Source organism: Dankookia sp. GCM10030260, from assembly GCF_042666655.1.
Taxonomy (GTDB): Bacteria; Pseudomonadota; Alphaproteobacteria; order Acetobacterales; family Acetobacteraceae; genus Paracraurococcus.
Genome location: NZ_JBHTDE010000003.1, coordinates 114,714 through 228,188 on the forward strand (window position 1 = coordinate 114,714; position 113,475 = coordinate 228,188).

95 protein-coding genes (2 of these 95 running past the window's edge) are annotated in these 113,475 nt (G+C 72.6%); 41 read left to right on the forward strand and 54 right to left on the reverse strand.

Annotation, left to right across the window (positions count from 1 at the left end):
- A protein-coding gene (locus tag ACFQS7_RS12155; RefSeq protein WP_380067337.1) for an SMP-30/gluconolactonase/LRE family protein crosses the window boundary here: on the reverse strand, nt 1-48 show its 5' end (the start). It extends 867 nt beyond the left edge of the window; the window shows 48 of its 915 coding nt (coding positions 1-48); its start codon is at nt 46-48; the stop codon falls past the left edge of the window.
- A gap of 139 nt (nt 49-187) precedes the next feature.
- Here ACFQS7_RS12155 and ACFQS7_RS12160 point away from each other — a divergent pair, with 139 nt between their 5' ends.
- The 3 genes from ACFQS7_RS12160 (at nt 188) to ACFQS7_RS12170 (ending at nt 7,008) form a co-directional block, all read left to right on the forward strand.
- Nucleotides 188-1,372 carry an efflux RND transporter periplasmic adaptor subunit gene (locus ACFQS7_RS12160; RefSeq protein ID WP_380067338.1) on the forward strand — a complete coding sequence of 395 codons (1,185 nt, stop codon included), beginning with the start codon at nt 188-190 and terminating at the stop codon, nt 1,370-1,372.
- Between the two features lie 6 nt (nt 1,373-1,378).
- Complete coding sequence (locus ACFQS7_RS12165; RefSeq protein WP_380067339.1) at nt 1,379-4,576, forward strand: efflux RND transporter permease subunit; 3,198 nt, start codon at nt 1,379-1,381, stop codon at nt 4,574-4,576.
- Between the two features lie 77 nt (nt 4,577-4,653).
- A complete protein-coding gene (locus ACFQS7_RS12170) occupies nt 4,654-7,008 on the forward strand; it encodes a xanthine dehydrogenase family protein molybdopterin-binding subunit (RefSeq protein WP_380067340.1) in 2,355 nt (784 codons plus the stop codon).
- Between the two features lie 54 nt (nt 7,009-7,062).
- On the opposite strand, the gene ACFQS7_RS12175 is transcribed toward ACFQS7_RS12170, so the two are convergent.
- The 12 genes from ACFQS7_RS12175 to ACFQS7_RS12230 form a co-directional block, all read right to left on the reverse strand.
- The gene (locus tag ACFQS7_RS12175; RefSeq protein ID WP_380067341.1) at nt 7,063-10,656 is read right to left on the reverse strand and encodes an FG-GAP-like repeat-containing protein; all 3,594 of its coding nucleotides are present in this window, start codon (nt 10,654-10,656) and stop codon (nt 7,063-7,065) included.
- A gap of 124 nt (nt 10,657-10,780) precedes the next feature.
- Entirely contained in the window at nt 10,781-11,614 is an 834-nt protein-coding gene (gene rsmA, locus ACFQS7_RS12180) for a 16S rRNA (adenine(1518)-N(6)/adenine(1519)-N(6))-dimethyltransferase RsmA (RefSeq protein WP_380068013.1), read from the reverse strand.
- Nucleotides 11,611-12,903 carry a peptidylprolyl isomerase gene (locus ACFQS7_RS12185; RefSeq protein WP_380067342.1) on the reverse strand — a complete coding sequence of 431 codons (1,293 nt, stop codon included), beginning with the start codon at nt 12,901-12,903 and terminating at the stop codon, nt 11,611-11,613. Before ACFQS7_RS12185 ends, rsmA begins: the two co-directional genes overlap by 4 nt.
- 50 nt (nt 12,904-12,953) lie before the next feature.
- Nucleotides 12,954-13,586: a biliverdin-producing heme oxygenase gene (locus ACFQS7_RS12190; RefSeq protein WP_380067343.1), complete on the reverse strand. Its 633-nt coding sequence runs from the start codon at nt 13,584-13,586 to the stop codon at nt 12,954-12,956.
- Nucleotides 13,583-15,757 (reverse strand): GAF domain-containing protein, encoded by a 2,175-nt coding sequence (locus tag ACFQS7_RS12195; protein ID WP_380067344.1) that lies wholly within the window; start codon nt 15,755-15,757, stop codon nt 13,583-13,585. Before ACFQS7_RS12195 ends, ACFQS7_RS12190 begins: the two co-directional genes overlap by 4 nt.
- Nucleotides 15,757-17,097 (reverse strand): transcriptional regulator PpsR, encoded by a 1,341-nt coding sequence (gene ppsR, locus ACFQS7_RS12200; RefSeq protein ID WP_380067345.1) that lies wholly within the window; start codon nt 17,095-17,097, stop codon nt 15,757-15,759. The genes ACFQS7_RS12195 and ppsR overlap by 1 nt, the downstream gene beginning before the upstream one ends.
- Nucleotides 17,098-17,324: 227 nt before the next feature.
- Nucleotides 17,325-18,839 (reverse strand): ABC transporter ATP-binding protein, encoded by a 1,515-nt coding sequence (locus tag ACFQS7_RS12205; protein ID WP_380067346.1) that lies wholly within the window; start codon nt 18,837-18,839, stop codon nt 17,325-17,327.
- On the reverse strand, nt 18,836-19,507 hold the full coding sequence (locus tag ACFQS7_RS12210; protein WP_380067347.1) for a cysteine hydrolase family protein: 672 nt from the start codon (nt 19,505-19,507) through the stop codon (nt 18,836-18,838). The genes ACFQS7_RS12205 and ACFQS7_RS12210 overlap by 4 nt, the downstream gene beginning before the upstream one ends.
- A gap of 174 nt (nt 19,508-19,681) precedes the next feature.
- Nucleotides 19,682-20,698, reverse strand: a complete 1,017-nt coding sequence (locus tag ACFQS7_RS12215; protein ID WP_380067348.1) for a formamidase — start codon at nt 20,696-20,698, stop codon at nt 19,682-19,684.
- Nucleotides 20,699-20,710: 12 nt separating this feature from the next.
- Complete coding sequence (locus ACFQS7_RS12220) at nt 20,711-21,625, reverse strand: ABC transporter permease (protein ID WP_380067349.1); 915 nt, start codon at nt 21,623-21,625, stop codon at nt 20,711-20,713.
- Nucleotides 21,625-22,797 carry an ABC transporter permease gene (locus ACFQS7_RS12225; RefSeq protein ID WP_380067350.1) on the reverse strand — a complete coding sequence of 391 codons (1,173 nt, stop codon included), beginning with the start codon at nt 22,795-22,797 and terminating at the stop codon, nt 21,625-21,627. The genes ACFQS7_RS12220 and ACFQS7_RS12225 overlap by 1 nt, the downstream gene beginning before the upstream one ends.
- Entirely contained in the window at nt 22,794-23,897 is a 1,104-nt protein-coding gene (locus tag ACFQS7_RS12230; RefSeq protein ID WP_380067351.1) for a BMP family ABC transporter substrate-binding protein, read from the reverse strand. Before ACFQS7_RS12230 ends, ACFQS7_RS12225 begins: the two co-directional genes overlap by 4 nt.
- Nucleotides 23,898-24,155: 258 nt before the next feature.
- Here ACFQS7_RS12230 and ACFQS7_RS12235 point away from each other — a divergent pair, with 258 nt between their 5' ends.
- Nucleotides 24,156-24,755: a hypothetical protein gene (locus ACFQS7_RS12235; RefSeq protein ID WP_380067352.1), complete on the forward strand. Its 600-nt coding sequence runs from the start codon at nt 24,156-24,158 to the stop codon at nt 24,753-24,755.
- Nucleotides 24,756-25,496: 741 nt separating this feature from the next.
- On the opposite strand, the gene mutL is transcribed toward ACFQS7_RS12235, so the two are convergent.
- A complete protein-coding gene (mutL, locus tag ACFQS7_RS12240; protein ID WP_380067353.1) occupies nt 25,497-27,293 on the reverse strand; it encodes a DNA mismatch repair endonuclease MutL in 1,797 nt (598 codons plus the stop codon).
- Between the two features lie 4 nt (nt 27,294-27,297).
- Nucleotides 27,298-28,959 carry a glucose-6-phosphate isomerase gene (gene pgi / locus ACFQS7_RS12245; protein WP_380067354.1) on the reverse strand — a complete coding sequence of 554 codons (1,662 nt, stop codon included), beginning with the start codon at nt 28,957-28,959 and terminating at the stop codon, nt 27,298-27,300.
- A gap of 389 nt (nt 28,960-29,348) precedes the next feature.
- On the opposite strand from pgi, the gene ACFQS7_RS12250 reads away from it, so the two are divergent.
- Nucleotides 29,349-30,080: a hypothetical protein gene (locus ACFQS7_RS12250; RefSeq protein WP_380067355.1), complete on the forward strand. Its 732-nt coding sequence runs from the start codon at nt 29,349-29,351 to the stop codon at nt 30,078-30,080.
- Nucleotides 30,081-30,368: 288 nt separating this feature from the next.
- Here the strand turns inward: ACFQS7_RS12250 and ACFQS7_RS12255 are convergent, their stop codons facing one another.
- The 4 genes from ACFQS7_RS12255 to ACFQS7_RS12270 all read right to left on the reverse strand — a co-directional run bounded on the left by ACFQS7_RS12255 (nt 30,369) and on the right by ACFQS7_RS12270 (nt 34,604).
- On the reverse strand, nt 30,369-31,652 hold the full coding sequence (locus ACFQS7_RS12255) for a M16 family metallopeptidase (protein WP_380067356.1): 1,284 nt from the start codon (nt 31,650-31,652) through the stop codon (nt 30,369-30,371).
- Nucleotides 31,649-33,076 (reverse strand): M16 family metallopeptidase, encoded by a 1,428-nt coding sequence (locus ACFQS7_RS12260; protein WP_380067357.1) that lies wholly within the window; start codon nt 33,074-33,076, stop codon nt 31,649-31,651. Before ACFQS7_RS12260 ends, ACFQS7_RS12255 begins: the two co-directional genes overlap by 4 nt.
- A gap of 79 nt (nt 33,077-33,155) precedes the next feature.
- Nucleotides 33,156-33,737 (reverse strand): DUF3035 domain-containing protein, encoded by a 582-nt coding sequence (locus tag ACFQS7_RS12265; protein ID WP_380067358.1) that lies wholly within the window; start codon nt 33,735-33,737, stop codon nt 33,156-33,158.
- Nucleotides 33,738-33,842: 105 nt separating this feature from the next.
- The gene (locus ACFQS7_RS12270; RefSeq protein WP_380067359.1) at nt 33,843-34,604 is read right to left on the reverse strand and encodes an HpcH/HpaI aldolase/citrate lyase family protein; all 762 of its coding nucleotides are present in this window, start codon (nt 34,602-34,604) and stop codon (nt 33,843-33,845) included.
- A gap of 193 nt (nt 34,605-34,797) precedes the next feature.
- Here ACFQS7_RS12270 and ACFQS7_RS12275 point away from each other — a divergent pair, with 193 nt between their 5' ends.
- From ACFQS7_RS12275 to ACFQS7_RS12305, 7 genes are all read left to right on the forward strand, one after another.
- On the forward strand, nt 34,798-35,052 hold the full coding sequence (locus ACFQS7_RS12275; protein WP_380067360.1) for a hypothetical protein: 255 nt from the start codon (nt 34,798-34,800) through the stop codon (nt 35,050-35,052).
- Nucleotides 35,053-35,151: 99 nt separating this feature from the next.
- Nucleotides 35,152-36,774: a flavin-containing monooxygenase gene (locus ACFQS7_RS12280; RefSeq protein WP_380067361.1), complete on the forward strand. Its 1,623-nt coding sequence runs from the start codon at nt 35,152-35,154 to the stop codon at nt 36,772-36,774.
- A 5-nt stretch (nt 36,775-36,779) separates the two neighbouring features.
- Nucleotides 36,780-37,631 carry an alpha/beta fold hydrolase gene (locus ACFQS7_RS12285; RefSeq protein WP_380067362.1) on the forward strand — a complete coding sequence of 284 codons (852 nt, stop codon included), beginning with the start codon at nt 36,780-36,782 and terminating at the stop codon, nt 37,629-37,631.
- A gap of 40 nt (nt 37,632-37,671) precedes the next feature.
- Nucleotides 37,672-38,529, forward strand: a complete 858-nt coding sequence (locus ACFQS7_RS12290) for a dimethylarginine dimethylaminohydrolase family protein (RefSeq protein WP_380067363.1) — start codon at nt 37,672-37,674, stop codon at nt 38,527-38,529.
- A gap of 69 nt (nt 38,530-38,598) precedes the next feature.
- Complete coding sequence (locus ACFQS7_RS12295; RefSeq protein WP_380067364.1) at nt 38,599-39,993, forward strand: FAD-binding oxidoreductase; 1,395 nt, start codon at nt 38,599-38,601, stop codon at nt 39,991-39,993.
- 25 nt (nt 39,994-40,018) lie between these two features.
- Nucleotides 40,019-41,257: a nitrate/nitrite transporter gene (locus tag ACFQS7_RS12300; RefSeq protein WP_380067365.1), complete on the forward strand. Its 1,239-nt coding sequence runs from the start codon at nt 40,019-40,021 to the stop codon at nt 41,255-41,257.
- 28 nt (nt 41,258-41,285) lie between these two features.
- The gene (locus ACFQS7_RS12305) at nt 41,286-42,692 is read left to right on the forward strand and encodes a phospholipase D-like domain-containing protein (protein ID WP_380067366.1); all 1,407 of its coding nucleotides are present in this window, start codon (nt 41,286-41,288) and stop codon (nt 42,690-42,692) included.
- Between the two features lie 142 nt (nt 42,693-42,834).
- On the opposite strand, the gene ACFQS7_RS12310 is transcribed toward ACFQS7_RS12305, so the two are convergent.
- From ACFQS7_RS12310 to ACFQS7_RS12330, 5 genes are all read right to left on the reverse strand, one after another.
- Nucleotides 42,835-44,115 (reverse strand): TRAP transporter large permease, encoded by a 1,281-nt coding sequence (locus tag ACFQS7_RS12310; RefSeq protein WP_380067367.1) that lies wholly within the window; start codon nt 44,113-44,115, stop codon nt 42,835-42,837.
- Between the two features lie 13 nt (nt 44,116-44,128).
- Nucleotides 44,129-44,659, reverse strand: coding sequence for a TRAP transporter small permease (locus ACFQS7_RS12315; protein ID WP_380067368.1), 531 nt, complete (start codon nt 44,657-44,659; stop codon nt 44,129-44,131).
- A gap of 4 nt (nt 44,660-44,663) precedes the next feature.
- On the reverse strand, nt 44,664-45,650 hold the full coding sequence (locus ACFQS7_RS12320; protein WP_380067369.1) for a TRAP transporter substrate-binding protein: 987 nt from the start codon (nt 45,648-45,650) through the stop codon (nt 44,664-44,666).
- 95 nt (nt 45,651-45,745) lie between these two features.
- Complete coding sequence (locus ACFQS7_RS12325; RefSeq protein ID WP_380067370.1) at nt 45,746-46,669, reverse strand: dihydrodipicolinate synthase family protein; 924 nt, start codon at nt 46,667-46,669, stop codon at nt 45,746-45,748.
- Complete coding sequence (locus tag ACFQS7_RS12330) at nt 46,666-47,367, reverse strand: GntR family transcriptional regulator (protein ID WP_380067371.1); 702 nt, start codon at nt 47,365-47,367, stop codon at nt 46,666-46,668. The genes ACFQS7_RS12325 and ACFQS7_RS12330 overlap by 4 nt, the downstream gene beginning before the upstream one ends.
- A gap of 104 nt (nt 47,368-47,471) precedes the next feature.
- Between ACFQS7_RS12330 and ACFQS7_RS12335 the strand changes: the two genes are divergently transcribed.
- Nucleotides 47,472-47,621: a hypothetical protein gene (locus ACFQS7_RS12335; RefSeq protein ID WP_380067372.1), complete on the forward strand. Its 150-nt coding sequence runs from the start codon at nt 47,472-47,474 to the stop codon at nt 47,619-47,621.
- Between the two features lie 45 nt (nt 47,622-47,666).
- Nucleotides 47,667-49,016, forward strand: coding sequence for an amidase (locus tag ACFQS7_RS12340; RefSeq protein WP_380067373.1), 1,350 nt, complete (start codon nt 47,667-47,669; stop codon nt 49,014-49,016).
- Between the two features lie 3 nt (nt 49,017-49,019).
- Here the strand turns inward: ACFQS7_RS12340 and ACFQS7_RS12345 are convergent, their stop codons facing one another.
- The 7 genes from ACFQS7_RS12345 to ACFQS7_RS12375 all read right to left on the reverse strand — a co-directional run bounded on the left by ACFQS7_RS12345 (nt 49,020) and on the right by ACFQS7_RS12375 (nt 57,453).
- A complete protein-coding gene (locus tag ACFQS7_RS12345; protein ID WP_380067374.1) occupies nt 49,020-49,868 on the reverse strand; it encodes a TauD/TfdA dioxygenase family protein in 849 nt (282 codons plus the stop codon).
- A gap of 275 nt (nt 49,869-50,143) precedes the next feature.
- Nucleotides 50,144-50,689 (reverse strand): NADH-quinone oxidoreductase subunit B family protein, encoded by a 546-nt coding sequence (locus tag ACFQS7_RS12350; protein WP_380067375.1) that lies wholly within the window; start codon nt 50,687-50,689, stop codon nt 50,144-50,146.
- On the reverse strand, nt 50,689-52,191 hold the full coding sequence (locus ACFQS7_RS12355; RefSeq protein WP_380067376.1) for a hydrogenase expression protein HypE: 1,503 nt from the start codon (nt 52,189-52,191) through the stop codon (nt 50,689-50,691). Before ACFQS7_RS12355 ends, ACFQS7_RS12350 begins: the two co-directional genes overlap by 1 nt.
- A complete protein-coding gene (locus ACFQS7_RS12360; protein ID WP_380067377.1) occupies nt 52,188-53,639 on the reverse strand; it encodes a hydrogenase 4 subunit F in 1,452 nt (483 codons plus the stop codon). The genes ACFQS7_RS12355 and ACFQS7_RS12360 overlap by 4 nt, the downstream gene beginning before the upstream one ends.
- Complete coding sequence (locus ACFQS7_RS12365) at nt 53,639-54,307, reverse strand: hydrogenase-4 component E (protein WP_380067378.1); 669 nt, start codon at nt 54,305-54,307, stop codon at nt 53,639-53,641. The genes ACFQS7_RS12360 and ACFQS7_RS12365 overlap by 1 nt, the downstream gene beginning before the upstream one ends.
- A gap of 166 nt (nt 54,308-54,473) precedes the next feature.
- Nucleotides 54,474-55,433 carry a respiratory chain complex I subunit 1 family protein gene (locus ACFQS7_RS12370; RefSeq protein WP_380067379.1) on the reverse strand — a complete coding sequence of 320 codons (960 nt, stop codon included), beginning with the start codon at nt 55,431-55,433 and terminating at the stop codon, nt 54,474-54,476.
- 1 nt (nt 55,434) lies between these two features.
- Nucleotides 55,435-57,453, reverse strand: a complete 2,019-nt coding sequence (locus ACFQS7_RS12375) for a proton-conducting transporter membrane subunit (protein ID WP_380067380.1) — start codon at nt 57,451-57,453, stop codon at nt 55,435-55,437.
- 171 nt (nt 57,454-57,624) lie between these two features.
- Between ACFQS7_RS12375 and ACFQS7_RS12380 the strand changes: the two genes are divergently transcribed.
- The 3 genes from ACFQS7_RS12380 (at nt 57,625) to ACFQS7_RS12390 (ending at nt 60,881) form a co-directional block, all read left to right on the forward strand.
- The gene (locus ACFQS7_RS12380) at nt 57,625-58,728 is read left to right on the forward strand and encodes a TRAP transporter substrate-binding protein (protein ID WP_380067381.1); all 1,104 of its coding nucleotides are present in this window, start codon (nt 57,625-57,627) and stop codon (nt 58,726-58,728) included.
- A 64-nt stretch (nt 58,729-58,792) separates the two neighbouring features.
- The gene (locus tag ACFQS7_RS12385) at nt 58,793-59,341 is read left to right on the forward strand and encodes a TRAP transporter small permease subunit (protein ID WP_380067382.1); all 549 of its coding nucleotides are present in this window, start codon (nt 58,793-58,795) and stop codon (nt 59,339-59,341) included.
- A gap of 124 nt (nt 59,342-59,465) precedes the next feature.
- Complete coding sequence (locus tag ACFQS7_RS12390; RefSeq protein WP_380067383.1) at nt 59,466-60,881, forward strand: TRAP transporter large permease subunit; 1,416 nt, start codon at nt 59,466-59,468, stop codon at nt 60,879-60,881.
- 40 nt (nt 60,882-60,921) lie between these two features.
- On the opposite strand, the gene ACFQS7_RS12395 is transcribed toward ACFQS7_RS12390, so the two are convergent.
- From ACFQS7_RS12395 to ACFQS7_RS12435, 9 genes are all read right to left on the reverse strand, one after another.
- Entirely contained in the window at nt 60,922-61,842 is a 921-nt protein-coding gene (locus tag ACFQS7_RS12395) for a substrate-binding periplasmic protein (protein WP_380067384.1), read from the reverse strand.
- A gap of 20 nt (nt 61,843-61,862) precedes the next feature.
- Nucleotides 61,863-62,276 carry a c-type cytochrome gene (locus ACFQS7_RS12400; protein ID WP_380067385.1) on the reverse strand — a complete coding sequence of 138 codons (414 nt, stop codon included), beginning with the start codon at nt 62,274-62,276 and terminating at the stop codon, nt 61,863-61,865.
- A gap of 53 nt (nt 62,277-62,329) precedes the next feature.
- Nucleotides 62,330-63,997, reverse strand: a complete 1,668-nt coding sequence (locus ACFQS7_RS12405; RefSeq protein ID WP_380067386.1) for a PQQ-dependent dehydrogenase, methanol/ethanol family — start codon at nt 63,995-63,997, stop codon at nt 62,330-62,332.
- A 294-nt stretch (nt 63,998-64,291) separates the two neighbouring features.
- On the reverse strand, nt 64,292-65,695 hold the full coding sequence (locus ACFQS7_RS12410) for an amidase (protein WP_380067387.1): 1,404 nt from the start codon (nt 65,693-65,695) through the stop codon (nt 64,292-64,294).
- Between the two features lie 120 nt (nt 65,696-65,815).
- Nucleotides 65,816-66,838, reverse strand: a complete 1,023-nt coding sequence (locus ACFQS7_RS12415) for a hypothetical protein (protein ID WP_380067388.1) — start codon at nt 66,836-66,838, stop codon at nt 65,816-65,818.
- Between the two features lie 116 nt (nt 66,839-66,954).
- Entirely contained in the window at nt 66,955-67,692 is a 738-nt protein-coding gene (locus ACFQS7_RS12420; RefSeq protein WP_380067389.1) for a 2OG-Fe dioxygenase family protein, read from the reverse strand.
- Nucleotides 67,689-68,456, reverse strand: coding sequence for a (Fe-S)-binding protein (locus ACFQS7_RS12425; protein WP_380067390.1), 768 nt, complete (start codon nt 68,454-68,456; stop codon nt 67,689-67,691). The genes ACFQS7_RS12420 and ACFQS7_RS12425 overlap by 4 nt, the downstream gene beginning before the upstream one ends.
- Before the next feature lie 101 nt (nt 68,457-68,557).
- Nucleotides 68,558-69,604: an MltA domain-containing protein gene (locus tag ACFQS7_RS12430; RefSeq protein WP_380067391.1), complete on the reverse strand. Its 1,047-nt coding sequence runs from the start codon at nt 69,602-69,604 to the stop codon at nt 68,558-68,560.
- 14 nt (nt 69,605-69,618) lie between these two features.
- A complete protein-coding gene (locus ACFQS7_RS12435) occupies nt 69,619-70,302 on the reverse strand; it encodes a Tim44/TimA family putative adaptor protein (protein WP_380067392.1) in 684 nt (227 codons plus the stop codon).
- Nucleotides 70,303-70,435: 133 nt separating this feature from the next.
- On the opposite strand from ACFQS7_RS12435, the gene ACFQS7_RS12440 reads away from it, so the two are divergent.
- From ACFQS7_RS12440 to ACFQS7_RS12495, 12 genes are all read left to right on the forward strand, one after another.
- Nucleotides 70,436-71,017 carry a histidine phosphatase family protein gene (locus ACFQS7_RS12440; protein WP_380067393.1) on the forward strand — a complete coding sequence of 194 codons (582 nt, stop codon included), beginning with the start codon at nt 70,436-70,438 and terminating at the stop codon, nt 71,015-71,017.
- Between the two features lie 69 nt (nt 71,018-71,086).
- The gene (gene secB / locus ACFQS7_RS12445; protein WP_380067394.1) at nt 71,087-71,554 is read left to right on the forward strand and encodes a protein-export chaperone SecB; all 468 of its coding nucleotides are present in this window, start codon (nt 71,087-71,089) and stop codon (nt 71,552-71,554) included.
- 354 nt (nt 71,555-71,908) lie between these two features.
- Complete coding sequence (locus ACFQS7_RS12450) at nt 71,909-73,120, forward strand: DegT/DnrJ/EryC1/StrS family aminotransferase (RefSeq protein WP_380067395.1); 1,212 nt, start codon at nt 71,909-71,911, stop codon at nt 73,118-73,120.
- Nucleotides 73,120-74,364 (forward strand): glycosyltransferase family 4 protein, encoded by a 1,245-nt coding sequence (locus ACFQS7_RS12455; RefSeq protein ID WP_380067396.1) that lies wholly within the window; start codon nt 73,120-73,122, stop codon nt 74,362-74,364. The genes ACFQS7_RS12450 and ACFQS7_RS12455 overlap by 1 nt, the downstream gene beginning before the upstream one ends.
- On the forward strand, nt 74,361-75,446 hold the full coding sequence (gene wecB / locus ACFQS7_RS12460) for a non-hydrolyzing UDP-N-acetylglucosamine 2-epimerase (protein WP_380067397.1): 1,086 nt from the start codon (nt 74,361-74,363) through the stop codon (nt 75,444-75,446). The genes ACFQS7_RS12455 and wecB overlap by 4 nt, the downstream gene beginning before the upstream one ends.
- Nucleotides 75,443-76,618, forward strand: coding sequence for a glycosyltransferase (locus tag ACFQS7_RS12465; RefSeq protein ID WP_380067398.1), 1,176 nt, complete (start codon nt 75,443-75,445; stop codon nt 76,616-76,618). Before wecB ends, ACFQS7_RS12465 begins: the two co-directional genes overlap by 4 nt.
- A gap of 48 nt (nt 76,619-76,666) precedes the next feature.
- The gene (locus ACFQS7_RS12470) at nt 76,667-78,613 is read left to right on the forward strand and encodes a polysaccharide biosynthesis protein (protein ID WP_380067399.1); all 1,947 of its coding nucleotides are present in this window, start codon (nt 76,667-76,669) and stop codon (nt 78,611-78,613) included.
- A 99-nt stretch (nt 78,614-78,712) separates the two neighbouring features.
- Nucleotides 78,713-79,213, forward strand: a complete 501-nt coding sequence (locus ACFQS7_RS12475) for a DUF892 family protein (RefSeq protein WP_380067400.1) — start codon at nt 78,713-78,715, stop codon at nt 79,211-79,213.
- Nucleotides 79,214-79,648: 435 nt separating this feature from the next.
- Nucleotides 79,649-80,626, forward strand: a complete 978-nt coding sequence (argC, locus tag ACFQS7_RS12480) for an N-acetyl-gamma-glutamyl-phosphate reductase (protein WP_380067401.1) — start codon at nt 79,649-79,651, stop codon at nt 80,624-80,626.
- Nucleotides 80,627-80,821: 195 nt separating this feature from the next.
- The gene (locus tag ACFQS7_RS12485) at nt 80,822-81,433 is read left to right on the forward strand and encodes a transposase (protein ID WP_380067402.1); all 612 of its coding nucleotides are present in this window, start codon (nt 80,822-80,824) and stop codon (nt 81,431-81,433) included.
- Between the two features lie 204 nt (nt 81,434-81,637).
- Entirely contained in the window at nt 81,638-82,795 is a 1,158-nt protein-coding gene (locus ACFQS7_RS12490; protein ID WP_380067403.1) for a DegT/DnrJ/EryC1/StrS family aminotransferase, read from the forward strand.
- Between the two features lie 97 nt (nt 82,796-82,892).
- Nucleotides 82,893-83,612, forward strand: a complete 720-nt coding sequence (locus ACFQS7_RS12495) for a DUF1194 domain-containing protein (protein ID WP_380067404.1) — start codon at nt 82,893-82,895, stop codon at nt 83,610-83,612.
- Nucleotides 83,613-83,631: 19 nt separating this feature from the next.
- Here ACFQS7_RS12495 and ACFQS7_RS12500 read toward each other — a convergent pair whose 3' ends face one another.
- The 6 genes from ACFQS7_RS12500 to ACFQS7_RS12525 all read right to left on the reverse strand — a co-directional run bounded on the left by ACFQS7_RS12500 (nt 83,632) and on the right by ACFQS7_RS12525 (nt 90,331).
- A complete protein-coding gene (locus ACFQS7_RS12500; protein ID WP_380067405.1) occupies nt 83,632-84,516 on the reverse strand; it encodes a VOC family protein in 885 nt (294 codons plus the stop codon).
- Between the two features lie 129 nt (nt 84,517-84,645).
- On the reverse strand, nt 84,646-85,626 hold the full coding sequence (locus ACFQS7_RS12505) for a tripartite tricarboxylate transporter substrate-binding protein (RefSeq protein WP_380067406.1): 981 nt from the start codon (nt 85,624-85,626) through the stop codon (nt 84,646-84,648).
- Nucleotides 85,627-85,836: 210 nt separating this feature from the next.
- A complete protein-coding gene (locus ACFQS7_RS12510) occupies nt 85,837-87,012 on the reverse strand; it encodes an ATP-binding protein (protein WP_380067407.1) in 1,176 nt (391 codons plus the stop codon).
- Between the two features lie 195 nt (nt 87,013-87,207).
- Nucleotides 87,208-89,013 carry a translation elongation factor 4 gene (gene lepA, locus ACFQS7_RS12515; RefSeq protein WP_380067408.1) on the reverse strand — a complete coding sequence of 602 codons (1,806 nt, stop codon included), beginning with the start codon at nt 89,011-89,013 and terminating at the stop codon, nt 87,208-87,210.
- A 142-nt stretch (nt 89,014-89,155) separates the two neighbouring features.
- Nucleotides 89,156-89,773, reverse strand: a complete 618-nt coding sequence (locus ACFQS7_RS12520; RefSeq protein ID WP_380067409.1) for a hypothetical protein — start codon at nt 89,771-89,773, stop codon at nt 89,156-89,158.
- Between the two features lie 66 nt (nt 89,774-89,839).
- Complete coding sequence (locus tag ACFQS7_RS12525; protein WP_380067410.1) at nt 89,840-90,331, reverse strand: MarR family winged helix-turn-helix transcriptional regulator; 492 nt, start codon at nt 90,329-90,331, stop codon at nt 89,840-89,842.
- Between the two features lie 118 nt (nt 90,332-90,449).
- Between ACFQS7_RS12525 and ACFQS7_RS12530 the strand changes: the two genes are divergently transcribed.
- From ACFQS7_RS12530 to ACFQS7_RS12540, 3 genes are all read left to right on the forward strand, one after another.
- Nucleotides 90,450-92,072 carry an FAD-dependent oxidoreductase gene (locus ACFQS7_RS12530; RefSeq protein WP_380067411.1) on the forward strand — a complete coding sequence of 541 codons (1,623 nt, stop codon included), beginning with the start codon at nt 90,450-90,452 and terminating at the stop codon, nt 92,070-92,072.
- A complete protein-coding gene (locus ACFQS7_RS12535) occupies nt 92,069-92,272 on the forward strand; it encodes a DUF2783 domain-containing protein (RefSeq protein WP_380067412.1) in 204 nt (67 codons plus the stop codon). The genes ACFQS7_RS12530 and ACFQS7_RS12535 overlap by 4 nt, the downstream gene beginning before the upstream one ends.
- A gap of 89 nt (nt 92,273-92,361) precedes the next feature.
- Nucleotides 92,362-94,899, forward strand: coding sequence for an ATP-binding protein (locus ACFQS7_RS12540; protein WP_380067413.1), 2,538 nt, complete (start codon nt 92,362-92,364; stop codon nt 94,897-94,899).
- Between the two features lie 163 nt (nt 94,900-95,062).
- Here ACFQS7_RS12540 and ACFQS7_RS12545 read toward each other — a convergent pair whose 3' ends face one another.
- Nucleotides 95,063-95,992 (reverse strand): class I SAM-dependent methyltransferase, encoded by a 930-nt coding sequence (locus ACFQS7_RS12545; RefSeq protein WP_380067414.1) that lies wholly within the window; start codon nt 95,990-95,992, stop codon nt 95,063-95,065.
- Between the two features lie 208 nt (nt 95,993-96,200).
- Between ACFQS7_RS12545 and ACFQS7_RS12550 the strand changes: the two genes are divergently transcribed.
- The 3 genes from ACFQS7_RS12550 to ACFQS7_RS12560 all read left to right on the forward strand — a co-directional run bounded on the left by ACFQS7_RS12550 (nt 96,201) and on the right by ACFQS7_RS12560 (nt 100,932).
- Nucleotides 96,201-97,373, forward strand: a complete 1,173-nt coding sequence (locus ACFQS7_RS12550) for a M20 aminoacylase family protein (RefSeq protein WP_380067415.1) — start codon at nt 96,201-96,203, stop codon at nt 97,371-97,373.
- A 106-nt stretch (nt 97,374-97,479) separates the two neighbouring features.
- The gene (locus ACFQS7_RS12555) at nt 97,480-98,838 is read left to right on the forward strand and encodes an ABC transporter substrate-binding protein (RefSeq protein WP_380067416.1); all 1,359 of its coding nucleotides are present in this window, start codon (nt 97,480-97,482) and stop codon (nt 98,836-98,838) included.
- Nucleotides 98,839-99,024: 186 nt separating this feature from the next.
- Entirely contained in the window at nt 99,025-100,932 is a 1,908-nt protein-coding gene (locus ACFQS7_RS12560; protein ID WP_380067417.1) for an alpha-amylase family glycosyl hydrolase, read from the forward strand.
- Nucleotides 100,933-101,016: 84 nt separating this feature from the next.
- Here the strand turns inward: ACFQS7_RS12560 and ACFQS7_RS12565 are convergent, their stop codons facing one another.
- The 3 genes from ACFQS7_RS12565 to ACFQS7_RS12575 all read right to left on the reverse strand — a co-directional run bounded on the left by ACFQS7_RS12565 (nt 101,017) and on the right by ACFQS7_RS12575 (nt 104,419).
- Nucleotides 101,017-102,618 (reverse strand): hypothetical protein, encoded by a 1,602-nt coding sequence (locus ACFQS7_RS12565; protein WP_380067418.1) that lies wholly within the window; start codon nt 102,616-102,618, stop codon nt 101,017-101,019.
- Nucleotides 102,619-102,703: 85 nt separating this feature from the next.
- On the reverse strand, nt 102,704-103,921 hold the full coding sequence (locus ACFQS7_RS12570) for an ABC transporter substrate-binding protein (RefSeq protein WP_380067419.1): 1,218 nt from the start codon (nt 103,919-103,921) through the stop codon (nt 102,704-102,706).
- A 75-nt stretch (nt 103,922-103,996) separates the two neighbouring features.
- Nucleotides 103,997-104,419, reverse strand: coding sequence for a cupin domain-containing protein (locus ACFQS7_RS12575; protein ID WP_380067420.1), 423 nt, complete (start codon nt 104,417-104,419; stop codon nt 103,997-103,999).
- 149 nt (nt 104,420-104,568) lie between these two features.
- On the opposite strand from ACFQS7_RS12575, the gene ACFQS7_RS12580 reads away from it, so the two are divergent.
- From ACFQS7_RS12580 to ACFQS7_RS12595, 4 genes are all read left to right on the forward strand, one after another.
- A complete protein-coding gene (locus ACFQS7_RS12580; protein WP_380067421.1) occupies nt 104,569-104,997 on the forward strand; it encodes a DUF2141 domain-containing protein in 429 nt (142 codons plus the stop codon).
- Nucleotides 104,998-105,071: 74 nt separating this feature from the next.
- Nucleotides 105,072-105,899, forward strand: a complete 828-nt coding sequence (locus ACFQS7_RS12585) for a hypothetical protein (protein WP_380067422.1) — start codon at nt 105,072-105,074, stop codon at nt 105,897-105,899.
- 178 nt (nt 105,900-106,077) lie between these two features.
- Complete coding sequence (locus ACFQS7_RS12590) at nt 106,078-106,788, forward strand: hypothetical protein (RefSeq protein ID WP_380067423.1); 711 nt, start codon at nt 106,078-106,080, stop codon at nt 106,786-106,788.
- A 132-nt stretch (nt 106,789-106,920) separates the two neighbouring features.
- Entirely contained in the window at nt 106,921-108,816 is a 1,896-nt protein-coding gene (locus ACFQS7_RS12595; RefSeq protein ID WP_380067424.1) for an AI-2E family transporter, read from the forward strand.
- Between the two features lie 145 nt (nt 108,817-108,961).
- On the opposite strand, the gene ACFQS7_RS12600 is transcribed toward ACFQS7_RS12595, so the two are convergent.
- The gene (locus ACFQS7_RS12600) at nt 108,962-110,461 is read right to left on the reverse strand and encodes an MFS transporter (protein WP_380067425.1); all 1,500 of its coding nucleotides are present in this window, start codon (nt 110,459-110,461) and stop codon (nt 108,962-108,964) included.
- A gap of 203 nt (nt 110,462-110,664) precedes the next feature.
- Complete coding sequence (locus ACFQS7_RS12605; protein ID WP_380067426.1) at nt 110,665-111,621, reverse strand: acetyl-CoA carboxylase carboxyltransferase subunit alpha; 957 nt, start codon at nt 111,619-111,621, stop codon at nt 110,665-110,667.
- Between the two features lie 113 nt (nt 111,622-111,734).
- Here ACFQS7_RS12605 and ACFQS7_RS12610 point away from each other — a divergent pair, with 113 nt between their 5' ends.
- Nucleotides 111,735-112,172 (forward strand): hypothetical protein, encoded by a 438-nt coding sequence (locus ACFQS7_RS12610; RefSeq protein WP_380067427.1) that lies wholly within the window; start codon nt 111,735-111,737, stop codon nt 112,170-112,172.
- On the opposite strand, the gene ACFQS7_RS12615 is transcribed toward ACFQS7_RS12610, so the two are convergent.
- Both ACFQS7_RS12615 and ACFQS7_RS12620 read right to left on the reverse strand, forming a co-directional pair.
- Nucleotides 112,142-113,065, reverse strand: coding sequence for a tyrosine recombinase (locus tag ACFQS7_RS12615; protein ID WP_380067428.1), 924 nt, complete (start codon nt 113,063-113,065; stop codon nt 112,142-112,144). The genes ACFQS7_RS12610 and ACFQS7_RS12615 overlap by 31 nt on opposite strands.
- A 65-nt stretch (nt 113,066-113,130) precedes the next feature.
- Entirely contained in the window at nt 113,131-113,277 is a 147-nt protein-coding gene (locus tag ACFQS7_RS12620) for a hypothetical protein (protein ID WP_380067429.1), read from the reverse strand.
- Between the two features lie 50 nt (nt 113,278-113,327).
- Here ACFQS7_RS12620 and aroB point away from each other — a divergent pair, with 50 nt between their 5' ends.
- On the forward strand, nt 113,328-113,475 hold the start of the coding sequence (gene aroB, locus ACFQS7_RS12625; RefSeq protein WP_380067430.1) for a 3-dehydroquinate synthase. It continues 1,628 nt past the right edge of the window; only the first 148 of its 1,776 coding nucleotides appear in the window; its start codon is at nt 113,328-113,330; its stop codon lies off the right edge, out of view.

Below are 113,475 nucleotides of genomic sequence, written 5' to 3' on the forward strand. Positions count from 1 at the left end.
TTCTCGGGGCGGGGCGAACCACATCGTCCCAGCCTGCCCGTCGGGCACGGCGCGGACAAGCCGCTACATTATTTGACAGAATGTCATCGGCGCGAGGCCCGCTTGCGGTAGCCCCCCGATCGGCCAGATGCCAAACCTCTCTTCGCTGGTGCAATATGCGCCGTACCTCCGACTGGATCCCCGACGCATGCGCCGTATACCGCTTGCCCTGCTGCTGCTGCTTCTCGCCCAGGCGCCGGCATTCGCGCAGTTCGGGCCGCAGGGCCCGCCCGCCGTCGGCACCGTCACCGCCGACCGCAAGCCGGTCACCGAGAGCTCCGAGTTCACCGGCCGGATCGAGGCGGTGAACCGGGTCGAGATCCGCGCCCGCGTCACCGGCTTCCTGCAGGAACGCCTGTTCCAGGAGGGCCAGGAGGTGAAGGCCGGCGACGTGCTGTTCCGGCTGGAGAAACCCCCCTTCGAGGCATCGCTGGAACAGGCGCGCGCCAATGTCGCCTCGGCCCAGGCGACGCAGGAGAATGCCCGCGTCTCCCTGTCCCGCGCGCGGGAGTTGCAGCAGACCGGGGCCGGCACGCGTGTGGCGCTCGACAACGCGCAGGCGCAGGAACGCACCGCGAATGCCGGCGTGCTCGGCGCCCAGGCCGCGGTGCGCACCGCCGAGATCAACCTCGGCTATACCGACATCATCGCCCCGATCGACGGCAAGATCGGCCGGGCGACCTACACGCCGGGCAACGTGGTGACGCCGACCCTGACCGAACCATTGGCGACCATCGTCAGCCAGGACCCGATGCGCGTGGTCTTCACCGTCAGCGCCCGCGCCGCGGTCGAGCTGCGCAACCGGTACGAGCCGCGCGGCGGCGTCAACGCCGTGGTGATCCGCATCCGCACCACCGATGGCCGCACCTATCCGCATCCCGGCCGCATCCAGTTCGTCGACACCCAGATCGACCGCAATACCGACAGCCTGCTGATCCGCGCGCTGATCCCGAACCCGCGCCGCACCGAGGTGCAGGCGGGCGGCGCCGGCGACCGGGAGCTGATCGACGGCCAGTTCGTCACCGTCTCGGTCGAGGGCGCCGAGCCGGTGGCGGCCATCGTGCTGCCCCGCGCCGCGGTGCTGCAGGACCAGGGCGGCAACTACGTGATGGTGGTGGACGCGGAGAAGAAGGCGCAGCGCCGCGCGGTGACGCTCGGCCAGACTCTGCGCGACCAGGTGGTGATCGAGGCCGGGCTGCAGGGCGGCGAGACGGTGATCGCCGAGGGGCTGCAGCGGGTCCGCCCGGGGCAGGAGGTGAATGCCGCGCCGGTGGGCGCGCCGCCGCCCGGGAGCCGACCCGGCGGCCCGCCAGCGCCCGGCCGGCCGGGCTGACCCGGCATGTTCTCCGCCATCTTCGTCGATCGCCCCCGGCTCGCCATCGTCATCGCCATTGTCACCACCCTGGCAGGTGCGCTGGCGCTGCTGCGGATCCCGGTGGCGCAGTTCCCCGACATCGTGCCGCCGCAGGTCTCGGTCAACGCCACCTACCCCGGCGCCTCGGCCGCGGTGGTGGAGGCGACCGTCGCGCAGATCATCGAAAGCGCCGTCAACGGCGTCGAGAACATGATCTACATGCGCTCGAACAGCGCCAATGACGGCACCTATTCGCTCAGCGTCAGCTTCCTGCTCGGCTCCAACCCCGACATCAACACCGTCAACGTCAACAACCGCATCCAGGCCAACATCGCCCGCCTGCCGCAGGAGGTGCAGCGGTCCGGGCTGATCGTCCGCAAGCAGTCCTCCTCGGTGCTGCAGTTCATCGCGCTGACCTCCAGCAATCCCGACCACAACCCGCTGTTCCTGTCGAACTACGCGACGATCAATATGATCGACCGCATGGCCCGCGTCCCCGGCGTCGGCCAGGTCAACCCCTTCGGCGCGCAGAACTACTCCATGCGCGTCTGGTTCGAGATCGACCGGCTGACCAGCCTGAACCTGACGCCGCAGGACCTGGTCGCGGCGATCCAGAGCCAGAACCTGCAGGCCGCGGTCGGCCGCATCGGCGCCCAGCCGATCCCCGACACCCAGCAGTTCCAGATGAACATCCAGACGCTGGGCCGGCTGGTCACGCCCGAGCAATTCGCCAACATCATCATCCGCGCCAACCCGGACGGCTCGGTGCTGCGCATCCGCGACGTGGCGCGGGTCGAGCTCGGCGCGCAGAGCCAGGACACCACCAGCCGGCTGAACGGCACGCCGGCGATCACAATGGGCGTCTACCTCGCGCCCGGCGCCAATGCCGTTTCCGTCTCCAGGGCCATGCAGCGGACGCTCGACGAGCTCGCCACCCGCTTCCCCGAGGGGATGCGGGCGCAGGTGCTGTACGACAGCTCGACCTTCGTGGTCGACACGATCCAGGAAGTGATCAAGACCCTGATCGAGGCCTTCATCCTCGTCATCGTCGTGGTCTACCTGTTCCTGGGCTCGTTTCGCGCGACCATCATCCCGACCGTCGCGGTCCCGGTCAGCCTGATCGGCGCCTTCGCCATCCTGCTGGCCATCGGCTACAGCGCCAACACCGTCTCCCTGCTGGCCATGGTGCTGGCGATCGGCATCGTCGTCGACGACGCCATCGTGGTGGTCGAGAACGTCGAGCGCGTGATGGAGGAGCACCCCGAGCTGACCCCCAACCAGGCGGTCAAGCAGGCGATGAGCGAGATCACCGCGCCGATCATCGCCATCACCCTGGTGCTGCTGTCGGTCTTCGTCCCCATCGCCTTCATCCCCGGCCTGTCCGGCGTGCTGTTCCGCCAGTTCGCGGTGACCATCTCGGCCGCCATGGTGATCTCGGCGATCAACGCGCTGACGCTGTCGCCGGCGCTGTGTGTCCTGTTCCTGCGGCATACCGGGCCGAAGCGCGGGCCGATCAGGTATGTTCTCCGCGGCATCGACAAGGTGCGGGACGGCTATGCCGGCATCGTCCGGCGGATCGTCCGCGTCTCGATCCTCTCGCTCGCGATCACTGCGGGGCTGGCCTTCGCGATCTGGACCATCGGCTCGAAGACCCCGCAGGGCTTCCTGCCGCAGGAGGACCAGGGCACCTTCTTCGTCCAGGTGCAGCTGCCGCAGGCGGCCTCCCTGTCCCGCACCAAGGCGGCGGTCGAGCAGGTGGAAGGCATCCTGAAGAGCATCCCGGCGGTCGAGAACGTGCTGTCCATCGTCGGCTTCAGCCTGATCGACCAGGGGGCGCAGTCGAACACCGCCTTCATGGTCGCGCGGCTGAAGGCCTTCGACCAGCGGACCGATCCGAAGGACAGCGTCTTCGCCTCGATCGGGCGGGTCTTCGGCGCCGGCGCCGCGGTGCGCACCGCCAACGTCGTCGCCTTCAACCTGCCGCCGATCATCGGCCTCGGCACCGGCGGCGGCTTCGAGTACCAGCTGCAGGACCTGTCCGGGCGCGACCCGGCGGAGCTCGGCAGCGCCATGCTCGGCCTGGTCGTCGCCGCCAACCAGGACCCCCGCCTGCAGCAGGTCTTCTCCACCTTCTCGGCGGCGACGCCCTCGATCTTCCTCGACGTGGACCGCGACAAGGCGCAGGCGCTGGGCGTGCCGATCAGCGCGATCTTCTCGGCGCTGCAGGCCTCGCTCGGCGGCTTCTACGTCAACGACCTGAACCTGTTCGGCCGCACCTGGCAGGTCAACATCCAGGCCGAGGCGCAGGACCGAGACGACATCTCCGACATCTGGCGCATCCGCGTCCGCAACAACCGCGGCGACATGGTGCCGCTGCGGGCGCTGGCGGATATCCGCACCGTGGTCGGGCCGCAGACCATCAGCCGCTACAACAACTACCGCGCGGTGCTGGTGAACGGCTCGCCCAAGCCGGGCGTCTCCTCGGGCGATGCCCTGGCGGCGATGGAGGAGCTGTCCCGCCGGGTGCTGCCGGCCGGCTACAGCTTCGAATGGACCGGCACGGCCTACCAGGAAAAGCTGGCGGCGGGGCAGACCATCTATGTCGTCGCCCTGGCCGTGCTGTTCGCCTACCTGTTCCTGGTGGCGCTGTACGAAAGCTGGACCATCCCGGTGCCGGTGCTGCTGTCGGTGGTGGTGGGCGGCCTGGGGTCGTTCCTCGCCATCAAGGTCGCCGGGCTCAGCCTCGACGTCTATGCGCAGATCGGGCTGGTGGTGCTGATCGCGCTGGCCGCCAAGAACGGCATCCTGATCATCGAATTCGCCAAGGAGGCGCGCGAGCGCGGCATGCCGATCCGCGACGCCGCGATCGAAGGCTCGCGGCTGCGGTTCCGCGCGGTGATGATGACCTCCATCGCCTTCTGCCTGGGGCTGGTGCCGCTGGTCACCGCCACGGGCGCGGCCATGCTGTCGCGCCGCGCGGTCGGCACCCCGGTCTTCGGCGGCATGCTCGCGGCCTCGCTGATCGGCATCTTCCTGATCCCGATGCTCTATGTCGTCTTCCAGTCGCTGCGGGAGAAGGTGAAATCCTGGTTCGGCGTGAACCCGGTGGAACCGCCCGGCGATGGCCCGGGCGAGGGCCCGAAGCCGGCCCCGGACCAGCGGGTCCCGGCCATGGTGAAGTAGCGGGAGGGGAAGCCCCCTTCCCCTCGGGGCCTTCCGCATCAGATGATGGGGCGGATACCGCAAACGGGAGAGACCCCATGGCCAAATTCGGGCTGAGCCAGCCGCTGCGCCGGATCGAGGATCCCCGCCTGCTGAAGGGCGGCGGGCGCTACACGGACGATATCGCGGTCAAGTCGGGTGCCGCGCATGGCGTGGTGCTGCGCAGCCCGCATGCCGCGGCCAGGATCCTGTCGATCGACACGGCCGCGGCGCTGGAAGTCCCCGGCGTGCTGGCGGTGATCACCGCCAGGGAATGGGCGGAGGAAGGGCTGGGCGAGATTCCCTGCGTCATCCCGCTGAAGAATTCCGACGGCACCGACCGCGCCCAGACCCCGCGCGGCGCTTTGGCCGAGGACCGCGTCCGCTTCGTCGGCGACCCGGTCGCCTTCATCGTCGCCGAGACGCCGCAGGCCGCCCGTGACGGCGCCGAGGCGGTGATGGTGGACTACGACGTGCTGCCCTCCGCCACCGACCTGGCCACGGCGCATGAGCCGGGCGCTTCGCTGGTCTGGGACGAGGTCGGCAGCAACGTCGCCTTCGATTGGGAGACCGGCGACAAGGAAAAGGCCGAGGCGCTGGTGCAGCAGGCGGCGCATGTGACGCGGCTGACCGTGGTGAACAACCGGGTCATCGTCGCGTCCATGGAAGGCCGCGCGGCGATCGCCGAATACGATGCGGCGGCAGAGAAATTCACCCTGACCTGCGGCACCCAGGGGTCGTGGCTGGTGAAGAACCTGCTTGCCGGCAACGTCTTCAAGGTGGCGCCGGAGAAGATCCGGGTCATCACCCCCGATGTCGGCGGCGGCTTCGGCATGAAGCTGTATCTCTACGCCGAATACGCCCTGGTCTGCATGGCGGCGCGCCGGCTGGGCCGGCCGGTGAAGTGGACCAGCGAGCGGACCGAGGCCTTCCAGTCCGACACCCATGGCCGCGACAACATCACGCTCGGCGAGCTGGCGGTGGACAAGGACGGCAGGTTCCTCGCGCTGCGGACCCGCAACTATGCCAACATGGGCGCCTATCTCAGCACCTTCGCGCCGATGATCCCGACCATGGCGGGCACCAAGGTGCTGGCCAGCGTCTATAATTTCCAGGTCATCCATGCCCGCGTCATCGGCGTGCTGACCAACACCGTGCCGGTGGACGCCTACCGCGGCGCCGGCCGGCCCGAGAGCAACTACGTGGTCGAGCGCCTGATCGACGCCGCGGCGCGGGAAGTGGGCATCGACCGGGTCGAGATCCGCCGGCGCAACATGGTGGCGTCCTCCGCCATGCCCTACGTCTCGGCCATGGGCCAGCGCTACGACAGCGGCGAGTTCGCCCGCGTGCTGGACGCGGCGCTGGCCAAGGCCGACTGGGCCGGCTTCCCGGCACGGCGCGCGGCCTCCGAGGCGCGCGGCCTGAAGCGCGGCATCGGCCTGGCCTACTACCTGGAGGCCACCGGCGGCGGCCCGACGGAACGCGCCGAGGTGCGCTTCGCCGCCGACGGCTTCGCCGAGGTGCTGGTCGGCACGCAGTCCACCGGGCAGGGGCACGAGACGGCCTATGCCATGCTGACCTCGAACGAGCTCGGCATCCCGATGGACCGGATCCGCATCATCCAGGGCGACTCGGACGAGATCCCGACCGGCGGGGGAACGGGGGGCGCTCGGTCGCTCTACTCCGAGGGCCAGGCGATCCTGCTGACCACGGCCACGGTGATCGAGAAGGGCAAGCAGGCGGCGTCCGAGCACCTCGAAGCCGCGGTCTCCGACATCGAATTCACCCCGGGCGGCTTCGGCGAGGGCAAGGGCGGCAAGTTCGCCGTGGTCGGCACCGACCGCGGCGTCGGCATCCTGGAACTTGCCGCCATCCAGAAGGCGCGCGCGGCGAAGGGCGAGCCGGCGACGCTGCTGGATGCCGCCGAGGTGGCCGAGATCAAGTCGCACACCTTCCCCAATGGCTGCCACGTCGCCGAGGTCGAGATCGAGCCCGACACCGGCCTGATCACCGTGCCGCGCTACATCGTGGTGGACGACGTCGGCCATGCGGTGAACCCGATGATCGTGCGCGGCCAGGTGCATGGCGGCGTCGCCCAGGGCATCGGCCAGGCGGTGCACGAGCGCACCGCCTACGACAAGGAAAGCGGCCAGTTGCTGTCCGCGTCCTTCATGGACTACGCCCTGCCGCGCGCCGAGGACCTGCCGGACATCGAGGTCGACCTGATCGAGGTGCCCTGCGAGACCAACCCGCTCGGCGTCAAGGGCGCCGGCGAGGCGGGGGCGGTCGGCTCGCCGCCGGCGATGATGAACGCGCTGGTCGATGCGCTGTCGACGGTCGGGGTGAACCATATCGACATGCCGGCGACGCCGGAGACGGTGTGGAAGGCGATCGCCGAGGCCCAGGCGGCGTAGCCAGGGCCGGCATGACCTGCAGGGGGCGGCCGGTGCGTCCGGCCGCCCTCCCGGCTACACGATCATCCAGCTCCCGGCATTGCCGAGCGAGCCGGTGGCAATGGCGCTGAACCCGTTCATCAGCCACAGCGCCACCGATCCATCCGCATTGTGCCAGAGGATGTCGGCACGGCCGTCGCCGTCGTAGTCGGCGACCTTCGCCACGTCCCAGGCCATGCCCGGGTTGCCGAGCGCGCCGGTGGTGACCACCAGGTTGCCGTTCATGGTCCAGGCGGCGACCGAACCATCGTCGTTGCGCCAGAGCAGGTCCGCCTTGCCGTCGCCGTCGAAGTCGCCCATGCCGGCGACTTTCCAGGCCGCGCCCGGGTTGTAGACCGTGCCGCCGCCGATGAAGCTGGTGCCGTCCATCTGCCAGACCGCCACGGTGCCGTCGCTGTTCCGCCAGGCGATGTCGGCGCGGTTGTCGCCGTTGAAATCGGCCAGGCCGACGATGCTCCAACTGGTGTCCACGGTGCCGAGGCTGCCGCCGCCGGTCACCGCGGTGCCGTCCATCTCCCAGAGCGCGACGCCGCCATCGGCGTGGCGCCAGAGGATGTCGGCGAGGCCGTCGCGGTTCATGTCGCCGATCGCCGCGACCTGCCAGGCGGGATCGACATCGGCGATGCCGCCACCGCCGCCGGCGAAGCCGGTGCTGCCGGAATACCAAGTGGACAGCGCGCCGCCGTCCTGGCGCCAGAGCAGGTCGGCCCAGCCGTCGCCGTTGAAGTCGCCGGTGCCGAGCAGCGTCCAGTCGGCCGGCACGTCCGGCAGCGTGGTCCCTTCGCCGGTCAGGCCCTTCATCGCCCAGACCGCGAGGCCGCCGTCGCCGTTGCGCCAGATGATGTCCGAGGTGCCGTTGCCGGTCACGTCGTCCGGGATCGCCTTGGCGAAGTCGACGCGGCGGTCGCTGAAGCTCAGCGCCTCGATGTTCGTCAGGGTATCCGTGCCGTCGGCGCTGGTGACGGTCCAGGCACCGGTCGCCGGATCCCGCGTCCAACTGGCGGCGGTCGAGACGACGGTGTTGTAGGCCGCGACATCCCAGCCGGCGCCACCATCGATGATGTCGTTGGCGTCGCCGCCCTTCAGCGAATCGTCGCCGGCGCCGCCCAGCAGCGTGTCGGCATTGCCGCCCGCGCTGATGGTGTCGTCGCCGCCGTTGCCGGTGAAATGGTCGGCGGAGTTGGTGCCGATCAGCGTGTCGGCGAAACCGGTGCCGATGGCGCCTTCGAGGTTGCTGCTGCCCGGCAGGGACTCATTGCCGAAGCTGTCGGTGAAGCCCCAGGAGTCACGCGCCGTGCCCGCGGCGAGGGTCACCGTCGTGAGTGCGCCGCCGGCGCCCGGAAACACCGTGCTGGTCTGGCTGCTGAGCGACAGGTTGACGAAGACGCCGGCCGCGATGGGGGTCGTGCTGAAGGCGGAGTAGTCGACCACGTCGCTGCCGCCGCGGCCATCGATGCGATCAGCGCCGTAATCGCCGCCGAGCGTGTCGCTGCCGTTGGTGCCGCGGATCGTGTCGGCGCCCTGGCCGCCATAGCCCCGGCTGAAGCCGCTGAGCGTGTCCGTCGCCCCGCCATGGAAGACGTTGCCGATATAGGCACCGCTGCTGTTGTTGGTGCCGAGGTCGATCCAGACCCCGGAATTGCCCTGGTAGCGGTAGGTGTCGTTGCCGCCGCCGCCGGTGATGGTCTTGCTGCCGAGACCGGAGACGATGAAGGTGTCGTCGCCACCGCTGCCGATCAACGTGTCGTTGCCGCCGAAGGTGGCGAGGATGGCATGTACGCCCGAAAGCGAATCGATGCCGCCCTGTCCATCGTTCACCACGCCGGTGGCAAGATTGGCGCTGATGGCGAGGATCGAGCTGCCGTTCACGGTGTCGTTGTAGTCGGCGACGACGCCTTCGCCGCCGTTGCCGATGATCGTGTCGTTGCCGGCACCGCCGCGCACGACGAAGGCCAGCGGCGCGGTCGCGCTGGCCTTGCTCAGGTCGAACCGGTCGGCGTTGCCGGTGCCGTAGATCTGGTTGACGTCGACCAGCGTGTCGAGGTTGGGGCTGGATGACGTGCCGAGGTCGGCCGCCTTGCTGACCGTCGCGGTGGTCGCGTCGGCGAAGACCAGGGTCAGCGCGCCGCCGGAAAACTGCGTCTGGGCGATGCCGGGAATCATGAAGCGGTAGTCGACCACATTGCGTTCGGCCAGGCTGCCGCCATCGATCGTGTCGCTGCCGAGGCCGGCGATGATGACGTCGTTGCCGTCCCCGCCATCGATGCTGTCGTTGCCGTCGCCGCCGCGCAGCGAATCGTTGCCGCTGCCGCCCAGCAGGGTGTCGCCGCCGCCGCTGCCGTTCAGCGTGTCGTTGCCCTCGCCGCCGGTCAGGCGGTTGTCCAGGTTGGAGCCGACCAGCGTGTCGGCGAAGCCGGTGCCGATCACGCCATGGATGTTCGCAAGGATGTCGGTGGCACCCCAGGGGTCGAGCGCCTGGCCGCCAAGCACGGTGGTGCTGCCGATGGTCTGGTTGAAAGCGGAAAGGTTGACGAAGGCCCCCGCGGCGATGGTGCCGACATGGGCGGTGCCGTAGTCGACCGTGTTGAAGCCGGCCCGGCCGTCGATGTTGTCGGCCCCCGCGCCGCCGCCCAGCGTGTCGTCGCCGTTGGTGCCCTTCATGCTGTCGGCGCCGGTGCCGCCATAGGCACGCTCGAAGCCGAGGACGTCGGTCAGCACGCTGAAGTCGGAGATGAAGCCGTCATAGCCGTCCGGCCCGGAGCCGTTCTGGCCAAGATCGATCACCAGGGCATGCGCGCCGCGATAGACCAGCGTGTCGATGCCGGCGCCGCCCAGCAGGGTTTCGGTGTAGCCGGTGAAGGCGATGGTATCGTCGCCGAGGCCGCCTTCGATCCTGTTGGCGCCGCCGGAGCCGGTCAGGCTGTCGTCGCCGGCGCCGCCGTAGAGGCGGCTGTTGGCGTCGGTCCGGCCGATCAGGGTGTCGGCGAAGGCGGTGCCGATCGCCCCTTCGAGGACGACGCCGTCGGCGCCCTTCAGCGTGTCCCGGCCGCCCCAGCCGTCCCGCGCGGTGCCGGCCGCATAGGCGGTGCCGCCGATGGTGACGCTGGTGGAGGAGAGGTTGACGATCGCCGCCATGCTCGGCGCGCCGCCGAAGGACGCGCCGTAGTCGGCGATGTCGAACCCGGCGCGCCCCTCGATGATGTCGTTGCCCTGGCCGCCGCCCAGCGTGTTGTCGGCGTCGCCGCCTTTCAGGGTGTCGTTGCCGCTGCCGGCATAGGCCTGCTCGAAGCCCCCGAGCGAGTCGGACACGCCGCCCTTGGTGGCGAAATTGAGGCCGATATCGATGACCGACCACTCGGCGCCGGCGTGGATATAGGTGTCGGTGCCATCGCCGCCGTCCAGCGATTCGCCGAGGCCGCTGGCGAAGATCGTATCGTTGCCGGTGCCGCCGAGGATGGTGTTTCCGCCGCCGCCGCCGTCGAGGACGTCGTTGCCCTCGAAACCGAGGATGGAATCCGGCCCGCTGCCCGGCAGCGTGCCGATGACCGCGGCGGAATTGCCGGAGGGTGAAATGGTGTCGGCCGTGCCGCTGCCGTAGATCGATGCCATAACCCGACCCTTCCTGCGCGCCGCGGCGCTGCCGTTCTGCGGGGGCCTATGTCATAGCGAACCTGTGATGGCTACTATACTGGTATATTGCGCCGCTGAAATTCCCGGATTGCGTGCTTTTCGGTCAGCCCTGGCGCGCCAACAGCGCCCGGGCCATGCGGTCGAACTCGGCGACCGTCAGCGTCTCCGCCCGCCGCTGGCCCTCGATCCCGGCCGCCGCCAGCAGCGCCTCGGCATCGCCGAGCGACTTCAGCGCGCCGCGCAGCATCTTGCGGCGCTGGCCGAAGGCGGCCGCGGTCAGCCGTTCCATGGCGCGGAACAGCGCCTCCCCGGGGTCCTCCGGGTGCGGCACGAAGCCGACCACGGCGGACCAGACCTTGGGCGGGGGGGAGAAGGCGCCGGGCGGCAGCCGCAGCAGCAGGGTGCAGCGGCAGCGCCACTGCGCCAGCACCGCCAGCCGGCCATAGGCATCGGTGTCCGGGGCGGCGCAGATCCGCTCCGCCACCTCCTGCTGGAACATCAGCGCCATGCCTTCCAGCAGGGCGGCGTCGCGCAGCCAGCCGACCAGCAGCGGCGTCGCCACGTTGTAGGGCAGGTTGGCGATGATCTTCCGGGGTGCCGGCAGCAGCCGTGCCACGTCGATGCCCAGTGCGTCGGCCTCGACCACCCGGAGCCGCCCCGGATAGGCCGCCTCCAGCTCGGCCAGCGCCGCTACGGCACGGCGGTCCAGTTCCACCGCGGTGACGTTGGCGGCGGGGGAGGCGAGCAAGGCGCGGGTCAGCCCGCCCGGGCCGGGGCCGACCTCCAGCACCTGCCGCCCGTCGAGATCCCCGGCCAGCCCGGCGATGCGGCCGCAGAGGCCTTCGTCCAGCAGGAAATGCTGGCCGAGCGACTTGCGCGCATCCAGCCCGTGCCGGGCGATGGTGTCCCGGAGCGACGGAAGCCCGGCGGCGGTCAGCTCCGCATCTCGATCTGCGCCTTGCGGCGGAGGTCGCGCTGCACCTGGCGGGACAGGTTCTCGATCCGGTCGCGCAGGATCTGCTGCTTGGCGTCCTCGGGGGTGAATTCCGCCAGGTTCCGCTGCTCGCGCGAGCAGACCATCATCACCAGCACGCCGTCCGGCGTCAGGATGGGCTGCGAGGCCTTGCCGGGCGACAGGCCGGCCAGCAGGCTGCGCAGCTGCGGCGGGTTCACCGTTTCCAGCCGGATGACGCCGGGGTCGACCGGGCGGTCGCTGCCGCCGCCCCGCGCGGCCTGTTCCACCGCGTCGCAGCTGCGCGCCCCGGTGGCGAGCTTCTGCGCCCGCTCCACCTGGTCACGCTGCTGCTGGGTCGGGTTGTTCGGGTCGAGCGTGCCGGCGAAGGTGAAGAAGGCCTGCCGCATGGTGATCATGGTCGCCATGTCGCGGCCGGTTTCCCGGCGCTGCCGCAAGGCCACGATCTGGAAGCCGCCGGGCACCTTGATGGCGTTGCTGACGGCGCCGGGCGGCATGCGCTCCAGCACCGCGGCGACCTCGGTATCCACCTCCTCCTTGCGCACCCAGCCCAGGTCGCCGCCCTGCAACGCGGTCTGCGCCTGGCTGAACTGGGTGGCGGCGATGGCGAAGGGGGTGCCGCGCCGGAGCTGGCCGACCACGTCCTCGACGAAGCGGCGCACCTCGGCCTCGGCCGAAGGGTCGTCGAGCGGGATGAAGATCTCGGAGACCAGGAATTCCGGCTGGCCGGCGCGCGCCTTGGAATTGCGCACGGCATCCTCGATCTCGGCCGGGCTGGGATCGGCATTCGGGCCGAGCTGCTGGCGGACCAGCCGGGCCCAGCCGATCTGGGTGCGGATCTGGTCGTACAGCACCCGCGGCGCCACGCCGATCTGCGCCAGCTGTCCCTTCAGCGAGCCGGGGGGCAGGTTGTTGCGCTTTTCCAGTTCGGCCACCGCATCGGCCACGTCGGCATCGGTCACCGGCAGGCGGCGGCGCTGGACCTCCTGCAGCCGCAGGCGTTCGTCGATCAGCAGCCGGGTGACCTGGGGCCCCAGGCGCTCCAGCGCCTCCGGCGCCACCGCGATCCCGGCATTGAGGGCGAAGAGCCGGGAACGGCCGATGACATCGGCGCGGCTCACCACCTCCTGGTTGACCACCGCGACGATGCGGTTGGCGTCCCTCGCCACGGGGTTCGGGGCTTGTGGCGGCCGCTGTGCCGCGGCGGGCGCGCCGGCCAGCAATGCGGCCAGGCCGGCCGAAGCCAGGGTCACCGAAGCCAAGCTTCGGGCGCGGAGGAGGTAGGGCTGCATGGCCTCGCTCTCTACTCGGCGGCGGGCGGAAGGGCCACCCCTCCGTTGAACGGGGCCAGGGCGGGGGCCGGGTCGAACCAGGCCTCGAAGGCGGCGAAGGTCGCCGCCGCCGCGTCCAGCATCGCCGCCCGCCGGGCCGGCTCGGCGCCGCAGCGTTCCAGCGCCTCGCAGCAGGCCCGCCACATCGTCCCGTGCGCGGCGCCATGCCCGAGCAGGAAGCGCCGTCCGGCCGGGCCGGGCGGCAGCAGCCCGTCCAGCGCCCGGGCGAGCTGCTGGCCGCCCAGCGTCGAGCCCTCGGTCACGTAGAGGCAGCCGAGCGCCCGCGCGGCACAGCCGAGCGGCGGCAGCGGCGCCATCGGCACCGGACCGGGCGCGGCGTCCAGTGCGGCCAGATCGGCCTCGATCAGCCCGGCCCGCCGGCGTCCGGCGGGGTCGATCCCCCATTCCGCCAGGCTGGGGGCGGCGGCCAGCGCCGCCTCGACCGCGGCATGGAAGCCGAGCATGCGGCGCAGCAGCGCGGCATAGCCGGCCCGGTCGATCCGGCCCTCGGCCAGCGCCCGCAGCGCCGGCAGCCCATGCAGCCGGGTATGGATGGGGTCGGTCGCCGCGCGCAGCGCCGCCCGGGTCGAGCCGGCGGCGCTCACCCCGGGTCGCGCTCCCGGCTTTCCTGGGCGGCGTGGCGGATCAGGCCCTCCAGCACCTCGGCGGCGCGGGCGGCGGAGACGCGGACCTGGTCCAGCATCTCCGGGATGCGCGACAGCTCGACGCCCTCGGTGATCTCGAGCGCGGCGAGCTGGGCGTTCTCGACCACCGCCTGCAGCAGGGTGCGGAAGACCAGGTCGGATTTCGATTCCAGCGGCCCGGCGCGCAGCCGCTGGCCTTCCAGCAGGCCCTCCTGGAAGCGCCGCCGGGCGGTCTCCACCGCCTTGCGGTCGGCCAGGTCGGTGAACAGGAAGACGAAGCCCAGCACCCGTTCGGGCGAGGAGAAGACCGGGTCGGCGCGCAGCAGCAGCGGCCGTTCGCCGTCCGGCGTGCGCAGCGTCACCTCGCCGCGCCAGCTGCGGCCGTTCTGCAGCAGGTCGCGCAGCCGCATCCCGACATCGGCACGGTCGGCGAAATGCGGCAGCAGGTCGGCCAGGCGCTGGGGTGGTGCCCCGGCCGGCAGCAGCAGGCCGAAGGCGGCATTGGCCAGCAGCACCCGCCCCTCGGCATCGGCGACCACCGCGGCCTGCTCGGCGGCACCGACCTGGCGGCGCACCTGCTCCAGCTGATCGAGCGCGATCAGCATCCGCACCGCGCGGAATTGCAGCACCACGTCGGTGACGGTGTCGCCGATCAGCCGCGCGGTGGCGAGGTCGGTGGGCGTCCAGCGCTCCGCCGTGCCTTCCACCACCTGGTGCCATTTGGCGAAGGACCGGCGGGGCGACAGCTGGGTCGGGTCGTTGCCGACGATCACCGGCTTGAACGGGTCGCCGCCCCAGATCACCGTCTGCACCTGTTCCGGGCGGAACCAGACCAGCCATTCACCGGGTTCCTCGGACACCGGGGTGGCCAGCAGCCCGGCGGCGCCGGGGGCCAGGGCGGCGAAGCGGGGTTCCTCGGTCCCCAGCGCGGTGCGGGCGATCACGCCCCGCGGCTGGCGGTCCAGCCAGGCGCCGAGGTCGCGGAGCTCCGCGGTGCCCGGCACCTCGCCGGCGCTCAGCACCTGGCCCTCGAACAGCAGCACCGCGCCGTTGGCGTTCAGCGGCTGCAGCAGGGTCTGCGGCTGGTCGAACAGCGCGCCGCGCCAGTCGCCCTCGCGGCCGATCGCCTCGATCATCCGCTGCTCCAGCCGACGGACGGCGAGCTCGGCCTGGGCCTGGACGAAGCTTTCCAGCGCGGCGATGCGGGTGCCGATCGCCTCGGCCAGCAGCTCGCAGGCGGCGCGGATCGGGAAGGGGACGGTCTTCGGCGCGTAATGGTGGCAGGAAACCAGGCCCCAGAGCCGGCCGCCGACCATCAGCGAGGCGACCAGCGTCGCGCCGACGCCCATGTTCTGCAGGTACTGCACATGCATCGGCGAGATGCTGCGCAGCGAACACAGCGACATGTCGAGGTCGCTGCCGGTGAGCGGCGAGAGCCGGGGCTCCAGCGGCACCGGCACGTAGCCGATATCGGCCAGCACCCGCACCCGGTTCCGCACATAGAGCCGGCGGGCGATCTGCGGGATGTCGGAGGCCGGGTAGCGGTTGCCGAGATAGGGTTCGAGGTCGTCCCGCCGCTGCTCCGACACCACCTCGCCATGGCCTTCGTCGTCGAAGCGGTAGACCATGACGCGGTCGTAGCCGGCGATGTCGCGGAAGATGCGCGCCGCCTCCTCGCACAGCATGCGCGGCGAGTAGGTCGACAGGATCGCCTGCAGCGCGCGTTCCACCCGGCGCGACAGGTCGGACGCGGCGCCGGGCGGTTCGAGTTCCACGATCACGCCGCCGCCGGCGGGGCGGTGCAGCAGGGCATCGAAGGCGGCGCCGCCGGCGCCCGCGGTGCAGCGCATCGCCGCCGGGATGGCATCCAGCCGCTGCGCCAGCAGCGGCTGGAGCCGTGCCGCGACGTCGCCGCCGAGCGCCACCAGCGGCCGGCCCAGCACCGGGGTGCCCAGCACCGCCGCGGCATTGGCGCTGGCCTGCACCACCACCAGGTCCGCCTCCCGCAGCAGCAGCAGGATGCCGTGCGGCTGGATCGAGGCGGCGAGGTGGATCTGCTCCCGCTCGCAATTCGAGAGGTCGGCCTGGCCGAAGGCGGGCGGCGCCGAGGCGGCGGTTGGCGCCTGCCGCATCATCCGCTCTCACCCGGGCTGGCGTCGATCTCCCCGTCCATGCCGTAGCGGGACAGCTTCATGTAGAGGCTCTGGCGGCTGAGCCCGAGCAGCTCGGCGGCGGCGGTGCGGCGGCCATTGGCCAGCTGCAGCGCGGTCTCGATGCAGTGCCGCTCGATGATCGCCGAGGTGTCGCGCACCAGGGTCGGCAGCGGGGTGCGGCCGACCTGGGCGGCGACGTCGGACAGCGCCAGCTGCAGCGGGTCGTTCTCCACCCGCGGGGCCAGCCGGCGGCTGACGTCGCGGACGACCACGGCGATGCTCTCCGTCGCGGCGCCGGCGCCGAGCACGGCGGAGATCTCGATCTCGGCCTCGGCCCCCATCTCCCCGGTCAGGGCGGTGCCGAAGAGCCGGACGCTGCCATGCTGCTGCAACTGGCTCAGCAGCACCGGGAGGGTGGCGCCGGGGCGGGACAGCCAACGGTCCAGCTTCTCGCCGATGACGCGGGAGGGGGCGCCGGCCTGGGTCAGGTCGAGGAAGGCGCGGTTGGCGCGGCGGATCACGCCGTCGCGGTCCATGACCACGAAGGCGTCGGGAAGCTGTTCGATCAGCTCCTCCAGCTGCATCGTATCGGCCGGCGGCGGGTTGGCCGACAGGCCGGCAAGGGCGAATTGCAGCAGGAAGACGGGCGCGGGGTCGGAGGCCATGAGGGTGGCCTTGACCGTCCATTGCGCCTGGTCGGCGCCCATCCGCAGCAGGATGCCGGGGACCCGGCCCAGCTTGCGGACCCGCAGCAGCATGGCCTGCAGGGCGTCCTGGTCGCGCGGCGCGACCTCCTTCATCACCTCCCAGCCCGGGGCGATGCCCAGGGCACGGATGGCGGCCGGATTGGCTTCCATGACCCGCAGCGTATCGGCGCGGACCATCAGCACCGCCTCGGAGGAGGCATCGAACAGCAGGCGGGACCGGGTCTCGATCTCCCGCAGCTTCCAGTAGTCCTGCTCCCGCGCATGCTGCGCGGCCAGCAGGCGGGACTGCAATTCGGCAACGGCCTGGAGGTTCTTGCCGACCGCGATCAGCCCGGCCTGCCCGCCGAGCCGGACGGTGGTGAATTCCATCGGCAGCTCGAGGCCGCTCGGGAAGCGCTGGGTGAGCTGGTGGAAGGCGGAGACGCCGGCGCTGCGGGCGTCCTTGACCATGCTGCGGACGCGGTCGACGCCGACGCTGCCCACGGTTTCCGCCCAGGGGCGGCCGAGCCAAGCCTGGACCTGCTCGCCGGGGATGGCGTCGGACAGGGTGGCGCCGCGGATGACGCCGTCCAGGTCGAGCGTCAGGGTGATGTCGGGTTGAGCGATGTTCACGCGGGTCATGCTGTCACCGCAAGGGCCGGCATGGGGGTGGCTCCGGTGATCAGGCGGAAGGCAACCGGGGCCTCAGCCATGGAATCCGTCGTCCTTTGCTGGGTGGCTCGCCGGGAGGGCAGGGCCTGAAGCAACGATCCAGCGTATAAGCTGTGCGACCAAGCAAGTCCCGTGTCAATCTATCCTGACAGTTGCGAGACAATATGTAACCGAGGATCAATGACGTATTAGTGGGAGCCGAGCATATGGGCGCCAATGGATCGGGCATCCGCCCCGGGCCCCGGCGTTTCGTGCACCACCTTGCCGCCATGCATCACCACGATGCGATCGGCCAATTCGAGTATTTCATCAAGGTCCTCCGACACCAGCAGCACCGCGGCGCCGGCGTTGCGGGCGGCCATGATCCTGGCCCTGACCTCGGCCACCGCCTTCACGTCGAGCCCGAAGCAGGGGTTGGCGACGATCAGCAGGCGGACCTCCCCGTCGAGCTCGCGTGCCAGGACGCAGCGCTGGACATTGCCGCCGGACAGGACGCCGATCGGCGCCTCCGACGAGGGGGCGCGGACCCGGTAGCTGGTCATCAGCCGCTTCGCCCGCGCCACCATGCCGCGGCGGTCCAGCCAGCCGCGCTTCGCCCCGGCCGGGTCGCGGTCGAAGCCGCGCAGGTTCAGGTTCTCCGCGACGCTCATCCGCGGGACGCAGCCGTTGCGCAGGGGTTCTTCCGGCAGGACGCGGACGGCGCGGGCCTGGGCCAGGTCGCGGCTGCCGTCATAGGGGGCACCGTCCACCAGCACCTGGCCGCCGGAGGGGGCGCGCTGGCCGCCCAGCACCTCGACCAAAGTCGCCTGACCGTTGCCGGAGACGCCGGCGATGCCGACGATCTCGCGCGGGCGGACCGCCAGCGCCTCGATCGCCAGGCCGGCGCGGCCCTGGTCGCCGGCGGTGGTCACGCCGCGCAGCTCCAGCCGCGGCGCCGGGTCGGGCGCGCCGATGCGCTCGGGCTCGGAAGGCGCCTGCGGCTCGCCGATCATCATCGCGGTCATGTCGGCCGGGGTCAGGCCAGGGGCGGGCCCGCCGCCGGTGCGGCGGCCGCGGCGCAGCACGGTGACCTCGTCGGCGAACTTCGCCACCTCCTTCAGCTTGTGGGAGATGACGATGGCGGTGATCGCCCCCGAATGCGCCAGGCCGCGCACCAGGCCGAGCATCTCGTCGGCCTCCTGCGGGGTCAGCACCGACGTGGGTTCGTCCAGCACCAGCAGCCGGCGTTCGAGGTAGAGCTGCTTGAGGATTTCCGTCTTCTGCCGCTCGCCCGCCGCCAGGCTGCCGACCTCGGCATCCAGCGGCACCTGGAAGGGCATCCGCCGGATGAAGGCGTCGAGCGCCACCCGTTCCTGCGCCCAGTTGATCACGGCGGGGACCTTGGCGCGCGACATCACCAGGTTCTCGGCCACCGTCATCGCCGGGACCAGGGTGAAATGCTGGTAGACCATGCCGAGGCCGAGCGCGTCGGCATCCGCGGGGCGGGCAATCTCGACCTCCCGCCCGTTGACCAGGAAGCTGCCTTCGTCCGGCCGGTAATAGCCGAGCAGGCACTTCACCAGGGTGGACTTGCCGGCGCCGTTCTCGCCGAGCAGGAAATGCATGGACCCCGCGGCGACCTTCAAGGAGACCTTGTCGAGGGCGGTGAAGCTGCCGAAGCGCTTGTCGATGCCGATCGCCTCGATGCTGATGGCCGTCGTCATGGCAGTCCCCCGAGGAAGGCATCGCTGCCGGCCACGGCGCCGAAGACGCCGCCCTGCATGGTCACCATCCTGATCGCCGCCGCGTGGTTGCCCGGGTCGGTCGCGCCGCAGCAATCCTCCAGCAGCAGGCACTCGAAGCCGCGGTCGTTGGCTTCCCGCATGGTGGTGTGGACGCAGACATCGGTGGTGATGCCGGTGAGCACGAGGTTGGCGATGCCGCGGGTGCGCAGGATCAGTTCCAGGTCGGTGGCGCAGAAGCTGCCCTTGCCGGGCTTGTCGATGACGACCTCGCCGGGCAGGGGCGCGAGTTCGGGGATGATCTCCCAGCCCGGCTCGCCGCGCACCAGGATGCGGCCGCAGGGGCCGGCGTCGCCGATGCCGGCGCCGATCCGCCGGGAGCGCCAGCGCTTGTTGGCGGGCAGGTCGGACAGGTCGGGGCGGTGGCCTTCGCGGGTGTGGATGACAGCGTAGCCCCTGGCCCGCATCGCCGCCATGACGCGGCGGATCGGCTCGATCGGCGCGCGGGTCAGCGAGAGGTCGTAGCCCATGACATCGACATAGCCGCCGACGCCGCAGAAATCGGTCTGCATGTCGATGACGACGAGGGCGGTGTTGGCGGGGCGGAGGTCGCCGTCCCAGGGCCAGGGGTAGGGGTTGGCGTCGATCATGGGCGGGACCTTCCGGAAAGGTCAGGGAGGGGAGGTATCCCCTCCCCGAACCCCTCCCTTCTATTTTTCTGAGTCGGTTGTTGCCGCGCGGCCAGCGCCGACTCAGAGGAAACGGTGGTTTGTCGCATGCGACAAACGGGTGTCAGGAGAGAGAGGTGTTCTCTCTCCCCCTGTTCACTCCGCCGCATCCTTCATGACCTCGCCGAACTTCCGCGCCGGCTTCGGAAAGCCGCAGGAGGTGCCATCGGTAACGCGCACGCTCTCCTCCCAGGGCAGCTTGTACCGCCCCGCCATCAGGTCCTGCATGTAGGTATAAGGGCAGTCCTGCGCCCCGCCCGCCACGGCGGTGAAGCCGCGGTGGCCGAACTGGTAGATGTTGTTCTCGACCGACCAATGCGCCCGCGCTTCCCGCACCAGGTCGGGGCGCACCTCGGCGGTGACGATCTCGTCCGGCCGGCCGGTCTTGCCGTCGGCGATGATGCTGCCGTCGAAATTGCAGACCATCGCCTCCCCCATGGAATCGAAGCTGCCGTCGCTGCCGCACATGCAGACATTGGCGGTGACCATCAGGTTCTGGAAGGCATTGGCCTGGTTGGTGAAGCGCCAGGCGTCGCGGATCGGCGCGGTGTAGCCGGCGGTGCGCAGCATGATCTCGGCGCCCTTGTAGGCGGCCTCGCGCGCCATCTCGGGGAACATGCCGTCATGGCAGATGATGAGGCCGATCCTCGCCCCCTTCGGCCCCTCGATCACCGGGATGCCGCGGTCGCCCGGCTCCCAGGGCTCGACCGGCACCCAGGGGTGCATCTTGCGGTAATAGAGCTTCAGGTCGCCCCGGTCGTCGATGATGATGCCGCTGTTGTAGGGGTAGCCGCCGGAGTTGCGCTCCATGATGGAGAAGCAGCCCCAGATCGCGTGCTCCTTGCAGGCCGCGGCCCACAACGCGACCTCCGGCCCGTCCAGCGTGCAGGTCACCTCGTCCCGCACGTCCATGGACAACCCGTGCAACGCATATTCCGGGAAGACCACGAGATCCATGGTCGCCATGTTGCGCCGCGCCTTGCCGACCATGGCGGCGATCTTCCGCGCCTGCGCGTCGATGTCGGCGCGCGTCCCGATCACCGGCAGCTGCAGCTGCACCAGGCCGAGCACGACGCCGTTCGGCGACTTGTTCAGTCCACCCAGTCCGTTCATCGCGGTTGCTCCCTATCGCCCGATCGACAATTCCCCGGGCATCCCCTTCAAGGTCCGGCCGGGCTGCACGGTTGCGATCAGGATCGCCAAGGTCACCGCATAGGGCGCCGCATAGAACAGGTAGTACCCCCAGGTGATCCCGATGGTCTGGAGGCTCGGCCCGAGCGCCCCGGCCGCGCCGAAGAGCAGCGCCGCGGTGATGCAATGCACCGGGTTCCAGCGGGCGAAGACCACCAGCGCCACCGCCATCAGCCCCTGGCCGGAGGACAGGCCCTCGTTCCAGGATGCCGGGTAGCACAGCGACAGGAAGGCGCCGCCGATGCCGGCCAGGCCGCTGCCCGCCGCGGTCGCCAGGAAGCGCATGCGCTCGACCGGCAGGCCGAGCGCGCGGGCCGCATCCTCGCTCTCGCCGACGATCCGCACCCGCAGCCCCACCCGCGTCGCGCGGAACATCCAGGCCATGGCGAAGGCGACCGCGATGCCGAGGAAGAACAGCGGGCTCACCGCCAGCGCGTTCTGCAGCTGCGGGCTGTCCGCCCAGGCGCCGAGCGGGATGTTCGGCAGCAGCGGCGCCGAGGGCTGCACGTAGGGCTTGCCGAAGAAGAAGGCGAGCCCGGTGCCCGCCAGCATGATGGCGATGCCCATGGCGACGTCGTTGACGCCCTTGAGGCCGCAGACCAGCCCATGCACGCCGCCGATCAGCATCCCGCTCAGCGCCGCGACCAGCACGCCGAGCCAGGGGCTGCCGGTCTCGACGCTGACGGCGTAGGCGATCATGGCGCCGAAGACCATGACGCCCTCGTTGCCCAGGTTGATGCGCCCGGCGCGCTCGGTCAGGCATTCGCCGAGCGAGACGAACAGGAAGGGCGTGCTGACGCGCAGCGCGCCGCCCAGCATGGCGACGAGGACCGTGGCGATGGCGTCCATCAGCTGTCCGTCCTGCGCGGCTGGAACCAAGGGTAGCGGCCGAGCAGCGTGTCACTGGCCAGGATCGCCACGAAGATGAAGCCCTGCAGCACCACCACCGTCGCGTCCGGCATGTCCATCCGCCGCTGCAGCAGCCCGCCCGCGGCGCCGAGCCCGCCGAGCAGCACCGCCATCGGGACGATGGCCAGCGGATTGTGCCGCGCCAGGAAGGCGATGAGGATGCCGGACCAGCCATAGCCTGCGATCAGCGAGGCATTGGCCCGGCCATGCACCGCGGCGACCTCGATCATCCCGGCCAGCCCGGCGAAGCCGCCGCCCAGCAGGCAAGCGCCGATCATCAGCTTCCGCACCGGCAGGCCCTGCAGCTGCGCCGCGCGCAGGTTGCCGCCCGTCACCCGCCCGGCGAAGCCGATCGCGGTGCGCGAGATCAGCACCCAGGCGAAGCCGCAGGCGAGCAGCCCGATGACCAGGCCCGGATGCACGTCGGTGCCCGGCAGGGCCGGCAGCATCAGCGCGTCGCCGATGCCCCAGGTGGAGGGCTTGTTGAGGCTGGCCGGGTCGCGCAGCAGCCCCTCGACCAGGTGGTTGAACAAGGCGAGGCCGATATAGGCGAGCACGAGGGAGGCGATGGTCTCGTTCACCCCGCGCTCCGCCCGCAGCCAGCCCGAGAGGCCGATCCAGAAGGCCCCCGCCGCGGCGCCGGCCAGGCCCATGACCAGCCAGACGAGGATCGCCGGGGCGCCAAGGATGGGCAGCCCGGCCGCCACCGCCGCCAGGCCGCCGAGCGCCACGGCCGCCTCGCCGCCGATGATGACCAAGCCGAGCCGGGCCGGGATGGCGACGCAGAGCGCCGTCAGCAGCAGCGGCGCCGCCCGTTGCAGGGTGTTCTGCAGCGAGAACCACGACCCGAAGGCGCCGCGCCAGACGAGGTCGAGGAATTCGACCGGCGACTTGTCCAGCAGCAGCAGGAAGAGCGCGAAGGCAGCGAAGGCGCCGAGCAGGGCGAGCAGCGGCGCCATCCCTGCCTCCGCCGCCCGCCGCCAGGGATACCAGCGGTCCGCCGGCGCCGCCGCGGCGGCGGGGAGGATGCCGACGCCCGCGGCGGCCGCGGCGGGGAGAGAGCCGCCCGGCCCCTCGCGCGCCGCGGCATCCGGGGCGTCGGCGGTGCTCACGCGATGGCGCCGATCACGCCCTCGACCAGCCAATTGGTCGATTCCAGCTCGACCGCGCTCTCGGGGAGCGCGTTGCCGGCGGCGACGACGGTGTTGCCCTTGTTGTCCTTCAACGGGCCGCGGAAGGCGGCGAAGCCGCCCTGCATGATCTCGGCCTTCACCGCCTCGGCCCGGGCCCTGGCCGCGGCCGAGACGCTCGGCCCATAGGCGGACATCTTGACGAAGCCGTCGGACAGGCCGCCGCGGACGAAATTGCCCGGCGCCTTGCCGGCCTTCATGCCCTCGGCGAAGTCGGAATAGACCTTGCTCCAGTTCCACTCGGCGCCGGTCAGGTAGCCCTTGGGCGCCAGCTTCGACTGGTCGGCATGGTAGCCGCAGGTGAACATGCCGCGGCGCTCGGCGGTCTCGATCACCACCTTCGGCCCGTCCACGTGGCAGGTGACGACGTCGACGCCCTGGCCGGCGAGGGAATTGGTCGCCTCGGCCTCCTTGACCGGCATCGACCATTCGCCGGTGAAGATGACCTGCACGGTGATCGAGGGATCGACCGAGCGGGCGCCCATGCAGAAGCTGTTGACGTTGACCAGCACCTGCGGGATCGGCTTGGCGGCGATGAAGCCCAGCTTCTTCGTCTTGGTCGCATGCGCCGCGACCACGCCGTTCAGGTACTGGCCCATGCCGATATAGCCGAAATAGCTGCCCGTGTTCATCGGGTGGCGGGCCTTGTCCCACAGCCCGCCGCAATGGCGGAACTGCACCTTGGGATACTTGGCGGCCATGCGCAGCATGTAGGGGTCGAAGTAGCCGAAGCTGGTCGGGAAGATCAGCGAGGCGCCGTCGAGCCTGATCATGCTCTCCATGGTGCGCTCGACATCGGCGGTCTCGGCGACCTTCTCCTCCTCGACGACCTTGATGTCCTTCATCTTCTTGAGGACGGCGGCGGCCTCGGCATGGGCCTGGTTGTAGCCGTAGTCGTCCTTCGGGCCGACATAGATGAAGCCGATCGTGGTTGTCGCCGCGGCGGCGGGGACGATGCCGCCGAGGGCCAGGGCGGCGCCCTGCAGCAGGCTGCGGCGGGTCAGGTCGTGGCGGCTCGTCATGGGCATCGCTCTCCCGGGCGCGGTCCGGACGCCGGCCCCCGGTGGTCGACTTCAGCAATGGCCATGCCAGCCCGGGCCGGCGCGGATCCGGCCGGGCGGCGGGCACACTTTCGTCCGTTTTGATCCTGGAGCATTCAAGGGTTGACCTCCCGAATCACGATTTTTTGTGGCACGAATATTGCGGGACTTTCCCACGGGGCAGCGCCTGCGTCCCGGGTCCTTGGGGCCGAAGGTCATGCCCCCGGGGGAGGACGGATCATGAGGATCATTCGTTGCGTGCCCCTCGCCGCGCTTGGCCTCGCGGCCGGCTCGAGCTTCGCGCAGGGGTTCAGCGATGCCCCGGCGGAATACGGGCACGGCCCGGATCGCCGCGAACCCGGCAGCCGCGGCTGCGTGCCGGAGCGCATCCTGGCGCCGGCCCATCTCGGCGGCGGGTCGCTCTGGTCCGACGCCGTCAGCCAGGACCTGCAGGTCCAGGCCGACAACGCCCCGGCCAAGGGTACCAGAACGGACGGCGAGCCGGCGGTCGGGCTCTACGGCCTCTCCCGCGGCGGTCGCAGCCTGAACGGCGCCTTCGCCCTGAACCCGGTCCGGCGCGACGTCTCGAGGCGGATCGCCTTCGATGCCGATACCAGGAGCACCGGCTTCGCCCCGGCCAGGACGCTGCTGACCTCCGGCCCCGATCGCCGCCCCAACGGGCCGGGTTGCCTCACCATCGCCCCGCCTCTCGCGTGGGAAGGGATCCACGACGGCATCGTCATCATTTCGGTCGGATTCGACACGACCCTCGGGGCCGGGATGGTCCGGTCGACCCCGCTGGCCGCCACCGGCGTGCCGCCAAGTTCCAGGGCTTCATGACCGTGGTCTCGCCGAAGGGCCGCGACGGCGTCGGTGCCGAACCAGCACCGGGTTGCCGGCCGGGCCGCGCCTTACCCTCGGCGCCCCTGCCTTCGACCGGCCCGACGCGTGCGAGATGTCGCCGGGCCCTCAGTGCCGGCCGGACGGGTTCGGCGACAGCCGCGGGACCGTGCCCGGCTCGCTCGCCAGCCCTGGCTTCGTGGCCGCGCGCTGCCATTTCTGATCGTCGCGCCCCCTTTGCGGGGCGCGCCAGCCATCGGCCGCAGCAATCCCCGGGGAACCAACAGCCCAGGCTGCACCCGGCCGGTGCGGCCGGACCCTCGCCGGTCCGGCCGCTTCTACCTTGGGCCCGCTCCCGCCAGGCACACGCCAGGGCAGGCCCAACCTCGACCCTTCTCGCCGCGTCGCAACGGCATCGAGGGGCGCGTTTTGAAGCCCGCCTCCGGCTGGGGCGGACAGGCCAGGGTGGCTGACGCGAAGGCGGGCGGCTTGCTACCCGGCTGACCCATCGGCACGCACCTGCTATGGAAACGGGCAGCGTGGTGCATGGATACCGTCGACTGCACAAAAAAAGCAGTCAGTGAGCCCGGCTTCCCGGATTGGAGCCTTGTCTCGGGCCTTCAGCCGCGACGGGCCGCCGATCCGGGTCGCGGGCAGGCGGCCGCGGCCGCCCCGGCATCGCGACCTTTGCGCGGCTCCAGGCGGGGTGCGCATGCCGGGCCGCGCCGGCCCCGCCGCCGCTCAGCGCCGGCCGAACAGCTTCTCCAGCTCCGCCGGGCCGAGCCGCAGGAAGGTCGGCCTGCCATGGCTGCAGGTGGCGGCCCGCGGGGTCGCCTCCATCTGCCGCAGCAGCGCCGCCATCTCCGCGCCGTTCAGCCGCCGACCCGCGCGGACCGAGCCGTGGCAGGCCAGCCGCGCCACCGCCGCATCGAGCCGCCGCTCCAGCGCCAGGGCCTCGTCGCTCTCGGCCAGCTCCTCGGCCAGGTCGCGCAGCAGCGGCGCCGGGTCGGCCGGCCCGAGCAGCGCCGGCAGGGCGCGCACCAGCAGGGCGCCGGGGCCGAACCCCTCGAGCTCCAGGCCGAGCCGGGCGAGCGGCGCGGCGAAGCCGAGCAGCCGGGCGCAATCCGCCGCCGGCAGGTCGACCACCGCCGGCAGCAGCAAGGGCTGGGCGCGCACCCCGCCCTCGACCAGCTGGGCCCGCAGCGCCTCATGCGTCAGGCGTTCATGCGCCGCATGCTGGTCGACCAGGATCAGTGCCCCGTCCGGCGCCTCGGCGAGGATATAGGTGTCGAGCAGCTGGGCCAGCGGCCGGCCGAGCGGGTAGTCAGCCGCCTCGGCCACGGGCTCGGCGGCCGGCGCCCGCGGCGGCGCGAAGCCGAGCCCGAGCGTGCCGGTGACGGCAGCCGGTGCCGGTCCCGCCGCCAGGGCGAGCTGCGCCTCGGCCAGGCCGAGCGCCGCGGCCGCGGCCGGCAGCGGCGCGGGCGGCCGCGGCCGCCAGCCGGACCAGCCCGGGCTCGGCCGGTACTGGGTCAGGGCCGGCGTCGCCACCGCCCCGCCGGCCCCGCCCGAGAGCGCCCGGCGCAGCGCCGCGATCAGCATCCCGCGCACCGCGGCCTCGTCGCGGAAGCGCAGTTCGGTCTTCATCGGATGGACGTTGACGTCGACCGCCTCGGGCGGGATCTCGAGGAACAGCGCGGCGACCGGGTGGCGCCCGACCGTCATCAGGTCGCGATAGGCCACCCGCAGCGCGGTACGCAGCAGCGGGTCGCGGACGGGCCGGCGGTTGACCACCAGATGCTGCTCGGTCCCCGTCGCCCGCGTATGGGCCGGCTGGGCGGCGAGGCCCGAGAGCAGCAGCCCGCCGCCGTCGGCCTGCACGGGCAGGGCGGCGGCGGCGAACTCGGCGCCGAGCAGCGCATGGATCCGCGCGTCGCGGTCCTGCGGCGGCAGGGACAGCACCTCGCGCCCCTCGGTCTGCACGCGGAAGCCGCAGCCGGGCCAGGCCAGCGCCAGGCGGCGCACCGCCTCGACCGCCGCCTCGGCCTCCCAGCGCGGGGTCCTGAGGAATTTCCGCCGCGCCGGCACCGCGTAGAACAGGTCGCGGACCTCGATCCGGGTGCCCGGCGCGCCGGCGGCCGGCACCACCGGCCCCTTGCGGCCGCCCTCGACGGTCAGCGCATGCGCGTCGCCGCCCAGCGGACGGGAGGTGATGGTCAGCCGCGCCACCGCGCCGATCGAGGGCAGCGCCTCGCCGCGGAAGCCGAGCGTGGCGATGCGGAACAGCATCGCCTCCTCGGGCAGCTTCGAGGTCGCGTGGCGCTCGACCGCCAAGTCGAGGTCGGCCGGGCCCATGCCGCTGCCGTCGTCCTCGACGACGATCCGCTCGATCCCGCCGCCTTCCAGGGTCACCGCGATGCGGCTGGCACCGGCATCGAGCGCGTTCTCCACCAGCTCCTTCACCACCGCCGCCGGCCGCTCCACCACCTCGCCGGCGGCGATGCGGTTGGCGGTGGTCTCGGGCAGGAGGCGGATGGCCATCGGGTCAGCCAGGGGCGGGCCAGAGCGCGGCGATGGCGTCGAGCAGCCCCACCGTCGAACCGTCCTGCGCCCCCGGCCGACCGCTCTCCAGCGCCGCCAGGATCGGCCCGGTGAGCTGCTTGCCCAGCTCCACCCCCCACTGGTCGAAGGCGTTGATGCCCCAGAGCGCGCCGAGGCAGAACACCTTGTGTTCGTAGAGGGCCACCACCTGGCCCAGGGTGAAGGCATCGAGCCGCGGCAGCAGCAGGGTGGTGCTCGGCCGGTCGCCGGGGAAGACGCGGTGCGGGGTGAGCCGGGCGATCTCGGCCGGATCGGCGCCGGCCGCCGCCATCTCGGCCTCGACCTGCGCCGCGGTCTTGCCGCGCATCAGCGCCTTCGATTGCGCCAGGCCGTTGGCCAGCAGCTTGCGGTGGCTGTCGGCATGGGCGTGGTCGGGCCGGGCCACCAGGATGATGTCGCAGGGCACCGGGGTGGTGCCCTGGTGGATCAGCTGCAGGAAGCTGTGCTGCGCATTGGTCCCCGGCTCGCCGAACACCACCGGCCCGGTGGCCCGCGTCACCGGGCTGCCGTCGAGCATGACCCGCTTGCCGAGGCTCTCCATCTCGACCTGCTGCAGATGCGCCGGCAGCCGGGCGAGCCGTTCGTCGTAGGGCAGCACCGCGCGGGTCGGGTAGCCGAGGCCGTTGACATGCCAGACCTCCGCCAGCGCCAGCAGCACCGGCAGGTTCTCCGCCAGCGGGGCGCCGAGGAAATGCCGGTCCATCGCGCGGGCGCCGTCCAGCAGCCGGGCGAAGGCGTCCCAGCCGAGGGCGAGCGCGATGGACAGCCCGATCGCCGACCAGAGCGAGAATCGCCCGCCCACCCAGTCGCGGAAGGGGAAGACCCGGTCGGGCGCGATGCCGAAGGCGGCGGTGTCGCCCAGGTTGGTCGAGAGCGCGGCGAAGTGCCGGCCCGCCCCGGCCTCGCCGACGGCGGCCACCAGCCAGCCGCGCACCAGCGCGGCATTGGTCATGGTCTCCTGCGTGGTGAAGGTCTTGGACGCCACCAGCACCAGGGTCCGCGCCGGGTCGAGCTTCGGCTTCAAGGCCTCCCAGGCATGCGCGTCGACATTGGCGAGGTAGTGGGCGCGCAGCGGCGCGGCCGGGGTCCAGAGCGCCCGGCTGACCATGGCCGGGCCGAGGTCGGAGCCGCCGATGCCGATATTGACCACGTCGGTGAAGCGCTGGCCGGTCGCACCCAGCGCCGTACCGCCATGCACCGCGGCGCAGAATTCGCGCATCCGCTGCAGCACGGCCGCCACCTCGGCCGAGGCATCCTCGGCGCCGGTCCGGAACCCCGCATCGCGCGGCGCCCGCAGCGCCATGTGCAGCACCGCGCGCCGCTCGGTCAGGTTCACCGCCTCGCCGCGCCGCATGGCGTCGCGCTGCGGCTCCAGCCCGGCGGCGCGCGCCAGGCCGAGCAGCGCGGCAAGGACCTCCGCGCTCAGCGAGGTCTTGGAGAGGTCGAGCAGCAGCCCGTCGGCCGGCCAGGAGAAGCGCCCGAAGCGCTCCGGATCGGCGGCGAAGAGCGGCCGGATGCTGGAGGGCGCACTGCCATCCGCGCGCGCCGCCCGCGCGAGCCGCCCGATCGCCTCCCAGGCTTCCGCCGATCCCGTAGGCCCTGTCATGTCAGCCTCTCTCCATGCTCCGCAGGAATAGCCCGCGCCTTGCCTCGGGAACAGCCGCCCGCCGGCCGGCCCGACGCCGCCAAGCCGTGCCCTTGGTATGGCCGGGGCGTGACGCCGATCCGGCACCGGCAAGGGCGACGCGCAGACGGCGCCGGCCTTGGCCCATGCACGCCCCGCGGCGCTGCCCATGACCGCAGGCCAAGCGGCAGCCAGGGGCCATCGACCGCGCGCCCGCCTGGCAGCCGTGCGCGCAGCCAGTGGAAAGATGACAAGGGCCCCATCCGGCGAACGCTGCGCATCCGTGCCGTCGGCAAGGCCAGTAGCGCCTTCGCGGAACAGCAAGTTCCGTCGGAGAAAGCGCCATGGAACCGGAAAATGTTATGAACGGCATGAACGACTACACGCGTGACGGCTTCCAATTCTATACGACCGACCTGATCGCCCTGAACAACTCGGGCGTCGCCGGCAAGGTCACCATCCTGTTCGATGCCGCGCACGGGTCGGTGGCGGTCGGCATCGAGGCGACTGGCCTCGAACCCGACCAGATGCACGTCCAGCACATCCACGGCTTCGACGACGACAGCCAGGCGATGAGCCCCACGATCGCGCGCGATGCCGACCAGGATGGCTTCGTGGAGCTCGGCGAGGGACTGGCCAGCTACGGCCCGATCCAGCTGAACCTGACGCTGGATCCGGCGAAGGCGGCGCATGACCACGGCACGGCCGGGCATGACCATACCGCGGACGCCGTCTTCCCGACCGCGGGTCCGGACCGGACGCTGCACTATCGCGAAACCTTCCATTTCGATCCTGCGGACCCCAACGCGCAGGCGATCCTCGCCGGCATCACACCGCTCATGGCGAAGGAGATCGTGCTGCACGGCGAAAGCGTCGCCGCGGGCAGCGGCGCAGGCACCACCGGCGAGGTGGACGGCACCGCCGGCTACAAGGTCGTGCTGCCGGTCGCCTCGGGCGAACTCCACGCGGTCACCGACCCGCTCGGCGTGCTGCAGGCCGCCGCGTCGCTGCAGGAGGCTGCCTACAACACGGTCGATTGGGGGGCATTGGCGCACCTGTACGAGACCCATCCAGGCAGCCTGCCGGACTGGGCCTTCAGCTGACCTGACATCCCGGGCGGTGGACGCCGCCCGGGACACCCCACCGCGGATGGCCGCCCGCTGCGCCGCGCCGGCTCAGCAGCCGACCGCGCCGCACGCCGCGGCGGCATGGACTGGCGCGCCAACATCACCCTGTGGCCGGGGAGTGACGCTGCGGCGTGCGCATGCTCCAGAGGGCGGTCGTGCCGAATTCGATCCGATCCCGGCCGCCGATCCTGGTCAGCCCCGGGCTCCGGCGCCGTCCATGCGTCCGCAAGGGACGCGCCCGGCCGCCGCAAGACGCCCGGCGCCCTACAGCCCGACCGGCTGCCCCGCCACCACCACCGCCAGGGTTTCCGGCTGCAGCAGCCGCGCCGCCACCGCGCCCAGCCGCTCGGTCGTCAGCGCCTGCAGCCGCGCCGCCCGCCCGGCCAGCCAGTCCGCCGGCCGGCCGTTCTGCCGCAGCGACAGCAGCGAATCCGCCACCCGACGGCTGTCGGTGAATTGCAGCGGCAGCGACCCGGTCATGTAGGCGACCGCGTCGGCCCGCTCGGCCTCGCTCGGGCCGTCCTTGGCCATGCGGGCCCATTCCTCCCGCGTCACCGCCAGCGTCTCGGCAACCCGGGCATTCTCGGTGGCGACCGAGCCGACCACGACCCCGCGGCGGAACAGCACGTCCAGCCCGCCGCCGATGCCATAGGCGAGGCCGCGCTGCTCCCGCACCGAATGCATGAGCCGGGAGGCGAAGCCGCCGCCGGCCAGGATGCGCAGCACCACCTGCGCCGCCTCCCAGTCGGGATCCTCGGCGCCCATGCCCTCCTGGCCGAAGACCACGGCGGATTGCGGCGAGGCGAAGTCCACCACCGCCTGGCCGAAGGCGCGGAAGGCGGGCAGCGGCGGGACGGCGGGCGGCGTGCCGGCCGGCAGCCCGGCGAAGAGCTGGGCGAGGACCGCGCGCAGCCCGTCCGGGTTGATCGCGCCGGCGGCGCAGACCAGCAGCCCGCCCTGCCGCATCTGCCGGTCGAGCGCGGCGCGCAGCGCCTCGGGCGGCACGGCGGCGATGCTCTCGGCGGTGCCGGCGGAGGGCCGCCCGGCCGGGTGTTCCGGGAAGGCGCGGGCCCAGAAGCCGCGGCCGGCCTGGCCGCGCGGCGTCTCCAGCGCGCGGCGGGCGGCGGCGGCGGCGCGGGCACGGACCCGCTCGACCGCATCCGCATCCAGCCGCGGCTCGGCCATGGCGAGGCGGGCCAGCCGCACGGCCTCGGGCAGCGCATCGGCCAGCGCCCGGAAGCCGCCCTCGAAATGGTCGCGGTCGGCGCCGAAATTCAGGCTGATCGCGGCATCGCGCAGCAGGTCGCCGAAGTCGGTGGCGCGCAGCGGCCCGGCGCCCTCGGTCAGCAGCGACGCGGCCATCGCCGCCGTCCCCTCCTGCCCTGCGGGGTCGAGCGCGGCGCCGCCGTTCCAGGACCAGGACAGCGAGACGACCGGGACCGCATGGTCCTCGACCAGCCAGGCGGTCACGCCCGCAGCCTCGACGACCTGGATCGGCAGGCTGAAGCCCGAGGTGCCGCCCGGGACGGGCGCCTGCGCGGGGGTCACAGCTTGCGCTCCGGCACGGCGGCGCCTTCCGGCAGCAGCCAGCCGGTGGTGGCGGGGGCGTGGCCGAGCACGGCGCGGGCCGCCTCGGTCACCTGCGGCAGGGTCACCGCGCGCAGGTGCCGCGGCCAGAATTCCACCAGCTCCAGCGGCAGGCCGGAGGCCAGCGCCGAGCCCAGCATGCGCGGCGCGGCGCCGATGCCGTCCAGCGCCAGCAAGGCGCCGGCGGTGATCTGCCGCTGGGCGCGGGCCAGCTCGGCCTCGGCCGGGCCGTCCTGCAGCAGCCTGGCCACGAGCTCGTCGATCGCCGCCTCGACCGTCTCCGGCGCCACGCCGGGGCGCGGCAGGGCCGAGAGCACGAAGGAGGTCGGCCCGACCGCCTCGCCGTCATAGGAGGCATTGGCCGAGACGCAGAGGCCGGTCTCGACCAGCGCCCTGTGCATCCGGCTGCCCTGGCCGCCGCCCAGCAGATGCCCCAGCGCTTCCAGCGCCCAGGCCTGCTGGCGGTCGCCGTGGGTGAGGGACGGCGCCATGGCGGCGCGGAGGAAGCTCGCCTCCCGCACGCCGGCATCGTGGCGGATGAGCCGGGCCGCGGCCGGCTGCGCCGCCGCCGGGGCACGGCCGCGCGGGTCGACGCGGCGGGCCGGCACGCCGGCGTAGAATTCGTCCACCAGGGCGCGGACGGTGGCCTCCCGCGCATCGCCGGTGACCACCAGCACGGCATTCGCCGGGGCATAGCGGTGGGCGTAGAATTCCATCAGGTCGTCGCGGGTGATGGCGCGGATCTCGTCGGCGTAGCCGATGATCGGCCGGCCGCGCCAATGCTGCGCGCCCCAGAGCGATGCCTCGAATTCCTCCCAGAAGCGGGCGCGCGGATTGCTGTCGGTGCGCTGGCGGCGCTCCTCCAGGATCACGGCGCGCTCGGATTCGACCGTGTCGGGCGGCACCAGCGGGCCGGCGAAGCGGTCGGCCTCCATCCGCATGACCAAGGGGAGGCGGGAGGCCTCGACCGTCTGGTGGTAGGCGGTGACGTCGCGCGAGGTGAAGGCGTTGTCCTGCCCGCCCTCCCGCGCCACGGCCAGCGACAGGGCGCCGGGGGCCACGTTGGCGCTGCCCTTGAACATCATGTGCTCGAGGAAATGCGCGGTGCCGCCGCGGCCGGCCGGGTCCTCCCCGGCGCCGGCGGCATAGAACAGGTAGTGGCCGACGACCGGGACGCGGCGGCTCTCGGCCAGCACCACCCGCAGGCCGTTCGGCAGGGTCCAGGTCGTCGCGCCGAACAGCGGCCGGTCACCGGCCAGCTTGGCTTGGTCCTCAGGCGCCGGCAGCACCGGCGGCGCGGCCAATGCCGGTTCGGTGGGGAGGGACAGGGCGACCGGTAGGGCGGCGGCCGAGGCGATGGCGGTACGACGGGTCACGCTGGGCATGCCCCCGCATGTGGGAGGCGGGAGCCGGAACGCCAACCCGCCCCGCGACGCCCCGCCACCGGGCGCGTGGTGGCGCGGGTCAGAAGATGCTCTCGAACAGCCGGGTGACCGGGTTGCTGCTCTGGCTGCGCTGGATGATCGGGGTCTCGCCTTCGGTCGGGTCGCGGCCGAGCGCGGCATTCTCCCGCAGCCGCTGGGATTCCCGGCGGGTGTCGAGCGCGATGCCGGGCTTCTCCGGCTCCTTCCAGAAGATCAGCCGGTCGACCAGGCTGCGATCGGGGCTGTCGAGCTTCAGGCTCTCCTCGTCCACCCGGCGGCGGATATCGGGGCTGGCCGGGCGGCCGGCCTGGGTCAGCAGCACCGCCTCGGCCGTGCTCGGCCGGGCCGGGTTGCTGGTCCCCAGCGCGGCACTGGGCGACAGCGTCGATTCGGCGGCGGCGCGGGCCGAGAGTTCCTGCGGCCGCACCGCGCCGGGACGGGGGACCGGCAACTCGCCGAGCGCGGGCGGCAGGGAGAGCGGCGCCCGGGTCGTCACCTGGAACTCGTCCGGGGCGTCGCGGGTGAAGCCGAACGTGCGCGCGGTATCGCCGCCGCAGCCCTGGAGCAGGCCGAGGGCGAGGGTGACGAGGGCGAAAGGCAGGATGCGGGGACGCAGGCTCATGATGGCTGATTAGACCAGATCGAGGGCGACCGAAACGGGCCTTCGCATAACGCCCGTTCCAAGGGCGGCCGCCGCGCCCCGCCCGGGGCGCGGCGGCCGGAAGGCCTAGGCCCCCCGGGCTTCCTTCACCGCCGACTTGGCGGCGTTGACCATCAGGCCGACCTCGTTGCTGATCGTCACCAGCTTGAAGCCCATCTTGATCATGCGGTTGGCATAGGCCGGGCTGCCGTTGTGCAGGCCGGCGGCGATGCCGCGCTTGGAGGTCTCGGTCAGCAGCTTCTCGTAGATCTTCAGGATGAAGGGATCCTCGACGTCCAGCTTGGGCTCGAGGCCATAGGAGAAGGACAGGTCGGAGGGGCCGACATAGATGCCGTCGATGCCGGGGACGTCGAGGATCGCCTCGATGTTCTCGATCGCGGTCTTGGTCTCGATCATCGGGATGACGAGGATGTTCTCGTTCGCCGTCTTCTGGTAGCCGCCGGCCTCGCCGTACACCCCGGCGCGGATCGGGCCGTTGGATCGGGTCCCCTGCGGCGGGTACTTGGAATACTGCACCAGGCGGGCGGCCTCGTCCGGCGTGTTGATCATCGGGCAGATCACGCCATAGGCGCCGGCATCCAGCACCTTGCCGATGATGCCCGGCTCGTTCCACGGCACCCGGACCATCGGCGTGACGCCGGAGGGCTGGATGCCCTGGAAGCAGGCGACGCAGGACAGGTAGTCCTGCACGCCGTGCTGCATGTCGACGGTCACGCTGTCCCAGCCGCACTGGGCATACATCTCGGCGGAGAAGGCATTGGGGATGGCGAGCCAGCCGTTGACCACGGCGCGGCCGGCCTTCCACGCTTCCTTGACCTTGTTCGCCATCTGGATCTCCCCCGTACTGGTGTGTTGCGCAATCGCTGCGCGGCGACGCTAGACCAGATCGGCGGGGGCCGAAACCGGCGCCGGGCGGGAATTGCCCCGGGGCCCCGATGTCACCGCCCGGCAAGGACTTCGCCATGCCCCGGTAAGCCTGGCTGGGGCAGGCTGGGCAGGCTGCGAAGGGGAGTCTCCGCCGATGCATCTCCGCACCCTGGTCATCGAACGCGACGACCCGGACGAACCCGGCCTGCGCATCCGCCGCTATGCCCGCATCGGCGTCTGCTGGGAGCCGACGATGGGCAACTGGGCCTGGATGCGGTTCAACCTGGCGGGGCAGGCGCTGACCCCGGTGGTCGGCCCCTTCCCGGCGGCCGATCCCGCCTTCGAGGACGCGCTGGCCCAGCTCGGCGGCCATTGGGAAGGGATGGTCCCGGTGGACGTGATCGCCTGATCCGGGTGGCGTGACGCGCGGGACGATCCATGGTGAGCTTGGCGCACAGGCCGGGACAACCGGCCCACCGTCCAGGAACGCCCCGAAGGATCTCCCGCCATGGCCAGCAGCACCACCCCTGCCATCACGCTTGACGTCGCCGTCGTCGGCGTCGGCCTCGGCGGGCTCTATGCGTTGCACAAGCTGCGCGGCATGGGGCTGACCGCGCGCGGCTACGAGGCCGGCAGCGGCATCGGCGGCACCTGGTTCTGGAACCGCTACCCTGGCGCCCGCTGCGACATCGAGAGCCTGGAGTATTCCTATTCCTTCTCCGACGAGTTGCAGCAGGAATGGCACTGGCCGGAGCGCTACGCGACGCAGCCGGTCATCCTCGACTACATCAACCATGTCGCCGACAAGTTCGACCTCCGCCGCGACATCCAGCTGAACACCCGGATCGGCGAGGCGCGGTTCGACGCGGCGGCGCGGCTCTGGACCCTGCGCACCAAGGCGGGGGAGGCGATCCGGGCGCGCTATGTCATCATGGCGACCGGCAACCTCTCGACCCCGCGGGTGCCCGACTTCAAGGGGATCGAGGGCTTCCAGGGCAAGTGGTACCACACCGGTCTCTGGCCGGCGGAGGGCGTCGACTTCACCGGCCAGGCGGTCGGGGTCATCGGCACCGGCTCGACCGCCATCCAGATGATCCCGCTGATCGCCGCCCAGGCGAAGCACCTGTACGTCTTCCAGCGCACGCCGAATTTCGTCCTGCCCGCGCGCAACGCGCCGATGGACCCGGAACGGGAACGGCAGCACCGCGCCAGCTATGCCGAGCGGGTCATCGATGCGCGGCAGACCGCCTTCGGCGTCTCCGGCGTGCCGATCCCGACGCAATCGGCGCTCGCCGTGCCCGAGGCCGAGCGGCGCGCCAATTACGAGGCGATGTGGCAGGCCGGCGGCACCATCCCGCTGCTGAACTGCTACAACGACTTCCTGGTGGACGAGCGCGCCAACCAGACCGCCGCCGACTTCGTGCGGGAGAAGATCCGCGCGGTGGTCAAGGACCCGAAGGTCGCCGCGCTGCTGACGCCGCACGACCATCCGATCGGCGCGAAGCGGCTCTGCCTCGACACCGGCTACTACGAGACCTTCAACCGCGACAACGTCACCCTGGTCGATGTCCGCAGCGACCCGATCGCCGGGATCACCCCGCAGGGCGTCCGGCTGGCGGGCGGTGCGGACTACCGGGTGGACAGCCTGGCCTTCGCCACCGGGTTCGACGCCATGACCGGCGCGCTGCGCGAGATCGACATCCGCGGCGCGGACGGCCAGGCCCTGGCCGAGGCCTGGGAGGGCGGGCCGCTGACCTATCTCGGCCTGATGGTGGCCGGCTTTCCCAACCTGTTCATGGTGACCGGCCCGGGCAGCCCGGGGGTGAAGAGCCAGATGATCCATTCGATCGAGCAGCATGTCGACTGGATCACCGACTGCCTGGCGGCGCTGCGCGCCAAGGGGCTGACCACCATCGAGGCGACCGAGGCGGCGCAGGCCGACTGGGTCGACCACGTCAACAAGGTGGCCGACCGCACGCTCTATCCGCGGGCGAATTCCTGGTATGTCGGCGCCAATATCCCCGGCAAGCCGCGCGTCTTCATGCCCTATGTCGGCGGCGTCGCGGCCTATCGCCGCAAATGCGACGAGGTCGCCGCGCAGGGCTATGCCGGCTTCGTGCTGGCGGATTGAAACCCATGCAGATCCAGCACGCGGAGGCCGACCTCGCCGAGGTCCGGCTGCACTACGTCACCGCCGGCGAGGGCCCGGCCGTCCTGCTGCTGCATGGCTGGCCGCAGAGCTGGCGGATGTGGGAGGCAATCATCCCCGGCCTCGCCGCGCGCTACCGGGTGGTGGCGCCCGACCTGCGCGGCCTGGGCGACTCGTCCCGCCCCGAAGGCGGCTACGACAAGAAGACCGTCGCAAACGACGTCTGGCGGCTGATGTCGGAGGTGCTGGGCGAGCGAAGCTTCTTCCTGGTCGGGCATGACTGGGGCGGCCCGACCGCCTTTTCCCTCGCGGCGCAGCACCGCGACGCGGTGAAGCGGGTGGCGATCTTCGATGCGCCGGTGCCGGGCGACGGCTCGCCGGTCTTCCATGCCGGCCGCTGGCACCACGGCTTCCACTGGGAGGACGGGCTGGCCGAGGCGCTGACCACGGGGCGCGAGGACACCTACCTCCGCTTCTTCTACCGCACCTTCGGCGGAAGCCCGGACTGCGTGCCGGAAGCGGCGCAGCAGGACTATATCCGCGCCTACAGCCAGCCCGGCGCCATGACGGCCGGGTTCGCATACTACCGCGCCATGCGCCAGGACATCGCCGACAACGAGGCGATGCTGGCCCGCGACGGCAAGCTGCGGATGCCGGTGCTCTGCTACGGCGGCCCGCTCGGCCGCGGGCGGGGGATGGGGGCGATCGAATCCTGGCGGCGGGTGGCCGAGGACGTGCGCGGCGGCATCGCCGAGGGCTGCGGCCACTGGATCCCGGAGGAGCGGCCGGGCTGGGCCACCGCGCAACTGCTGGAATTCTTCGGCGAGACGCCGGGCTGACCGCCTGGACGCGGGGCGGCGGCGCGGCCACTCTCGGGCCATGTCGCCCCCCTGGACCGTCGCATCCGAGACCGGCCGCCTGATCGAGGTCCTGGTCTGCGCGCCCGACCACTACCGCTGGATCCCGACCAACGCGATCGCCCGGCGGACGCTGGCGGCCGGCGGCCAGGCCGATTTGCAAGGCCTGCAGGCGCAGCACCGGGAGCTGGTCGCGGCGCTGGAACAGGGCGGGGTGCGGGTGCATCACCTGCCGCCCGAACCCCACCTGCCCTACATGGCCTATACCCGCGACAGCGTGGTGGTGACCCATCGCGGCCCGGTGCTGTGCCAGCTGGAACGGCCGCAGCGGCGCGGCGAATACGCCCCGCTGATCGACTGGCACGCCGCCCGGGGCAGCGGCTTCTGGCGGAAATCCTCGGCCGGGACGCTGGAGGGCGGCGACATCCACATCCTCCGCCCGGGCCTCGCCGTGATCGGCGCCAGCGGCGGCCGGACCGACGCGGCGGGGGCGGCGCAATTCGCCGGCTGGCTGCGCGCCGAGGGCTGGGAGGTGCGGATCGAGCCCTTCGACGAGCATTTCCTCCATCTCGACGTGCTGTTCTGCCTGGCCGCGCCCGGGCTGGCGGTGGCCTGCCTGGATGTCCTGCCGGATGATTTCGTCGCCTGGCTGCGGGAACGGGGCATCCGCTGCCTCCCCGTCCCGTATCGCGACATGATGCAACTGGGCTGCAACCTGCTGTCCCTGGGCGGGGATCGGGTTATATCCGCGGCCGAGAGCCGCGACCTCAACGCCGCCCTGCGCGCCGAGGGGCTCACGGTGCTCGATCCCGCGCTTTCGCTCTTCACCGCCGGCGGCGGCGGCCCGCATTGTCTCACCTGCCCGCTGAGCAGGGACTAAGGCCGTCCGGCGACCGGAACGCCGGCAGGCGCGGCGGTCAGAATCGGCCGGCTCGATCGGAGGAAACCCGTGAACACCATCGCCCCCCGCCCCGTGGACGCCGTGATCGCCGCGGTGCGCGAATTCCTCGGCGACCGGCTTTCCACCGCCCAGGCGATCCGCGAGCAGCACAGCCGCGGCGAGGACCAGACCCCGCCGACCCTGCCCGACGCCGTCGCCTTCGTGGAGACGACCGAGGAGGTCAGCCGCATCCTCGCTTTGTGCCACCGGCACGAGGTCCCGGTGGTCGCCTTCGGCGCCGGGACCAGCCTGGAAGGCCATGTGAACCCGGTGCGGCGCGGCATCTCGCTCGACCTCTCCCGCATGACCGCGATCCTGGAGGTGAACCCCGAGGACATGGACTGCCTGATCGAGCCGGGCGTCACGCGGCAGCAGCTGAACGACCACCTGCGCGACCAGGGCATGTTCTTCCCCGTGGACCCGGGCAGCGTCTGCACCATCGGCGGCATGTGCGCGACGCGGGCTTCCGGCACCAACGCGGTGCGCTACGGCACGATCCGGGAGAACGTGCTGGGGCTGGAGGTGGTCCTCGCCGATGGCCGGGTCATCCAGACCGGCGGCCGGGCGCGCAAGGGCGCCAACGGCTACGACCTGACCCGGCTGTTCATCGGCTCCGAGGGCACGCTCGGCATCATCACCAGGGTGCGGCTCAGGCTGCACGGCATCCCGGAAGCGCAGTCGGCCGCCATCTGCCAGTTCCCCGACCTGGAATCGGCGGTCAACACCACCATCGCCACCATGCAGACCGGCATCCCCGTGGCGCGGATCGAGCTGCTGGATGCCGACCAGATGGAAGCCTGCATCAAGTACTCGAAGCTGGAGGGGCTGCGCGCCACGCCGACCCTGTTCCTCGAATTCCACGGCACCCATGCCGCGGTGAAGGAGCAGGCCGAGGACGTCGAGGCGATCGCCGTCGATTTCGGCGGCGAAGGCTTCTCCTGGGCGACCGAGGCGGAGGCGCGCAACAAGCTCTGGAAGGCGCGGCACGACGCCTACTGGGCCGGCATCAACCTGATCCCCGGCCTGCGCGGCATCACCACCGATGTCTGCGTCCCCATCAGCAAGCTGGCCGAGGCGATCCTCGGCGCCAAGGCGGATGCGGTGGCCTCCGGCTTCACCACCTGCATCGTCGGCCATGTCGGCGACGGCAATTTCCACCAGATCATCCTGTTCGATCCGAACGACCCGACCGGGCTCGACCGCGCCTGGGAGCTCGACCGCAAGATCGTCGCGCGCGGCCTGGCACTGGGCGGGACCTGCTCGGGAGAGCATGGCGTGGGCCTCGGCAAGCGGGAGTTCCTGGAGGCCGAGCATGGCGCGGAAGCCCTGGCGGTGATGCGCGGCATCAAGGCCAGCCTCGATCCCAAGGGCATCCTCAACCCGGGCAAGATGTTCCGGAACTGAACGACCGACACGTCCAGGAATAACGATGGGGGAAACGGTGCCGCGCTTCCGCGGCCCCGAGCTGCCGATATTGGCGCTCACGCTGGGGCATGTCTTCTCGAACGCCGTGCGGACCCTGCCGGCGATGGCGGCCGACGTCCTCTCGCGCGACCTCGGCCTGACGCCGGAGGCGCTGGCGGCGCTGACCGGCGCCTTCCCCGCCGCCTTCGCCCTGGCCATGGTGCCGGTCGGCGTCGGGCTGGACCGCTGGGGGGTGCGGCGCACCGCGCTGGTGCTGCTGGCGATCGGCGGCTTCGGCTGCGTCCTCGCGGCGCTGGCCGGCGGGCCGGCCGGGATGCTGGTGGCGCAATGCGTGCTCGGCATCGGCTGCGCCGGCGCCCTGATGTGCCCGATGACCTATGCGGCCCGCGCCATGGACGGCCACCGCTTCGCGCTCTGGTCCGGCATCATCCAGGCCTTCGGCAATTGCGGCATGCTGCTCTCCGCCTCGCCGCTGGCGCTGCTGGTTGAAGCGCAGGGCTGGCGGGCCGGGTTCTGGGCCTCGGGCGCGCTCGCCCTCATCGCCTTCGTCGCGGTCGCCGCGACGGTGCGGCAGCCGCCGCCGGTCCGGCAGGGCCACCGCTCGCTCTGGCAGGACACGCGGGAGATCCTGGCGATCGCCGCCTCGCCCCGGCTGCGGGCGCTGATGGTCATCGCCTTCGCCAGCTTCGCCGTGGTGCTCGGCGTGCGCGGGCTGTGGGGCGGGCCCTGGCTGATGGAGGCCAAGGGCCTGTCCCGCGTGCAGGCCGGCAACGTGCTGCTGCTGGTGGCGATGGCGCTGGTCGCCGGCCCGGCGCTGGCGGGGGTGGTGCAGCGCTGGGTCGGCCGGCCGGTGGCGCTGCTGGCCGGCAGCCATCTGGGCGTCGCCGGCCTGGTCTTCCTGCTGGTCGGCGGCGGGCCGGGCGGCTGGCTGGCCTCGGCGCTTGGGGTCGCGGCGCTGCCGGCGGCCTTCGACGCCACCGTCATGGTCGCCTTCGGCCTGGTGATCTCCTTCCAGATCCTGGTCTTCGCCCAGGTCCGCGCCGCGGTGCCGCCGGAACAGACCGGGCGGGCGCTCTCGGCCAACAACATCGCCTTCTTCGGCGGGGCGGCGGTGCTGCAGGCGGCCTCCGGCGTGGCGGCCGGCTGGGGCGGGATCGGCGCGGCGCTGGCGACCTTCGCGGTGGCATTGGTGGTGTGCAGCCTGGGGTTCCTCTGGCTGCGTCGGCGGGCCGGGGCCGGCTGACGCCGGGATGTGGCATGGTGGCCGCGTCATGACGCCGACCACCGCCCTCCTCACCGCCCTGCATGTCGCGCTCTCGGCGCTGGTGACCGCGCATGTGCTGCTGCGCAAGCGCGAGGTCGGCAGCGCCATCGGCTGGATCGGGCTCGCCTGGCTCTCGCCCTTCGTCGGCAGCGCGATCTATGGCCTGTTCGGCGTCAACCGCGTCCGCCGCCGGGCCGGCGCGCTCGCCCGGCGCGCCCTGCCGCCGGTGGGGGACGCCGGCGGGCCCACCCAACCCGGGGCCCATGCCGCGGGCAGCCTGGCCGAGGCGCTCGACCGCAGCGGCCAGCGCCTCACCCGCCGCGCCGCAGTGGCGGGCAATGCGGTGGAGCTGCTGCGCGACGGCGACGCCGCCTATCCGCGCATGCTCGCCGCCATCGAGGCCGCCCGCAGCCGCATCGGCCTGTCCAGCTACATCTTCCGCGACGATGCCGCCGGTGGTCCGGTGATCGACGCGCTGATCCGCGCCCAGGCGCGCGGGGTCGAGGTGCGGGTGGTGATCGACGGCGTCGGCGGCGGCTATTTCCGCTCCGCGGCCTTCCGCCGGCTGCGGCGCGCCGGCGTCCCGGCGGCGCGGTTCATGCACTCCCCGCTGCCGTGGAACATGCCGTTCCTCAACCTGCGCTCGCACAAGAAGATCCTGGTGGTGGACGACCGCATCGGCTTCACCGGCGGGCTGAACATCGGCGCCGAGAACCTGGTCGGCACCGACCCGCCGGACGCGGTGCGCGACACGCATTTCATGCTGCACGGCCCGGTGGTGCGGCAACTGGCCGAGGCCTTCGACGCCGACTGGTGCTTCGCCAGCGGCGGCAGGCATTGGGCCTTCGCCCCGGCGGCGCCAGGCCCGGGCGGCGTCGCCGCGCGCGTCGTCACCTCCGGCCCCGACCGCGACATCGAGAAGATCGAGGCGACGATGCTGCAGGCCGTGGTCTGCGCGCGGCGGTCGGTGCTGGTGATGACGCCTTATTTCCTGCCGGACGAGAGGCTGGTCTCGGTGATTGCGCTCGCCGCCCGGCGCGGCGTGGCGGTGGATCTGGTGGTGCCGGCGCGCAGCAACCACCGCCCCGTGGACTGGGCGATGCGGGCGCATGTCGGGCCGCTGCTGCAGGCCGGCTGCCGCATCTGGCTGAACCCGCCGCCCTTCGACCATTCGAAGCTGATGGTGGTGGACGGCGAATGGAGCCTGATCGGCAGCGCGAATTGGGACATGCGCAGCCTGCGGCTGAACTTCGAGCTGGATGTCGAGGTCTATGATACCGCCATCGCGCAAGCCATCGCCGCGCGGATCGGCGCCGGGCAGGGCCAGCGGCTGACCATCGAGGCGCTTGCGCGGCGCCCACTGCCGGCCCGGCTGCGGGATGCCGCGATGCGGCTGGCGCTGCCCTATATCTGAAGGCAAGGTTGGGGAGGGAAAAGTATTCCCTCCCCAAACCCCACCCTTCCTTTTTGTGGGTCGGCACTCGCCGCGCGGCAGGTGCCGACCCAGAGAAATAGAGGAGGGTCCAGGGAGGATGCTTCCTCCCTGGCCTTGCCTTCTACCGGAAGGCCGCCGGCAGCCAGAGCGACAGCGCCGGGATGTAGGTCACCAGCCCCAGCACGACCAGCATGGCGATGTAGAACGGCCCGCTATGCTTGGTCGCATCCCACATGCTCACCTTGCCGACGGCGCAGGCGACGAACAGCGCCGGCCCGACCGGCGGGGTGATCAGGCCGATGCCGAGGTTGACGATCAGCACGATGCCGAACTGCACGGGGTCCATCCCCAGCGCCTTGACCACCGGCAGGAAGATCGGCGTGCCGATCATGATCAGCGGCGCCATGTCCATGAAGGTGCCGAGCACCAGCAGGATGACGTTGATCAGCAGCAGGGTCAGGATCGGGTCCTCGGTGATCCCGCGCATGAAGGCCACCGTCTGCGCCGGCACCTGCAGCAGCGCCATCAGCCAGCCGAAGGCGGTCGCCGTGCCGATGATCAGCATGACCATCCCCGTCGTCCGCACCGCGCCGCCGACGGCTTCGGCGAAGCCGGCCCAGCCCAGGCTGCGGTAGACCAGCACCGTCACCAGCAGGGCGTAGATCACGGCGACGCAGGCGCTCTCCGTCGCGGTGAAGATGCCGCTGCGCACGCCGGCGAAGATGATGACGATCAGCATGAGGCCGGGGATGGCGCCGACCAGCAAGCGCAGCAGGGCCATCCAGCCCGGGAAGGCCTCCCGCGGGTAGCCGCGGCGGATGGCGACCAGCCAGGCCACCACCATCAGGGTCAGCATCATCACCAGGCCGGGGATGATGCCGGCGGTGAACAGGTCCGCCACGCTGATCGCCCCGCCGGCGGCGATGACATAGAGGATCATGTTGTGGCTGGGCGGGATCAGCAGGTCGATCAGCGCCGCGTTGGCGGTGATGTTGACGGCATATTCCGGCGCATAGCCGCGCGCCTTCATCTGCGGGATCATCACGCCGCCGACCGCGCTGGCATCCGCCACCGCCGAGCCGGAGACGCCGCCGAACAGCGTGGCGGCGACGATGTTCACCTGCCCCAGCCCGCCGCGCAGGTGGCCGACCATGGCGGCGGCCAGCGCCACCAGCCTATCGGCGATCTGGCCGCGCAGCATCAGGTCGCCGGCGAAGACGAAGAAGGGGATCGCCAGCATGGAGAAGACGTTCATGCCGGAGGAGAGCTGCTGGAACACCACTACCGGCGGCAGGTCCATCCAGAAGACCGCGGCCAGCGTCGCGCCGCCCAGCGCGAAGGCGACCGGCGTGCCGATCAGCAGCAGCAGCGTGAAGCTGCCGAGCAGGACGGTGAGTTCCATCGGTCCCGTCCCCTCAGGCGTCGGTCAGCAGCGTGTGTTCCGGCAGGCCGGCCGGCGGCGCCCCGGTGACGGCATGCGCCAGCAGGCGCTCCAGCCCGAACAGCGCGATCAGCGCGCCGCCCAGCACCAGCGGCAGGTATTCCACCGTGCCGGGAAGGCCCAAGGTCGGCAGCGTCGCCTCCCAGACCCCGAGCGCAAGGTCGCCGCCATGGAAGGCCATGGCCAGGCCGAACAGGGTGACCACCAGGTCGGATAGCACCTTGAACAGCCGGCCCAGCGGCGCCGGCAGCACGTCCCGCAGCGTGTCGAACCCCATGTGGAAGCCTTCCCGCACCCCCGCCGCGGCGGCGCCGAGGATGACCCAGGCGAGCAGCAGCAGGGCCGAGGCCTCGGCCCAGGCCGGCGTGTCGTTCAGCACGAAGCGGCCGAAGACGCCCCAGGCGACGATGGCGACCATCGCCACCATCGCCACCCCGGCCAGCAGGATGGCGCCGCGGGCCAGCACGGCGCAGGCCGCGCCGACGCCGCGATGCAGCGCCCGCATGCGCTCAGGCCGCCCGGATGCGCTCGACCAGCGCCTTCAGCTTGGCGTCCTTGACGAACTGGTCGTAGACCGGCTGGGTCAGCTTCGCGTAGGCGGCCTTGTCGGCCTCCACCACCTGGGCGCCGCCGGCGGTGACCTTGGCCAGCGCCTCCTCCTCCATCGCCACCCAGAGCTTGCGCATATGCGGCACGCTCTGCTTCGCCGCCGTGCGGATGATCTCCTGGTCGGGCTTGGCCAGCTTGTCGTAGCTGCGCTTCGACATCGCCAGGATCTCGGGCGAGAGGCTGTGCTCGGTCCTGGTGTAGAACTTCGCCACCTCGAAATGGCGGGAGGTATAGTAGGTCGGGACGTTGTTCTCGGCGCCGTCGACCACGCCGGTCTGGATGGCGGAATAGACCTCCCCGAACGGGAGCGGCGTCGCGTTGGCGCCGAAGGCGCGCATCAGCGCCACCCACATGTCGGACTGCTGCACCCGGACCTTCAGGCCCTTCAGCGCCTCGGGCTCCTGCACCGCGCGGGGCTTGGTGTAGAAGCAGCGCGCGCCGCTGTCGTAGTAGGCCAGGGTGATCAGGCCATGCGCGGTGGTGTCGCGGCCGATGTCCTCGCCGATCGGGCCGTCCATCACCGTCTGCATGTGGGCGGTGTCGCGGAACAGGAAGGGCAGGCCGACCACCAGCGTGGCCGGCACCAGGTTGTTCAACGGCGCGGTGTTGACCCGGGTGAAGTCGATGACGCCGAAGCGGGTCTGCTCCAGCGTGTCCTTCTCGTCGCCGAGCTGGCGGGAATGGAACATCTGGATGCGGATGCGGCCGCCGGTGCGCTCCTCGACCAGCTTGCCCATCAGCTTCACCCCCTCGATGGTCGGGTAGCCGTCGGGGTGGATGTCGGCGGCGCGCAGCGTGATGCCCTGCGCCGCGGCGCGGTCGGCGACCCAGGGCGCGGCGAGCGCGCTGCCCAGGATGGCGCGGCGGGACGCGGTGATGATGGTCATGACTTCGCTCCTTCCCCACGGGGCGGTCTTCTGCCGCCCCAACCCGAGCAACTGCCATAGCAGATGGCAGATGGCGCCGGAAGCGCCTCCTCCGGTCACCCGGCGGCGGCGCGCCGCAGCATCCCCCAGCCGGCCAGCAGGTCGCGCAGCGCGGCGGCCGAACCGGGCGGCAGCGGCCAGGCGGCCGGCGGCCGGGCGGCGCCGACATCGATGCCGGTGAGCGCCAGCGCCGCCTTCACCACGGCCACGTTGGCGCCGTTCTGCTCCTCGGACCGCAGCGCCTCGAAGCCCGCGATCGCGGCGATCCCGGCATTGGCCGTGGCGAAGTCGCCCGCCCGCAGCGCGGCCAGGATCGCCACCGACTTCTCCGGCACCAGGTTGATCAGGCCGGAGGTGAAGCCCTGCGCGCCGAGCGCCGTCATCGGCGGCGCCCAGGGCTCCGCCAGGCCGCAGATGAAGGAGACGTCGGGGCCGGCCCGGCGGATCGCCTGGGCGAGGACCATGACGTTCGGCGTCGCCCATTTCACGCCGACGACGCCGGGCACCCGGCACAGCGCCTCGATCGCCGGCAGGCCGATGCCGTCGTTGCGCAGGTACAGCACCACCGGCAGGCCGGCCGCGTCGGCGATCCGCGCGACATAGGCGACCACGCCGCGCGGCGCGACGAAGGGGTCGGGCGGCTGGTGCACCATCACCGCATCGGCGCCGTCCGCCTTCGCCCGCCGGGCCAGCGCGCAGGCCTCCCCGATGCTGCGGCCGAGGCCGGCGACCACCGCGGCGCGGCCGGCGACCAGCACCGGGACCTCGGCCTGCATCCGCTCGGCCTCGGCCAAGGACAGGCCGTAGAATTCGCCGGTATTGCCGTTGACCGTCAGCGCATCCACCCCGGCCGCCGCGGCGCGGGCGATGATCGGCGCGAGGCGGGCCGGGACGATCCGGTCCTCGGCATCCATCGGCGTCACCAGGATGCCGGAGATGCCGGTGAGCGCGGCGCGGAGGCGGTCAGCGGGAAGGGTCATGCGGGGCGTTTCCTTGCAGGCGGCAGCAGGCCGCCAACCTCCAGCGAGCGCAGCACATGCGCCCGCATCCGGGTCTCGGCCGCATCCGGGTCGCGGGCCTGCAGCGCCGCCAGGATCCCGGCATGTTCGCGCAAGGCGCGGGGCAACTCCTGCGGGGTCGCGTTCAAGGCACGGACGCGGCCGAAATGGTCGAAGGCCCGCAGCGCGGCCAGCGAACGCATCAGGAAGACGTTCCCGGTCGCCCGGTGGATCAGCCCGTGGAAGCGCTCGTTCGCCTCGGACACCTGCTCGGGCCTGCCCGCCGCCGTCGCATCGCGCATCGCCTGCAACTGGGCTTCCAGGGCGGCCAGCGCCGCGTCGTCGGCGCCTTGCGCGGCCAGCGCCGCGGCGGCGCCTTCGAGGGCGGCGCGGATGCGGCCCATCTCGGCCTGCCGGTCGGGGCCGAATTCGGCGACCACCGTGCCGCGCCGCGGCAGGGTGACCACCATGCCATCCTGCTCGAGCCGGCGCAGCGCTTCCCGCACCGGCTGGGCGGAGATGCCGAGCGCGCTGGCGAGGCTGCGTTCGGAGATCCGGCTGCCGGCCACCAGCGTGCCCTGGACGATCGAATCGCGCAGCCGGCGGTAGGCGCGCTCGGCCAGCGAGAGCGTATCCTCCTCGGCCAGCCTTTCGACCGGGTGGGGTGCGGCGGCACTCATGGCATCTGCAATAGCAGATGGCACAAAACTCCGGAACCCGCGGCGTCCTGCGGAACCCCGCGCACCGCCCCCGCCTTAGGTCGCAGGCAGCACCGGAGTCGGCCATGAGCGAGAATGGTGCGGGCGACCCGCCCGCGGCGGATGAGGGTTTCGTGCTCTGGGAAGGCTGGATGTTCGGCGCGGTGATGTACGAACCGGCGGTCGAGCATATCGCGCGTTTGCCCCCCGCCAACGACAATAAGGGCGAGGACTAGCCCCGGTCCCTTGCCCGGCGGCGCGGTCCCGGCCAGCATCGCCCCATGCAGCACATCGCCGACGCCGCCGCCGCCCTGGCCGCAGGCCGCATCTCCGCCGCCAGCCTGGTCGATGCCGCGCTCGACCGCATCGCCGACCCCGCGGGCGAGGGCCGCCGCGCCTTCACCGCCGTCCACGCCGACGCCGCCCGCGCCCAGGCCCGGGCGATGGACGCCCTTCGCCATGTCGGCCGGACGCCGAGCCCCTGGGCCGGCATCCCAATCACGGTGAAGGACCTGTTCGACGAGCACGGCCACCCGACCCCGGCCGGGTCCGCCGTGCTGCGCGATGCGCCGGCGGCGGCCGAGGATGCGCCGGTGGTGGCCCGGCTGAGGCGGCAGGGCTTCGTCGTCATCGGCCGCACCAACATGGTGGAATTCGCCTTCAGCGGCCTCGGCGTGAACCCGCATTACGGCACGCCGCTGAGCCCCTGGGACAGGAAGACCGGCCGGCTGCCGGGCGGCTCCTCCTCCGGCGCCGCGGTGGCGGCGGCCGACCACATGGGCTTCGGGGGCCTGGGGACGGATACCGGCGGGTCCTGCCGGGTCCCGGCGGCGCTCTGCGGCGTGGTCGGCTACAAGCCGACGGCCCGCCGCGTGCCCATCGCCGGGGTGCTGCCGCTGTCGCCCTCGCTGGATTCGGTCGGGCCGCTGGCCCGCAGCGTCGCCTGCTGCGCCCTGCTGGATGCGGTGATCAGCGGCGAGGAGCAGCCGCGGCCGCTGCCGCACCGGGGCGTCGCCGGCCTCAGGCTCGGCCTGCCGCGCGGCACCTTCCTGACCGAGGACCAGGACCCCGCCGTCGCCGCCGCCTTCCAGCGCGCGCTGTCGCGGCTGTCCGCCGCCGGGGCACGGATCGAGCTGTTCGACATCCCCGAGCTGTCCGAGCTGCCGCTGGTGAACGCGACGGGCGGCTTCGCCGCCAGCGAGGCCTGGGCCTGGCACCGCGGCCTGGTGGCCGGGAAGGGCGCCGGCTACGACCCGCGCATCCTCGCCCGCATCCGCCGCGGGGAGCGCATGTCGGCGGCCGACTACATCGACCTGGTCGCGGCCCGCGCCCGGCTCATCGCGGCGGTGGCGAAGCGTAGCTCGGCCTTCGATGCGATGGTCACGCCGACCTGCCCGATCGTCCCGCCGGCGCTCGCCGAGGTGGCGGCCGAGGCCGACTACAACCGCATCAACCTGCTGCTGCTGCGCAACACGGCGGTGGGGAATTTCCTCGACCGCTGCAGCATCTCCCTGCCGATCCACCGGCCGGGCGAGGCCCCGGTGGGGCTGATGCTGACCGGCGAGGCGATGGCGGATGCGGCGCTGTTCACGACGGCGCAGGCGGTGGAGGCGGCGCTCGCCGCCCACTGAACCTCAGGCGGGCGTATCGCCCGCCAGGGTCACCCGGTGCATCACCCTCCGGTATCCGTGGTAGTCGTTGACCGGGTTGTGCAACACGCAGCGATTGTCCCAGAAGGCCAGCGCGCCCGGCGTCCAGGAAAAGCGGCAGGTGAATTCCGGCCGCGTCTGATGCGCGTAGAGGTAATCCAGCAGCGGCGTGCTTTCCGCCACCGTCATGCCCCCGAAGCGCAGCGTATGGCCGCCGTTCACATAGAGGGCACGGCGCCCGGTTTCCGGATGGGTGCGCACCACCGGGTGCTCGACCTCGTAGACCTGCTTCGCATCGGTGCGGGCGGTGTCCTTCAGCCGGTCCTCCCGCGTCTTGGTGACATCCGCCTTGGCGCTGCTGTTCACCGCCCGCAGCGGGTCGAGCAGCCGCCGCATCCCCGGCGACAGCGTCTCGTAGGCGGCGGTGCCGCTGGCGAAGAGCGTATCGCCGCCGAAGGGAGGCACCTCCCGCGCGATCAGCATGGTCGCCATCGGCGGCTGGTCGAGATAGGCGGTGTCGCTGTGCCAGAGGCCGCCGAAATTCACCGTCTCGCTTTCCAGCTTCACCACCGGGATGACCTCCGGCGCCTCGGCCAGGCCCTTGATGAAGGGGTACTCCACCACCGCGCCGAAGCGGCGGGCGAAGGCGGCCAGCGCGGGCGGGTCGAGGTGCTGCTGGTCGCGGAAGAACACCACGCCATGCTCCAGCCAGATGCCGCGGAGCTGCGCGATGGTGGCATCGGGCAGGTCGGGCGACAGCCGGATGCCGCCGATCTCCGCCCCCACCGCGCCGGAAAGCCGCCGCACCGTCAGCGGTTGCGCGCTGCCATCCATGTCCTGTTTCCTCCAAGTCCCTTGCGGCGGATGCTACCGGCGGCATCGGACCCGAACAATGCAGCATGCGTACCGGATTGCGCCAATGTAAGCGCTCTCCAATGTCCTGTTGAGACACGGTGCGGGAGGATGCACCCGTCGTCCTGATGCCCCCGTGGGGTTCGGACGGACGGCGTTCGGTAGTGGCTATTTCCCGGCAAGCCACTGCCAGACTGGTGGCCCCTCGGGCCGCCGACGGGCCGGCTGGATGCGTCCGGCCGGCCCGCCTCTTTTTCCTATCCCGGCGCCGCCTGCGCCTCCAGCAGCGCCAGCAACCCTTCCAGCAATTGCGTCGGCGTCGGCGGGCAGCCGGGGATCACCAGGTCCACCGGCACCGCCTCGCCGATCCCGCCGAGCGTCGCGTAGCTGCCCTTGAAGACGCCGCCATCCACCGCGCAGTCGCCGGCGGCGACGATGAAGCAGGGCTCCGGCGTGCATTCCCGCGTCCGCAGCAGGGCTTCGCGCATGTTGCGGGTCAGCGGCCCGGTCACCAGCAGCACGTCGGCATGGCGGGGGGAGGCGACGAAGCGCAGGCCGAAGCGCTCGAGGTCGTAGACCACGTTCTGCAGCGCGTTGATCTCCAGCTCGCAGCCGTTGCAGGACCCGCAATCCACCTGGCGGATCGAGAGGCTGCGGCCGAGCCTGGCCTGCGCCGTCTCCTCCAGCCGCTCGCGCAGCGCCTGCACCATGTCATCGGAGACCATGGGGGCCGGGTCGGTGACCGGCTTGCCGAACAACCCGCGCGCCAGCTTCGGCCACAACAAATTTCGCAGCGGCTGCATCACAGGTCCACCCCGCTGTAGGAACAGTTGAAGCTCTTGTTGCAGAGCGGGAAGTCGGCGACGATGTTGCCCTCGATCGCGGCCTCCAGCAGCGGCCATTGCAGCCAGGACGGGTCGCGCGGGAAGGCGGCCCGCACCAGCCCGCCGTCGTCGAGCGCGACCCAGTGCAGGCAATCGCCGCGGAAGCCCTCGACCATCCCGATGCCCTCGCCGCCGCGCTGCGGCAGGGCGCGCTGCAACTCGCCCTCGGGCAGTCCGGCCAGCAGGGCGCGGACCAGGCGGATCGAGTCGACGAGTTCGGCGATGCGGATGCGGACGCGGGCATCGACGTCGCCCTGCGCCAGCACCGGCACTTCGGGCGGCAGCGCATCGTAGGGGGTGTAGCCGGTCGCGGCGCGCGCATCGAAGCCGCGGCCGGAGGCGCGGCCGACATGGCCGCCGGCGGCGAAGCGGGCAACCAGCGCCGGCGCGACGTATCCGGTGCCGACCACGCGGTCCTGCAGGCTGGCATGCCCGTCGTAGACCGCGACCAGGGCGGGGATGGCATCCTCCACCACCGCCAGCGCCGCCAGGATCGCAGCAGACCCGTCGGCGGTGAGGTCGTCGGTCACGCCGCCGGGGACGACGCGGTCCATCATCAGCCGGTGGCCGAAGGCGGCGGCGGCGGCGCGCAGCACCGCTTCGCGCAGCGCGCCGCAGCGGGCATGGGGATAGGCGAAGGCGGCGTCGTTGCAGACGAAGCCCCAGTCGTTCAGGTGGTTGTGGATCCGCTCCAGCTCGCCCATCACCCCGCGCAGGGCGAGCGCGCGGGGGGAGGGCACCACCTCCACCGCCTGCTCCACCGCCATGGCGAAGGCCCAGGCATGCGCGACGGTGCTGTCACCCGACAGTCTTGCTGCGAATTTGGCGGCGACCCGCACCGGCTTGCCGAGCATCAGCCCGATATGCCCCTTGTGCAGGTAGCCCAGGCGTTCCTCCAGCCGCGCCACCGTCTCGCCCTGGACGTGGAAGCGGAAATGCCCGGGCTCGATGATGCCGGCATGCACCGGGCCGACCGGGATCTGGTGCACGCCCTCGCCCTCCACGGGCAGGAATTCCGGCTGCGGCACCGGGTAGGGCGCGGGCCCCGGCTTCGCCGACAGCGGCGCGGCATTGGGCCAGCGGCCATGGTCCAGCCAGGGGCGGAGGTCGACCGCGCCCTCCGCCACATGGCCCCAGAGGTCGCGGATCATGCGCTCGAGCCGCACCGCGCCGGGCCGCGCCGGCGACAGCGCGGGGTAGCGGCCATCCGGCGCGGGACAGGAGACGAGGTGCAGCGCCTCCTCTGCCCGGAAGGCGGCGTGGACCATGCCGGGATCGGCCCAGAGCGAGAGGAGCTCGGTCGTCTCCTCGGCCGCCAGGTCCTCGGCCATGGCGCCCCATTGCGGCCGGGTCAGCAGGATGCGCGGCACCGGGCGGCAGTCCTGCGGCGATCCGCGGCGGAGGATATCGAGCAGGCTCATCCCGGGATCCTCGCCGCGGCGGCCAGCAGGGCGGCAAGCGGGGCCGGCAGCGCCGCGCCCAGCATCAGGGCCAGCCCCAGATGCACCCAGATCGGGCCGAGCGTGGTACGTTCCGTCCAGGCCGGCGGTGCCTCCGCCGCATCCGGCGTGGGATCGCCGAGGCAGAGCGCCTGCAACGTGTGGATCTTGGCCGCCGCCGCGACCAGCAGGCCGATCCCGAGCGGCGCGATCAGCCACCAGCGGGTCGCCGCGGCTTCGGTCAGCAGCAGGAATTCGCTGGCGAACAGCGCGAAGGGCGGCAGGCCGGCGACGGCCGCGATGCCGATCGCCAGCGCCCAGCCGAGCTCGGGATGGGAGACGACGAGGCCGCCGATGTCGGCGGTCTTCTGCGAGCCCTTGAGCTGCGCCGCATGGCCGACGCCGAAGAAGACCGCCGACTTGCACAGCGAATGGCCCAGCATGTGCAGCAGCCCGGCCAGGTTGGCGGTCGCCCCGCCGAGGCCGAAGGCGAGCGCGGCGAGGCCCATGTGCTCGATGCTGGACCAGGCGAAGAAGCGCCGCGCGTCGCGCCGCCGCCACAGCGCGAAGGCCGCCAGCAGCAGGGAGGCGAGGCCGAAGGCGACCAGGAAGGGCCCCGGCGCGATGGTGCCCGGATGCGCCCCGACGATTGCCTTGGCGCGCAGCACCGCATGCAGCGCCGCGTTCAGCAGCAGGCCCGACAGCACCGCCGAGATGGCGATGGGGCCTTCCGCTTCGGCATCCGGCAGCCAGGAATGCAGCGGCACGAGCCCGGCCTTGGTCCCGTAGCCCACCAGCAGGAAGACGAAGGCGAGGTTGAGCACGCCCGGGTCGCAGCGCTCGGCGAGGCCGTGCAGCACGGTCCAGGACAGGCCGCTGTCGCCATGCCCGACGAAGGGCTGCGCCGCCAGATAGAGGATGATGGTGCCGAACAGGGCGAGCGCGATGCCGACGCCGCAGAGGATGAACAGCTTCCAGGCGGCCTCGATGGCCGGCGGCGTGCCGTGCACGGCGACGATCAGCACGCTGGCCAGCGTCGCGATCTCGATCGCCACCCACATGACGCCCATGTTGTCGGCCAGCAGCGCCAGGGCCTGGGCGCCCATGAAGACCTGGAACGCCACATGGTAGGCGCGCAGCCGCAGCGCATCGAAGCGTTCCGCGGCGACGGCGCCGAGCGAGAACACCGCGGTGGTCAGGCCGATCAGGAAGGACAGCACCACCAGCGGGACGTTCAGCGCATCGACATGGGTCCAGCCCTGGCTGCCGCCCGGATGGCCGAGCAGGAACAGGGACAGGATGAAGCCGGCGGCCGAGACGGCGATGTTGGCGATCGCCGCGGGCCTCTCGCGCGGCATCGCCACCAGCAGCAGCGCCCCCACCCAGGGCAGGAAGACCAGGGCCCAGGCCAAGGGGAAAAAGCTTGGCATCAGGAGCTTTCCCCGCGGTGGCGTTCGAGGAAGTTGATGTCGACCGTGTCGAAGCGTTCCCGGATCTGGAAGACGAAGACGCCGCCGACCACCAGCAGCATCATCACCAGCGCGGCGGTGGACAGCTCCACCACCAGCGGCATGCCGGCGACGCCGACGGCGGCCAGGATCAGCCCGTTCTCCATCGACATCAGCCCGGCCACCTGCAGGATGGCGTTGCGCCGGGTGATCATCATCAGCATCCCCAGCAGCACCACGGACAGCGCCAGCGCCAGGTCCTCCCGCGCAATGGCGCGTGCCCCGGCGGTGATCGGCAGCACCACCAGGATGGCCAGCGCCACCAGCGCCACGCCGGCGATCATGCTCGGCCCGACGCCGAAGGCGGTCTCCACCGTGCGGTCCAGCGAGAGGCGGCGCAGCAGGGTGCGCAGCGCGAGGGGGATGAGCACCGCCTTGGCGCCGAAGGCGACCAGCGCGGTGAGGTAGAGCTGCGGCGCGTCCTGCACCACGCCCTGCCAGGCCGCGGCCAGCGCAAGGATCGCCCCCTGCAGGGCCAGCGCGTTGATCACCGCGCCGACCCGACGCTGGTACAGCAGCATGAAGGACAGCAGCAGCATCCCGCCGCCGAGGAGGTGCGCGACGTCGTAGGGCAGCTGGCCGAAGGTCATCTCTTGCCGCCCTCGAACGCGTCGGGCCGGAGGCACGCGGTCGGCGTGACGCGGCCGCATCCGCGGCCTCGGCTTTCGCGCCATCGGGCGCGGCGCGCGGAAGCGCGCCCAGCCCGCGGTGCCGGCTGTCTGCACAACGTCCCGATCGTGCCTGGACCGCGTATCATCAGGCCAATCCCGTGCTGACGAACAACAGCGCCGCCGCCAGCAGCGCCAGCAGCAGCGCGGCGCCGAGGAATTCCGGCACCCGGAAGACCCGCATCTTGGCGATCGCGCTCTCGAACCCGGCCAGCGCCAGGCACATGACGCCCATCTTGGCCAGCCACGCCACCAGCCCGCCGGCCCAGGCGAGCGGCCCGCTGGCCTCCGGCGCCGCGCCGAAGGGCAGGAAGACGGCGACGATCAGCGACAGCCACAAGGTGAGCTTCAGCGCCGACTGGTATTCCCACAGCGCCAGGTGCCGGCCGCTGCTTTCCAGCAGCATCGCCTCGTGCACCATGGTCAGTTCCAGGTGGGTCGCCGGGTTGTCCACCGGGATGCGGGCGTTCTCGGCGACGGCGACCGCCAGCATCGCCATCGCCGCGAGGCCGAGCGAGACGCGCAGGCCCAGCGCGCCGTCGCGGAAGGTCGCGGCGATCAGGTCGAGGTTGGTGGTCCCCGCCAGGATGGCGAAGGTCAGCACGCACAGCAGCAGCGCCGGCTCGGCGAAGACCGAGAAACTCATCTCCCGCGCCGCGCCCAGGCCGCCGAAGGCGGTCCCCACATCCATCCCGGCCAAGGCGAGCGCCATGCGGCCGAAGGCCAGCAGCCCGGCCAGCAGGATCAGGTCCGACAGCGGCGCGAAGGCCATCCCCCGCGCGAAGCTCGGCACCAGGGCGATGGCGACCAGGGAGGCGGCGAAGCCGGCATAGGGCGCGGCCTCGGAGACGATCGAGGCATTCTCCGCCAGCACCGGCGTCTTGCGCAGCAGCTTGTCGATATCCCGCAGCGGCTGCAGCGGGGAGGCGCCGCGCCGGCCCATCATCCGCGCCTTCAGCCAGCGGACCACGCCGACCACCAGCGGGGCGGCGGCCAGCATCAGCGCGACATGCAGCAGCTGGGTCAGGATCGCGCCGAAACTCTCCACCTCAATGCGTCTCCAGCCAGGCCAGCAGGGCCAGCAGCCCGACTAGGGCGGCGAAGCTGAGCGAGAGGCATTGCCGGATGGTCAGGTCGCGCAGCCGCTCCGCCCGGGCCGCGACGCGGTCGCGCAAGCCCGCGACCGGCGCCAGCAGCAGCGGGCCGGAGGGGTCCTCGAAGCCCGCGGCATAGTGGCCGGCGCGGGTCTCCCCGGGGCGCGGCATGTCGACGCTCTCATGGGCGCGCAGCAGGTGGTCCCCCAGCATGCGGCGCAGCGGCTGGGCGATGCCGCCGGCCCCCGGCTGCGACAGCGGGTCGCCGAAGGGCAGGTGCGCGGGCGGGTCGATGAAGCCGCAATTCCACACCGGGCCGCGCTGCGTCGCGTTGGGCGACCGGCGGCGCACCAGCAGCGCCACGCCGATCAGGGCGAGCGCCAGCAGCAGGGCGACGGCCAGCGGCGCATAGCTGCCGGCGGCCTCGCCGGCGGTCAGCCAGGCGCCGCGCGCCGGGGCTTCCGCCGCGCCGCCGGTCAGCACCAGCAGGGCCGGCGCCGCGAGGCCCAGCAGCATGCCGGGAAACAGCCCGAACAGCAGGGTCAGCGCGGCCGGCAGCAGCAGGCTGGCGCGCTCGATGGCCGAGACCTCATGCGCCCCGGCGCCGCGCGGGCTGCGCGGCCGGCCGAGGAAGACCAGGCCGTAGAGCCGCAGCATCGCCGCCGCCGCCAGCGCCGCGGCCATGGCGGCCAAGGCGGCGGCGGCCGCGGCCAGCACCTGGAAGCCGATATCGCCGACCTTCCAGCCGGCCAGCAGGGATTGCAGCAGCAGCCATTCCGAGGCGAAGCCCGAGAGCGGCGGCAGCGAGGCCGCCGCCGCGGCCCCCACCAAGGCGCAAGCGGCAGTGACCGGCATGGCGTGGATCAGCCCGCCCAGCCGGTCGAGCCGTCGGCTGCCGGCGCTGTGCAGCACCGCGCCGGCGACCAGGAACAGCAGGGTCTTGAAGACGCCGTGGTTCAGCGCGTGCAGCAGCGCGGCCCCCGCGGCCAGCGCCGCGAGCGGCCCCAGATCGGCGCCGCGGAAGGCGAGCGCCAGGCCGAGGCCGAGCACGATGAAGCCGATATTCTCGATGGTGGAGCAGGCCAGCAGGGTCTTGGCATCGTCCTCGAGGTTGGCCCGCAGCGCGCCCAGCAGGGCCGAGCCGGCGCCGAGCACCAGCAGCGGGATGCCCCACCAGGACGGCTGCGCCGGGCCGCAGAGGTCGAGCAGCAGCCGCGCCAATACATAGATGGCGACCTTGGTCATCGCCCCCGACATCAGCGCCGAGACATGGCTGGGCGCGGCCGGATGCGCCAAGGGCAGCCAGGCATGGAAGGGCACCAGGCCGGCCTTGGCCCCGGCCCCGGCCAGGGCCAGCGCCAGGACCGCGGCCGCCAGCCAGCCCTCGGGCGGCGCTGCGCGCATGGCCTCGAAGCCGATGGCGCCGGCATTGCCGGCCAGCAGGCCGAAGGCCGGCACCAGGCAGCCGCCCGCCAGCACCGCGAACATCAGATAGAGCCGCGCGGCGGCGCGGTTCTCGGCCTTCTCGTGGTCCGCCGCGACCAGCGCCCAGGAGGCCAGCGACATCAGCTCGAAGCCCAGCAGCAGGACGAAGGCGTCGGTGGCGGCGAGCGTCAGCGCCATGCCGGCGAGGAAGAGCGGGAAGGGCGGCAGGGTGCGTGGCGGGCCAGCCGGGTGGCCGAGGGCGGACAGCGAGGCGCAGGCGCCGGTGACGCCCAGCAGCAGCAGGAACCAGGCCGAAAGCCCGTCGAGCCCGAGCCGTATCGCCGCCCAGGGCGGCCCGAAGGGCAGGGTGAGCCCCTCCGGCGGGGCGCCGAGGACCAGCGCGGCCAGCGCGATCGCCACGAATCCGACCGCCACGATCAGGCATCCGCCATGGACGACCCGCCCCGCCTGGCGGTGCCGCCCCAGCGGCACCGCGACGGCGCCGAGCAGGACCAGGACCCCGAGGCAGAGGGCGAGCGCCGTCAGCACGGCGTCAGGAGGCGGGTTTTCACGCGATCGAGTGTAACCGTCTCCTCCCCGGCGCGCGAGAGGCTCCGGCGGCGTACCGAGATGAAAGGCACACTTAACAACACGGCTTCGGGAGTTTAGGAACGCGCCAGCGGCTCCCGCTTCGGGGGGCGCCAGGGAGCATCACCACCCATGGACCGTCGTGGCTTCATCGCCGGCGGGGCCCTCGCCGGGTCCGTCGCACTGGCTACGCCCGCCCTCGCGCAAGCGGCGCTGCCGGAGATCCGCTGGCGCTGCGCATCGTCCTTCCCCAAGTCGCTCGACACCATCTATGGCGCCGGGGAGCATGTGGCCAAGCGCGTGGCGGCGCTGACCGACGGCAAGTTCCAGATCCGCGTCTTCGCGGCCGGCGAGCTGGTCCCCGGCCTGGCGGTGGCGGATGCGGTGCAGGGCGGCACGGTCGAATGCGCCCATACCGCCAGCTACTACTTCGTCGGCAAGGACCCGACCTTCGCCTTCGACGGCGCCGTCCCCTTCGGGATGAACATGCGCCAGACCAGCGCCTGGCTGAATGCCGGCGGCGGGCGCGAGCTGCTGAAGGATTTCTTCGCCGGCTACAACATCGTCTCGCTGCCCGCCGGCAACACGGGGGCGCAGATGGGCGGCTGGTTCCGCCGCGAAATCAAGACCGTCCAGGACCTGAACGGCCTGAAGATGCGGATCGGCGGCTTCGCCGGCAACGTGCTGCAGAAGCTGGGCGTGGTGCCGCAGCAGATCGCCGGCGGCGACATCTACCCGTCGCTGGAGAAGGGCACGATCGACGCCGCCGAATGGGTCGGCCCCTACGACGACGAGAAGCTCGGCTTCCAGCGCGTCGCCCCCTTCTACTACTACCCCGGCTGGTGGGAGGGCGCGCTGAACCTGTCCTTCTACGTCGGCAAGTCGAAGTGGGACGAACTGCCGCAGCAGTACAAGGACGCGCTGGAATCCGCCTGCCGCGACAGCACGATCGAGACCATGGCGAAGTACGACGTGCAGAACCCGCAGGCGCTGCGCCGGCTGGTTGCGGCCGGCACCCAGCTGCGCCCCTTCCCGCGCGAGGTGATGCAGGCCTGCTACAAGGCCGCCTTCGAACTGTATGACGAGACGGCCGCCAAGAACGAGAATTTCAGGAAGGTATACGAACCCTGGAAGGCGTTCCGCGACAGCCAGTTCCAATGGTTCCGGGTGGCGGAAAGCACATTCGACAATTTCGTTTACTTCATGCACGCTCAGGAACAGCAACAGCGCCGCTGAGACGCTGACCGGTCCTGCCCCCGCCCCGGCGGCGGGCGGGCCACCAGGGAGGATAGGTTTCGAGATGGGTCCCCTGCTCGCCTTCAGTCGCGGCGTGGACAGGCTGAACGCCGCGGTCGGCAAGCTGGCCGATTGGGCGGTCCTGCTTGCCTGCGGCATTTCCGCCGGCAACGCCTTCATCCGCTACGGCCTTTCCTATTCCTCCAACGCCTGGCTGGAGGTGCAGTGGTACCTCTTCGGCGCCACGGTGATGCTGGGGGCGTCCTACACGCTGTTCCGCAACGAGCACGTGCGGGTGGACATCCTCTACAGCAACATCTCGGAGCGGGCGCGGCTCTGGGTCGACGTCTTCGGCTTCATCTGCTTCATGCTGCCGGCGGTGATCCTGCTGGCCTGGATGACCTGGCCCTTCTTCGTCGACAGCTTCGTCCGCAACGAGGGCTCGCCCAATGCCGGTGGCCTGCTGCGCTGGCCGGTGAAGATCCTGCTGCCGATCGGCTTCTTCCTGCTGTCGCTGCAGGGCTTCTCCGAGCTCATCAAGCGTATCGCCCTGCTGCGCGGCATGCAGCCGGATGCCGAGGTGGTGGTCGAGTACCACCGGCCCGAGCAATGAAGCGGGACGTTGCGCGGGCCTTGCGGCCCCGGACCTCACTTCGGCAGGCCGCTTCACGGCTCCGGGCTTTGCCCTTCGCCGATCGGACCTTGCCCGCCACCGCACGCCAGGACGCCCCCGCCCAATGATCATCGACATGGACGTCATGGCGCCGCTGATGTTCGGCGGCCTCGTGCTCTTTCTCCTGCTCGGCTTCCCGGTGGCCTTCAGCCTCTCGGCGGTCGGGCTGTTCTTCGGCTTCATCTCGATCGAGCTGGGCTTCTTCACCACCGCCTATCTGGGCAACCTGCCGCTGCGGGTCTTCGGCATCGTCCAGAACGACCTGCTGCTGTCGATCCCCTTCTTCACCCTGATGGGCGCCATCCTGGAGCGCTGCGGCCTGGCGGAGGACCTGCTGGAAGGCACCGGCCAGCTCTTCGGCAAGGTCCCCGGCGGCCTGGCCTATGCGGTGATCATCGTCGGCGCCATCCTCGGCGCCATCACCGGCACGGTGGCCGCCAGCGTGATCGCCATGGGCATGATCAGCCTGCCGATCATGATGAAGTACGGCTACGACATGCGGATCGCCACCGGCGTGATCGCGGCCTCCGGCACCATCACCCAGGTGATCCCGCCCTCGCTCGTCCTGATCGTGCTGGGCGACCAGCTCGGCAAGTCGGTGGGCGACATGTATGCCGGCGCCATCGGGCCCTCCATCCTGCAGATCCTGCTGTTCATCGCCTTCATCATCGGCGTCAGCATCTTCGCCCCGCACAAGGTGCCGGCCCTGCCGGACGAGGCGCTGACGATGCGCGGCTGGCCGCTCTACTGGAAGGTGGCGAAGGGCATGGTGCCCTCGATCGTCCTCATCTTCCTCGTGCTCGGCACCATCTTCATGGGGCTGGCGACGCCGACGGAAGCCGGCGCGATGGGCGCGGTCGGCGCGGTCGGGCTTGCGATGGCCAACGGCCGCTACTCCTGGGACCTGCTCTGGCAGGCGACCCAGAACACCATGCGCATCACCGCCATGGTCATCTTCATCCTGATCGGCGCGACGGTGTTCTCCCTGGTCTTCCAGGGCGTCGACGGCTCGATCTGGATCGAGCACCTGATGTCGAAGCTGCCGGGCGGGCAGACCGGCTTCCTGATCTTCAGCCAGGTCTTCATCTTCCTGCTGGCCTTCTTCCTCGACTTCTTCGAGATCGCCTTCATCATCATCCCGCTGCTGGCGCCGGTCGCGGCCAAGCTGGGGATCGACCTCGTCTGGTTCGGCGTGCTGATCTGCGTGAACATGCAGACCAGCTTCATGCACCCGCCCTTCGGCTTCGCGCTGTTCTACCTGCGCGGCATCGCCCCGAAGGAAGTGCGCAGCAGCGACATCTACTGGGGCGCCATCCCCTGGGTGGTGCTGCAGCTGATCCTGGTGGCGATCGTCATCTTCTGGCCGGAAAGCGTGACCTACTGGATCGACCAGGGCACCGGCGTGGACCCGAGCACGGTGCGCATCGAGGTGCCGCTGCCCGACCTGCCGGAGGACGACGCCCCGCCGGTCTTCAAGTAAGGCCAGGGGCCGGGGAGGACACGGCCTCCCCGGCCCCTGGTCAATCGTCCCGCAGCGCGGCGGGGGCGATCGGCGGGGTGACCTCGGGCAGAAGCGGCGCGGCGTAGGTCAGGCCGGCCTGCCGCGCCAGCGCCGGCAGCTCGCCGGCCTCCCGCATCCTGACGATCGCGCCGTTCACCGCCTCGAGCAGCGGCGCTTCGGTGGCCAGGCCGACGAAGCCGAAATTGAAGCCGACCGGGTGGCGGTATTCGGCCAGCCTGAGCCGGTTCTCCGGATGCCGCGCCGCCCAGGCGTCCCAGCGCTGGGTCTCCACCAGCACCGCGTCGTAGTCGCCGGCCTCCAGCCGCTCGAACAGCCCGGTCCCGGCCAGGACATGCGTCACCCGGTCGAACAGCACGCCGCCCCGATAGCGGGTCAGGATGGCGTCCGGCAGCGTCCGCTTCTCGACGCCGAGCCGCAGGCCCTGCAGCTCCGCGAGGTGGCGGAACTGCAGCCCGGACTGCGCCGGGCCGAGCACCACGCCGAGCGACGCCGCCCGGTAGGCCGCGCTCGGCACCAGCGTCCCGATATTGACCCAGCGCCGCCGGTCCTCCGGCCGGGCGCCGGCGAAGCCGGGCAGCCGCGACCGCTCCGACAGGGGCTTGCCGATCGTCCGGGCGGTGAGCGGATAGCCGCCGACGAGCTGGCAGCGCCCGTCCGAGAGCAGCGCATTCGCCTCCCGGTCGGGAAAGCTGTCCGGGTCGGCCTTGGTCTCGAACCACTGCACCGCGAGCGGCCGGCCGAGCAGGGCGGCGACGCGGCGCGCGACCTCGACATCGAAGCCGCCGCCGTCCTGCCCCTGGCGGACCGAGAGCGGCGGCACCTCGGCATCGAGGCAGACGGTGAGCGGCGTGGCCGGCGCCGGCTGCGCCGCCACGGGCCCGCCGAGGGCCAGCGCCAGGGCGATCGACGGGGCGGCCACGGCCGCCGCGCCGCGCCGCCTCACGACCGGCCCCCGGTCAGGACATAGGCCCAGAGCACCTCGATCTCCTCCGGCCGCAGCATGTCGCCCCAGGCCGGCATGGTGTTCTTGCCCTGCTTCACCGAGGCGAGGAACCGCGCCTTGTCGTCGGCCGGGAATTTGCGCAGGTCGAAGGAGGAATTGCCCGGGTTGACCATGCGGATCCCGTGGCAGGCGGAGCAGAGCCGGGCATAGAGCCGGCGGCCCTCCGCCGCCTCATGGCCATGGGGGGCGCCGCCGGCGGTGGCGGGCGGCATGGCGCCGGGGCCGGATGCCCCGGTATCCACCGGCGGGGTGGATTGCGCCAGGGCGGCGGGGACGAGCCCCACCAGGCCTGGCGCCGCGCCCAGGGCCAGGGCCAGCGCCGGGGCGAGAAGCCAGCGTGAAGCGTGCATACGTCGATCCTGCTGCGGCGGGGCTGGCCGCGTGGCCCACCCCGCCTTGGCCGCTACTTGGAGACCGCGAAGACCCAGAGCGAGCCGCCGGCCGGCACGGCGGCCAGCCGCTCGTCGCCCGAGAAGATCGAGTAGACCCCGCCGATGCCGACCGAGACGGCGACATACTGCGTGCCGTCCTGCTCCCAGGTCACCGGCTGGCCCTCGATCCCCGAGCCGGTCTGGAACTGCCAGAGCTTCGCGCCGGTATCGGCGTCGAAGGCCTCGAATTCCCCGGTCAGGGCGCCGGCGAAGACCACCCCGCCCGCGGTGGACAGCACGCCGGAGAAGCGCGGCACGTCGCTCGGTGCCTCCCAGCGGGTCTTGCCGGTCATCGGCTCGATCGCCTTCAGGTAGCCGCGCGGTCCCTGCGGCCAGACCCATTCGATGTCGGCACCCCAATAGGTCGCGCCGGCACGGTACTGTTCCCGCGTCGGGGTGTATTTCATGCCCCAGTCGAGCGTATTGGCATAGGCCAGGCCGGTCTGCGGGTTGAAGGACATCGGGCTCCAATTCTTCGAGCCCATCGCCCCCGGCCAGACCTCGACGGTCTGCTCGGTGTCCCGCACATGCTTGGTCACCGCGGCCTCGATCGGCCGGCCGGTCTTCTCGTCCACGCCTTCGGCCCAGGTGACCGTCTTGCCGTACTTGTTGGCCGCGAACAGCTGCCCGTTGGTGCGGTCGAGCACGTAGAAGAAGCCGTTGCGGTTGGCGTTCATCAGCACCTTGGTCGGCCGGCCGCCCACCGGGATCTCCGCCAGCACCATCTCGGCCACGCTGTCGTAGTCGTAGGGGTCGTTCGGCGAGAACTGGAAATGCCACTTGATCTTGCCGGTCTTGGGATCCAGCGCCAGGACCGAGCAGGTGTAGAGGTTGTCGCCCTTGTGGGTATTGGGGTTCCAGGACCCGGCATTGCCGGTGCCCCAGTAGACGGTCTTCAGCTCGGGGTCGTAGGAGCCGGTGATCCAGGCCGAGCCGCCGCCATGCTGCCAGGTGTCGCCCGGCCAGGTATGGGCGCCCGGGTCGCCCGGCCCGGCGACGGTATAGGTGCGCCAGAGATGCTTGCCGGTCTCCGGGTCCCAGCCGTCGATGAAGCCGCGGATGCCGTATTCCGCCCCCGAGATGCCGGTGATGACCACGCCGTCGGCGACCAGCGGCGCGACGGTGAAGGAATAGCCCGGCTTGAAGTCGATGGCGTTCGACCGCCAGATTTCCTTGCCGGTCTTCATGTCGAGCGCGATGACGTTGGCGTCGAGCGTGGTGCGGAACAGCTTGCCTTCGTAGATCGCGCCGCCGCGGTTGATGATGCCGCAGCAGACGATGCGCGGCGTCTCCGGCGGGTATTCCACCTTGGTCTTCCAAAGCTGCTTGCCGGTCTTGGCGTCGACCGCCATGGTCGCGTTGTGCGTCGTCACGTACAGCACGCCGTTGTAGACCAGCGGCTGGGATTCCTCGGCGCGGTTGTCGTCGTAGCTGTAGTTCCACACCGGGGTCAGCCGCTTCACCGACTGCTTGTCGATCTGCTTGAGCGGGCTGAACCGCTGCAGGTGGTAGCCCATGCCGTAGTTCAGGACGTTCTTGGTGTCGTCGGCGCCGCGCAGCAGCTCCGCCGCCGTCTGCGCCTGGCCGGGTGAGGCGAGGCAGAGCGCCGCCAGGAATGCCGCCGTCATCATGCGTCGCATGGTCGTTTCCCCTCGTTCTTCTTGTCGCCGACGCGAAGGCGACGGCGGTCCTGACACAGGGGAGTGCAGCCGGGGCAACCCAATCGTTCAAGTTAAGATTTGCGAAGGATTGGGGTGGTACCCGGCCTTCCGCTGCGTTCCTCCCGAGGCCGCCTGCCGCATCACCCGCCGGGGTGGTGCCTTGCCGGACTCCTGCCCGAATTCGTATACGGGCGCGACGGGGTCTTCAACCCGCATTCCGTGGCATGCGCCGTTCGATCCGCCTGGCGAAGAAGCGGCGCCGCTTCGGCTGTCCTAGCGTGGCTCCACCGGCGTCGGCATCGGGCAGGCCGCCTCGATCGCCTCCGCCGCGGCCAGCGCCAGGTCCTCCCGCCAGCGCGGCGCCACCACCTGCACGCCCATCGGCAGGCCGTCGATCAGGCCGGTCGGCACCGCGACGCTCGGCAGCCCGAGATGCACCGTCGGGAACAACGGCCCCTGCGCCTTGAAGACCCGGGCGAAGTCGCTCTCGTCGAGACCCTGTTCGAAGGGCGGCTCGGCCGAGACCGGGATCACCAGCAGCGGGATCGCCTGCATCCAGCCCGCCCAGGCGCGCTGGTGGGTCGCCTTGGCCGCCAGCAGCCGCATCCATTCGGGCAGCGTCGGCACCGGCGTCTCCGCCATCGCGCCGAAGATCGCCCGCGCCCGGGCATCGGCGAGGGTCTCGAAGCCCTCCTTCATGAAGACCGCCGCCTCGGCATGGATGAAGGCGTTCCAGTCCCCGGCCACCGCGGCGAAGCCGGGCGGCGCGGCGTCCTCCACCGCATAGCCGGCCCGGGCCAGCGCCGCGCCGGCGGCGGCCACGGCGGCGGCGACCGCCGGGTGCACGCCGCTGCCCATCGGGTCGGCGCACAGCGCGACCCGGATCGGCCCGGGCCAGGCTGGCCCTTCCAGCGGCACCGGCGCCTGCCAGGGATCCCGCCAGTCGGGCGCCGCCATCGCCGCCAGCGCCAGCCGCAGGTCGCCGACGCGGCGCGCCAGCGGCCCCTGGGTCGAGAGCAGCTGCGCCGAGAGCGGCCGCTCCGTCTTCGCCCCCGGATTGAAGGCCGGGACGCGCCCCAGCGAGGGCCGCAACCCGGCAACGCCGCAGGCATAGGCCGGGTAGCGCACCGAGCCGCCGATGTCGTTGCCATGCGCGATGGCGCCGATCCCGGCCGCCACCGCCGCCGCCGCGCCGCCCGAGGAGCCGCCCGGGGTATGCCCCGCGCTCCAGGGGTTCAGCGTCCTGCCGTGCAGGTCGTTGTCGGTGAACCAGCGCCAGGAGAAGGCGGGCGTGTTGGTCCGGCCGATGACGACGGCGCCGGCCTTCCGGAGGTTGCCGACCACGGCGCTGTCGGCCGGGGCGATGGCGTCGCGGAAGGCGACCACGCCGTTGGTGGTGGCGCGGCCGGCCATGTCCGCATTCACCTTCACGGTGATGGGCACGCCGTGCAGCGCACCGAGCGACTCGCCGCGGGCGCGGGCCGCATCCGCCGCCCCGGCGGCGGCCAGGGCCTGCTCCGGCAGCGGGTCCACCACCGCGTTGATCGCCGGGTTCACCGCCGCCAGCCGGGCCAGCGCGGCCTCCGTCGCCTCCCGCGCCGAAAGGCTGCCCAGGCGGATGGCGCGGGCGATGTCGGCGGCGTCCCAGCGCCAGGTCTCGGAGGGGAGGTGCTGCATCGGGGGCAATCCTTCGGGCGGGTTCCGCCCAGCCTGGGACAGGTCGGGACGGAGGGGAACCGCCTCCCCGGGCCTGGCCAGCCATTTTCCGCGGGTCGGCCGGGACCCGCGGCGCCGGGCTCAGCCGAGGATGAAGTCGCTGGCCGCCAGCAGCGGCGCACCACGCAGGGTGATCGACATGTCGGCCGAGCTGTCGCCGTCGACATCGACCCGCAGCGTGCCGGAGCCGTCGCCCCATTCCCAGACGCCCCAGGCCTTCACCGGCCCGTCCGGATCGATCCCGGCCCAGTGCAGCACGCCCGGATTGCCCGCCCCGGACAGCGGCACGTCGGCGAGGTCGATGCGGTCGCCGGCCTGCCAGTCCAGCGTGACGGGCGCGTATTTCGGGCTGTCGGCGACGGCGTTGAAGTCCCATACCGTGCCACCGCCACCGCCACCGCCACCGCCACCGCCACCGCCACCGCCACCGCCACCGCCGCCGCCGCCGCCGCCGTCACCGCCGTTGCCGGCCAGCGCCGCGACCGTGCCCGCCATGGACTCGGCCAGGCGGCCGGCGACGGTGTAGGCATCCCAGTAGCCGATATGGCCGAGGGGCGGGTAGCCGGGCCCGTCCATCGCCAGCCCGTCCAGGGCATTGCCGTCGAACCGCGCGTTGAAGCCCGGATCGGCCGAGAGCAGGTCCATCCCCGCCCGGATCGCCTCCGGGCTGCCGCCGGCGGTGAAGGGGTAGTTCACATAGGTGAAGGTGTAGGGGGTGGTACCGGGCCCCTGGCCCAGCGCATCCCGCACCAGCGCCGCATCCGCCCGCACCGCGGCGACCCACTGGCCGGTGGTCACGCCCGGCGTGGCGCCGTCGGATTCATTGTGCATCCACAGCGTGATGGTCGGGTTGTCGCGGAGATCGGCCGGCTGGTTGCGGATGAAGGCCAGCAGCCCCTGCTGCTCGCCGTCCCGCGGCCAGTCCAGGAAGGCAGTGGCCGAATACATCGTGCTGGTGTCGGTCTCGTATTCCGCGAGGATGTGGATGTCGGCGCCCGGCACCCTGGATTCGAGTTGCTGCTCCAGGCTGCCGGCCGCGCCGAAGGCGTTGAAGAGCAGGGCGTTGCTCTGCCCGCGGATAAGCACATTGACGTCTGTCGGCATGTCGGCCTTCCGTGCGGCGCCCGATGCGGGCGCGGGTCCTGCACGGAAACGTATTCAATATTGTAAAAGCTAATCACATTTCTGCTTGATCGAGAGCCGGGAGGCGCGGCTGCCCCTCAGCCCTGCCGCAGGCGCTTCCAGGTGATGACCAGCACGTCCCGGCACGACGGCTTCGCCGCATCCAGCGGCGCCACCGGCGTGACGCCATGCATCACCCGGGCGTCCTCGATGAAGGCGGTGTCCAGCCGGTCGAGCAGGGTGAAGCGGGCCAGTTCCGTCCCCGAGTCGTCGGTGATCAGCGTCTCCCCGCCCGCCAGGTTGGTGCGGGCGATCATGCCGATCAGCACGTAGTCCACGCCGTCGTGGTGGGCGCCTTCCGGGGTCGGGAAGCCGGGCGCGCCGGCCATGGCCTCGATGCGGAACTGGTGCACCTCGACGAACCAGTCCCGGCCGGGGCCGCGCGCATCCGCCACCGCCCGGCCGAGCCCGAGCAGCGCCTGCAGCGGCGCGCTTTCGGCGACGCCGTCCTCCATCGGGCCGAACCAGCGCTCGACCCCGCCGTTCAGCGCGTTGTGGACCACCGCCTGGAAATGCGGCCGGTGCGGGCCGCGGACATGGCCGGGCGCCCCGGCGCGGGCGGTGAAATTGGCGATCCGCCGGCGCCGGTAGCGTCCGCCATCGGCCATGAAGCGGTCGGTCTCCAGCCGCTCCCAGCTTGCCGCGAAATCGTCGAGCGCCGCGGCCGGCACGCCGAGCCGCGCCGCCATCGCCGCGCCGCGGACCAGGGCGTAGCCATGTCCGGTGACCGCCTCCAGCAGCGGGTCGCCGGCGGGCAGGGCCAGGGCGGCGCTCATTCGGTGTCGCCGATCGCCGGCGCCTCGCGCGTGCGGCCGGCCAGGACTTCCGCGATGTGGCGCACCTTCACCGGCGTGCCCTCGCGCTTCAGCCGGCCCGCCATGTTCAGCAGGCAGCCCATGTCGCCGGCCAGCAGGGTGTCCGCGCCGGTCGAGGCGATGGACTTCGTCTTGTCGGTCACCATCCGGGTCGAGATCTCCGGGTACTTCACGCAGAAGGTGCCGCCGAAGCCGCAGCAGATCTCGGCATCCGGCATCTCCTTCAGCGTGACCCCGGCCATGCCGGCCAGCAGCGTCCGCGGCTGCGCCTTGATGCCCAGCTCGCGCAGGCCCGAGCAGCTGTCGTGGTAGGTGACGACGCCGTCGTAGCGGGCGTTGACGCTTTCGACGCCCAGCACCCCGGTCAGGAAGCTGACCAGCTCGAAGGTCTTGGCGGCGAGCGCCTCCGACCTGCCGCGGTAATGCGGGTCGTCCTCGAACAGGCCGGGATAGTGGTGCGAGATCTGCCCGCCGCAGGACCCGGACGGCACCACGGTGTAGTCGTAGGGCAGGAAGGCATCGACCACGGCGCGCGCCAGGTCCTGCGCGGTGCGGCGGTCGCCGGTGTTGTAGGCCGGCTGGCCGCAGCAGGTCTGGGCGTCGGGCACCTCGACCAGGCAGCCGGCATCCTCCAGCAGCTTGATGGCGGAGAACCCGACATTCGGCCGGTAGAGGTCGACGAGGCAGGTGACGAAGAGCGCGACGCGCGGCCGGGTCTGGAGCATGGCTGCAATCTAGGTGCGCCGAGGCCCGGGCGAAAGCGCGCGCTGTGCATGGCGGGGGCAAGGGAAGCTCGGGGAGGCGGTATTCTCCCCGAGCTCCTCATCTATTGCCGGGAGCTGGCATCCGCCGTGCGGGGCAGCAGCACCCAGAGCGCCGCCGGCGCGCGCATCGGGCCGGCCTTGGCCGCGGCCGCGGCGCCCCAGCCCCAGAACAGGTCGCCCCGGCCGGGGCCGCGGATCGCGCCCCCGGTATCCTGGGCATGGACCAGGCGGCGGATCGGCGTGCCGTCCAGCGGATCCCGCGTCACCAGCCAGACCGGCGCGCCGAGCGGGACATGGGCCGCATCCACCGCCAGCGACCGCCCCGGCGTCAGCGGCACGCCGAGCGTCCCGATCGGTCCCTCATCCGGCCGCAGCGCCTCCTGCCGGCGGAAGAAGATGTAGCTGGGGTTGGTCCGCAGCAGCGCCGCGGCCTCGCCCGGCGGCGCCGCGGCCAGCCAGCCGCGGATCGCCTGCATCGACATCGCCTCCCGCGCCACCGCGCCGCGCTCGATCAGCACCCGGCCGATGGCGCGGTAGGGATGCCCGTTCTGCCCGGCATGGCCCAGCCGCAGCACCCCGCCATCCGGCAGCAGCACCCGCCCGGAGCCCTGGACCTGGAGGAAGAAGGCCTCCACCGGGTCGGCATAGGCCAGATGCGGGGCCAGCCCCTCCAGTGCCCCGGCCTCGATCGCCGCCCGGTCGGGCATGACGGTGCCCTCCGGCGGCGGGCCGCGGAGCGGGGCGGGGTGGGCGGCATCGGGGGCCAGCCGGCCGGACAATTCGGGCTCGTAGTAGCCGGTCAGCAGGCCGGCGGCCGCGGGCAGCAGGCGAAAGCGCCGTTCGAGGAAGGCGCGCTCGCCGCCCGCCGGCACCGCCGCCGCCTCGGCGCAGGCCGCCGCCCAATCGGCCGCCCGGTCACCGCCGGGGCCGTCCGCCGCACCGCGCCACGCCGGCGCCCGGCAACTCGCCAGGAAGGGTCGCAGCGCGGCGGCCGCATCCTCCTCGGCCCAGCCCGGCAGGGCCGCGAGATCCTGGGCCGCGGCGCCGCCCGCCAGCAGCAGCACCCAGGCATGGAAAAGGCGCCGCCAGGGGTGACGGCGCCTTCCCATGGTCACGGCCCGGATCAGCCGTGGCTGGTGGCGGTCAGCTTCCAGGCCGGATCGGCCGACCCGACCTCCCGCTGGAAGGTCCAGAAATCGTGCAGCTCGGTGATGGCATCGCTGCCGGTCACCACCTCGCCGTCCCGGCCGGTGGTCATGTTCACCTGGTCGGTGACGAAGCGGACCACGATCTCGGCGATGTTGCCGCGCAGCTCGGCGGTCTCGATCCCCATCTCGTGCACCGCGCGGATCTCGGTGCGCTGCTGCTCGCCGGCCTGCTCGCGGGCGGTGATCGCCTGCTCGAACCCGGCATAGGTCTGCTCCGACAGCAGGGCCTGCAGCGTCTGCCGGTCGCCGGCGGCGAAGGCGGCGACGATCATGCGGAAGGCGCCCTCCGCCCCGGCCAGGAATCCTTCCGGCGTGAAGCTGCGGTCGGCCGCGGCGATGCGGCCGAGCGCCGCGCCCGGCGCGGTGCGCGCGTCGGGGATCACCTGCCGCGTGCCGGACTTGGCCGGTGCGGGGCGCACCTCCTCGGCCACGCCGTCCAGGGTGCGGGCGGCGCGCGGGTCGTAGCCGGGGGCGCGCGGTTCCGGGGCCGGCGGGCGCTCGAACCCCGTCCGGCGGCCGAGCACGCTCCGCAGCCGCAGCACCAGGAAGGCCGCGACCATGGCGAAGAGGATCAGGTCGAGCGGAAAGCCACCCGTCATCGTTAACTCCTTTTCACCTATCTAAGGTCGCGACAGTCCGACCGCAACGCCGTCCCCGGACAAAGCGGCCCAGACTGGACGGTTTCGGGCCATCCCGCTATCGCGGGGCACCCCAGTCCGGAACCGCGCCGCCATGATCCTCCTGCGACACGGTCAGAGCGAATTCAATCTTCGCTTCACCGCCACCAAGAAGGACCCGGGCATCCCCGACCCCCGGCTGACCGAGCTTGGCCACGCCCAGGCGGAGGAAGCGGCCGAGGCGCTGGCCGACGAAGGCCTGCAGCGCATCATCGCCTCCCCCTACACCCGCGCCCTGCAGACCGCGGCGCCGCTGGCGAGGCGGCTCGGCATCCCGGTGCATGTGATGCCGGTGGTGCGCGAGCGCTACGCGTTTTCCTGCGACATCGGCTCGCCGCGCACGGAATTGGCGATGGCCTGGCCCGAGGTGGATTTCAGCCATATCGACGAGGTCTGGTGGCCGGCGATCGAGGAGCCGGATCACGGCATCGAGGCCCGCGCCGCGCTGTTCCGCGGCGAGATGGCGGCGCTGCCGGCCTGGCGGGATACCCTGGTGGTGTCGCATTGGGGCTTCATCCTGGCGATGACCGGTGAGCGCCTGATGAACGGCGACTGGATCCGCTGCGATCCCAGCGCGCCGGCGCCGAGCGGGATCGAATGGCGGCACTATGTCCCGCCGGTGAAGCGGCCGCGCTAGGCGCCACCCTGTCGCCGCCGGCTTCCGCGTGCTAGCCCCCGCCGCCCATCCGCTCCGGAAGTGACCCCCATGTCCGACGCCGCCGCCCTGCCACAGGCCCCCACCGGCCCGCTGGTGCTGAACCTGCAATACACCAAGGACCTTTCCTTCGAGGTCCCCGGCGCCCCCGAGATCTTCTCCACCCTGCGCGAGCAGCCGCGCGTCGACCTGCAGCTCGACGTCCAGGCCCGGCCGCTGCAGGAGGGCGGCAACGTCTACGAGGTCTCGCTGCAGATCCGCGCCGATGCCCAGGCGCAGGAGCAGACCTGCTTCATCGCCGAGCTCGTCTACTGCGGCATCTTCACCATCAACGTGGAGCCCGAGGTGCTGGAGCCGGTGCTGCTGGTCGAATGCCCGCGGCTGCTCTTCCCCTTCGCCCGCAACATCCTGGCCGAGGTGACCCGCGACGGCGGCTTCCCGCCGGTGATGCTGGCGCCGATCGACTTCGTCGCGCTGTGGCAGTCGCGGCGTGGGGACCAGCAGGTGGGGCACGCCTGAGGGCAAGGCCGGGGAGGACGTATCCTCCCGTTGGACGCAGTGCCTCCGACCCTCCCCTGTTTCCGGGAGTCCGGCACTCGCCGCGCGGCGAGTGCCAGGCCGACGAAAAGGAAGGGTGGGGTTTGGGGAGGGAATACTTTTCCCTCCCCAACCTTCCTTCCCGTGATCCTGCGATTCAGACCGACGCTTACGAAGCAAAACTTCAGCAACGAAAGCATCCGGCCGGGCGTTGATCAGCGCCAGGAGAACAACCGGGTAACTTAGGTTTTCTTGTTCACAAGGCGTATCAAATAATAGTTGAATCCACCGGGTCGCGTGCCCATTCTCGGTATGGAACAACGCGGATTCGCCCGCATGGCCGCTGGCCAGCCTGCGCCCAACCTCGGCCCGGTCCTACGCTTCCCCCGCCCGCCCCGCCTGCGTCCGGCCGATCCCGCGGCGCCGCCGCGCATCCTGCTCTCCCCGCCCCACCTCACCGGCCAGGAGATGGCCGCGCTGCAGGCGACTCTCGAGGCCGGCTGGGTCGCCCCCGCCGGGCCGGTCCCCGCCGCCTTCGAAGCCGCGCTCGGCGCCGCCACCGGCTTCCCGCATGTCCTCGCCACCGCCTCCGGCACCGCCGCGCTGCATCTCGGCTACCGCCTGCTCGGCGTGGAGCCGGGCGACGAGGTCTGGACCAGCACGCTCACCTTCGTCGCCAGCATCGCCCCCGCGGTGCAGATGGGCGCCGTCCCGCGCTTCCTCGACGTCGCGGCCGAAAGCTGGACGCTGGACCCCGGCCTGCTGGAACGCGAACTGGCCCGTGCCGCGCGGCGCGGCCGGCTGCCGCGGGTGGTGGTGCCGGTGGACCTGTTCGGCCAGTGCTGCGACCTCGACGCCATCGTCCCGCTCTGCGGCCGCTGGGGCGTGCCCGTGCTGTGCGACAGCGCCGCGGCGCTCGGCGCGGCCCTGCGCGGCCGGCATGCCGGGCGGGGCGCCCGGCTCGCCGCCTTCAGCTTCAACGGCAACAAGATCGTCACCACCGGCGGCGGCGGCGCCCTGGCCTCCGACGATGCCGGGCTGATCGCCCGCGCCCGGCACCTGGCCGGCCAGGCGAAGGAGCCGGCGGCGCATTACGAGCACGAGGTCACCGGCTTCACCTACGGGCTTTCCTCGGTCCTCGCCGCGGTCGGCCTGGCCCAGCTGCCGGCGCTGGCCGCGCGCGTCGCCGCCCGGCGCGCGGTGTTCGAGCGCTACCGCACCGGCCTGCCCGGCTTCGGCTTCGCGCCGGAGCCCGGCTGGGGCCGCGCCAACCGCTGGCTGAGCGTAGCCCTGCCCGGCCCCGGCGCCATGCCTGCCACCCTGGGGCGGGAGGCGCTGCGCCAGGCGCTCGACGCCGCCGGGATCGAGAGCCGGCCGGTCTGGAAGCCGCTGCATCTGCAGCCGGTCTTCCGCACCGCGCCGCATGCCGGCGGGGCGGTCGCCGCCGGGCTCTTCGCCGCCGGGCTCTGCCTGCCCTCCGGCAGCGGGCTGACGACGGAACAGCAGGACCGGGTGATCGAGACCCTCCGCCGGGTCGCCGGCGGCTGATGCGCATCCTCTACCTGCACCAGCATTTCTCCACCCCGGCCGGCGCCACCGGCACCCGCAGCCATGCCCTGGCCCGGGCGCTGGCGGCGCGCGGCCATGCGGTGACCATGGCCTGCGGCCAGTATGCCGGGGCGGTCAGCGGCCTGTCCGGGCCCTTCCGGCGCGGCCGGCGGGACGGGATGGTGGGCCAGCTCCGCGTGGTGGAATGGGCCATCCCCTGCGGCAACGCGATGCCGCTGGCCGCCCGCGCCCGCGCCTTCCTGCGCTACGCCGCGCGGGCCAGCGCGCTGGCGCTCGGCGGCACCTGGGACCTGGTCATCGCCAGCTCGACCCCGCTGAGCGTGGCGCTGCCGGCGCTGGCCGCGCGGCGGCTGCGCGGCACCCCCTTCGTCTTCGAGATCCGCGACCCCTGGCCGGAATTGCCGCGCGCCATGCAGCTGGGCTCGCCGGCGCTGTGGTGGGGCATGGACCGGCTGGCCGATGCCGCCTGCCGCGGCGCGGCGGCGGTCGTCGCCCTGTCGGACGGCATGGCCGGAACCGCCCGGGCGCATGGCGCCACGCGGGTCGAGGTGCTGCCGAACGGCTGCGACCTCGACCTGTTCGGCCCGCAGGTGGTGCCCTGGCGGCCGGACTGCGTGCCGGAGGGCCGGCTCCTCGCGGTCTATGCCGGCGCGCAGGGGCCAGCCAACGGGCTGGTGCAACTGCTGCAGGCGGCGGTGCTGCTGCAGGCCGAGGCCGCGCCGGTGACCCTGCTGCTGGTGGGGGAGGGGGCGGAGGGCGCGGCGCTGAAGGCCCGGGCGATCGCCTGGGGCCTGGGCAACGTGCGGTTCCTGGGGCCGCTGCCGAAGCCGCGGCTGGCCGGGCTGCTGGCCGGCGCCGATATCGGCCTGCAATGCCTGGCGCCGGTGCCGGCCTTCGCCGAGCTGACCGCGCCGAACAAGCTGATGGACTACCTGGCGGCGGGGCTGCCGGTGGTGGCCAACCTGGGCGGCGCCGCGGCCCGGCTGCTGGCCGGGGAGGACGGCGAGGCCTGCGGCATCGCCACCCCGCCCGGCGACGCGGCGGCGCTGGCCGCGGCGCTGTCCGCCCTGGCGGACGACCCGGCCCGGCGGCAGGCGATGGGCGCGGCGGCGCGCGCCCTGGCGGAGCGGCGCTGGGACCGCCGGCTGCTGGCGGCGCGGTTCTGCGCGGTGGTGGAGGCGGCGGCGCGGCGGCCGGCCCTCCCGGCGCTGGCCCCGGCATGACGGCGCCCGAGCTGCACCTGGTCGCGGCGGCGCGGCCCAACCTGCCGAAGCTGGCGGCGCTGTGGCACGCCCTGGCCGAGGCCGAGTGCGGCCTGCGGCCGGTGCTGCTGCATACCCGCCAGCACCAGGACCCGGCGATGTTCGGCGATCACCTGGGCCAGCTCGGCCTGCCGGCGCCCGGGATCGCGCTCGGCGTCCAGGGCCGCAGCCATGCCGAGACCACCGGCCGCACCCTGATGGCGCTGGACTATGTCTGGGCCGCGCGGCGGCCGGCCTGGGTGGTGGTGGCGGGGGACGTGGACGGCAGCCTCGCCGCGGCGCTGGCGGCGCGCAAGCTCCGCCTGCCGGTGGCGCATCTGGAAGCCGGCCTGCGCGGCGGCGACCCCGACATGCCGGAGGAGCTGAACCGCCGCGCCATCGACGCGGTGGCCACGCTGCTCTGGGCGCCGGATCAGGCCAGCGCCGCCCGGCTGCTGGCGGAGGGCCATGCGCCGGCGGCGGTGCGGGCGGTCGGCAACGCGATGGTCGATACCCTGCTGCGCCGGCTGCCCGAGGCGCGCGACCGGCCGCTGCCGGCCGGGCTGGCGCCGGGCGGCTATGGCGTGGTGACGCTGCACCGCGCGGCCAACGTGGACGACGCGGCGGCACTGGCGGCGCTGCTGGCCGGGCTGGGCCGGGCGGCCGCGGCGCTGCCCCTGGCCTGGCCGGTCCACCCGCGCACCCAGGCCCGGCTGGTCGCGGCGGGTCTTGGCCTGCCGCCGGGCGTGCTGCCGCTGCCGCCGCTGCCCTATCTCGATTTCCTCGGCCTGCTGGCGCGCGCCCGGCTGGCGGCGACCGACAGCGGCGGGGTGCAGGAGGAGGCGACGGCGCTCGGCCTGCCCTGCCTGACCCTGCGGCCCGGGACGGAACGGCCGGTGACGCTGGACGCCGGGACCAGCCGCCTGGTGACGCCCGAGGCGCTGCCCGGGGCGGTGGCCGCGGCGCTGGCCGGGGACTGGCCGCGGGCAAGGCCGATCCCGCTCTGGGACGGCCGGGCGGGGGAGCGCATGGCGGCGCATCTGGCGGAGATGCTGGGCCGGTGAGCGCGGTGGCGGAGGCGCCGGCAGGATGCGCCGCCCCCGCGGCGGCGAAGGGCGAGGCCCCGCTGGTCCTGCTGCTCTCGGCCGCGCACCCGCCGGACGACATCCGCGTGGTGCGGAAGGAGGGCGCGGCGCTGGCCGCCGCCGGCTGGCGGGTGCGGCACCTGGCGCCGGGCGATGGCGCCCCGGCGCCGGTCGCGGGCGTGGCGATCGAGACCTTCGCCCGCCGCCCCGGCTGGGCCGGAAGGCTGCGCGCCCTGCCGGCCCTGGCGCGCCGGGCGGCGGCCAGCGGCGCCGCGGTGATCCATGCCAGCGAGCCGGATGCCTGGGCCGCCGCCCTGCTGGCCGGCCGGCGCTGCGGCGCCCGGGTGGTGCTCGACGTGCACGAGCACTACCCGAGCCGGCTCGACGCCCGGCTGCCGGCGCCGCTGCGCCCGCTGGCCCGCGCCGCGCTGCGGCTGGCCTGCCGGCTGGCCGGGCGGGCGGCGGATGCGGTGGTGGTGGCGAAGGACGGCCTCGCCGGGGATTTCGCCGGGGCGGCGCGGATCGTCGCGGTGCGTAATTACGCCGCGCCGGCCGCCGTCGCGCCGCGCCGCCACGCGCCCGGGCCGCTGATGCTGGTGCATGCCGGCGCCATGGGCCGCAGCCGCGGCTGGCCGGTGCTGCTGGAGGCCATGGCCCGGCTGCCCGCCACCGACCGCCTGCGGCTGATCGGCCGCTTCACCGATGGCTCGGAGCCCGCCTTCCTGGCCCGCGCCGCGGCGCTCGGCCTGACCGCGCGCATCGACCGCCTGCCCTGGCTGCCGCACCCCGAGGCCATGGCCCGCCTGGCCGAGGCCGACATCGCCCTGGTGCTGTTCCAGCCGGGCGAGGAGAACCACCGCCTGGCTTTGCCGCATAAATTATTCGACGCCATGCAGGCCGGCCTGCCGGTGATCGCCCCGGGCTTCGCCACGGAGGTCGCCGGCATCATCCGCGCCGCCGGCTGCGGCGTCCTGGTCGACAGCGCCGACCCCGCGGCCATCGCCGCGGCGGTGGAGGACCTGCGCGATGCGGCCCGCCGCGCCGCGCTCGGCGCCGCCGGGCGGCAGGCCGCCGCCACCCGCTTCGGCTGGGCCGGGGAGGCGGCGCGGCTGGCCGCGCTCTACCGCGACCTGGCGCCGGCGGGGCGCTGAGCGGCGCGGCCGGTGGCGTCCGGGCGCAGACCGTCCTATAGCGACCGGATGGCCCGCCGCGCGCCGCATCGCATCCTGCTCAACCTCGCGCTGGATTCCCTCCTCGCCTGCCTGGCCCTGCCGGCGGCGATGCTGCTGGACGCGCCCGGTGCCTGGCCGGAGGAACCCTGGTGGCTCGGCGCCCTGCCCGGCGCGGTGCTGGCGCTGCTGGCCGCCGGCCTGCCGGTGCGGCTGCCGCAGCAATACTGGCGCTATGCCGGCCTGCCCGACCTGCTGGGGATCGTCGGCGCCGCCATCGGCGCCGCGGTGCTGTTCTCGGCCGGGCTGCACATGCTGGATGCCTGGGTGCCACCCAACCCGGCCTTCCCGGCGATCCATGCGCTGACCCTCGGGCTGATGCTGGGCGCGCCGCGCATCGCCGGCCGGCTGCACCATGCCCGCCGGTCGGACGAGACCATCACCGCGCAGCCGGTGCTGCTGGTCGGCGCCGGCGACGGGGCGGACATCTTCATCCGGGCGCTCGCCGCCGAACGCCAGCCCGCCTTCCGGGTGGTGGGGATTCTCTCCATGCGGTCGCGCCAGGCCGGGCGGCGCATCCAGGGCCACCCGATCCTCGGCACCGCGGACGAGATCGCCGCCGTCCTCGACAAGATGAAGGAGGAGGGGCGGCTGCCGGCGCTGATCGTCCTCGCCACCTCCCATGTCCAGGGCCTGGCGCTGGAGCGGCTGCTGGACACCGCCGACCGGCACGGCATCCCGGTCCGCCGGGCGCCGTCCATCACCTCGCTCGACCCCGCGGCGAAGCGGCTGGCCGCGGCGGAAGAGAAGGCCGGACAGCGGCTCAAGCTCGACCCCGTGGCGATCGAGGACCTGCTCGACCGGCCGCAGGTGCCGCTCGACCGCGAGGGCATGGCAAGGCTGATCCAGGGCCGCCGGGTGCTGGTCACCGGCGCGGGGGGGACCATCGGCGGCGAGCTTGCCCGGCAGGTCGCCGCCCTCGGCCCCACCCAGCTCACCTTGCTCGATCACGGCGAATTCGCGCTCTACGAGATCGACCTCGAGCTGCGGGAGCGCCACCCGGACGTGCCGCGCCGCTCCGTCCTCGCCGACGTGCGGGACGAGCCGCGCATGAAGCGCCTGCTGGAGGATATCCGCCCCGAACTCGTCTTCCACGCCGCCGCGCTGAAGCACGTGCCGATGGTCGAGAACAACCCGCTGGAAGGGCTGCTGACCAACGCGCTCGGCACCCGCGTGGTGGCGGATGCGGCGCGCGCGGTCGGCTGCCTGGCGATGGTCTTCATCTCGACCGACAAGGCGGTGAACCCGACCAGCGTCATGGGCGCGTCGAAGCGCCTGGCCGAGATGTACTGCCAGGCGCTCGACGTGGCGGCGCGGTCGGGCGACGGCGGCATGCGCTGCGTCACCGTCCGCTTCGGCAACGTGCTGGGCAGCACCGGGTCCGTGGTGCCGCTGTTCCGCCGCCAGCTCGAGCGCGGCGGGCCGCTGACCGTCACCCACCCCGACATGCGCCGCTACTTCATGACGGTGCGCGAGGCGGTGGGCCTGGTGCTGCAGGCCAGCGTCATCGGCGCCGAGGACCGCGCCGACCAGCCGCCCGAGCTCGCCTCCGGCGGGATCTTCGTGCTCGACATGGGCAAGCCGGTGAAGATCGTCGACCTGGCAAGGCGGATGATCCGGCTGGCCGGCCTCCGCCCGGAGGAGGACGTGGAGATCCGCTTCACCGGCCTCCGCCCCGGGGAGAAGCTCTACGAGGAGCTGTTCCACGGCCAGGAACCGCCGCGGCCGACGCAGTTCCACGGCCTGCTGGTGGCGACGCCGCGCACCGCCGACCCGGCCCTGGTCGGGCGGGCGATCGACGAGATCGCGGCCTCGGCCCGGGCCGGGAACCCCAGGGCGGCGCTGGCGCAGCTCGGCCGGCTGGTGCCGGAATTCGACCACAACGCGGATGGCGACGGGGCGCGGGCGGCGCAGTAGGCGGCGCGGCGCCTCGCCTGGAACGACACCCGTCCGATCAGGTCAGGAACGCATCTGCGCGCCTGCCGTTGGGGATGGCTCGAACCGGAGGAACCATCCATGCCCAATCCCGACAGCCTGAAGGCGGTCTATTTCGACGAGATGAAGGATCTGTGGTCGGCCAACGACCAGATGACCCGCGCCGTGCAGGCGATGGCCGCCAAGGCGCACGACCCGAAGCTGAAGCAGACCCTGGAAGCCTCCGTCAGTGGCATCACCAAGCACCGCGACACCCTGAAGTCCCTGCTTCAGGAGGCCGGCGGCGAGGTGGCGAAGGAGCATTGCGCCGGCATGGAAGGCCTGGTGCGGGAGGCGATGAAGCACACCGGGGACGAGGCGCCGAAGAACGCCGACCTGCTGGATGTGGAGATCATCGCCCAGTACCAGCGCATGTCGCATTACGGCATCGCCGGCTTCGGCACCGCGACGGCCTATGCCGAGGCGCTGGGGATGAAGGAGCACGTGGGCAAGCTGAAGGCGATCGTCTCCGACATCTACAAGGCGGACGAGTATGCCAGCGCGCTGGGCGAGAAGGCGGCGAAGGCGGCACCGCAGGGGTAGGGCGGCGCGCCCGCGGCGGCGATCCATCGCCCGCGGGCCGGGCCGATGGCGCCATGACCGGCCTGCCGCCGCGGCATCGTGTGGCGGCGAGGGCAAAGGCGTGGTCGCAAGTGAGACCCGGTGCGGTGCGTTCGGCATCGCCCCGGCGTGGTCCCGGCGAGGCGGCCGCATGGCCGGGAACCTTCGTTGACGGTTGTTCGCGGGGGCTGCTATCTTCTACCCCATGGGTGACCTTCGCCTCCGCACCGCGAACCGACGCCGTCGCTGCTTCCCGGCGGCGGCTTCCGTGGCTGCGTGCAGACAGGCCCCTCCCCGGTGAGGTCCGCGCCCTAGCGGTCCACCCCCCGAGGCGGCATCAGCCCGCATCTTCGAACCCCCGCAGCCCCTGGCTTCGGGGGTTTTTCTTTGCCTTCACCCCAGCAGCAGGAGCCCACCATGAGCATGCGCGTCGGCATCGTCGGAATCAGCGGTTTTGGCGGCGGCGAGGCGATGCGCCTGATCGCGGGCCATCCGTCCTTCGAACTGGTCTACGCCGCGGGCGAGGGCAGCGCCGGCAGCCGCCTGGTGGACCGCTTCCCCGGCGTGCCGGCCAGGCTGGCCGGGCTGGTGATCGAGAAATGGGACCCGGCGACCCTGCCGAAGCTCGATGTGCTGTTCGCGTCGCTGCCCACGGGCACTTCGGCCGAGGCGCTGGCGCGCGTCCCCAAGGACGTGAAGATCGTCGATATCGGCGGCGACCACCGCTACGCCGAGGGCTGGGCCTACGGCCTGGCCGATGTCTGGCCGGCCGAGATCGAGGGCCGGACCCGCGTCGCCAACCCCGGCTGCTTCCCCGCGGCGACGCTGACCGCGCTGGCGCCGCTGCTGGCCAACGGGCTGATCGAGCCCGGCAACATCATCATCGACGCCAAGACCGGCATCTCCGGTGCCGGCCGGGGCGGCGCCGACAGCCGGTTCGGCTATGCCGAGAGCAACGAGAACCTGATGCCCTACGGCCTGCTGAAGCACGTCCACATGCCCGAGATGGCCCGGACGATCGAGCGCCTGGGCGGCGGCAGCGCGGCCGGGCTGGTGTTCACGCCGCACCTGGTGCCGATGACCCGGGGCATCCTTGCCACCATCTACGGCCGCGGCCGCGCCACCACGGACCAGTGCCTGGATGCGGCGCGGCGCTTCTACGCCGGGCGGGCCTTCGTCCGGGTGACCGACACGCCGCCGCAGACCAAATGGGCGACCGGCTCGAACCTCGCCTTCGTCAGCTATGCGGCCGACCCGGCACGCAACCTGGTGATCGCGATGGGCGTGGTCGACAATCTCGGCAAGGGCGCGGCTGGCCAAGCGGTGCAGAATGCGAACCTGATCTGCGGCCTGCCGGAGACCGCGGGGCTGGATGGCGCACCGGTCTGGCCGTGAGATGCGCGGGGTCCGCCAACCGCCCAGGTCGGACCCTGCGCGGGCATCGGGGAATGGCCCGCCCGCGCTCGCCGCGGCCATGCAGCGCTCCCTGCCAGGCCGCCGGTCGGGAGCGTGGCGCGGCAATGGTCCTGGACAAAAGGAATAAAATCCTCTATCCTGCTCCGTCGTTTCGCTGGCCACGGAGCCTTGCCGATGTCCCTCCCGCCCCCGATCCCAGGCCGCCGCTATACCTCCCGCCGCGCCTGGGCGCCGATGACCGATGCCGAATGGGCCGGGATCCTGCCCCATCTCCGCACCGTCGTCATGGGCGAGGGCCGGCCGCTGCGCGACGCCCGCCACCGCATCGACGGCATGTTCCGGGTCGCCGTCTCCGGCCTGCCCTGGCGCACCCTGCCGGAGGAATACGGCAAGCCCGACACCGTCAGCCGGCATTTCCGGCGGCTCGCGCATATGGGCCTCTGGCTCCGCCTGGTCGGCGCCTGCGCCGACCGGGAGGCCTCGCCGGCGCTGCGGCGGATCGAGTACTTCATCTGCCGCGCCGCCCGCCGCGCCATGCGGATCCTCGGCCAGGAGGGTGCGATGGCGGTGAACGGCATCGGCATGCTCACCGCCCTGCCGGTCTGGCCGATCTACCTGCGCCGCCCGGCCGTCCTGGCCCAGGTCACCGCCATGGTCAGCGCCTGGCTGGCGCCCTTCCGCCGCCGCCCGCCGGAGGATTTCCCCGAGAAGGAGATGCGCAGCTGGCTGCGCGTGATCCGCTTCCTCGAGGGCAAGCCCTGGCACCGCCGCTGGGCCCCGCCATGACCCAAGGTGTCCAGAGGCCTTTCGGCCTTTGGCAGGGGGTCCAGGGGGACGGCGTCCCCCTGGCCTTTGTCCGAAAACGCGACTCCATGGCTTCAGGAAACGTAAAATTCCCCCGCTGGCCCGTTGTTGCACCGCGACATGCGCCTTGATTTTGCGCCCCCGCCCCGCCGCGCTAAGCCAGCCTCGCTGGAATCGAGGCATCGCATGACCACCACCGCCCGCCCCGTCGCCTTCTTCGACATGAAGGCGCAGCAGTCGCTGATCCGGGCCGAGATCGATGCCGGCATTGCCCGCATCCTCGACCATGGCCGTTTCATCCAGGGGCCGGAGGTCGATGCGGTCGAGGCCGCGCTCGCCGCCTTCGCCGGCGCCAAGCATGCGGTCGGCGTCTCCTCCGGCACCGATGCGCTGCAGATCGCCATGATGGCGGAGGGCATCGGCCGCGGCGACGCGGTCTTCCTGCCGGCCTTCACCTATACCGCGACGGCCGAGGTACCGCTGGTGCTGGGCGCCACGCCGGTCTTCGTCGACGTGGACCCGCTGAGCTTCAACATCGACCTCGCCGACCTGGTGCGGCGGGTGGAGCTGGTGGCGAAGCAGGGCCGGCTGCGGCCGCGCGCCGTCATCGGCGTCGACCTCTATGGCCTGCCGGCGAATTGGCCGGCGATCGAGGGGCTCTGCGAGAAGCACGGCATGTTCGCGCTCGACGACGCGGCGCAGGCCTTCGGCGGGTCGCTCGACGGGCGGCGGCTGGGCACCTGGGGCCATGCGACGGCGCTGAGCTTCTACCCGACCAAGACGCTGGGCTGCTACGGCGACGGCGGCGCCATCCTGACCGAGGATGCGGAGCGGGCCGAGCTGTACCGGTCGCTGCGCACCCATGGCGAGGGCAAGAGCCGCTACGACGTGCTGCGCACCGGCATGAACGGCCGGCTCGACAGCATCCAGGCCGCCATCCTGCTGGCCAAGCTGCCGCTGCTGGAGGGCGAGCTCATCGCCCGCCGGAACGCCGCCGCCTGGTACGAGGCGGCGCTGGCCGGCCGGGTGCAGACCCCGCAGGTCGGACCCGGCGCCGAGAGCGCCTGGGGCATCTACACCGTGCTGCTGGAGGACGCCGCCGCCCGCGGCCGGGTCCAGGCGGCGATGCAGGCGGCCGGGATGCCGAGCGCGATCTACTACCCGAAGCCGCTGCACCGGCAGCCGGCCTATGCCGCGGCGCATGCGGCCGGCATCGAGGGCGGCGCGGCGCCGCTGCCGGTCAGCGAGGACCTCTGCACCCGCTGCCTGTCGCTGCCGATGCATCCCTACCTGACGGAGGCGGACGTCGCGCGGGTCTCGGCCGCGCTGCTCTCCGGCCTGTAGAATCGACGCGTCCGGCAACAATTCGTCGGTTCCTGTTGAACCGAGGGGGCCCGCCGGGTTTCCATGCTGCGTCGTGTCATCGACGGAGGCTTGGGTCATGCGCCGGCGCTCCCTGCTGGCGGCCGGTGCGGCCGCGCTCACCATCCCCCGGCCGCTGCGGGCCGAGGGCGCCCCGGTCGACGTGCTGCTGGTCCTCGCGGTGGATGTCTCCCGCTCGGTCGACGACGACGAGGCGCGCCTGCAGCGGGAGGGCTACCGCGCCGCGGTCAGCGACCCGGTGGTGGTCGAAGCCATCCGTGGCGGGATGATCGGCGCGATCGGCCTGGCCTATGTCGAGTGGGCCGGGGCGGAGTACCAGCGGCTGGTGCTGCCCTGGATGCGGATCTCGGGCGCGGCGGAGGCGCGGGCCTGGTCGGAGAAGCTGGCCGAGGCGCCACGGGCCTCGCTCTCCTGGACCTCGATCTCGGCCGGCCTGGACTTCTCCCGCGGCGTGCTGGCGGAGGCGCCGTACGAGGCGACGCGGCGGGTGATCGACGTCTCCGGCGATGGGGTGAACAACAGCGGCGGGCCGGTCGAGCTGGCGCGCGACCGGCTGGTGGCCGAGGGCGTGACGATCAACGGGCTGCCGATCGTCAACGACCGGCCGACCTTCGGGCGGATGCCGCCGATCCCGCTGGATGAATACTACCGCGACAACGTGGTCGGCGGGGCCGGGGCCTTCGTCATCGTCGCCGAGGATTTCCAGAGCTTCGGCAACGCGGTGAAGCGCAAGCTGATCCGCGAGATCGCGGCGCTGGACGGGCCGACCATCGGGTGACGGCCGGCCCGGGGCCGGCCTATTCGGGCGGCATCGCCCAGGCCAGCGCCTCGGCGCCGGGGGCGTAGATCAGGTTGGTGGTGGCCGGGTTGCGGTTGACCAGCTTCCGCATGAACAGCGGATGGGTCATCGAGCGGCACTCGTGCTCGACCTCGAACAGCAGGCGGCCCGTGTCGGGGTCGACGATCTTGATGAAGCGGTACTGGTGCTGGCTGTCTTCCTGGCTGATCAGCCCGCGCTCCGCCAGCCGCGCATGGACGCCGCCGAAATCGACGAAGGCCAGCTGGATGTGGTGGCCGTCATAGGCCGGCTGGGGCGCGTCGGTCTCGCGGAAGGTCAGGTGCTGGCCGGGGGCGACGAGCACCTTCGCCACCCCGCCCTCGAGGCTCGCCGGGGCCTGGACGATCTGCTGGTAGAACCGGACGATGCCCGGCAGGGTCCCCGGCGCGACATCGAATTCGACATAGGGCATGCCGAGGTTGATGCGCCCGAACCGGTCGGCGTCCGGCGCATGGGCGCGGATGCGGTTGCCCCAGGGGCAGGTGATGGCGACGTGGTCGGCGCGTTCCTCGAAGCCGTAGAGCGTGCCGTCCAGCCAGCGCTTCGCCGCCTGCAGCCGGTGCAGCAATTGGGCGCGGTCCGGCAGCACCAAGCCGGTGGTGCCGCGCAGCACCTGGGCCGGGCCGGTCGGCAGGTGGAACTGGCTGACCCCGGCATTGGCCCACATGTTCTCGACCCCCACCACCAGATAGGGATCGCGGGTCAGGCCGAGCGCCGAGATGTAGAAGGCGGTCGCCTTGGTCTGGTCGGGCACCCGCAGGTTGACGTGCTGCAGCTCGACCGAGTTGCCGAGCGATTCGAGCGCCCGGTTCCAGGGGCACTCGACCTTGGTCATGCCGTCCATTCTCGTGTCCTCCGCTTGCCGGCCCATTGGGTCGGCAGGCTCGCACGCAAGATGGCGCCGCGTAAAGTGCGGCGGCGGGCGGGCCGTTCCGGGCCCGTCCGCGCCGCGGCGCCGCGGTCGGCGGGCGGTTCAGTCGGCGTACTGGCCGGCGCCCTGGATGATCGGCTTCCACTTGGCGATGTCGGCCAGCCAGAAGGCGCGGTGCGCCGCCGGCGTCGCGCGCTCCGCCGCCACCGGCTCGGTGCCCAGCTCGGCGAAGCGGGCGATCAGCTTGGGGTCGCGCAGCGCCACCTGCAGCGACTGCGACAGCCGCGCGACCAGCTCGGGCGAGGTGCCCTTCGGCGCATAGAGGCCGTGCCACACCGTCACCTGGAATTCCGGCAGCCCGGCCTCGGCCGAGGTCGGCACCTCGGGCAGCGCCGCCAGCCGGGCCGGGGTGGTGGTGGCGAAGGCCTTGATCGCGCCGCTCTTGATCTGCTCGGTCGTGCTGGTGGTCTGGTCGCACATCAGGTCGATGCGGCCGGCCAGCACCTCCTGCATCGCCGGGCCGGTGCCGCGGAAGGGCACCGTGGTCATCGGCGCGTCGACCGCCTTCATCAGCAGCAGGCCGCACAGGTGGCTGGCGGCGCCGATCCCGGCATTGGCGTAGTTCAGCTTCTCCTGGTCGCGGCGGATGACGGCGATCGCCTCGGCCAGGGTATTGGCGGGGAAGTCCTTCTTGGCCACCAGCGTCATCGGCACTTCGGTCACCAGGCCGACCGGCTCGAAGCCGCCGACCGGGTCGTAGGCCAGGCGGCGGTAGAGGCTGGGCGTGGTCGCCATGCCGATATGGTGCAGCAGCAGGGTATAGCCGTCCGGCTTGGCGTTGGCGACGCGCTGGGCGCCGATGGTGCCGCCGGCGCCGCCGGCATTCTCCACCACCACGGTGGTGCCGAGGTCGCGGCCCATGGCTTCCGCCACCAGCCGGGTGACCGTGTCGGTCGGGCCGCCGGCGGCGAAGGGGACGATGACGGTGACCGGCCGGGTCGGGAAGCTTTGCGCCCAGGCCGGCGCGGCGGCGGAGGCGAGGGCGGCGACGGCGAGCAGCGCGCGCCGGGCAAGACGGGACATAGTTTCCTCCGGAAAGCGCGGCGGTCGTGCGGCGGTGAATATCGCAACAGCGTGGGCGATGCGAGCGTCGATCAACCTCTGACTGAGGAATCTGAACGGCACATTGCGCGAGATCAATCGTTCGAGGACCGGCAGGGTTGCATGGCCGGCGGCGGGCCGCAGCGTCCCGTGATGCCGCGAGCCGGGCATCGCGCCCCCCGCAGGGCCGGGTCAGCCCGGCGGCAGGTCCAGCGTGAACGCCGTACCGGCCGCGTCCGAGACCACGCCGAGCGTCCCGCCATGCGAGCGGGCGATCTCGGCGGCGATGTAGAGGCCGAGGCCGAGGCCGGCGCGCGGGCCGTCGGCGTCGCGGCTGAAGGGCTGGAACAGCCGGGCCCTGGTCCCGGGCGGGATCGGCGGGCCCTCGTTCGCCACCGCGAGGGTCAGGCCGCCGGCCGTGCCGCGGGCGGTGACCCGCACCGGGCGGTCCGGGGCGCCATGGGTCAAGGCATTGGCCAGCAGGTTGGACAGCAGCTGCGCGATGCGGCGCGGGTCGCAGCGGACCGGGTCGGGCAGCGCGATCTCGGCCCGGATGTCGCGCGTGGGATGGACGCTGCGCAGTTCGTCCACCACCTCGTGCAGCGGCGCCGCCAGCGCGACGAGGTCGCGCCGCACCGCGATGCCGCCGCCCAGCCGGCCGCGGGCGAAGTCGAGGATGTCGTCCACCAGGGCGGCCATGCGCCGGCAGGATTGCCGCATCCGGCCGAGGATCGCAGGCGTGCGGTCGTCCTGCGGCCGGCGCGCCAGCAGCGTGACCCCGGCGCTGACGGCGGCGAGCGGGTTGCGCAGGTCGTGGCCGAGCACGGCGATGAACTGCTCGCGCAGCGCGCCCATCGCTTCGGCATCCAGCAGGGCGGTGCGGCTGGCATCCAGCCGTTCCTCGATCTCGAGCTGCGCCGCGACCAGTTCGGCGAACAGCGTGAGCACCGGCAGCACCTTGCCGCCGCGCAGCGGCACCGGCTTCGGGTCCAGCCCGCAGATCGTGCCGAAGACCGAGCCGTCGCGGCGGATGATGGGCACCGAGATGTAGCTTTCGAAGCCGTAGAGCTTCGGGGTCGGGTGGTCGCGGAAATCGGCGTCGGTGCTCGCGTGGTCGAAGATGACCGGCGTCCGGGTCCGGCATATCCCTTGGCAGAAGGTGGTGGTCAGCTCCAGCGTGCTGCCGGGCTGCAGGCCGAAGCCGACGCGGTCGAGCACGGCGCAGGCGGTCCAGGCCTCGTCGGTGACGCGGGCCACGGCGGCGAAGCCGAGCCCGGTCGTCTCGCAGAGCAGTTGCAGGATGGTGGGGACGGCGCTGATCCGCTGGATCAGCGCGATGTCGGCGGCGGTATCGCGTTCAGTGTCCATGCAGTGACCCGGAATGGTGGCACCCTAGGCAGGCAGGCAGCCGGCCGCCAAGCGCCTTCACCGTCGTATCAACGCGCGATACAGCAGCCGACAGTAACCTTCGCGTCAACGCCTGCGAAACGACCGAACCTGCGCAGGAATGCCCCTCGGAGTCCTCCTGCCGCCCGGATGCCGCGGACATTCCCGCACGAGAGGTCAGGCATCCATCTTCAGGGCGGCGATGAAGGCGCTCTGCGGGATCTCGACCTTGCCGAACTGCCGCATGCGCTTCTTGCCCTCCTTCTGCTTGTCGAGAAGCTTGCGCTTGCGGCTGATGTCGCCGCCGTAGCACTTGGCGGTGACGTCCTTCGACATGGCGGAGATGGTCTCGCGCGCGATGACGCGGCCGCCGATCGCCGCCTGGATCGGAATCTTGAAGAGCTGGCGGGGGATCAGCTCCTTCAGCTTCTCGCAGATCTGCCGCCCGCGCCGGTCGGCCTGGGCGCGGTGCGCCATGAAGCTGAGGGCATCGACCGGCTCGGCGTTGACGAGGATCGAGATCTTCACCAGGTCGCCGGCCTCGTAGCCATCGACCTGGTAGTCGAAGCTGGCATAGCCGCGGGAGATGGACTTCAGCCGGTCGTAGAAGTCGAAGACCACCTCGTTCAGCGGCAGCCGGTAGACCGCCATGGCCCGCGTCCCGACATAGGTCAGCTCGACCTGCCGTCCGCGGCGCTCGTTGCACAGCGTCAGCACCGGGCCGAGGTATTCGTCCGGCACCATGATGGTCGCCTTGATCCAGGGCTCCTGGATCTCCGCGATCACGGACGGGTCCGGCATGTCGGCCGGGTTGTGCAGGTCGAGCTCCTCGCCGTTGGTCTTCCTCAGCTTGTAGACGACGGAAGGCGCGGTCGCGATCAGGTCGAGGTCGAATTCGCGCGACAGCCGTTCCTGGACGATCTCCAGGTGCAGCAGCCCGAGGAATCCGCAGCGATAGCCCAGGCCGAGCGCCGCGCTGGTCTCCATCTCGTAGTGGAAGCTGCTGTCGTTCAGCCGCAGCTTGCCGACCGATTCGCGCAGCTTCTCGAAGTCGTCGGCGTCGACGGGGTAGAGGCCGCACCATACGACGGGAATGCTGGGCTTGAAGCCCGGCAGCGCCTCGGTCGCCGGGTTGCGGTCGTCGGTGATGGTGTCGCCCACGTTGGTGTCGGCGACCGTCTTGATGGCCGCCGTGACGTAGCCCATCTCGCCCGGGCCGAGGCTGTCCACCGCCACCATCTTCGGGGTGAAGACGCCGACCTGCTCGATGGTATGGACCGAGCCGTTCGACATCATGCGGACGCGCTGGCCCTTCCTCAGGTGGCCGTCGCGGACCCGGACCAGCACGACGACGCCCAGGTATGCGTCGTACCAGCTGTCGACCAGCAGGGCGGTCAGGGTCTTCGCGGCGTCGCCGGTCGGCGGCGGCAGGCGGGTGACGATCGCCTCCAGCACGCCCTCGATGTTCAGGCCCGTCTTCGCGCTGATCAGCACGGCGTCCGAGGCGTCGAGGCCGATGACGTCCTCGATCTGCTGCTTCACCCGGTCGGGCTCGGCCGCCGGCAGGTCCACCTTGTTGAGCACCGGGACGATCTCGTGGTTCGCCTCCAGCGCCTGGTAGACATTGGCCAGGGTCTGGGCCTCGACGCCCTGCGAGGCATCGACCACCAGCAGGCTGCCCTCGCAGGCGGCGAGGCTGCGGGAGACCTCGTAGGCGAAGTCCACATGGCCGGGCGTGTCCATGAGGTTGAGGATGTAGGTCTCCCCATCCTGGGCCTTGTACTGGATGCGGACGGTCTGCGCCTTGATGGTGATGCCGCGCTCCCGCTCGATGTCCATGTTGTCGAGCATCTGCTCCTTCATGTCGCGCAGCGCGACCGTGCCGGTGGTCTGGATCAGCCGGTCGGCGAGCGTCGATTTCCCATGGTCGATATGGGCGATGATGGAGAAGTTGCGGATGCGGTTCAGCGGGGTGTCGGGCATGAGGGGTTCCGGAGGCCGTATTGGGGGCCTGGGTGGGCGCCCGGCCGTCTTGCTGAGGGGGGAGATAGGGCAGAAGGGTCCCGAATCAAAGCGCCGCCTGCCGCGCCGTGCCGCTTACCGCACCCCGCGGCCCCCCCGGCCGCTACTTCACCACGTAGTTGGTGGCGGCGCAGGCATTCACCCCGCGCCGTTCCCCCGCCTGGCCGTCCTGCCAGACCCAGCGGAGGTCGTAGGTGCACTCCCCCTGCGGCAGCCGCACCGCCTGGTACTGGCCGGGCGGGACCGCCGCAGCCTCCGCCAGCCGGTCCGGCCCCCAGGACTGCGCCGTGCTGGGGGAGGCGTAGAATTCCTCGATCACCCTCCCGCTCTGGTTGACCAGGTTGAAGGAGGCATTGCCCTGCCGGGCCTCGCGCGGCGCGGCACCGCCGCCGCCCACCACCAGGTCCACCAGGGCGCAGGTGTCGAGGTTGCGGCGCTCCTCCGCCCCGGCATTCTGGTAGACGATGCGGATGTCGTATGCGCAGGTGCCGTCCTGCGGCAGCCGGACGATCTGCCGGCCGCCGGGCGGCACCACCTCCGAGCCCAGCCGGTCGTAGCCCCAATCCTGCCGGTTGGTGGGGGAGGCATAGACCTCGTTGATCACCTTGGTCGTGTTGTTGACCACGCGGAAGGACGGGTCGGCGGCCTGGCCGGGCTGCGCCCGGGCGGCGAGCGGGACCAGCAGGAGGAGGAGCGCGAGGGACAAGGCGCGGAGCGGCATCGGGAGGTCTCCTGGCGGGCGGCGGGACGCAGAGGTTACGCGGGACGGCATGGAAAGACGCCCGGGTCAGTCGGGGCCATCGGCCTCGGCGCCCGCCCCCATGGCCTGCAGCCGCGCCTCCAGCCGGTCGAGCAGCGCATGCAGCGCCCGGCGTTCGGCCGGGGCCAGGCCTTCCAGCAGCTCGGCTTCCAGCGCCCGGGCTTCCGGGACGATGGCGGCATGCAGGGCGCGGCCGGCCGCGGTCATCGCCAGGCGCTGCACCCGGCGGTCCGCCGCATCCTCCTGCCGCGCCAGCAGGCCGCGGTCGAGCAGGCCGCGGACGGCGCGGCTGACCTTGACCTTGTCCATCGCGGTGCGTTCGACGACGCCGGTGGCCGACAGCCCGCCGAAGCGGCCGAGCACGGCCAGCACCCGCCATTCGGGGACCGAGAGCCCATGGGCCCGCGAGTAGCGCCGGGCGAAGAGCCGGGAAGCATGGTTGGCGACGACCGAGAGCCGGTAGGGGAGGAAGTCCTCCAGCGCGAATTCGGCGGCGTCGGTCATGGCTGTGTCGGACATCGCGCCTCCCTCTGCCCCGACGCGGCGGCCAGGATGCCGGACCCCGCGCCGCCGGGGTAGAGGCTTGGCAGCGGCCGCGCCGCGGTCCATGTCGTTGCCGCCCAGACGGGAAGCGTCCATGCCCGCCACCTATCAAAATCCGCGCTACGCATACCGCCGCCCCGGCTTCGTCGGCCGGGCGGCGGCGGAGGAAGCGCCGGTCGTCATCCTCGGCGGCGGCGTTGTGGGCCTCACCTTGGCGCTGGACCTGGCGCGGCGCGGCACGGCCTGCATCCTGCTGGACGAGGACGACACCGTCTCCTTCGGCAGCCGCGCCATCTGCTGGGCCAAGCGGACGCTGGAGATCATGGGCAGGCTTGGGCTCGGCGGGCGGTTCCTGGAGAAGGGCGTGCGCTGGAACCACGGCCGCGTCCATGTCCGGGACCGCGAGGCCTATGCCTTCGACCTGCTGCCGGAGCAGGGCCATGAATACCCCGCCTTCGTGAACCTCCAGCAATACCATGCCGAGGCCTGGCTGGTGGCGGCCTGCACGGCGACCGGCCTGGTCGACCTGCGCTGGCGCAACAAGGTCACCGCGCTGGACAACCGGGCCGACGGCGCGCGGCTGACGGTCGAGACGCCGGACGGCGCCTACCGCCTGCACGCCCAATGGCTGCTGGCCTGCGACGGCGCCCGCAGCACGGCGCGGGAGGCGCTCGGCCTGCCCTTCCTCGGCCAGGTCTTCCGCGACCGCTTCCTGATCGCCGACATCGTCATGCGGGGGGATTTCCCGGCCGAGCGCCGCTTCTGGTTCGACCCGCCCTTCCATCCCGGCCAGTCCGTGCTGCTGCACAAGCAGCCCGACGACGTCTGGCGGATCGACTTCCAGCTCGGCTGGGACGCCGACCCGGAGGCGGAGAAGCAGCCGGAGCGGGTGCGCGCCCGCGTCGCCGCCATGCTCGGCCCGGACGTGCCCTTCGCGCTGGACTGGGTCAGCGTCTACACCTTCCGCTGCCGCCGGCTGGAGCGCTTCCGCCATGGCCGGACGCTCTTCGTCGGCGACAGCGCGCACCAGGTCAGCCCCTTCGGCGCCCGCGGCGGCAATGGCGGGGTGCAGGATGCCGACAACCTCGGCTGGAAGCTGGCCGCCGTGCTGGCGGGGCAGGCGCCCGAGGCGCTGCTCGATTCCTACGATGCCGAGCGCATCCCGGCGGCCGAGGAGAACATCCTGAACTCCACCCGCAGCACCGACTTCATCACCCCGAAGAGCGAGGCCGCCCGGGCCTACCGCGACGCCGTCCTGGCGCTCTCGGCCCGGCATGCCCTGGCCCGGCCGCTGGTCAATTCCGGCCGGCTGTCGCGCCCCGCGGTGTTGCGCGGCAGCCCGCTGAACAGCCCGGGCGGGGAGGCCGCGGCGCTGCCGCCCGGGGCGCCGGGCGCGGATGCCCCGGTGCTCGAGCGCGGCCGGCCGGACTGGCTGCTGCGGCATCTCGGGACCAACGGCTTCACCCTGCTGGCGCTTGCCGGCGAGGGCGCGCCGGCACCGCACCCCCCGCCGGGGATGGCCCGGCTGGTGGTGGGGGAGACCGAGACCACCGGCGCGGTCTTCGACCATGCCGGGCTGGTCGCCGCCCGCTGGGGCCTCGCCCCGGGCCAGGCGGTGCTGGTCCGCCCCGACCAGCACGTCGCCGCCCGCTTCGACCGGCCCACCCCCGAAGCCATCGCCGCCGCGCATGCCCGCGCCCTGGGGAGGCCCGCATGACCCTCTCGACCGAATCCCGGCTGGCCGACCCGGATGCCGTCTATGCCGCGCTGCTGGCGGCGCATCGCGGGCTGGACGAGGCGGCGTCCCGCCGGCTCGACGCCGCGCTGGTGATCCTGCTGGCCAATCATGTGGGCGATGCCGTGGCGACGGAGGCGATCCGCCTGGCGCGGGAGGCGGTGGAGCCCACCCCCGGCTGACACGCGCCGCTGGGTGGGTCGCGGCTTGCGCCGTATCAACTCATGGTCAATCGTTCCGGGTATCCTGCCTGTCGACGGCGAAGCGGACCATGAGCCTCTCGACAGCCACCCATCCATCGACGGCACCTTCCAGCCCCCGGGGCTTCGACTGGGGCATCGTCACCGCGGCGATCGCGCTGGGCGCCGCGCTGGTCTCCGCCTGGATCGCCGGCAGCTGGGGCGCCGCCGCGCTGCGCGACCGGGCGCATGATTCGCTCGCCGCCGCCGCCGGGCTGCTGGCCAACGACCTCGGCCAGGAGATGCAGGACCGGCTCGACATGCTGGCGTGGCTGACCGGCCGCTTCCAGGCCCTCGACCTGGCGGCGGACGCGCCGCGGCGGCAGCGCTGGCTGGACGCGGTGCGGGCCGGCACGCCCGGCGTCGTCTGGGTCGGCATCGCCTCGCCCGCCGGCCTAGTCACCGACGGCAGCGACGGGCTGCTGGTCGGCCGCGACCTTGCGGCGCGGGACTGGCACCGCCGCGGCCTGCAGGGGCCGGCGCTGGCCGACCTGCATCCGGCCCATCTGCTGCAGCCGCACCTGCCGCCTGGCCCGGATGGCGAGCCGGAACGGCTGGTCGACCTCGGCGCGCCGCTGCGGGACTCGGCGGGCCGGCTGCGGGGCGTCCTCGGCGTGCAGGTCGCCTGGAGCTGGATCGTCGCCCGGCTGGAGGAGGACGCCCGGCCGCTGCCGGCCGAGGTGCCGACGCGGGTTCGGCTGCTCGCGGCCGACGGCACGGTCCTGGCGGCGGCGCAGCGCGGCACGCCGCGGGCCGTGGACTGGGGCGCGCCGCTGCTCCGGGTCGAGCGGCCCTTGGTCAACGGGGTGGTGCCGCGCGACCTGGGCTGGCGGATCGCGGTGGAGCAGCCGCGGGCGCTGGTCGAGGCACCGGCGCGCGCCTTCGCGCTGCGCAGCGGCCTGGTCGCCGGGACGCTCGGCCTGCTGGCGACGCTGCTGGCGGCGGCGGCGCGCCGGCGGGTGCATCGGCGGCTGGCGGCGGCGCAGGAATCGGTCTTCTCCTTCGCCCGGCTGGTGCCCGGTGGCGCCTACGAATTGCTGCGCGCGCCGGACGGGTGCTGGTCCGGCACCGTGCTGGCCGCCGATGGCCGTGCCGCCACCTGGCACCGGCCGGGGCGCCGCTTCGGAAGCGACCTGCCCGGCTTCCCGGCCGACCAGCGCCAGCGGCTCGGCGCCTCGCTGGACGCCGCGGTGGCGGCGGCGGACCGGCCCGAGGCCCGGCCGGAGGAGGTGACCATCTGGCGCGCCGACCCGGCGCTGGGCCAGCGCTGGTTCCGCTGCGTCCATCGCGCCCGGCGCGACCCGGACCGCGGCGTGGTGGTGGAGGGCCTGGCGATCGACGTCACCGACCTCAAGCGGGCCGAGGCCGCGGCGGCCCGGGCCCGGGCGCTGGAGGAGGAGAACCGCCGCCTGGCGGAGGACCGCGCCGCGGCGGCCGACCGGCTGGCGCGGCAGCGCTCCGAGATCCTGGCGGTGATGGCGCACGAGATCCGCACGCCGCTGACCGGACTGCTGGGCTTCACCGAATTGCTGGCCGAGGCCGGGCTGCCGGCCGGGCCGCACCGGCATGCCGCGCAGGCGCTGCAGGGCGGCCGCGACCTCCTGACGATCGTCAACGATATCCTCCATCTGGCGAAGCTGGAGGCGGGGAAGGGGACGATCGAGCGGCTGCCCTTCGACCCCGCCGCCGAGCTGCGCCAGGCGCTGGCGCTGTGCCGGGCGCAGGCGGCGGGGAAGGGGCTGACCCTGGCGCTGGAGCTGGCGCCGGACCTGCCGGGCTGGGTCGCCGGCGATCCGACCCGGCTGCGCCAGGTGATGCTCAACCTGCTGTCCAACGCGGTGAAATTCACCACCCGCGGCGAGGTGGCGCTGCGCGCCCGGCCGGTGGCGCCGGACCGGCTGCGGGTCGAGGTGCGGGACAGCGGCATCGGCATCGCGCCCGAAGCGCTGCCGCGCCTCTTCACCATGTTCGAGCAGGCCGAGAGCGGCACCGCGCGGCGCTTCGGCGGCACCGGGCTGGGCCTGGCGATCTGCCGCCGGCTGGTCGACGCAATGGGCGGGACGCTCGGCGCCGAGAGCGTGCCGGGCGAGGGCAGCCTGTTCTGGTTCGAGCTGCCGCTGCCCGCGGCCGAGGCCCCGGGCCCGGTGGCGGCGGCCCCGGCGCCGCCGGCCCTGGTGACGCCGCTCGATGTCCTGGTGGTGGACGACGTGGCGCCGAACCGCGAGCTGATCCGCGCCTTCCTGGCCGCCGCCGGGCACCGCCCGGCGCTGGCGGCGGACGGCGCCGCGGCGCTGGCGCTGGTGGCGGAGCGCCGCTTCGACCTGATCCTGATGGATGTCAGCATGCCCGGGATGGACGGGCTGGAGGCGACGCGGCGGATCCGCGCCGGCGCCGGGCCGAATGCCCGGACGCCGATCCTCGCTTTGTCCGCCGCGGCGACCGGGGACGAGGTGGAGGACGCCCTGGCGGCGGGCATGGACAGCCACCTGGCCAAGCCGATCGACCGTGCGGCGCTGCTGGCCGCGGTGCGGCGCGCCGCACCGGCGGCCGGTCTGCTGGCGGTGGGGTGAGGCAAGGCCAGGGAGGCGGCATCCTCCCCGGACCCTACCCCGCGTCTGCCGGGGCCGGCGCCCGTCGCGCGGCAGGCACCGGCCCAGGCCCGGGAAAGCGGGGGCGGGGACATCCATGGCCGGGGGAAATGCTTTCTGCTCCCCGACCCTGCCTGCCGCCCGGCTACCGCCCCGGCCGCACCTCGATCGCCGCCCGCGCCACCAGGTCGTCGGCCGCCGGGCGCATCGCTTCCGGATGCGGCTTCGCCGGGCCGGTCGGGCGCTTCTGCCAGACCACCGCCTCCGGCACCGTCACCGCGAAGCCGGCGCGGCGGAACCGCCCGACCATGGCGGACAGGCCCAGCCGGTTCACGTAGACCCCGGCCCGGCCGACCAGCGGGCTGGCCCAGAAGGCATCGCTGAACCGCAGGTGCTGCAGGCCGCCGCCCAGATGGTCCTGGAAGTCGATGAAATGCAGCCCGACCCCGTCCGGCGCCGTCACCCGCCGGAGCTGCTGCAGCAGGGGGGCGATGTCCTCCCGCCGGACATGTTCCAGCACCGCCTCGCTCACCACCATGTCGATGGTGCCGTCCGGGATGCTGGCCAGCGCCGCCGGCCCGCCGATCAGCAGGGTGGCGCCGCAGCGGGCCAGCAGCGCGCCGCGGTCGGCGCTGCCGGCCAGATCCGGCGCCGGCAGCCCCTGCGCCCGCGCCGCCGCCGCGGCGGCGCGATAGGGCGCGAGCGCGGTGGGCGCGCTGTCCGCAGGGTCCACGTACCAGATCCGCCGCGCGCCGAGCCCGGCCAGCACCGGGGCGCGCACCACCATGGCGCCCGGGCCGATCTCCAGCACCGTGCGCGGCCGGCGGCCCATCACCGCTTCCGCCCGCTGCATCCAGCCGGCCGGGGTGCCGACCAGCTTGGCCGGGGCGGTGGCATCGAAGGAGGGGCGCGCCAGGCCGAAGGCCCGGGCGCGGGCCCCATGGACGCCGATGGCGGCCAGCCCCAGCTTGAGGCCGAGCTTCGCCCACCACGGCACCGGGGCGCCGCGGGCGAGCCCGGCCGGCGCCGGCACGATGCGCTGCGGCTTCGCCGTATCCTCGGTGCGCTGTTCCATGGGGGTGCGGCTATGGCCTCCTCGGTCCCAGGCATAAAGCAGAAGGCGGCGGGGCGGAAACGCCCAGGTCGAGCAATCCGCGCCCGCAAGGATGCACGAGCCGGGGATTTGCCTGGCCGGGCGGCCGCGCCTGATACTGTGCGCCGGATCATGGCCGCCCGGCCATCGATGATCATTCCCCGGCCGGCGCCGCGGGCAGGAGAGCGCATTGAACCCGATCGAGCACATCCGGCGCTACCAGGACCAGCTGACCGCCTGGCGGCGCGACTTCCACGCCCATCCCGAAAGCGGCTTCGAGGAGCACCGCACCGCCGCCCTGGTCGCGGAACGGCTGGAGAGCTGGGGGATCGAGGTGCATCGCGGCATCGGCCGCACCGGCGTGGTCGGCGTGCTGCGCGCCGGGCGCGGCAACCGGGCCGTGGGGCTGCGCGCCGACATGGACGCGCTCGACATGCCGGAGGCGAACGGCTTCGCGCATGCCTCCACCGTGCCCGGCAAGATGCATGGCTGCGGCCATGACGGGCACACCACCATGCTGCTGGGCGCGGCGCGCTACCTGGCGGAGACCCGCGCCTTCGACGGCACCGTCCACTTCATCTTCCAGCCCGCCGAGGAAGGCCAGGGCGGTGCCCAGGCGATGATCGCCGACGGGCTGTTCGAGCGCTTTCCCTGCGACACCGTCTACGGCCTGCACAACCGCCCCGGCATGCCGGTCGGGCATTACGGCATCCGCGCGGGCGCGATGATGGCCGGCTGCGCCTTCTTCGACCTGGCCATCCATGGCAAGGGCGGCCACGCGGCGCGGCCCGAAGCAACGGTCGATCCGGTGGTCTGCGGCGCCCAGGTGATCTCCGCCTGGCAGAGCATCGTCGGCCGCAACGTCGCCCCCTACGACACCGCGGTGATCAGCGTGACGGGCTTCGAGGCCGGCACCGCCTACAACGTCATCCCCGAGCGGGTCGCGCTGCGCGGCACGGTGCGGGCGTTCCGGGGCGAGACGATGCGGCTGCTGGAGCAGCGGATGCGGGCGCTGGCCGCCAGCATCGCCGCCGGCTTCGGCGCGACGGCCGAGCTCGACTTCCGCGAGATCACCGTCCCCGTGGTCAACAGCCCCGAGCAGACCACGCTGATCGCCGATGCGGCAGCGGCGATGGTGGGGGAGGCCCATGTCGACCGCGCCCGGGTGGCGGCGATGGGGTCGGAGGATTTCTCCTACATGCTGGCCGAGCGCCCCGGCGCCTACATCCTGGTCGGCAACGGCGCCGGCGAGGGCAGCTGCGAGGTGCACAACCCCGGCTACGACTTCAACGACGCGGCGATCCCCTACGGCGCCGGCATCCTGGCGGCGGTGGTCGAGAAGGAGTTGCCGGCCAAGGCCTGATCACAGCCTCCGGCGCGGCGGCGGGTTTTCCCGCAGTCCGGGGAACCCCGCGCTAGCATCCCGTCCCGTGGCACGGCGGCACGCCGTGCGCGGGAGGCAAACAACCATGACCAGATACGGGGTGACGCGGCGCGCGGCGCTGCGGGCGGGCGTGGCGGGCGTGGCCGGGGCCACGCTGCCGATCTTCAACGTGCAGTCGCAGAACTCGGCGGGCGTGCTGCGCTGCGCCTTCTGGGAACACTGGGTGCCCGCGGGCAACGACATCATCCGCGAGCTCTGCGAGGAATGGGGTGCCAGGAACCGGGTCGAGGTGAAGATCGACCGCCTGGTCTCCGCCGGCAACCAGATCCTGCTGACCATCGCATCGGAAGCGCAGTCGCGCAGCGGCCACGACATCATCGCCATGCCGACCTGGGAGCCGTCCTCGCATGCCAGGCTGCTCGAGCCGGTGGACGACGTGATGGGCCGGCTGCAGAAGAAGTACGGCGCCATCACCCCGGCCTGCGAGTACCTGGCGAAGCGTGACGGCGCCTGGCGCGCGGTGCCCGCGGTGGCCGGCACCCAGACCAAGCCGCCCTGCATCCGCTACGACCTGTTCCAGGAGCATGCCGGGATCGACATCCGCGCCATGTGGCCGGCCAGGGCGGAACGCGGCCCCGGCGCCGAGACCTGGAACTGGGACACCTTCCTGATGGCGGCGGAGAAGTGCAACGCCGCCGGCTATCCCTTCGGCCTGCCGATGGGCCAGTATTCCGACGCGGTCGACTGGGTCGGCGCGCTGTTCCGCAGCTTCGGCGCCAGCATGATGGATGCCGAAGGGCAGATCACCATCCGCGGCAACGACAAGCTGAAGCAGGCGACCGAATACGTCATCCGGCTGTCGAAGCACCTGCCGCCGGATGTCTGGGCCTGGGACGATGCATCCAACAATCGCGCGCTGATCTCCGGCAAGTCGGCGCTGGTGTTCAACCCGCCCTCGGCCTGGGCGGTGGCGAAGCGGGATGCGCCCGCGGTCGCCGAGAAATGCTGGTTCGCGCCCTTCCCGGCCGGGGCGGAGGGACGGTTCACCCCCTTCCTGCCCTTCTTCTGGGGCATCTGGAGCTTCTCGAAGAACAAGGCGGCGGCGAAGTCGCTGCTGGAATTCCTCTCGGACCGGCAGAACGCGGAACGGCAGTCGACGGCGACCGCGGGCTACGACCTGCCGCCTTTCCAGAGCATGTCCGACTTCAGGATCTGGGAGACCGAGGGGCCGCCGACCGGCTTCGCCTACAACTACCCGGACAAGCCGCACCAGCAGGGGCAGCTGAACATCGCCTTCGCCCCGGCGCCGGCGGAGACCGCGGTGCAGGCCTATGTCCAGGCGATCAACACCAAGATGGTCGCCCGCATCTCCCAGGGCGGGCAGACCATGGCGCAGGCGATGGCCTGGGCGGAAGGCGAGCTGCGGAATTTCGCGCGCGGCTGAGGGCTCGAGGCCAGGGAGGACGTCTCCTCCCTGGACCCTCATCCATTCCTGTGGGCTGGCACCTGCCGCGCGGCGAATGCCAAGCCCCAGGAAAAGCATTTCCTCCCCGACCTTCCTGTGCGACCCGCCGCACAGCGCGCGGCGGCACCGGGGCGCAGGCTGGCCGCCCCACCGGGAGGCAGGACCATGCCGACGCGTCTCGCCGACGCCGCCATCGCCGACACGATCGCCGCCGCGCAGCGCGATGCGCGGCAGGGCCGCAGCCACGATGTCATGGTCGACGGCGTGGCGCGGCCGGTGCGCACGCCCTTCCCCTCGCCGGGGGATTGGCGCGAGGTGCCGATCTATTTCCTGATGCTGGACCGCTTCAACAATCCCGCGGCGCCGCCGAACGGGAGCTGGAACCGCCGCTTCGATTTCCGCCAGGGCGGCACCTTCCGCGGCGTGCAGGCGCAGCTCGGCTCGCTGGCGGCGCTCGGCATCGGCGCGATCTGGATCTCGCCGGTGCTGAAGAACGCGCAACCCGAGGGGCGCTGGAACTACCACGGCTATGGCGCGCAGGATTTCCTGACCATCGAGGGCCGCTTCGCCTCGGACGGGACCTCGGCCACCGCCGAGCGCGAATTGGCCGCGCTGGTGCAGGAGGCCCATGCGCGCGGCATCCGGGTCGTGCTCGACATCGTGCTGAACCATGCGGCGGAGGTCTTCGACTATGTCCGCGACGGCGCCGTGGTCGCCGACTTCGCCGACCCGGCGGTGATGGACGCGCCGCTCGGCGCCGAGCCGCCGGTGCGCTGGCGCGACGCCGCCGGCGCCGCCCGCGCCGAATGGGAGAACGCGCTGCCCGCCGGCATCGGTCCCGGCGACGCGGTCTGGCCGGCCGAGCTGCAGAACCACCTGTTCTTCCGCCGCCGCGGCGCCAAGCTCTCCGACACCCCCGACTGGCGCGGCTTCGTCCCCGGCGACTTCGCCACCATGCGGCAATTCGTGGTGGAGTACGACGCGACCGGGCCGGGGCAGGAGGCGCTGCGCGCCGCGCATGGCGTCCGCCCGGTGCTGGGCCTGCTGATCCGCGCGCACCAATGGCTGGTGGCGCGCTTCGACCTCGACGGCTTCCGCATCGACACGGTGAAGTATGTCGATCCCCGCGCCATCGAGACCTTCGGCAATGCGATGCGCGAATTCGCCCTCACCCTCGGCAAGCAGAACTTCTTCACCTTCGGCGAGATCTACGACGAGGAGGCGACCATCGCCGCCTTCATCGGCCGCAATGCCGGGTCGGGCGAGGGCTTCGGGATCGATGCCGCGCTCGACTTCCCGCTGTTCTTCCGGCTGCCCGCGGTGGCCAAGGGCTTCGCCGACGTCGCCGGCATCCGCGCGGTGTTCGAGGCGCGCAAGGCGCAGGAATCCGCGCTGCTCAGCTCGCATGGCGAGGCCGGGCGGTTCTTCGTCAGCTTCCTCGACAACCACGACCAGCACGCGCGCATCCGCCACCCGGCGACGCCGGACGCACAGGTGCTGCTGGCGGCGACCCTGCTGTTCACCCTGCAGGGCATTCCCTGCCTCTACTACGGCACCGAGCAGGGGCTGAGCGGGACGGTGGACGCGGCCGGCGCGCCCGACCTGGCATCCAACGAATCGGTGCGCGAGGCGCTGTGGGGCAAGCCCGGCGCCTTCGACACCACGACCCCCGCCTTCCGCGGCATCCAGGCCATCGTGGCGCTGCGCCGGGGCGAGCCGGCGCTGTGCTTCGGCCGGCTCTATTTCCGCGAGGTCAGCGGCAACGGCCGCGATTTCGGCCATTCCTCGGGCGCCGGCGGGCTGGTCGCCTTCTCCCGCATCCTGGCCGACCGCGAAGTGCTGGTGGTGGCCAATACCGGCGGCCAGGCCTTCACCGGCGCGGTCGTGTTGGACCGCGACATCCACGCCGCGCCGCGGCCGCTGCGGCTGGGATACAGCAATCTCGACCATGCCGGCATGGCGATGCCGCGGTTGGTCCCGGATGCACGCTTCTTCCCCGGCGGGCAGGGTCCCGCCGCCGTGCTGGATGTCACGCTGGCGCCGAGCGAGGTGCAGGTCTTCGTCCCGGGGTGAACCTTGCTCCGCGTGGCGGCTGCCAACCCGCAGAAAGCCAGGGCGGGGCCTGGGGAGGGAATACCTTTCCCTCCCCGACCTCGCCTACTTCGCCAGGAACGCCTTGGCCTGCACGATCTCCGGCCGCGGCGAATCGGCGCCCTCCGCCAGCACCAGCAGCCTCTGGTAGTTCCCCGCCGCCTTCTCCACCTCACCCGCGGCCGCCGCCGCCTTCGCCGCGCCGGCATAGCCGCGGAAGCGGTTCGGCTCGCGCTGCTGCGACGCCTCGTATTCCCGCAGCGCCGCCGCCGGCTGGCCCGCTTCCAGCAGCATGTCGCCCAGCAGCTCGCGCGCCGGCAGGATGCGGCCCGGCGTGACGATGTGCTTCTCGTTCTGGTCTTCCAGGTCGGCGGCGTCCCGCATCAGCCGCAGCGCGGCGTCGGTGTCGCGGCGGGCGAAGGCGATCCAGGCCGTGGCGGCGCGCTGCTGGATCTCGACCTCCCGGGCCCAATAGGCATTGCCCGCGGCGGTGAGCGCCTGCTGCCGCGTGGCGAGCTCGGCGGCGGCCTGCTCGGCCGCGGCGGGCTGGCCGCTGCGCGCGGCGCCCAGCGCCTTGGCGTACCAGCTCAGCGCCTGGGTGAAGGGCGTGCCGCCCGGCGGCGGGACCAATTGCGCGGCGGCGGCCCAGTCGCCGCGCTCCACCGCGTAGCGCGCCGGCATCGCCGCGACCGGATAGGCGACGACCGGCCCGGCATTCGCCGGCACCTTCACCGCGAAGGCGCGCTCCATGGCCGCCAGCGCGGCGGCGTCGCGCGCCAGCTGCAGGTCCGCGTACACCATGTAGTCGGTGGCATGGTAGGCTTCCGGCAGCTCGTTGCCCTTCACCGCGGACAGGAAGGACCGGTCGTTGGTCTCGGCCGATTCCGTCCAGGCGCCGACCCGGGTGAAGATGTGCGACGGCATGTGCAGCGCATGCGGCGCATCGGGCGCCAGGCCGGCATATCTCTGCGCCGCCGGCAGGCCCTGCGCGGCCAGCGGCGGCGCGTCATACACGTGGATCAGGTAGTGCGAGATGCCCGGATGATCGGGATGTTTCGCCGCCTCGCGGTCGAGGATCCTGGCCGCGCGCGCATAGGCCGCGTAGCTCTGGTCGGCCTGGGACTGCGTGCCGGCGATGTAGAGCGCGCTGAAGATCTGCGCCTCGTCGTCCTCGGGGTAGCGGGCCGCCAGCGCCTCGTAGGCCCTGGCGCGGCTGGCCTGGCGGTCGCGCTCGGGGCGGGCGGCGAAATCCTGGAAGTAGGCGGCCACGGCCTCGATGTAGTCGCGCTCCCGCTGGGTCCTGGCACCTGCCGCGCGGCCCTGGTCGATCGCCGCCTGCGCCTGTTCGGCGCCCTTCGGCGAGGCGCCGATGCCGGCCAGCGGGTTCTGCATCAGCAGCGAGGCGATGCCCCAGTGGGCGATGGCGCAGCCGGGATCCTTGGCCAGCACGGCGCGGAAGGTCTCCTCCCCGGCGCTGTACCAGAAGGAGTGCAGCATCGCGACCCCCTGCTTCAGCTCCGCCTGCACCGCGGGGGCGCAGGAATTGGCGAAGCCGACGCTGCCGACCTTGCTGTGGCCGGCATGTCCCTCATCCGCTAGCCCGGCGCCTGCCGATATGAGCAGGGCGGCGACACCGGCGACGCCGGCGATGGCGCTGCGATGGTCCATGGTACGCTCCCGCGCTTGCGGTGGACCTCTGGCCGGTCCACCGGGGCGGAGTATACCAATCGCCCCCGCAACGGAGCGGGATTTCTCAGACCAGCGGGCAGCCGCCTTCCGCCATCGGCCGGAAGGCCTGGTCGCCCGGGACGGTGGCCAGAACCTTGTAGTAGTCCCAGGGCGCGCGGCTCTCGGCCGGGGCCTTCACCTCCAGCAGGTAGGCGGGATGGAGCTTCCGCCCATCCGCCCGGATCGTGCCCGGGCCGAAGGCGTCGTCGTCGCAGGGCATCGCCTTCATCCGCGCGACCGTCGCCGCGCCGCTCGCCTTCGCCGCGGCGACGCCCATGTCGGCCACCGCCTTCAGGTAGTGCGTCACCACGCCGTAGCAGCCGGCCTGCACCATGGTCGGCGGCGGGGCGTTGAAATTCGCGCGCAGGCGCTGCGTCAGCGCGCGGGTGCGGTCGTTGACGTCCCAGTAGAAGCTTTCCGAGCAGACCAGCCCCTTCGCCGTCTCGAGGCCCATCGAATGGACTTCCGAGATGAAGAGGATCAGCGCCGCCAGCTTCTGGCCGCGCCGCTGGATGCCGAATTCGGCCGCCTGCTTCACCGCGTTCACCAGGTCGGTGCCGCCGGCGGCGATGCCGATGACCTTGGCGCGGCTCGCCTGCGCCCGCAGCAGGAAGGCGGAGTAGTCCGTGGTGCCGGGGAAGGGGAAGCGGGCGGAGCCCAGCACCTTGCCCCCTTCGGCGGCGATGATCTTGCCGCCCTCGACCTCCATCGAATGGCCGAAGGCATAGTCGGCGGTGACGAAGAACCAGGAATCACCGCCTTCGCGCGTCATGGCGCGGGCGGTGGAATTGGCCAGCATCCAGGTGTCGTAGGTCCAGTGCACCGTGTTCGGGCTGCATTGCGCCCCGGTCAGTTCCGCGGTGCCGGGGGCGCTGGCCAGGAAGACCTTGTTCTTCTCCCGCACCACCCCGTTGACCGCGAGGGCCGCGCTGCTGGCCGGCACGTCGATCAGCGCGTCGATGCCGTCACGGTCGAGCCATTGCCGGGCGAGGTTGGTGGCGACGTCGGGCTTGTTCTGGTGGTCGGCGGCGACCAGCTCGACCTTGAGGCCGAGCGGCGCGGCATCCTGGATCGCCTGGCGCACCGCGAGCACCGAATTCGGCCCCGACAGGTCGGCGAAGGGCCCGCTCATGTCGGAGATGATGCCGAGCCTGATGGTCTGCTGGGCCTGGGCGCGTGCCATGCGTGGCAGCATGCCGAAGGCCGCGCCGCCGAGCAGCAGCGCGCGTCGATCGAGTATCATTGCTTGTCGTCCCCCCGGCGGCCAGGCGCGCCGGGGGCGCCGCCGCCGTGCGGTGCCCCCGGCCTTCGTGTCGGCTCAGCCCATGCCGGGCGGCGGCTCGCAGGGCGTCGTGCCCATCGGCCCGGGGACCGAGAGTTCGAGGATCTCCACGTCGTCCGAGGTGGCGATCTCGTTGTGCTTCATCTCGCCGGGGATCAGGCCGCTGTCACCCGCTTCCATGCGGTGCTGCGAGCCGTCCTCGAATTCCAGGGTGACCCAGCCCTTGAGGACGTAGATGAACTGCGCCTGGCAGTGGTGGACGTGCCAGCCGGTCGGCTCGGTCATGCCGGTGACCGCTTCCATCACCTGGGCGCGCACCGCGCCGTCGGTGGCATCCGCCACGCCCAGGTCGCGGTACTTGAAGAAGCGCCGGCGGCCGGCGACCAGCGGGCTGTCCGCCTTCTTGGTGATCTTCAGCTTGAAAGCCGGGCGCGCGGCGCCCGCAACGCTGCCATCCATGGTTCGTCCTCCTGCGGTGTCTCCGCACCGGTTCGGGGAGGCTACACCCGGCAGGAAGCGGAGCAAGCGGATTTCCCGCGCGCGGCCGGGCGGCCGTTGCGTTCCCGCGGGGTGCTGCCACCTTGGGCCGAAGCCCCGGAGCCCCCGCCTTGCCCTTGCGCCGTCTCTGCCTCGTTCTGCCCCTGGCATTCGCACCCTGCCTGGCCGCGGCCGGCGACCTCGTCGTCACCGTTCACGGCGTCGCCTCGGCCGAGGGCCTGGTCCGCGTCGCCGCCTGCCCGCCGGAGGGCTATCCGGACGGCACCTGCCGCTTCCTGGCCCGCGCCCCGGCCCGGCCGGGCAGCATGGAACTGCGCATCGCCGGCCTGCCCGAGGGCCGCTTCGGCCTCTCGGCCTATCACGACGCCGATGCCGACGGCCGCCTCGGCAAGGACTGGCTCGGCCGGCCGACCGAGCCGCTGGGCTTCGGCAACGACGCCCCGGTCGGCCGCTTCGGCCCGCCCGGCTTCGAGGCCGCCAGCATCGCCGTCCCCGCCGCGGGGGAGGTCCGCACCGCGGTGGCGCTGCGCAACCGCTGAGGGTGGCGGCACACCGCTTCGTAACCATTCCCTGCTAGAGCGGTCCTCGGCGCGATCCCGCGCAGGAGCCTCCCTTGGCTGAATCCGCGCCGCCGCCGTCGCCGCGGCAGGCCATGCTGACGCAACTCTCGGGCGCGCTCGCCGCGCTCGGGGACAAGATGCGGGCGCAGCAGCAGGCCGCCATCGATGTCTGCGCCATGGGCACGCGGGCCGAGGAGATCGCCCGCAGCACCCGCAACCTGGCCTTCGACCGCCGCCTCACGCCCGAGGACGGGCTGCGCGCCCTGAGCGGCGAGCTCGACGAATTCGCCGCCGAGATGGCGGCGACCGCCGAGCGGGTGCAGCAGGACAGCCTGCTCGGCCGCGCGGTGGCCGAGGCGCTGGGCGGCCATGCCGCCGACCTCGCCGCCCTGGCGCAGCAGCGCGACGGGGCGGAGGACCCGGCCGCCATCCGTGCCCGGCTGCGGCCCCTGGTGGTGACGCTGGACGCCCTGCCGACCCGGTTGAAGGCGAGCCGCGAGCGCACGGCCGAGGTCGGCGCCCTGGCCGTCCGGGCCCAGGCGGCGGCGGCGCGGGCGGGCGCGCTGGCCGCCGGCGGCAGCACCGGCCGGCAGGACCAGATGCTGGCGCTGTCGCGCGAGCTCGGTTCGCTGGCGGCGGATGCGGCCAATGTCTCGGCGCAATTCTCGGCCGATGCCGCCATGGCGGTCCGGGTGGCGGAGGACATGGCCGGCCAGGCGGCCAACCTGTCCAGCGGCCGGCCCGCGACGGGGCCGGCGGCGGCGCTGTCGCGGGTGCTGAGCGCCGGCCATGCCATGGCCCAGGAGGCTGCGGCGGCCCCGGCCGCCAGCCAGTCCTGGACCGGGACGATGAATTGGGATCTCGGCCGCCCGCGGCGCTGACCCGCGCCGGCTGCCGCCGGCAGGACGGTGGCGCCGAAGCCACGCGGCCCGGTTTTTTGGCGGCCAGACCATACGTGATGTGCGGGATGCATTCCTTGGTATGATTATCGCCCTGAAGTTGCACGCCTGTGCGGGTGGCTGACCCCACCCGGCAACGCATGTTACGAGGTACGCGGCGATGAACGTGATTCCCTTACCGGCTGGCCGGCGTGACGGTGGCGTCACCCCGACCGACCGGCAATTCGCCGCGCGTTTCGTCTTCTCGCGTCCCGGCTGGCATGTCGCCGAAGGGCTGCATCCGCAATGGGGCCGCTGCCTGGACCTGTCCGCCGAGCGGCCGAATTTCGACCCGCCGCTGCGCTGGCGGCTGACCCGGTCGCAGGGCCGCATCTTCGTCGAGGGCGCCGAGGGCACCCGCACCAACGGGCCCTACAGCACCTTGCACGATGCGATGCTGGCGATCTGGGAAGACGCCGAACGGATCGCCGCCGGACTGCAGACCCGGCCGGTCCTGCTGCTCTGCGGGATCGACCCGCTGGTCGCCGGCGACCTGCAGGACATCGCGGCCATCGCGGGATTCGAGACGCTGGTGGTGCCGGAGGACGGCGTGGAGCCGGCCGTTCCCGCGAACATCCCTCTGGCGGCGGCGGTGGTCGACCTGCAGCTCCATCCGTCCGGCGCGGACGGCCGCGCCGTCATCCGGCTGCTGCGCCGCGCCAGGCCGACGCTGCCGGTGCTCGTCCTGACGGTCCATCCGCCCACGGCGCCGGAGGCCGACCTGCACGGGCTGGGCGGGCCGACGCACCGGGAAAGGCGGCCGCACGACACCGACCGGGTGCTGCATTGGCTGCTTGAGGTCTACGAGGCCCAGGGCAAGGATCCGGCCTGAACCGGCCCAGGCGCCCGGCTCTCTGGCGCGGTCGCGACCCGCCGCCACGCGCAACGGATCGGCCGGCGCCGCGTTCGGCACCGGTGGCCGATCTCCGGCCCCCCATGCCCGCCCGGAGGCGCCGCCACCCGCATGCCCGATATGCCTCCCGCCTCGCCGGCCGCCTCGCGCGGCATCGCCGCCGCCGGCGTCCCCGGCTCCGGCCTGCAGCTCCTCCAGGGCGCGCTGCTGGTCGGCGCCGTGCTCTACTTCGGCCGGGAGCTGCTGATCCCGCTGGTGCTCGCCGTGCTGCTGTCCTTCGTGCTGGCGCCGGTGGCGCGGCTGCTGCGGCGGGCCTACCTGCCGCGCGCCGCCGCCACGCTGGTCGCGGTCACCCTGGCCGGCGCGCTGATGATCGGCATGGGCGCGCTGATCGGCGGCCAGGCGACCTCGCTGGCGGAGAACCTTCCCGCCTACCAGACCGCGGTGATGGAGAAGCTCGGCCGGCTGCAGGCCGCGGGCGGGGTGCTGGACCGGGTCACCGGCACGCTGCGGCAGATGGGCCATCCCGGCGGGCCGGAGCAACCGGCGGCGCCGGCCGCGCCGAGCGCGACGCCGAACCGGCCGACGCCCGAGGCGGTCCCGGTCGAGATCCGCAACCCCGAGCCGACCGCCTTCGAGATGATCCGGCGGGTCGCCGAGCCGCTGCTCGGCCCGTTGGCGACCGCCAGCATCGTCGCCATCCTGGTGATCTTCATCCTGCTGTACCGGGAGGACCTGCGCGACCGGCTGATCCGCCTGGCCGGGGCGCGCGACCTGCACCGGACCATGGCGGCGATGGACGACGCGGCCTACCGGCTGTCCCGCTTCTTCCTGGCGCAGACCGCGATGAACACCGGCTTCGGCCTGTTCGTCGCCGCCGCGCTCTGGGCGATCGGCATCCCCAACCCGCTGCTGTGGGGGTTCGTCGCCGGGCTGATGCGCTTCGTGCCCTTCATCGGCGTCTTCATCACCATCACCGGGCCGGTGCTGCTGGCGCTGGCGGTCGATCCCGGCTGGACCACGCTGGTCTGGGTGGCGGCGCTGTTCCTGGTCAGCGAGATGCTGATGGGCCAAGTGCTCGAACCGCTGGTCTTCGGCCATTCGACCGGGCTTTCCCCGATCGCCGTCATCGCCGCGGCGACCTTCTGGACCTGGCTCTGGGGCCCGATCGGGCTGCTGCTGGCGGTGCCGCTGACGGTCTGCCTGGTGGTGCTGGGCCGGCATGTGGACCGGCTGGAATTCCTCGAGGTCATGCTGGGCGACAGCCCGCCATTGGACCCGGAGGAGACCTTCTACCAGCGGGCGCTGGCCGGCGATGCCGATGCGCTGGCCGAGCAGGCGGAGAAGTACCTGAAGGACCGGTCCTTCCCCGAATTCCTCGACGGCGTGGCGCTGCCGGCCATGCGCCTGGCCCAGGCCGACCACGTGCATGGCGCGCTGTCGCCGGAACGGCGCGACGCCCTGCAGCGCAGCGTCGAGCTGCTGATCGAGGACCTGGAGGAGGCCGAGGACCCGGCGCCCGACGCGGGCGAGACGCCGGCCGCGGTGCCGCCGGGCTGGGCGGTGCCGGGCGCCGTGCTCTGCCTGCCCGGCCGCGGGCCCTTCGATGCGCTGGCGGCGGTGATGCTCGGGCAGGTGCTGCAGCGGCGCGGCTTCGGGGTGCGGATCGGCAGCGTGGCGGCCGGGCCGGCGGCGCCGCCGAAGCTGCTGTGCCTGTGCCTGATCGAGGGCGGCAGCAGCGCGGCGACGGCGCGCTACCTGCTGCGCCGGGCGCGCCGGCGGCTGCCGGGCATCCCCGCTTTGGCGGTGGCCTGGGGGCCGGAGACGGACGGGACCCTGGCGGCGGCGCTGAAGACCGAAGGCGCGGCGGCGCCGCTGCTGCTGGCCGGCAGCCTGGCGGAGGCGCTGGACCTGGCGGTGGAGCAGGCCGGGACTGCGGCGCCCGTGGTGCTGACCGCGCCGGCGCCGCGGCCGGAGGCGCCGGACGTGGCCCTGGCGCCGGCCTGAGGCAGAAGCCTTGGGGCGGAAAAAGCATTTCCTGCCCAGGCCCCTCCTTTGCATCTTCTGCGCTTGGCACCCGCCGCGCGGCCGGTGCCGACCCAGAGAAATAGAAGCAAGGCCGGGGGAGTCCCTTCCCCCGGCCTTGCTTCCTTCAGATCCGCTGGACCGGCACCCGCCAGGCCAGCCAGCTTCCCACCGCGACCAGCAGCGCCGCCCCGCCGAAGGCGGCGCGGAAGGCCCCGGTCAGCCCGTCCCGCAGTGCCACCCGCTCGGCCTCGGCCAGGCCGGGCAGCAGGGCGGGGCCCTCCTGCACCAGCCGGGCGAACAGCGCCGCGGCCTGCGGGTCGCCGGCCGCCAGGGTGCCGAACAGCAGGGTGCCGAGCAGCGTGGTGGCGATGGCGGCGCCGAGGGTGCGGGAGAATTGCACCGACCCCGCCGCGGCGCCCAGCCAGGCCGGCCCGGCCGCCACCTGCACGGTGATCTGCGAGGTCGGGTAGGAGCAGCCGGTGCCGAAGGAGACCAGCACGAACAGCAGCGCCAGCCAGGGCCGCGGCAGGCCCGGCGCCAGCCAGGCCACCGCCAGCAGCGCCACGGCGGCCAGGCCGAGGCCGAAGCCCGCGATCGGCATGCCCAGGCCGGTCCGCGTCATCAGCCGCCCCGCGGTCAGCCCGCCCATCGCCCCGCCGAGCGAGAGCGGCAGCAGCATCAGCCCGGCCTGGGCCGGGGCCAGGCCGCGCACGCTCTGCAGCCAGATCGGCAGGAAGGTGACGAGCGCGACCAGCGCCCCATGCGCGCAGCCGGTCAGCAGGTTGCTGCGCAGGATGGTCGGCTCGGCCAGCAGGGCGAGCGGCAGCAGCGGGTCGCGCGCCCGCCTTTCCTGCCGCAGCAGCAGGAGCAAGGCGAGCCCGGCCAGCGCCGCCAGGCCGAGGATCAGCGGCAGGCCGGCCAGGCTCAGCCGCTGTGCCGCCTGCAGGGCCAGCAGCGCCGGGGTGACGAAGGCGGCGAACAGCACCACGCCGGCGACGTCCAGCTTGAAGCTGCCGCCGCTGCCCGGCCGCGCCGGGATGCGCAGCGCCAGCCCCCAGGCGAGCGCGCTGAGCGGCAGCATGGCCCAGAAGATGCCGCGCCAGCCGAAGCCCTGCGCCAGCCAGCCGCCGAGCAGCGGGCCGAGCAGCGAGGCGGTGGTGAAGCTGGCGACGATATAGGCCTGGAACTGCCCGCGCTCGCGCGGCGGCACCGCCTCGGCGATCAGCGCCATGGCCAGCGTCGCCAGCCCGCCGCCGCCGAGGCCCTGCAGCAGCCGCCCCGCGATCAGCACGGCGAAGGAGGGCGCGGTGGCCGAGACGAGCGCGCCCAGGGCCTGGATGCCGAGCGCCACGAACAGCATCCGCCGCCGGCCATGCGCATCGCCCAGCCGGCCGAAGACCGGGGCGGCGATGGTGGCGGCGATCAGCCAGGCGACGACGACCCAGGAGATCCGCTCGACCGCGCCGAGGCTGCCGGCGATGGCGGGCAGGGCGGTCGCCACGATGGTCTGGTCGATCGCGGCGATGATGATGGCGGGCGCGATGCCGGGGAAGCTGCGGAGGAAGGCGCGGCGCAGCTCGGCCCGGGTCATGGTCGCCGGCGGCGCGGTATCGGGCGGAGTCATGGGGGAGGGATGCGGTCCTGAACGGGCCGCGCAGGGGAGGGTATCGGGGCTGGCTTGGCAAGTCGCCCGACCAAATCGATCGGCTCGCGGCGGCCTTCCTTTCTGTGAGCTTGGCATTCGCCGCGCGGCAGGCGCCAACCCACAGACATCGAGGCGGGTCCAGGGAGGATGCTTCCCCCTGGCCTTGCGTCACCCGAACGAATTCACACCACGCTGTTGCGGCCCATCTCCAGGAACTTCTCCCGCCGCCGTGCCCGCAGCGTGGCGCCGTCATAGGCGAGCAGCGGCTCCAGGCTCTCCCAGACCTTGTCGCCCACCGCCTTCAGCGCCGCCGCCGGGTCGCGATGGGCGCCGCCCATGGGCTCCGGCACCACCGCATCCACCAGGTTCAGCCGGCGCAGGTCTTCCGCCGTGAGTTTCAGCGCCTCGGCCGCCGCCGGCGCCTGGGCGGCGTCGCGCCACAGGATGCTGGCGCAGCCTTCCGGGCTGATCACCGAATAGATCGAATGCTCCAGCATCAGCACCCGGTCGGCCGCGGCCAGGGCGATGGCGCCGCCCGAGCCGCCCTCGCCGATGATGGTGGCGACGAAGGGGACGGGGGCTTCGAGCCCGGCCTCGATCGACCGCGCGATCGCCTCGGCCTGGCCGCGCGCCTCGGCCTCGACGCCGGGGAAGGCGCCGGCGGTGTCGACGAAGGAGAGGATCGGCAGGCCGAAGCGGCCGGCGAGTTCCATGATCCGCCGCGCCTTCCGGTAGCCCTCCGGCCGCGCCATGCCGAAATTATGCTTCACCCGGCTGTCGGTGTCGGCGCCCTTCTCGGTGCCCAGCACCGCCACCGCCCGGCCGCGGAACCGGCCGAGCCCGCCCACCACCGCCGCGTCGTCGGCGAAGGCGCGGTCGCCGGCGAGCGGCGTCCATTCCTCGATATGGGCGCGGATGTAGTCGAGGCATTTCGGCCGGTCCGGGTGGCGCGCGACCAGCGCCTTCTGCCAGGGCGACAGCTTGGCATAGGTGGTCTTCAGCAGGGCCTGCGCCTTGTCGCGCAGCTTGCCGACCTCGTCGGCCACGTCGATGCCGCCGGCATCGGTGGTGCGGCGCAGCTCCTCGATCTTGCCTTCGAGCTCGGCGATGGGTTTTTCGAAGTCGAGGAAGTGGCGCATGGCGCGGCGGGTTAGCGCAAAACGCGAGCGGGCGGTAGGGCGCCGCGACGAGGGCGTAATGCCTGGCTGCCGCCGCTTGGCCCGGGCAGGCTGCCGGCCCGCGGGCGGGGGCCATGGCCAAGGCGGCAAGGCAGGACCGACGCGCGGCCAACCGCACGCGCCGGGATGAACGGGTCGGCATCCATCTCGGCCCCGGCGGCTGCGGCCTCGCCGCGCTGCGGGCCGGGCAGGGCCGGCTGGACGCCATCGTCGAGGCGGATCCCGGCCCGGTCGCCGGGCTGCGGGTGCTGCACCTGCAAGGCCATGGCGGCGCGGACACGCTGGCCCTGGCGCAGCGCGGGGCGCAGGTGGTCGGGCTCGACGTCTCCGCCATCGCCGCGGCGCGGGGGCTGGCGACCGCGCCCGCTGCGTCGGGGCCTCGCTGTACGAAGGCGCCCGCCGCCCTGCCGGAGCCGGGCCGCTTCGGCCTGGCCGTCGCCACCCGCAACCCGCGGCATGTCGCGCCATGCGGGCGTAGGGATCAGTCCTCGGCCTGCTCCGCCAGCGGGTGATGCGCCTCGACCAGCGCCTTCAGCCGTTCCTCCAGCACCTTGGTGTAGATCTGCGTGGTGGCGATGTCGGCATGGCCCAGCAGCACCTGCAGGCTGCGCAGGTCGGCGCCATGCGCCAGCAGGTGGCTGGCGAAGGAATGCCGCAGCACATGCGGGCTGACCCGGTCGGGGTCGAGCCCCGCCGCCAGCGCCGCATCCTTCAGCAGCAGCCCCAGCGCCTGCCGGGTCATGTGGCCGGAGGCGCCGCGCGCCGGGAACAGCCAGCGCAGCGCCCGCGGCCCGCTGGCGGATGCGCGGCCGGTCCCGGCCAGGGCGTCGCGGGCCGCCAGCACCGCCGCCCGCGCCCGGTTGGAGACGGGGACCAGCCGCTCGCGCCCACCCTTGCCGCGCACCGCGACCAGCGGCGCATCCGGCCGCAGCGCCGCCGCCGGCAGCGCCACCAGCTCGCTGGCCCGGAGGCCGGAGCAGTAGAGCAGCTCGACCGCCGCCGCCGCCTGCGGGCCGCGATGGCCGGGCAGCGCCGCGGCGCCGGCCAGCAGCGCCTCGACCTCCGCCTCGGTGATCGCCTTGGGCAGGCTGGCCGGGGGTTTCGGGCCCTCCAGCAGCTCGGTCGGGTCGTCCGGGCGGATGCCTTCGCGGGCCAGGAAGCGGAAGAACTGCCGCAGCGCCGACAGCCGCCGCGCCGCGGTGCGCGGGCGCAGGCCGAGATCGGTCAGCCGCCGCAGATAGGCGCCCAGCACCTCGGGCCCGGCCTCCGCCGGCGCCGCGCCGGCCTGGGCGCAGAAGCCGAAGAAATCGACCAGGTCGCCGTTGTAGGCGGCCAGGGTGTTGCGGGCGGCGCCGCGCTCGGCCGCCAGCATCTCCAGGAAGGCTTCCAGGTGGCGGCCGGCCATGCTGCGGCTAGGGCGGGCTCATCCCGGGCGGCTGCGCCCGGGTGGGTATTTGGCCCGCATGACCGTCAGCGGGTCTGGAACCGGTCGTTCGGCAGCACCCGTTCCACCGGCTTCGGGGTGACGGAAGGCGGGAAGGCCCCGACCACGATCAGCCCCACCGCCAACAGGGCGAGCAGGATCGCGGCGAGCAGCAGCATGGGCCGACGGAACATTGCGGGCGGGGTCCTCGCGCGGAAGCCGCGGTGTGCTAGCCTTGGGGACCGTGTCACGCAACATCGCCACCGCCTGCGCATCGTCCGGCCCGGCTGCCCCGCCCGGCCAGCCCGCCGGCCCGAACCAGACCCCCGCGCCCGATTGGGCCGGGACCGCGCCCGAATCCCTGCCCGCCGCCGGCGCCTGGCGGCAGGGCC

Coding starts and splice junctions, on each gene's coding strand:
- ACFQS7_RS12450 (WP_380067395.1), top strand. CDS start 71,909: ATGGCCGCTGGCCAGCCTGCGCCCAACCTCGGCCCGGTCCTACGCTTC.
- ACFQS7_RS12315 (WP_380067368.1), bottom strand. CDS start 44,659: ATGCGGGCGCTGCATCGCGGCGTCGGCGCGGCCTGCGCCGTGCTGGCC.
- ACFQS7_RS12385 (WP_380067382.1), top strand. CDS start 58,793: ATGGGTCCCCTGCTCGCCTTCAGTCGCGGCGTGGACAGGCTGAACGCC.
- ACFQS7_RS12565 (WP_380067418.1), bottom strand. CDS start 102,618: ATGGACCATCGCAGCGCCATCGCCGGCGTCGCCGGTGTCGCCGCCCTG.
- ACFQS7_RS12405 (WP_380067386.1), bottom strand. CDS start 63,997: ATGCGACGCATGATGACGGCGGCATTCCTGGCGGCGCTCTGCCTCGCC.
- ACFQS7_RS12495 (WP_380067404.1), top strand. CDS start 82,893: ATGCGCCGGCGCTCCCTGCTGGCGGCCGGTGCGGCCGCGCTCACCATC.
- ACFQS7_RS12410 (WP_380067387.1), bottom strand. CDS start 65,695: ATGCAGCACCTCCCCTCCGAGACCTGGCGCTGGGACGCCGCCGACATC.
- ACFQS7_RS12290 (WP_380067363.1), top strand. CDS start 37,672: ATGTCGCCCCCCTGGACCGTCGCATCCGAGACCGGCCGCCTGATCGAG.
- ACFQS7_RS12500 (WP_380067405.1), bottom strand. CDS start 84,516: ATGGACGGCATGACCAAGGTCGAGTGCCCCTGGAACCGGGCGCTCGAA.
- ACFQS7_RS12285 (WP_380067362.1), top strand. CDS start 36,780: ATGCAGATCCAGCACGCGGAGGCCGACCTCGCCGAGGTCCGGCTGCAC.
- ACFQS7_RS12320 (WP_380067369.1), bottom strand. CDS start 45,650: ATGACCATCATCACCGCGTCCCGCCGCGCCATCCTGGGCAGCGCGCTC.
- ACFQS7_RS12510 (WP_380067407.1), bottom strand. CDS start 87,012: ATGGACACTGAACGCGATACCGCCGCCGACATCGCGCTGATCCAGCGG.
- ACFQS7_RS12390 (WP_380067383.1), top strand. CDS start 59,466: ATGATCATCGACATGGACGTCATGGCGCCGCTGATGTTCGGCGGCCTC.
- ACFQS7_RS12195 (WP_380067344.1), bottom strand. CDS start 15,757: ATGCGGCAGGCGCCAACCGCCGCCTCGGCGCCGCCCGCCTTCGGCCAG.
- ACFQS7_RS12230 (WP_380067351.1), bottom strand. CDS start 23,897: ATGACGAGCCGCCACGACCTGACCCGCCGCAGCCTGCTGCAGGGCGCC.
- ACFQS7_RS12215 (WP_380067348.1), bottom strand. CDS start 20,698: ATGAACGGACTGGGTGGACTGAACAAGTCGCCGAACGGCGTCGTGCTC.
- ACFQS7_RS12280 (WP_380067361.1), top strand. CDS start 35,152: ATGGCCAGCAGCACCACCCCTGCCATCACGCTTGACGTCGCCGTCGTC.
- ACFQS7_RS12440 (WP_380067393.1), top strand. CDS start 70,436: ATGATCCTCCTGCGACACGGTCAGAGCGAATTCAATCTTCGCTTCACC.
- ACFQS7_RS12420 (WP_380067389.1), bottom strand. CDS start 67,692: ATGAGCGCCGCCCTGGCCCTGCCCGCCGGCGACCCGCTGCTGGAGGCG.
- ACFQS7_RS12530 (WP_380067411.1), top strand. CDS start 90,450: ATGCCCGCCACCTATCAAAATCCGCGCTACGCATACCGCCGCCCCGGC.
- ACFQS7_RS12535 (WP_380067412.1), top strand. CDS start 92,069: ATGACCCTCTCGACCGAATCCCGGCTGGCCGACCCGGATGCCGTCTAT.
- ACFQS7_RS12380 (WP_380067381.1), top strand. CDS start 57,625: ATGGACCGTCGTGGCTTCATCGCCGGCGGGGCCCTCGCCGGGTCCGTC.
- ACFQS7_RS12250 (WP_380067355.1), top strand. CDS start 29,349: ATGAACGACTACACGCGTGACGGCTTCCAATTCTATACGACCGACCTG.
- ACFQS7_RS12350 (WP_380067375.1), bottom strand. CDS start 50,689: ATGCAGCCGCTGCGAAATTTGTTGTGGCCGAAGCTGGCGCGCGGGTTG.
- ACFQS7_RS12560 (WP_380067417.1), top strand. CDS start 99,025: ATGCCGACGCGTCTCGCCGACGCCGCCATCGCCGACACGATCGCCGCC.
- ACFQS7_RS12525 (WP_380067410.1), bottom strand. CDS start 90,331: ATGTCCGACACAGCCATGACCGACGCCGCCGAATTCGCGCTGGAGGAC.
- lepA (WP_380067408.1), bottom strand. CDS start 89,013: ATGCCCGACACCCCGCTGAACCGCATCCGCAACTTCTCCATCATCGCC.
- ACFQS7_RS12485 (WP_380067402.1), top strand. CDS start 80,822: ATGTCCCTCCCGCCCCCGATCCCAGGCCGCCGCTATACCTCCCGCCGC.
- ACFQS7_RS12235 (WP_380067352.1), top strand. CDS start 24,156: ATGAGGATCATTCGTTGCGTGCCCCTCGCCGCGCTTGGCCTCGCGGCC.
- ACFQS7_RS12170 (WP_380067340.1), top strand. CDS start 4,654: ATGGCCAAATTCGGGCTGAGCCAGCCGCTGCGCCGGATCGAGGATCCC.
- ACFQS7_RS12275 (WP_380067360.1), top strand. CDS start 34,798: ATGCATCTCCGCACCCTGGTCATCGAACGCGACGACCCGGACGAACCC.
- ACFQS7_RS12360 (WP_380067377.1), bottom strand. CDS start 53,639: ATGCCAAGCTTTTTCCCCTTGGCCTGGGCCCTGGTCTTCCTGCCCTGG.
- ACFQS7_RS12355 (WP_380067376.1), bottom strand. CDS start 52,191: ATGAGCCTGCTCGATATCCTCCGCCGCGGATCGCCGCAGGACTGCCGC.
- ACFQS7_RS12600 (WP_380067425.1), bottom strand. CDS start 110,461: ATGACTCCGCCCGATACCGCGCCGCCGGCGACCATGACCCGGGCCGAG.
- ACFQS7_RS12615 (WP_380067428.1), bottom strand. CDS start 113,065: ATGGCCGGCCGCCACCTGGAAGCCTTCCTGGAGATGCTGGCGGCCGAG.
- ACFQS7_RS12270 (WP_380067359.1), bottom strand. CDS start 34,604: ATGGCGAACAAGGTCAAGGAAGCGTGGAAGGCCGGCCGCGCCGTGGTC.
- pgi (WP_380067354.1), bottom strand. CDS start 28,959: ATGACAGGGCCTACGGGATCGGCGGAAGCCTGGGAGGCGATCGGGCGG.
- ACFQS7_RS12520 (WP_380067409.1), bottom strand. CDS start 89,773: ATGCCGCTCCGCGCCTTGTCCCTCGCGCTCCTCCTCCTGCTGGTCCCG.
- ACFQS7_RS12620 (WP_380067429.1), bottom strand. CDS start 113,277: ATGTTCCGTCGGCCCATGCTGCTGCTCGCCGCGATCCTGCTCGCCCTG.
- ACFQS7_RS12365 (WP_380067378.1), bottom strand. CDS start 54,307: ATGACCTTCGGCCAGCTGCCCTACGACGTCGCGCACCTCCTCGGCGGC.
- ACFQS7_RS12415 (WP_380067388.1), bottom strand. CDS start 66,838: ATGCCGACAGACGTCAATGTGCTTATCCGCGGGCAGAGCAACGCCCTG.
- ACFQS7_RS12575 (WP_380067420.1), bottom strand. CDS start 104,419: ATGGATGGCAGCGTTGCGGGCGCCGCGCGCCCGGCTTTCAAGCTGAAG.
- ACFQS7_RS12455 (WP_380067396.1), top strand. CDS start 73,120: ATGCGCATCCTCTACCTGCACCAGCATTTCTCCACCCCGGCCGGCGCC.
- ACFQS7_RS12260 (WP_380067357.1), bottom strand. CDS start 33,076: ATGCCCAGCGTGACCCGTCGTACCGCCATCGCCTCGGCCGCCGCCCTA.
- ACFQS7_RS12205 (WP_380067346.1), bottom strand. CDS start 18,839: ATGACGACGGCCATCAGCATCGAGGCGATCGGCATCGACAAGCGCTTC.
- secB (WP_380067394.1), top strand. CDS start 71,087: ATGTCCGACGCCGCCGCCCTGCCACAGGCCCCCACCGGCCCGCTGGTG.
- ACFQS7_RS12435 (WP_380067392.1), bottom strand. CDS start 70,302: ATGACGGGTGGCTTTCCGCTCGACCTGATCCTCTTCGCCATGGTCGCG.
- ACFQS7_RS12425 (WP_380067390.1), bottom strand. CDS start 68,456: ATGCTCCAGACCCGGCCGCGCGTCGCGCTCTTCGTCACCTGCCTCGTC.
- ACFQS7_RS12545 (WP_380067414.1), bottom strand. CDS start 95,992: ATGGAACAGCGCACCGAGGATACGGCGAAGCCGCAGCGCATCGTGCCG.
- argC (WP_380067401.1), top strand. CDS start 79,649: ATGAGCATGCGCGTCGGCATCGTCGGAATCAGCGGTTTTGGCGGCGGC.
- ACFQS7_RS12220 (WP_380067349.1), bottom strand. CDS start 21,625: ATGGACGCCATCGCCACGGTCCTCGTCGCCATGCTGGGCGGCGCGCTG.
- ACFQS7_RS12265 (WP_380067358.1), bottom strand. CDS start 33,737: ATGAGCCTGCGTCCCCGCATCCTGCCTTTCGCCCTCGTCACCCTCGCC.
- ACFQS7_RS12490 (WP_380067403.1), top strand. CDS start 81,638: ATGACCACCACCGCCCGCCCCGTCGCCTTCTTCGACATGAAGGCGCAG.
- mutL (WP_380067353.1), bottom strand. CDS start 27,293: ATGGCCATCCGCCTCCTGCCCGAGACCACCGCCAACCGCATCGCCGCC.
- ACFQS7_RS12400 (WP_380067385.1), bottom strand. CDS start 62,276: ATGCACGCTTCACGCTGGCTTCTCGCCCCGGCGCTGGCCCTGGCCCTG.
- ACFQS7_RS12470 (WP_380067399.1), top strand. CDS start 76,667: ATGGCCCGCCGCGCGCCGCATCGCATCCTGCTCAACCTCGCGCTGGAT.
- ACFQS7_RS12305 (WP_380067366.1), top strand. CDS start 41,286: ATGACGCCGACCACCGCCCTCCTCACCGCCCTGCATGTCGCGCTCTCG.
- ACFQS7_RS12345 (WP_380067374.1), bottom strand. CDS start 49,868: ATGGATGGCAGCGCGCAACCGCTGACGGTGCGGCGGCTTTCCGGCGCG.
- ACFQS7_RS12330 (WP_380067371.1), bottom strand. CDS start 47,367: ATGAGTGCCGCCGCACCCCACCCGGTCGAAAGGCTGGCCGAGGAGGAT.
- ACFQS7_RS12505 (WP_380067406.1), bottom strand. CDS start 85,626: ATGTCCCGTCTTGCCCGGCGCGCGCTGCTCGCCGTCGCCGCCCTCGCC.
- ACFQS7_RS12210 (WP_380067347.1), bottom strand. CDS start 19,507: ATGATCGACGCCAACCCCTACCCCTGGCCCTGGGACGGCGACCTCCGC.
- ACFQS7_RS12165 (WP_380067339.1), top strand. CDS start 1,379: ATGTTCTCCGCCATCTTCGTCGATCGCCCCCGGCTCGCCATCGTCATC.
- ACFQS7_RS12540 (WP_380067413.1), top strand. CDS start 92,362: ATGAGCCTCTCGACAGCCACCCATCCATCGACGGCACCTTCCAGCCCC.
- ACFQS7_RS12430 (WP_380067391.1), bottom strand. CDS start 69,604: ATGGGAAGGCGCCGTCACCCCTGGCGGCGCCTTTTCCATGCCTGGGTG.
- ACFQS7_RS12310 (WP_380067367.1), bottom strand. CDS start 44,115: ATGGAACTCACCGTCCTGCTCGGCAGCTTCACGCTGCTGCTGCTGATC.
- ACFQS7_RS12475 (WP_380067400.1), top strand. CDS start 78,713: ATGCCCAATCCCGACAGCCTGAAGGCGGTCTATTTCGACGAGATGAAG.
- ACFQS7_RS12335 (WP_380067372.1), top strand. CDS start 47,472: ATGAGCGAGAATGGTGCGGGCGACCCGCCCGCGGCGGATGAGGGTTTC.
- ACFQS7_RS12175 (WP_380067341.1), bottom strand. CDS start 10,656: ATGGCATCGATCTACGGCAGCGGCACGGCCGACACCATTTCACCCTCC.
- ACFQS7_RS12325 (WP_380067370.1), bottom strand. CDS start 46,669: ATGACCCTTCCCGCTGACCGCCTCCGCGCCGCGCTCACCGGCATCTCC.
- ACFQS7_RS12340 (WP_380067373.1), top strand. CDS start 47,667: ATGCAGCACATCGCCGACGCCGCCGCCGCCCTGGCCGCAGGCCGCATC.
- wecB (WP_380067397.1), top strand. CDS start 74,361: ATGACGGCGCCCGAGCTGCACCTGGTCGCGGCGGCGCGGCCCAACCTG.
- ACFQS7_RS12300 (WP_380067365.1), top strand. CDS start 40,019: ATGGGGGAAACGGTGCCGCGCTTCCGCGGCCCCGAGCTGCCGATATTG.
- ACFQS7_RS12590 (WP_380067423.1), top strand. CDS start 106,078: ATGAACGTGATTCCCTTACCGGCTGGCCGGCGTGACGGTGGCGTCACC.
- ACFQS7_RS12610 (WP_380067427.1), top strand. CDS start 111,735: ATGGCCAAGGCGGCAAGGCAGGACCGACGCGCGGCCAACCGCACGCGC.
- ACFQS7_RS12160 (WP_380067338.1), top strand. CDS start 188: ATGCGCCGTATACCGCTTGCCCTGCTGCTGCTGCTTCTCGCCCAGGCG.
- ACFQS7_RS12555 (WP_380067416.1), top strand. CDS start 97,480: ATGACCAGATACGGGGTGACGCGGCGCGCGGCGCTGCGGGCGGGCGTG.
- ACFQS7_RS12570 (WP_380067419.1), bottom strand. CDS start 103,921: ATGATACTCGATCGACGCGCGCTGCTGCTCGGCGGCGCGGCCTTCGGC.
- ACFQS7_RS12605 (WP_380067426.1), bottom strand. CDS start 111,621: ATGCGCCACTTCCTCGACTTCGAAAAACCCATCGCCGAGCTCGAAGGC.
- ACFQS7_RS12595 (WP_380067424.1), top strand. CDS start 106,921: ATGCCCGATATGCCTCCCGCCTCGCCGGCCGCCTCGCGCGGCATCGCC.